The 115,343-nt window shown below is 68.6% G+C and carries 90 protein-coding genes, 1 tRNA gene and 1 pseudogene (1 of these 92 running past the window's edge); 51 read left to right on the top strand and 41 right to left on the bottom strand.

What is annotated here, in order from left to right:
- From BUF17_RS00445 to BUF17_RS00420, 6 genes are all read left to right on the top strand, one after another.
- Window positions 1–2,438, top strand: the 3' portion of a protein-coding gene (locus BUF17_RS00445) for a glycogen/starch/alpha-glucan phosphorylase (RefSeq protein ID WP_073625266.1). Its footprint begins 64 nt before the window's first position; the window shows 2,438 of its 2,502 coding nt (coding positions 65–2,502); its start codon lies beyond the left edge, outside the window; its stop codon occupies window positions 2,436–2,438.
- A gap of 8 nt (window positions 2,439–2,446) precedes the next feature.
- The gene (gene glgB / locus BUF17_RS00440) at window positions 2,447–4,753 is read left to right on the top strand and encodes a 1,4-alpha-glucan branching protein GlgB (protein ID WP_073625265.1); all 2,307 of its coding nucleotides are present in this window, start codon (window positions 2,447–2,449) and stop codon (window positions 4,751–4,753) included.
- 170 nt (window positions 4,754–4,923) lie between these two features.
- Complete coding sequence (glgC, locus tag BUF17_RS00435; protein WP_073625264.1) at window positions 4,924–6,192, top strand: glucose-1-phosphate adenylyltransferase; 1,269 nt, start codon at window positions 4,924–4,926, stop codon at window positions 6,190–6,192.
- 11 nt (window positions 6,193–6,203) lie between these two features.
- Window positions 6,204–7,664 carry a glycogen synthase GlgA gene (gene glgA / locus BUF17_RS00430; RefSeq protein WP_073625928.1) on the top strand — a complete coding sequence of 487 codons (1,461 nt, stop codon included), beginning with the start codon at window positions 6,204–6,206 and terminating at the stop codon, window positions 7,662–7,664.
- Between the two features lie 3 nt (window positions 7,665–7,667).
- Window positions 7,668–11,957 carry a glycogen debranching protein GlgX gene (gene glgX, locus BUF17_RS00425; protein ID WP_073625263.1) on the top strand — a complete coding sequence of 1,430 codons (4,290 nt, stop codon included), beginning with the start codon at window positions 7,668–7,670 and terminating at the stop codon, window positions 11,955–11,957.
- 155 nt (window positions 11,958–12,112) lie between these two features.
- Window positions 12,113–12,748 carry a peroxiredoxin gene (locus tag BUF17_RS00420; RefSeq protein ID WP_073625262.1) on the top strand — a complete coding sequence of 212 codons (636 nt, stop codon included), beginning with the start codon at window positions 12,113–12,115 and terminating at the stop codon, window positions 12,746–12,748.
- A gap of 119 nt (window positions 12,749–12,867) precedes the next feature.
- On the opposite strand, the gene lepA is transcribed toward BUF17_RS00420, so the two are convergent.
- Both lepA and BUF17_RS00410 read right to left on the bottom strand, forming a co-directional pair.
- Complete coding sequence (gene lepA, locus BUF17_RS00415; RefSeq protein ID WP_073625261.1) at window positions 12,868–14,673, bottom strand: translation elongation factor 4; 1,806 nt, start codon at window positions 14,671–14,673, stop codon at window positions 12,868–12,870.
- Between the two features lie 133 nt (window positions 14,674–14,806).
- Window positions 14,807–15,742 carry a LysR family transcriptional regulator gene (locus tag BUF17_RS00410; RefSeq protein ID WP_073625260.1) on the bottom strand — a complete coding sequence of 312 codons (936 nt, stop codon included), beginning with the start codon at window positions 15,740–15,742 and terminating at the stop codon, window positions 14,807–14,809.
- 85 nt (window positions 15,743–15,827) lie between these two features.
- Here BUF17_RS00410 and BUF17_RS00405 point away from each other — a divergent pair, with 85 nt between their 5' ends.
- Window positions 15,828–16,355, top strand: a complete 528-nt coding sequence (locus BUF17_RS00405; RefSeq protein ID WP_073625259.1) for a GNAT family N-acetyltransferase — start codon at window positions 15,828–15,830, stop codon at window positions 16,353–16,355.
- A gap of 203 nt (window positions 16,356–16,558) precedes the next feature.
- On the top strand, window positions 16,559–17,392 hold the full coding sequence (locus tag BUF17_RS00400) for a siderophore-interacting protein (RefSeq protein ID WP_073625258.1): 834 nt from the start codon (window positions 16,559–16,561) through the stop codon (window positions 17,390–17,392).
- A gap of 255 nt (window positions 17,393–17,647) precedes the next feature.
- Here the strand turns inward: BUF17_RS00400 and rpsD are convergent, their stop codons facing one another.
- The 3 genes from rpsD to BUF17_RS00385 all read right to left on the bottom strand — a co-directional run bounded on the left by rpsD (window position 17,648) and on the right by BUF17_RS00385 (window position 20,491).
- The gene (gene rpsD / locus BUF17_RS00395; protein ID WP_073625257.1) at window positions 17,648–18,265 is read right to left on the bottom strand and encodes a 30S ribosomal protein S4; all 618 of its coding nucleotides are present in this window, start codon (window positions 18,263–18,265) and stop codon (window positions 17,648–17,650) included.
- Window positions 18,266–18,505: 240 nt separating this feature from the next.
- Window positions 18,506–19,411 carry a glutamate racemase gene (gene murI / locus BUF17_RS00390; protein ID WP_084563705.1) on the bottom strand — a complete coding sequence of 302 codons (906 nt, stop codon included), beginning with the start codon at window positions 19,409–19,411 and terminating at the stop codon, window positions 18,506–18,508.
- 246 nt (window positions 19,412–19,657) lie between these two features.
- Window positions 19,658–20,491, bottom strand: a complete 834-nt coding sequence (locus BUF17_RS00385) for an RNA methyltransferase (RefSeq protein WP_073625256.1) — start codon at window positions 20,489–20,491, stop codon at window positions 19,658–19,660.
- A 282-nt stretch (window positions 20,492–20,773) separates the two neighbouring features.
- On the opposite strand from BUF17_RS00385, the gene BUF17_RS00380 reads away from it, so the two are divergent.
- On the top strand, window positions 20,774–21,991 hold the full coding sequence (locus BUF17_RS00380; protein WP_073625255.1) for an NADP-dependent isocitrate dehydrogenase: 1,218 nt from the start codon (window positions 20,774–20,776) through the stop codon (window positions 21,989–21,991).
- A gap of 84 nt (window positions 21,992–22,075) precedes the next feature.
- Here the strand turns inward: BUF17_RS00380 and BUF17_RS00375 are convergent, their stop codons facing one another.
- Entirely contained in the window at window positions 22,076–23,236 is a 1,161-nt protein-coding gene (locus BUF17_RS00375; RefSeq protein ID WP_073625254.1) for a cyclic nucleotide-gated ion channel, read from the bottom strand.
- Window positions 23,237–23,571: 335 nt separating this feature from the next.
- Here BUF17_RS00375 and argE point away from each other — a divergent pair, with 335 nt between their 5' ends.
- On the top strand, window positions 23,572–24,723 hold the full coding sequence (gene argE, locus BUF17_RS00370; protein ID WP_073625926.1) for an acetylornithine deacetylase: 1,152 nt from the start codon (window positions 23,572–23,574) through the stop codon (window positions 24,721–24,723).
- A 6-nt stretch (window positions 24,724–24,729) separates the two neighbouring features.
- Here argE and BUF17_RS23140 read toward each other — a convergent pair whose 3' ends face one another.
- Window positions 24,730–24,918 (bottom strand): PLDc N-terminal domain-containing protein, encoded by a 189-nt coding sequence (locus BUF17_RS23140; RefSeq protein WP_073625253.1) that lies wholly within the window; start codon window positions 24,916–24,918, stop codon window positions 24,730–24,732.
- 406 nt (window positions 24,919–25,324) lie between these two features.
- Here BUF17_RS23140 and BUF17_RS00360 point away from each other — a divergent pair, with 406 nt between their 5' ends.
- From BUF17_RS00360 to BUF17_RS00350, 3 genes are all read left to right on the top strand, one after another.
- Entirely contained in the window at window positions 25,325–26,944 is a 1,620-nt protein-coding gene (locus BUF17_RS00360) for an ArnT family glycosyltransferase (protein ID WP_073625252.1), read from the top strand.
- Between the two features lie 333 nt (window positions 26,945–27,277).
- Window positions 27,278–29,473 (top strand): anthranilate synthase, encoded by a 2,196-nt coding sequence (locus BUF17_RS00355; RefSeq protein ID WP_073625251.1) that lies wholly within the window; start codon window positions 27,278–27,280, stop codon window positions 29,471–29,473.
- 255 nt (window positions 29,474–29,728) lie between these two features.
- Window positions 29,729–30,424 (top strand): hypothetical protein, encoded by a 696-nt coding sequence (locus BUF17_RS00350; protein WP_073625250.1) that lies wholly within the window; start codon window positions 29,729–29,731, stop codon window positions 30,422–30,424.
- Window positions 30,425–30,485: 61 nt separating this feature from the next.
- Here BUF17_RS00350 and BUF17_RS00345 read toward each other — a convergent pair whose 3' ends face one another.
- Window positions 30,486–32,078, bottom strand: a complete 1,593-nt coding sequence (locus BUF17_RS00345) for a peptide chain release factor 3 (RefSeq protein WP_073625249.1) — start codon at window positions 32,076–32,078, stop codon at window positions 30,486–30,488.
- A gap of 748 nt (window positions 32,079–32,826) precedes the next feature.
- On the opposite strand from BUF17_RS00345, the gene BUF17_RS23135 reads away from it, so the two are divergent.
- Together BUF17_RS23135 and BUF17_RS00335 are read left to right on the top strand one after the other, a co-directional pair.
- Window positions 32,827–33,285 carry a hypothetical protein gene (locus BUF17_RS23135; protein ID WP_244530713.1) on the top strand — a complete coding sequence of 153 codons (459 nt, stop codon included), beginning with the start codon at window positions 32,827–32,829 and terminating at the stop codon, window positions 33,283–33,285.
- 251 nt (window positions 33,286–33,536) lie between these two features.
- Window positions 33,537–34,484 (top strand): AEC family transporter, encoded by a 948-nt coding sequence (locus BUF17_RS00335; protein ID WP_073625248.1) that lies wholly within the window; start codon window positions 33,537–33,539, stop codon window positions 34,482–34,484.
- 183 nt (window positions 34,485–34,667) lie between these two features.
- On the opposite strand, the gene BUF17_RS00330 is transcribed toward BUF17_RS00335, so the two are convergent.
- From BUF17_RS00330 to BUF17_RS00305, 6 genes and pseudogenes are all read right to left on the bottom strand, one after another.
- Window positions 34,668–34,826 carry a DUF3309 domain-containing protein gene (locus BUF17_RS00330; RefSeq protein ID WP_073625247.1) on the bottom strand — a complete coding sequence of 53 codons (159 nt, stop codon included), beginning with the start codon at window positions 34,824–34,826 and terminating at the stop codon, window positions 34,668–34,670.
- Window positions 34,827–35,014: 188 nt separating this feature from the next.
- Window positions 35,015–36,610 carry a serine hydrolase gene (locus BUF17_RS00325; RefSeq protein WP_073625246.1) on the bottom strand — a complete coding sequence of 532 codons (1,596 nt, stop codon included), beginning with the start codon at window positions 36,608–36,610 and terminating at the stop codon, window positions 35,015–35,017.
- A gap of 189 nt (window positions 36,611–36,799) precedes the next feature.
- A complete protein-coding gene (locus tag BUF17_RS00320) occupies window positions 36,800–39,514 on the bottom strand; it encodes a valine--tRNA ligase (RefSeq protein WP_073625245.1) in 2,715 nt (904 codons plus the stop codon).
- Window positions 39,515–39,825: 311 nt separating this feature from the next.
- Window positions 39,826–40,053 (bottom strand): annotated as a pseudogene (locus tag BUF17_RS23465) (PopZ family protein); the annotation flags it as partial.
- Window positions 40,054–41,566: 1,513 nt separating this feature from the next.
- Window positions 41,567–43,051 carry a TolC family outer membrane protein gene (locus tag BUF17_RS00310; protein WP_084563701.1) on the bottom strand — a complete coding sequence of 495 codons (1,485 nt, stop codon included), beginning with the start codon at window positions 43,049–43,051 and terminating at the stop codon, window positions 41,567–41,569.
- 408 nt (window positions 43,052–43,459) lie between these two features.
- On the bottom strand, window positions 43,460–44,116 hold the full coding sequence (locus BUF17_RS00305) for a protein-L-isoaspartate O-methyltransferase family protein (protein WP_073625243.1): 657 nt from the start codon (window positions 44,114–44,116) through the stop codon (window positions 43,460–43,462).
- Window positions 44,117–44,617: 501 nt separating this feature from the next.
- On the opposite strand from BUF17_RS00305, the gene uvrA reads away from it, so the two are divergent.
- The 9 genes from uvrA (at window position 44,618) to mbfA (ending at window position 57,456) form a co-directional block, all read left to right on the top strand.
- Window positions 44,618–47,530 (top strand): excinuclease ABC subunit UvrA, encoded by a 2,913-nt coding sequence (gene uvrA / locus BUF17_RS00300; RefSeq protein ID WP_073625923.1) that lies wholly within the window; start codon window positions 44,618–44,620, stop codon window positions 47,528–47,530.
- A 582-nt stretch (window positions 47,531–48,112) separates the two neighbouring features.
- Window positions 48,113–48,262 carry a DUF1127 domain-containing protein gene (locus BUF17_RS00295; protein WP_073625242.1) on the top strand — a complete coding sequence of 50 codons (150 nt, stop codon included), beginning with the start codon at window positions 48,113–48,115 and terminating at the stop codon, window positions 48,260–48,262.
- Window positions 48,263–48,708: 446 nt separating this feature from the next.
- Complete coding sequence (locus BUF17_RS00290; protein WP_073625241.1) at window positions 48,709–50,886, top strand: primosomal protein N'; 2,178 nt, start codon at window positions 48,709–48,711, stop codon at window positions 50,884–50,886.
- A 273-nt stretch (window positions 50,887–51,159) separates the two neighbouring features.
- Entirely contained in the window at window positions 51,160–51,720 is a 561-nt protein-coding gene (locus BUF17_RS00285) for a F0F1 ATP synthase subunit delta (RefSeq protein ID WP_073625240.1), read from the top strand.
- On the top strand, window positions 51,720–53,252 hold the full coding sequence (atpA, locus tag BUF17_RS00280; protein ID WP_073625239.1) for a F0F1 ATP synthase subunit alpha: 1,533 nt from the start codon (window positions 51,720–51,722) through the stop codon (window positions 53,250–53,252). Before BUF17_RS00285 ends, atpA begins: the two co-directional genes overlap by 1 nt.
- 58 nt (window positions 53,253–53,310) lie before the next feature.
- Window positions 53,311–54,195, top strand: a complete 885-nt coding sequence (locus tag BUF17_RS00275) for a F0F1 ATP synthase subunit gamma (protein ID WP_073625238.1) — start codon at window positions 53,311–53,313, stop codon at window positions 54,193–54,195.
- Window positions 54,196–54,301: 106 nt separating this feature from the next.
- Window positions 54,302–55,723, top strand: a complete 1,422-nt coding sequence (gene atpD / locus BUF17_RS00270; protein ID WP_073625237.1) for a F0F1 ATP synthase subunit beta — start codon at window positions 54,302–54,304, stop codon at window positions 55,721–55,723.
- A gap of 139 nt (window positions 55,724–55,862) precedes the next feature.
- Window positions 55,863–56,264: a F0F1 ATP synthase subunit epsilon gene (locus BUF17_RS00265; protein ID WP_073625236.1), complete on the top strand. Its 402-nt coding sequence runs from the start codon at window positions 55,863–55,865 to the stop codon at window positions 56,262–56,264.
- Window positions 56,265–56,460: 196 nt separating this feature from the next.
- The gene (mbfA, locus tag BUF17_RS00260; protein WP_073625235.1) at window positions 56,461–57,456 is read left to right on the top strand and encodes an iron exporter MbfA; all 996 of its coding nucleotides are present in this window, start codon (window positions 56,461–56,463) and stop codon (window positions 57,454–57,456) included.
- Between the two features lie 95 nt (window positions 57,457–57,551).
- On the opposite strand, the gene BUF17_RS00255 is transcribed toward mbfA, so the two are convergent.
- The 3 genes from BUF17_RS00255 to BUF17_RS00245 form a co-directional block, all read right to left on the bottom strand.
- Window positions 57,552–58,055, bottom strand: a complete 504-nt coding sequence (locus tag BUF17_RS00255; RefSeq protein WP_084563700.1) for an MmcB family DNA repair protein — start codon at window positions 58,053–58,055, stop codon at window positions 57,552–57,554.
- 347 nt (window positions 58,056–58,402) lie between these two features.
- Window positions 58,403–62,137 (bottom strand): AsmA family protein, encoded by a 3,735-nt coding sequence (locus BUF17_RS00250; protein WP_073625234.1) that lies wholly within the window; start codon window positions 62,135–62,137, stop codon window positions 58,403–58,405.
- Window positions 62,138–62,228: 91 nt separating this feature from the next.
- Complete coding sequence (locus tag BUF17_RS00245) at window positions 62,229–63,710, bottom strand: FAD-binding oxidoreductase (protein ID WP_073625233.1); 1,482 nt, start codon at window positions 63,708–63,710, stop codon at window positions 62,229–62,231.
- 158 nt (window positions 63,711–63,868) lie between these two features.
- Here BUF17_RS00245 and BUF17_RS00240 point away from each other — a divergent pair, with 158 nt between their 5' ends.
- The 3 genes from BUF17_RS00240 to BUF17_RS00230 all read left to right on the top strand — a co-directional run bounded on the left by BUF17_RS00240 (window position 63,869) and on the right by BUF17_RS00230 (window position 65,992).
- On the top strand, window positions 63,869–64,777 hold the full coding sequence (locus BUF17_RS00240; RefSeq protein ID WP_073625232.1) for an AraC family transcriptional regulator: 909 nt from the start codon (window positions 63,869–63,871) through the stop codon (window positions 64,775–64,777).
- A 112-nt stretch (window positions 64,778–64,889) separates the two neighbouring features.
- Window positions 64,890–65,690 carry an AzlC family ABC transporter permease gene (locus tag BUF17_RS00235; RefSeq protein ID WP_084563698.1) on the top strand — a complete coding sequence of 267 codons (801 nt, stop codon included), beginning with the start codon at window positions 64,890–64,892 and terminating at the stop codon, window positions 65,688–65,690.
- A complete protein-coding gene (locus tag BUF17_RS00230; RefSeq protein ID WP_073625231.1) occupies window positions 65,687–65,992 on the top strand; it encodes an AzlD domain-containing protein in 306 nt (101 codons plus the stop codon). Before BUF17_RS00235 ends, BUF17_RS00230 begins: the two co-directional genes overlap by 4 nt.
- A gap of 134 nt (window positions 65,993–66,126) precedes the next feature.
- Here the strand turns inward: BUF17_RS00230 and BUF17_RS23360 are convergent, their stop codons facing one another.
- Window positions 66,127–66,255, bottom strand: coding sequence for a hypothetical protein (locus tag BUF17_RS23360; RefSeq protein ID WP_280162181.1), 129 nt, complete (start codon window positions 66,253–66,255; stop codon window positions 66,127–66,129).
- Between the two features lie 145 nt (window positions 66,256–66,400).
- A complete protein-coding gene (locus BUF17_RS00225; RefSeq protein WP_073625230.1) occupies window positions 66,401–68,224 on the bottom strand; it encodes an aminopeptidase P family protein in 1,824 nt (607 codons plus the stop codon).
- 295 nt (window positions 68,225–68,519) lie between these two features.
- Between BUF17_RS00225 and BUF17_RS00220 the strand changes: the two genes are divergently transcribed.
- Both BUF17_RS00220 and BUF17_RS00215 read left to right on the top strand, forming a co-directional pair.
- Window positions 68,520–68,744 (top strand): hypothetical protein, encoded by a 225-nt coding sequence (locus tag BUF17_RS00220; RefSeq protein ID WP_073625229.1) that lies wholly within the window; start codon window positions 68,520–68,522, stop codon window positions 68,742–68,744.
- 233 nt (window positions 68,745–68,977) lie between these two features.
- Window positions 68,978–69,871, top strand: coding sequence for an SH3 domain-containing protein (locus tag BUF17_RS00215; protein WP_073625228.1), 894 nt, complete (start codon window positions 68,978–68,980; stop codon window positions 69,869–69,871).
- Window positions 69,872–70,072: 201 nt separating this feature from the next.
- Here the strand turns inward: BUF17_RS00215 and BUF17_RS00210 are convergent, their stop codons facing one another.
- From BUF17_RS00210 to BUF17_RS22445, 5 genes are all read right to left on the bottom strand, one after another.
- A complete protein-coding gene (locus BUF17_RS00210) occupies window positions 70,073–70,939 on the bottom strand; it encodes a 50S ribosomal protein L11 methyltransferase (RefSeq protein ID WP_073625227.1) in 867 nt (288 codons plus the stop codon).
- Between the two features lie 39 nt (window positions 70,940–70,978).
- Window positions 70,979–71,230 (bottom strand): hypothetical protein, encoded by a 252-nt coding sequence (locus BUF17_RS00205; protein WP_073625226.1) that lies wholly within the window; start codon window positions 71,228–71,230, stop codon window positions 70,979–70,981.
- 169 nt (window positions 71,231–71,399) lie between these two features.
- On the bottom strand, window positions 71,400–71,732 hold the full coding sequence (locus tag BUF17_RS00200) for a hypothetical protein (protein ID WP_073625225.1): 333 nt from the start codon (window positions 71,730–71,732) through the stop codon (window positions 71,400–71,402).
- A gap of 233 nt (window positions 71,733–71,965) precedes the next feature.
- Window positions 71,966–72,040 (bottom strand) — tRNA-Thr (locus BUF17_RS00195).
- 378 nt (window positions 72,041–72,418) lie between these two features.
- Window positions 72,419–72,586 carry a DUF3563 domain-containing protein gene (locus tag BUF17_RS22445; RefSeq protein ID WP_139282357.1) on the bottom strand — a complete coding sequence of 56 codons (168 nt, stop codon included), beginning with the start codon at window positions 72,584–72,586 and terminating at the stop codon, window positions 72,419–72,421.
- Window positions 72,587–72,912: 326 nt separating this feature from the next.
- Here BUF17_RS22445 and BUF17_RS00190 point away from each other — a divergent pair, with 326 nt between their 5' ends.
- Together BUF17_RS00190 and BUF17_RS00185 are read left to right on the top strand one after the other, a co-directional pair.
- Entirely contained in the window at window positions 72,913–73,152 is a 240-nt protein-coding gene (locus BUF17_RS00190) for a YMGG-like glycine zipper-containing protein (RefSeq protein ID WP_073625224.1), read from the top strand.
- Between the two features lie 20 nt (window positions 73,153–73,172).
- On the top strand, window positions 73,173–73,562 hold the full coding sequence (locus tag BUF17_RS00185) for an EF-hand domain-containing protein (protein ID WP_084563696.1): 390 nt from the start codon (window positions 73,173–73,175) through the stop codon (window positions 73,560–73,562).
- Window positions 73,563–73,807: 245 nt separating this feature from the next.
- Here the strand turns inward: BUF17_RS00185 and BUF17_RS00180 are convergent, their stop codons facing one another.
- The 4 genes from BUF17_RS00180 to ygfZ all read right to left on the bottom strand — a co-directional run bounded on the left by BUF17_RS00180 (window position 73,808) and on the right by ygfZ (window position 78,114).
- The gene (locus BUF17_RS00180; RefSeq protein ID WP_175563578.1) at window positions 73,808–74,740 is read right to left on the bottom strand and encodes a tetratricopeptide repeat protein; all 933 of its coding nucleotides are present in this window, start codon (window positions 74,738–74,740) and stop codon (window positions 73,808–73,810) included.
- 23 nt (window positions 74,741–74,763) lie between these two features.
- On the bottom strand, window positions 74,764–76,275 hold the full coding sequence (locus BUF17_RS00175; protein WP_073625222.1) for a vWA domain-containing protein: 1,512 nt from the start codon (window positions 76,273–76,275) through the stop codon (window positions 74,764–74,766).
- Between the two features lie 300 nt (window positions 76,276–76,575).
- Window positions 76,576–77,151, bottom strand: coding sequence for a YfbR-like 5'-deoxynucleotidase (locus BUF17_RS00170; protein WP_073625919.1), 576 nt, complete (start codon window positions 77,149–77,151; stop codon window positions 76,576–76,578).
- A gap of 45 nt (window positions 77,152–77,196) precedes the next feature.
- The gene (ygfZ, locus tag BUF17_RS00165) at window positions 77,197–78,114 is read right to left on the bottom strand and encodes a CAF17-like 4Fe-4S cluster assembly/insertion protein YgfZ (RefSeq protein WP_073625221.1); all 918 of its coding nucleotides are present in this window, start codon (window positions 78,112–78,114) and stop codon (window positions 77,197–77,199) included.
- Between the two features lie 176 nt (window positions 78,115–78,290).
- Here ygfZ and BUF17_RS00160 point away from each other — a divergent pair, with 176 nt between their 5' ends.
- Window positions 78,291–79,637, top strand: a complete 1,347-nt coding sequence (locus BUF17_RS00160) for a dihydroorotase (protein WP_073625220.1) — start codon at window positions 78,291–78,293, stop codon at window positions 79,635–79,637.
- A gap of 148 nt (window positions 79,638–79,785) precedes the next feature.
- Here the strand turns inward: BUF17_RS00160 and BUF17_RS00155 are convergent, their stop codons facing one another.
- Window positions 79,786–81,642: a peptidoglycan L,D-endopeptidase MepK gene (locus BUF17_RS00155; protein WP_139282356.1), complete on the bottom strand. Its 1,857-nt coding sequence runs from the start codon at window positions 81,640–81,642 to the stop codon at window positions 79,786–79,788.
- A gap of 816 nt (window positions 81,643–82,458) precedes the next feature.
- Between BUF17_RS00155 and BUF17_RS00150 the strand changes: the two genes are divergently transcribed.
- The 5 genes from BUF17_RS00150 to BUF17_RS00130 all read left to right on the top strand — a co-directional run bounded on the left by BUF17_RS00150 (window position 82,459) and on the right by BUF17_RS00130 (window position 86,499).
- On the top strand, window positions 82,459–83,046 hold the full coding sequence (locus tag BUF17_RS00150) for a Tat pathway signal protein (RefSeq protein WP_139282355.1): 588 nt from the start codon (window positions 82,459–82,461) through the stop codon (window positions 83,044–83,046).
- A 111-nt stretch (window positions 83,047–83,157) separates the two neighbouring features.
- Window positions 83,158–84,183: a tonB-system energizer ExbB gene (gene exbB, locus BUF17_RS00145; protein ID WP_244530712.1), complete on the top strand. Its 1,026-nt coding sequence runs from the start codon at window positions 83,158–83,160 to the stop codon at window positions 84,181–84,183.
- A gap of 35 nt (window positions 84,184–84,218) precedes the next feature.
- Window positions 84,219–84,641, top strand: coding sequence for a TonB system transport protein ExbD (gene exbD / locus BUF17_RS00140; protein ID WP_073625217.1), 423 nt, complete (start codon window positions 84,219–84,221; stop codon window positions 84,639–84,641).
- 236 nt (window positions 84,642–84,877) lie between these two features.
- Window positions 84,878–85,879, top strand: a complete 1,002-nt coding sequence (locus BUF17_RS00135; protein WP_073625216.1) for a TonB family protein — start codon at window positions 84,878–84,880, stop codon at window positions 85,877–85,879.
- A gap of 116 nt (window positions 85,880–85,995) precedes the next feature.
- The gene (locus tag BUF17_RS00130; RefSeq protein WP_073625215.1) at window positions 85,996–86,499 is read left to right on the top strand and encodes a tyrosine phosphatase family protein; all 504 of its coding nucleotides are present in this window, start codon (window positions 85,996–85,998) and stop codon (window positions 86,497–86,499) included.
- A gap of 42 nt (window positions 86,500–86,541) precedes the next feature.
- Here the strand turns inward: BUF17_RS00130 and BUF17_RS22805 are convergent, their stop codons facing one another.
- The 3 genes from BUF17_RS22805 to ppdK all read right to left on the bottom strand — a co-directional run bounded on the left by BUF17_RS22805 (window position 86,542) and on the right by ppdK (window position 91,542).
- On the bottom strand, window positions 86,542–87,819 hold the full coding sequence (locus tag BUF17_RS22805) for a cell wall hydrolase (RefSeq protein WP_084563689.1): 1,278 nt from the start codon (window positions 87,817–87,819) through the stop codon (window positions 86,542–86,544).
- A gap of 309 nt (window positions 87,820–88,128) precedes the next feature.
- Window positions 88,129–88,680 (bottom strand): dCTP deaminase, encoded by a 552-nt coding sequence (gene dcd / locus BUF17_RS00120; RefSeq protein ID WP_073625214.1) that lies wholly within the window; start codon window positions 88,678–88,680, stop codon window positions 88,129–88,131.
- A 195-nt stretch (window positions 88,681–88,875) separates the two neighbouring features.
- Window positions 88,876–91,542 carry a pyruvate, phosphate dikinase gene (ppdK, locus tag BUF17_RS00115; protein ID WP_073625213.1) on the bottom strand — a complete coding sequence of 889 codons (2,667 nt, stop codon included), beginning with the start codon at window positions 91,540–91,542 and terminating at the stop codon, window positions 88,876–88,878.
- 208 nt (window positions 91,543–91,750) lie between these two features.
- Between ppdK and BUF17_RS00110 the strand changes: the two genes are divergently transcribed.
- Entirely contained in the window at window positions 91,751–93,718 is a 1,968-nt protein-coding gene (locus BUF17_RS00110) for a tetratricopeptide repeat protein (RefSeq protein WP_073625212.1), read from the top strand.
- 40 nt (window positions 93,719–93,758) lie between these two features.
- The gene (locus BUF17_RS00105; protein WP_210215370.1) at window positions 93,759–94,667 is read left to right on the top strand and encodes a 4-(cytidine 5'-diphospho)-2-C-methyl-D-erythritol kinase; all 909 of its coding nucleotides are present in this window, start codon (window positions 93,759–93,761) and stop codon (window positions 94,665–94,667) included.
- 98 nt (window positions 94,668–94,765) lie between these two features.
- On the opposite strand, the gene BUF17_RS00100 is transcribed toward BUF17_RS00105, so the two are convergent.
- Together BUF17_RS00100 and BUF17_RS00095 are read right to left on the bottom strand one after the other, a co-directional pair.
- Window positions 94,766–95,665 (bottom strand): tRNA1(Val) (adenine(37)-N6)-methyltransferase, encoded by a 900-nt coding sequence (locus BUF17_RS00100; RefSeq protein WP_244530711.1) that lies wholly within the window; start codon window positions 95,663–95,665, stop codon window positions 94,766–94,768.
- Entirely contained in the window at window positions 95,662–95,895 is a 234-nt protein-coding gene (locus tag BUF17_RS00095) for a putative signal transducing protein (RefSeq protein WP_073625211.1), read from the bottom strand. The genes BUF17_RS00100 and BUF17_RS00095 overlap by 4 nt, the downstream gene beginning before the upstream one ends.
- 270 nt (window positions 95,896–96,165) lie before the next feature.
- Between BUF17_RS00095 and BUF17_RS00090 the strand changes: the two genes are divergently transcribed.
- Window positions 96,166–97,134 (top strand): polyprenyl synthetase family protein, encoded by a 969-nt coding sequence (locus BUF17_RS00090; RefSeq protein ID WP_428977619.1) that lies wholly within the window; start codon window positions 96,166–96,168, stop codon window positions 97,132–97,134.
- A 114-nt stretch (window positions 97,135–97,248) separates the two neighbouring features.
- On the opposite strand, the gene BUF17_RS00085 is transcribed toward BUF17_RS00090, so the two are convergent.
- From BUF17_RS00085 to BUF17_RS23055, 3 genes are all read right to left on the bottom strand, one after another.
- Window positions 97,249–98,070 carry an HpcH/HpaI aldolase family protein gene (locus tag BUF17_RS00085; RefSeq protein WP_210215369.1) on the bottom strand — a complete coding sequence of 274 codons (822 nt, stop codon included), beginning with the start codon at window positions 98,068–98,070 and terminating at the stop codon, window positions 97,249–97,251.
- A 127-nt stretch (window positions 98,071–98,197) separates the two neighbouring features.
- Window positions 98,198–98,659: a hypothetical protein gene (locus tag BUF17_RS22435; RefSeq protein WP_073625209.1), complete on the bottom strand. Its 462-nt coding sequence runs from the start codon at window positions 98,657–98,659 to the stop codon at window positions 98,198–98,200.
- Window positions 98,656–99,027: a hypothetical protein gene (locus tag BUF17_RS23055; RefSeq protein ID WP_210215368.1), complete on the bottom strand. Its 372-nt coding sequence runs from the start codon at window positions 99,025–99,027 to the stop codon at window positions 98,656–98,658. Before BUF17_RS23055 ends, BUF17_RS22435 begins: the two co-directional genes overlap by 4 nt.
- Here BUF17_RS23055 and purC point away from each other — a divergent pair.
- The 3 genes from purC to purQ all read left to right on the top strand — a co-directional run bounded on the left by purC (window position 99,026) and on the right by purQ (window position 101,007).
- Entirely contained in the window at window positions 99,026–99,823 is a 798-nt protein-coding gene (gene purC / locus BUF17_RS00075; protein WP_073625913.1) for a phosphoribosylaminoimidazolesuccinocarboxamide synthase, read from the top strand. The two genes, BUF17_RS23055 and purC, sit on opposite strands and share 2 nt — an antisense overlap.
- Window positions 99,824–99,939: 116 nt before the next feature.
- Complete coding sequence (gene purS, locus BUF17_RS00070; protein WP_073625208.1) at window positions 99,940–100,182, top strand: phosphoribosylformylglycinamidine synthase subunit PurS; 243 nt, start codon at window positions 99,940–99,942, stop codon at window positions 100,180–100,182.
- A gap of 159 nt (window positions 100,183–100,341) precedes the next feature.
- Window positions 100,342–101,007: a phosphoribosylformylglycinamidine synthase subunit PurQ gene (gene purQ, locus BUF17_RS00065; RefSeq protein ID WP_073625207.1), complete on the top strand. Its 666-nt coding sequence runs from the start codon at window positions 100,342–100,344 to the stop codon at window positions 101,005–101,007.
- A gap of 106 nt (window positions 101,008–101,113) precedes the next feature.
- On the opposite strand, the gene BUF17_RS00060 is transcribed toward purQ, so the two are convergent.
- Window positions 101,114–103,585 carry a mechanosensitive ion channel family protein gene (locus BUF17_RS00060; RefSeq protein ID WP_139282353.1) on the bottom strand — a complete coding sequence of 824 codons (2,472 nt, stop codon included), beginning with the start codon at window positions 103,583–103,585 and terminating at the stop codon, window positions 101,114–101,116.
- A 287-nt stretch (window positions 103,586–103,872) separates the two neighbouring features.
- On the opposite strand from BUF17_RS00060, the gene purL reads away from it, so the two are divergent.
- The 3 genes from purL to grxD all read left to right on the top strand — a co-directional run bounded on the left by purL (window position 103,873) and on the right by grxD (window position 107,129).
- On the top strand, window positions 103,873–106,068 hold the full coding sequence (purL, locus tag BUF17_RS00055) for a phosphoribosylformylglycinamidine synthase subunit PurL (RefSeq protein WP_073625205.1): 2,196 nt from the start codon (window positions 103,873–103,875) through the stop codon (window positions 106,066–106,068).
- Window positions 106,069–106,136: 68 nt separating this feature from the next.
- Window positions 106,137–106,373: a BolA family protein gene (locus BUF17_RS00050; RefSeq protein ID WP_073625204.1), complete on the top strand. Its 237-nt coding sequence runs from the start codon at window positions 106,137–106,139 to the stop codon at window positions 106,371–106,373.
- Window positions 106,374–106,793: 420 nt separating this feature from the next.
- The gene (gene grxD, locus BUF17_RS00045) at window positions 106,794–107,129 is read left to right on the top strand and encodes a Grx4 family monothiol glutaredoxin (RefSeq protein WP_073625203.1); all 336 of its coding nucleotides are present in this window, start codon (window positions 106,794–106,796) and stop codon (window positions 107,127–107,129) included.
- Between the two features lie 148 nt (window positions 107,130–107,277).
- Here the strand turns inward: grxD and BUF17_RS00040 are convergent, their stop codons facing one another.
- On the bottom strand, window positions 107,278–107,856 hold the full coding sequence (locus tag BUF17_RS00040; RefSeq protein WP_073625202.1) for a sugar transferase: 579 nt from the start codon (window positions 107,854–107,856) through the stop codon (window positions 107,278–107,280).
- Window positions 107,857–108,088: 232 nt separating this feature from the next.
- Here BUF17_RS00040 and BUF17_RS00035 point away from each other — a divergent pair, with 232 nt between their 5' ends.
- From BUF17_RS00035 to BUF17_RS00025, 3 genes are all read left to right on the top strand, one after another.
- On the top strand, window positions 108,089–109,366 hold the full coding sequence (locus tag BUF17_RS00035; protein ID WP_073625201.1) for an O-antigen ligase family protein: 1,278 nt from the start codon (window positions 108,089–108,091) through the stop codon (window positions 109,364–109,366).
- 232 nt (window positions 109,367–109,598) lie between these two features.
- Complete coding sequence (locus tag BUF17_RS00030) at window positions 109,599–111,656, top strand: polysaccharide biosynthesis protein (protein ID WP_073625200.1); 2,058 nt, start codon at window positions 109,599–109,601, stop codon at window positions 111,654–111,656.
- Between the two features lie 348 nt (window positions 111,657–112,004).
- A complete protein-coding gene (locus BUF17_RS00025) occupies window positions 112,005–112,202 on the top strand; it encodes a hypothetical protein (protein WP_073625199.1) in 198 nt (65 codons plus the stop codon).
- A gap of 72 nt (window positions 112,203–112,274) precedes the next feature.
- Here the strand turns inward: BUF17_RS00025 and BUF17_RS00020 are convergent, their stop codons facing one another.
- Window positions 112,275–113,588 (bottom strand): SAM-dependent methyltransferase, encoded by a 1,314-nt coding sequence (locus tag BUF17_RS00020; RefSeq protein ID WP_073625198.1) that lies wholly within the window; start codon window positions 113,586–113,588, stop codon window positions 112,275–112,277.
- A 355-nt stretch (window positions 113,589–113,943) separates the two neighbouring features.
- On the opposite strand from BUF17_RS00020, the gene BUF17_RS00015 reads away from it, so the two are divergent.
- On the top strand, window positions 113,944–114,192 hold the full coding sequence (locus BUF17_RS00015; protein ID WP_073625197.1) for a hypothetical protein: 249 nt from the start codon (window positions 113,944–113,946) through the stop codon (window positions 114,190–114,192).
- Between the two features lie 194 nt (window positions 114,193–114,386).
- Window positions 114,387–114,827 carry a hypothetical protein gene (locus BUF17_RS00010; protein ID WP_073625196.1) on the top strand — a complete coding sequence of 147 codons (441 nt, stop codon included), beginning with the start codon at window positions 114,387–114,389 and terminating at the stop codon, window positions 114,825–114,827.
- Window positions 114,828–114,980: 153 nt separating this feature from the next.
- Here the strand turns inward: BUF17_RS00010 and BUF17_RS00005 are convergent.
- Window positions 114,981–115,343, bottom strand: a 363-nt coding sequence (locus BUF17_RS00005; protein WP_487379757.1) for an EF-Tu C-terminal domain-related protein, incomplete at its 5' end; no start/stop codon positions are given.

Raw genomic sequence — 115,343 nt, 5'->3', positions numbered from 1 at the left:
GACCGCGTGGCGAGGATGCGGCTTCGCTGCGTGCCGATATCTTGGACAAGCTCACCTATTATGTGGGCAAGAGCACCATCACCGCGAGCGACCGCGACTGGTTCGTGGCCACCGCTCTCGCCGTGCGTGATCGTGTCGTCGATCGCTGGATCGCCTCCACCCGGGCGACCTACGAGAACAACGCCAAGCGGGTCTATTATCTATCCCTCGAGTTCCTGATCGGCCGCCTGCTGTTCGACAACCTGAACAACCTCGAGCTCACCGAGACAGTGCGCGAGGCGCTGCAGGGCCTCGATGTCGACCTCGACCGGCTGCGCAAGGTCGAGCCGGACGCCGCGCTCGGCAACGGTGGCCTCGGCCGCCTCGCCGCCTGTTTCATGGAAAGCATGGCGACGCTCTCCATTCCCGCCTACGGCTACGGCATCCGCTACGATCACGGCCTGTTCCGTCAGGCGGTGAAGAACGGCTGGCAGCAGGAATATCCGGAAGACTGGCTGTCGTTCGGCAACCCGTGGGAGTTCGAGCGGCCGGAAGTCGTCTACGACATCGGCTTCGGCGGCTCCGTCGAGGCGGTCGCGACGTCCGAGGCGCTCGTCAAGCACGTCTGGCACCCGGCTGAGACCGTCGAGGCGGTCGCCTACGACACCACGATCGTCGGCTGGCACGGGCGGCACGTGAACACGCTGCGCCTCTGGTCGGCGCGCGCGACCGATCCCCTCATCCTCGAGGCTTTCAACCGCGGCGACCACGTCGGCGCGTTCGCCGCGCGGATGAAAACCGAGTCGATCTCCAAGATCCTCTATCCGAGCGACGAGACGCCGGAAGGCCAGGAACTGCGGCTGCGGCAGGAATATTTCTTCGCCGCCGCCTCGCTGCGCGACCTGCTGCGCCGCCATCTGAAGGCCTATGGCGACGTCCGCACGCTGCCGGACAAGGTGGCGATCCAGCTCAACGACACCCATCCCTGCATCGCCATCGTCGAGTTGATGCGCATCCTCGTGGATACCCACGAGCTGCCGTGGGAAGAGGCGTGGGATATCGTGCAGCGCACGTTCTCCTACACCAATCACACGCTGCTGCCGGAAGCGCTCGAGAGCTGGCCGATCCCGCTGATGGAGCGGCTGCTGCCGCGCCACGTCCAGATCATCTATCTCATCAACGCGCTGCACCTCGATGCCGCGCGGCGGGTGAATCCGGACGGGAGCTTCCTGTCGTCGGTGTCGGTGATCGACGAGCAGGCCGGCCGCCGCGTGCGCATGGGGCACCTCGCCTTCATGGCCTCGCACCATGTCAACGGCGTCTCGGCGCTTCACACCGACCTCATGAAGAAGACGGTGTTCCGCGACTTCCACACGTTGTGGCCGGGCAAGATCGTCAACAAGACCAATGGCGTCACCTTCCGGCGCTGGCTCTATCAGGCGAACCCGGGACTGACGAAACTCCTGGTCGAGGCGATCGGACCGAAGGTGCTCGACCACCCCGAGCTTCTGACGGAACTCTCGCAGTTCTCCGGCGACGCCGCGTTCCAGGACAAGTTCGCCGCCGTCAAGCGCGCCAACAAGGTCGCGCTCGGCAAGATCATCCGCGAGCAGCTCGGCGTCGCGGTCGATCCGGATGCGCTGTTCGACATCCAGATCAAGCGCATCCACGAGTACAAGCGCCAGCTCCTCAACATCCTGGAGACCATCGCGCTCTATGATGCGATCCGCGCCCAGCCGATGCGGGACTGGACGCCGCGCGTGAAGGTGTTCGCCGGCAAGGCGGCCGCGAGCTACCATCAGGCGAAGCTGATCATCAAGCTGATCAACGACGTCGCCAAGGTCGTGAACAGCGACCCGACCGTGCGCAACAAGCTGAAGGTCGTGTTCCTCCCGAACTACAATGTCAGCCTGGCGGAATCGATCATCCCGGCTGCCGACCTGTCGGAGCAGATCTCGACCGCCGGCATGGAGGCCTCCGGCACCGGCAACATGAAACTCGCCCTCAACGGCGCGCTCACCATCGGTACGCTGGATGGCGCAAACGTCGAGATCAGGGAACATGTCGGGCCCGAGAACATTTTCATCTTCGGTCTCACCGCCGAGGAGGTCGAGGCTCGCCGCCGGGAAGGCATCGACGGGCGCGGCGCAATCGCCGCCTCGCCGCAGCTCAGCGAGGTGGTGGATGCCGTGGAGTCCGGCGTGTTCTCGCCCGGCGAGAACAACCGCTTCCACAACCTCATCAACGCCCTGCGGCACCACGATTATTTCCTCGTGACCGCAGACTTCGATTCCTACTATGCTACCCAGCGTAAAGCGGGATCGATGTGGCGTGACAAAGCCGCATGGTGGCGTTCGAGCATTCTGAACGTCGCCAACATGGGTTGGTTTTCATCGGACCGTTCCATCGCGGAATATGCCGAGGAAATCTGGAACGTGCCGGTGAAGCCGGCCGGATAAGGCGTAACATGGGTTCCGGAGCGGATTGGAAGGCGGACGACGATGCCCTGGAGGCGATCGTTCATGCCCGTCATGGTGATCCATTCGCGCTGCTGGGACCTCACCAGCTCCCCGGACCGGGCGGCCTGCCCGGTGCCGGGAAGCCGAGCGGACGACGCAAGGCCGGGGCCATAAATACCGGCGCCGGCGGTGTCGTGATCCGCGCCTTCGTTCCCGGCGCCGACACCGTCGACGCCGTCGGGCTGGACGGCAAAGTTCTGGTTTCACTCGACCGCCGCCATCAGGACGGAGTGTTCGAGGGATACCTGCCGGAGGGTGCCGCGCCCGGCGTCGGACCGGCGGGCGGCGACCGCCATTTCTACCGCCTGCGGGCCACCAATGCGGGCGGGACCTGGGAATTCGACGATCCCTATGCCTTCGGCCCCGTGCTCGGTCCGCTCGACGATCATCTGCTCGTGGAAGGCACCCATCGCGCGCTTTATGATCGCCTGGGCGCACATTTGCGCACCCATGAAGGCGTCGAAGGCGTGCATTTCGCCGTCTGGGCGCCCAATGCGGCGCGCGTCTCGGTCGTAGGCGACTTCAATGCGTGGGATGGCCGGCGCCACCAGATGCGCAAACGCGTCGACAGCGGCCTGTGGGAGATCTTCGCCCCCGGCATCGGCGAGGGCGCGGTCTACAAGTACGAGATCTACAGCCGGGACGGCGTGCTGCTGCCTTTGAAGGCCGATCCGTTCGGCTTCGGCAGCGAGATGCGCCCGTCGACGGCCTCGGTCGTCGCCCGTACCGACGATTTCGTCTGGACCGACGGGGACTATCTGGCCGAGCGCGGCACCAAGCCGGCGCACCGCGAGCCGATGTCGGTCTACGAGGTCCATCTCGGCTCCTGGCGGCGGGGAGACGGCAACCGCTTCCTGACCTATGACGAACTCGCCGACGAGCTGATCCCCTACGTGGTCGAGCTCGGGTTCACCCACGTCGAACTGCTGCCGGTGTCGGAACACCCGCTCGACGCCTCGTGGGGCTACCAGCCGATCGGGCTGTTCGCGCCGACCCGGCGCTTCGGCGATCCCGCCGGGTTCGCCCGGTTCGTCGACAGGGCGCACGCCGCGGGCCTCGGCGTCATCCTCGACTGGGTGCCTGCCCACTTCCCGACGGACATCCACGGCCTCGCCCATTTCGACGGTTCGCCGCTTTACGAGCACGCCGATCCCCGCCGCGGCTTCCATCCGGACTGGAACACCGCGATCTACGATTTCGGCCGCCGCGAAGTCGCCAACATGCTGACGGCGAACGCGCTCTACTGGCTCGACCGCTTCCACATCGACGGCCTCAGGGTCGATGCCGTGGCGTCGATGCTCTACCTCAACTACTCGCGACGCGAGGGCGAGTGGGCACCGAACCCGGACGGCTCGAACGACAACAAGGACGCGAGCCGGTTCATCCGCCGCTTCAACGAGCTGAGCTACGCGCTCCATCCCGGCACCGTCACCATCGCGGAGGAATCAACCTCCTGGTGGGGCGTGTCGCGGCCCGTCTCGACCGGCGGCCTCGGCTTCGGCTTCAAGTGGAACATGGGGTGGATGCACGACACCCTGGACTACATGAAGCTCGATCCGGTGCATCGCCGCTGGCATCACGACAAGATGACCTTCGGGCTCATGTACCTCTACACGGAGAACTTCGTGCTGGCGCTGAGCCATGACGAAGTCGTCCATGGCAAGGCATCGCTGCTTTCGAAGATGTCCGGCGACGACTGGCAGCGCTTCGCCAACCTTCGGTCCTATTACGGCTTCATGTGGGCCTATCCCGGCAAGAAGCTGTTGTTCATGGGACAGGAGTTCGGCCAGCGCGCCGAATGGAACTTCGACCAGAGCCTCGACTGGCACCTGACCGCCTACGAGCCCCACAAGGGCGTGCAGCGCCTCGTCGGCGACCTCAACCGGCTCTATCGCGACCTGCCGGCGCTCTATGCCCGCGACTGCGAGCCGGACGGCTTCCGCTGGATCGTGGTGGACGACCGCGCCCAGTCGGTGTTCGCCTGGGCCCGCTTCGACGGCGAAGGCGGCCCGCCGGTGGTGGCGGTGTTCAACTTCACGCCGGTGCCCCGATCCGGCTACCGCATCGGGATGCCGGCCGCGGGCCGCTGGCGCGAGGCCTTGAACACCGATGCCCCCGTCTATGGTGGCTCCGGCATCGGCAATCTCGGCGCCGTCGTCGCCGACGGGCCGCCGATGCACGGCCTGCCGGTCTCCGCGTCCATCACGCTTCCGCCCCTTGCCGCCGTCTATTTCGTTCTGGACGCGGAGGCCTAGAGCATATCCCCGCCCCGCGTTTCTGCAGGATAATGCGGAACCGGGGCGGGTCCAGCCGCGTATCCTGCAATCGCGTCCACGGACTTGATTGGAGGAAAAGGCGGGCGCTTCATAATCCGGACCGGACGTGAGATCCGGGCCGCCGCGTTGCTTGAGGAGGGACTCCCGAGATGATCCGAGAGGGGGGAATGAGCGGTCCGCTCGCCCGTTCGGCGATGGCCTACGTGCTCGCCGGCGGCCGGGGTAGCCGCCTGATGGAGCTGACCGACCGGCGCGCCAAGCCGGCGGTCTACTTCGCCGGAAAGTCGCGCATCATCGACTTCGCGCTGTCGAATGCGCTGAACTCGGGCGTGCGCCGCATCGGCGTCGCCACGCAGTACAAGGCCCACAGCCTGATCCGTCATCTGACGCGCGCGTGGAACTTCCTGCGGCCCGAGCGCAACGAAAGCTTCGACATTCTGCCGGCGAGTCAGCGCATTTCCGAGGAAAGCTGGTATCTGGGCACGGCCGATGCGGTGTATCAGAACATCGACATCATCGAAGCCCACGATGTGAAGTACATCATCATTCTCGCGGGCGATCACATCTACAAGATGGACTACGAGAAGATGCTGCAGCAGCACGTCGCCCAGGGGGCGGACGTGACGGTGGGCTGCCACGAGGTCGCGCGCGCCGAGGCGACGGCGTTCGGCGTGATGCACGTCGACGAGACCGACCGCATTCTCTCGTTCGTGGAAAAGCCGGCGGACCCGCCGGCGATGCCCGGCAAGCCGGACCGTGCGCTCGCCAGCATGGGCATCTACGTGTTCGACACCAAGTTCCTGATGGACGAACTGCGCCGGGACGCCGCAAGCCCGAGTTCCAGCCACGATTTCGGCAAGGACATCATTCCCCACATCGTGCGCCACGGGAAAGCGGTGGCCCACCACTTCTCGGATTCCTGCGTACGGTCGGATTCCGAGGACGTGCCCTACTGGCGGGACGTCGGCACGGTCGACGCCTACTGGGAAGCGAACATCGATCTGACAGACGTGGTGCCGGAACTCGACCTGTTCGACCGCGACTGGCCGATCTGGTCCTATGGCGAGATCACGCCGCCGGCGAAGTTCGTCCACGATGAGGACGGGCGCCGGGGACAGGCGATCTCCTCGCTGGTCTCGGGCGGCTGCATCGTTTCGGGCGCTTCGGTCCGGCGCACGCTGGTCTCGACCGGGGTGCGGCTGAACTCCTATTCCTATGTCGAGAACGGCGTCATCCTGCCCTATGTCGGCATCGGCCGCTCGGCCCGCCTCAAGAATGTGGTGGTGGACGCCGGCGTGCAGATCCCCGAAGGGCTCGTCGTCGGCGAGGATCCGGAACTCGACGCCAAGCGCTTCCGCAGGACGGCCAACGGCATCTGCCTCATCACGCAACCCATGATCGATCGTCTCCCGCAATGAAACCGGTCCCGGTGCCCACGCAGTCCGTCCTCTCGGTCGTCTCCGAGGTGTTTCCGCTGATCAAGACCGGCGGACTGGCCGACGTGGCGGGCGCTCTGCCCGCCGCGCTCGCGCCCGAAGGCATCCGGATGGTCACGCTGGTGCCGGGCTATCCGGCCGTGATGGCCGCGCTCGAACTGCGCGAGACGCTCTACAGCTTCCCCGACCTGTTCGGGGGCCGCGCCGATCTGATCGGCGCCCATGCCGCCGGCCTCGATCTGCTGGTGATCGATGCCCCGCATCTCTATGCCCGCGGCGGCAATCCCTATGTCGGCTACGACGGCCGTGACTGGCCGGACAATGCCGTGCGGTTCGCGGCGCTTTCCGCCGTGGGCGCCTTCGTCGGCGGCGGCCACCTGCCGGCCTTCGTGCCGGACGTGGTCCATGCGCACGACTGGCAGGCGGGCCTCACCGCCGCCTATCTCTATTATGGCGGCGGACGGCGCCCGCCGACCGTGATGACCGTGCACAACCTCGCCTTCCAGGGCCAGTTCCCGGCGGAGATGTTCGGCGCGCTCGGGCTTCCGCCCCACGCGATGTCGGTCGAGGGCGTCGAATATTACGGCATGATCGGCTTCCTCAAGGCGGGCCTGCGCCTCTCCGACCGCATCACCACGGTCTCGCCGACCTATGCCGCCGAGATCCGCACGCCCGAGGGCGGCATGGGGCTGGACGGGCTGCTGCGCACCCGCGCGCGGGTGGTTTCGGGCATCGTCAACGGCATCGACGACGTGCTGTGGTCGCCGGAGCGCGATCCGATGATCAAGCGCAATTTCGATGCCTCGACCATCGACCTCCGGCTCGACAACAAGATCGCGCTGCAGGCGCGCCTCGGCCTGGAGGCCGATCCGAACGCGCTGCTGTTCGCGGTGGTGAGCCGGCTGACGTGGCAGAAGGGCCTCGACATGCTGCTCGGCTGCGTCGGGGCGGTGACCTCGCTCGGCGCGCAGCTCGTGGTGCTCGGTGCCGGCGACCGGGATCTCGAAGCCGGCTTCCGCGATGCGGCCCGCGCCCATCCCGGCCGCATCGCCACCGTGATCGGCTATGACGAGGGCCTTGCCCACCAGATCCAGGCCGGCGCGGACGCGCTGCTGGTGCCCTCGCGGTTCGAGCCCTGCGGGCTGACCCAGCTCAGCGCCACCCGCTACGGCGCGCTGCCGATCGTGGCGCGCGTCGGCGGCCTTGCCGACACCGTGATCGATGCCAACGAGATGGCGCGCGCACAAGGCCTGGGCACCGGCTTCCAGTTCTCGCCCGTGAGCCGCGACATGCTGGAGGCCGCCATGCTGCGCGCCGCCGACCTGTGGCAGGACAAGGCGGCCTGGCGGCAATTGCAGATGAACGCGCTGGCGACGGACGTCTCCTGGCGTGGACCCGCGAGGCGCTATGCCGATCTCTATCGCGCGCTGGTGACCGCGCCCGGAGGCTTTTGACGCATGGCGTTGCGCAGGCACGACTGCCCCGAACCGGTCCGCGTCGTGCGTGCCGGCCGGCCCGCACCGCTCGGCGTGACCCTCGACGGCGACGGCATCAACATCGCCGTCTATTCGTCGACGGCAACGGCGATGACGCTCTGCCTGTTCGACGACGAGGGCCAGACGGAAGTCGAGCGCATTCCCCTTCTGCATCGCACCGGGGACGTTTTCCACGCCCACGTCGCCGGCATCGGCGCGGGACGGCGCTACGGGCTTCGTGCGGACGGGCGGTGGGCGCCGCGCGAGGGCCACCGCTTCAACCCGGCAAAGTTGCTCGTCGACCCCTACGCCACCCGGCTCGACCGGCCGTTCCAGCTCGATCCGCTGTTGTTCGACGTGTCGCCGGGCACCGATCCCGCCGACAGGCCGGAGCCGGTCGACACCGCGCACCTCGTTCCGAAGGCGATCGTGGAGACGCCGCCCGAACCGGCGCCGCGCGGCCCGGTGCCCGATCCGGCGAAGACCGTGATCTACGAGATGCATGTGCGCGGCTTCACGCGCAACCACCCGGAGATTCCCGACGAGATCGCCGGCACCTTCGCCGGCCTCGCGCAGCCCGCCGCCATCGATCACCTGAAGGCCCTCGGTGTGACGGTGGTCGAGCTGATGCCTTCGATGGCGATCCTCGACGAACGCCATCTGCCGCCGCTCGGGCTCAACAATTATTGGGGCTACAACCCCATTACCTATCTGGCGCCGGACCCGCGCCTCGCGCCCGGCGGCTTCGCGGAAATCCGCGCCGCCGTCTCGGCTCTGCACGAGGCGGGCATCGCCGTCATCCTGGACGTGGTGTTCAACCACACCGGCGAGGGCGATCACTGGGGCCCGACCGTCTCCATGCGCGGCCTCGACAATGCCGGCTATTACCGGCTCGTGCCCGGCGAGCCGCTCTACTACGTCAACGACACCGGCTGCGGAAACACGCTGCCGCTCGACCGCCCGGAAGGGCTGAAGCTGGCGCTGGAGGCGATGCGCACCTGGGTGGAGCGCACCGGCATCGACGGCTTCCGCTTCGACCTGGCGGTGACGCTGGCGCGCCGCGACGACGGCTTCGACCCGGCCGCGCCGTTCCTGGCGGCGGTGGAGCAGGACCCGCTGCTGTCGACGCTGATCATGATCGCGGAGCCGTGGGATCCCGGTCCCGGCGGCTATCATCTCGGCGCCTTCCCGGCGCGCTGGGGCGAATGGAACGACCGCTACCGCGATGCCGTGCGCCGGTTCTGGCGCGGCGACGGCCGCATGGTCGGCGAACTCGCCACCCGCTTCGCCGGCTCGGCCGACATCTTCGCCGAACGCCGCCGCCCGGTGTCGGCCAGCGTCAACTTCATCACCGCCCATGACGGCTTCACCCTCGCGGACCTCGTCTCCTACACGGAGAAGCACAACGAGGCGAACGGCGAGTTCAACCGCGACGGCACCGGCGAGAACCATTCCTGGAACTACGGCATCGAGGGGCCGACCGACGACCGCGACATCGAGGCCGAGCGCCACGCCGACATGCGGGCGCTTCTCGCCACGCTGCTGTTTTCGCGCGGCACGCCGATGCTCTCGATGGGCGACGAATGCGGCCGCTCGCAGGGCGGCAACAACAACGCCTACGCCCAGGACAATGCCGCCTCCTGGCTCGACTGGGAACGGCATGACGCGGCGCTGTCGCGCTTCGCCGCGCGGCTCGTCGCCGCCCGGCTCGCACATCCCGCGCTCGGCGCCACGCGGCCGCTGACCGGCGGCGCGCTCGACGCCTCCGGCATTCCGGACGTGGCGTGGCTCTCGACCCGCGGCACGCCGCTCGACAACGAAGGCTGGAACGATCCGGCCAATCACACCCTGATCGCCGCGCTCTACGAGCCCTCGGACGGAGAGGCCGAAGCGAGCCGCGTGGTGGTCGCGCTCCATGCCGGCCGGCAGCCGGCGGAGATGGTGCTGCCGGACCCGCGGCCGGGCTTCGAGTGGTCGTGCGTGATCGACAGCGCGCGGCCGGGCTATGCCGGCGAAGAGGCGCTCGACGGCCGCTGCCGGCTTGCGCCGCGCTCGGTCGTGCTGGCGGCGGAGCGCGCGCGCAAGGCGCGCAAGCGCGGCGCCGCGGACCCCGCCGTGCTCGACAAGCTGGCGGGCGCGGCCGGCCTTTCACCATATTGGTGGGATGTAGGCGGTACGCAGCATCGCGTCGGCGACGACGCCAAGCGCGCGCTGCTCGCCGCGCTGCGACTGCCGGCTTCGACCACAGCGGAGGCCTATGACAGCCTGGAGCGGCTGGTCGCGGGCCGCGAGCTTGCGGCGTTGCCGCCGGTGATGGTCGTGCGCGCGGGCGAACACGCCGTCGTCACGCTCGGCGGCCGCAGCGCCCTCGGCGGGCGGACGTTCGCGCTTTCGATCGAACGGGAAGACGGCAGCCACGAGACCGTGGTGGTGGCGCACGATGCCGGGCAGCGGCGCTGGGACGCGCTGCCGGACGGCCGGCAGGTGCCCGTCCGCACCATCGAGCTGCCGCCGCAGCCGGTCGGACGCCACGTGCTGCGCCTTGCGGAGGAGCCGGAGACCACCTGCCCGCTGATCGTGGTACCGGGCCGGTGCCATCTGCCGCCGGGCTTCGCGGCCGGCGAACGGCGCTTCGGCATCGCCGCCCATCTCTACACGCTGCATCGCGACGGCGATCAGGGCATCGGCGATTTCACGGCGCTCGGCCTGTTCGGCGCGCTGGCGGCATCTCGCGGCGCGCAGACCATCGGCCTCAACCCGCTGCACGCGCTGTTCCCGACCGAACGCGATCGCAACAGCCCCTACCATCCCTCCGACCGGCGCTTTCTTGATCCCATCTATATCGATGTCTCGGCTCTGCCCGAGATCGGATATGACGGGCGGGTGCGGGCGGCGCTGGAGGCGGAGGCGGCGGCGTTCGGGGCGCTGGCCGGCCTTCCGGCGGTCGATTATCCCGGCGTCTGGGCCGCCAAGCGGCGGGTGCTCGAAGCCGCGTTCACCGCCTTCACCGCGCGGGAGGCCGCCGCGCCGGACGATCCGCACGTGGCCGATTTCCAGCGCTTCCGCCACACGAGGGGCGCCGCGCTGCAACGGTTCGCCACCTTCGAGACGCTGACGGAGGCGAACGGAACGCCGCGATGGTGGTCGTGGCCGGCGGATGTCGCCTCCCCGGCCGCCGCCGGCGTGGCCTCGTTCGCCGAGGCGAATGCCGAGCGCATCCGCTTCTCGCTCTACATGCAGTGGGTGGCCGACCGGCAGCTTGCCTCGGCGGCGAAGGAAGCGCGGGAGGCTGGCCTCGGCCTCGGCTTCTATCGCGACCTCGCCGTGGGCACCGCCCCGGACGGGGCGGAGGCGTGGTCGGAGCAGGACCTGCTGATGACCGGCGTTTCGGTCGGCGCCCCGCCGGATCCGTTCTCCGCGGACGGGCAGATCTGGAACCTGCCGCCGCCGAACCCGCTCGCCTGGGCGCGCGAGGGCTATCGCAGCTTCTCCGACCTCGCCAGCGCCAACATGCGCCATGCCGGCGCGCTCCGGATCGACCACGTCATGGGGCTGACGCGGCTGTTCCTGGTGCCGGACGGCGCCAAGGCCGGCGAAGGCACCTATCTCGCCTATCCGTTCCACGATCTCGTCGGCCTTTTGTCGCTCGAAAGCCAGCGGGCGGAGTGCCTGGTGGTCGGCGAGGACCTCGGCACGGTGCCGGAGGGCATCGGCGAGGCGCTGATGGCGGCCGACGTGCTGTCCTACCGCGTGCTGTGGTTCGAGCGCGACGGCGTGGAATTCCGCCCGCCGGAGCGCTATCCGGTGCGCGCCGCCGCCTGCGTCTCGACCCACGACCTGCCGACGCTCGCCGGCTGGTGGAGCGGCGCCGACATCGCCGAGCGGCTCTCGCTCGGGCTGATCGACGGGGACGCCGCCGCGATCGCGCGCGACGAGCGGCAGGAGGCGAAGGCCGCGCTCGCGCGCCGGCTCGCCGCCGGGCGGCTCATCGACGAGGCGACCGCGGACGGGCTCGCCACGTCGGACACGCTGACGCCGGACGTCGCCGCGGCGGTGCACCGGCTCGTCGCCGCCACGCCCTCGCTCCTCGCGCTGGTGCAGGCGGACGACCTCGCCGGCGAACGGGACGCCGTGAACCTGCCGGGCACGGTCGACCAGCGGCCCAACTGGCGGCGCAAGATCACGCCCGGGATCGACGCCGTGTTCACCTCGCCGACGGCGGAGGCGATCATGGCGGCCATGCAGGAGAGGCTTCCCGGCAGGACGGAATAGGATTGCCGCATCGCCGCGGTTTTCGGAATGAACGACCAAAGCGGGCCGGCCTTTATGCCGGCCTTTGCTCGCGCGGCCAGGCGGCGGCGCTACACTGGACAAGAACGAGCGGGGCCGAAGCCGCCCCGTCAACCGTTACCACCGGAGGAAGACCGATGTCGCTGCGCCTCGGGGACACCGTCCCCAACTTCACCGCCGAGACCACGATCGGCCCGATCGACTTCTATGAGTTTCTCGGCTCGTCCTGGGGGATCCTGTTCTCGCATCCGAAGGACTTCACGCCCGTCTGCACCACCGAGCTCGGCTCGGTCGCGCGGCTGAAGCCGGAATTCGACAAGCGCAATGTCAAGGTGATCGGGCTCTCCGTCGACGCGCTCGGCAATCACGACGCCTGGTCGCAGGACATCCTGGAGACCCAGGGCGCGGCGCTGAACTTCCCGCTCATCGCCGACACCGACCGCAAGGTCTCCGACCTCTACGACATGATCCACCCGAACGCGAACGACACCGTGACCGTGCGCTCGGTGTTCGTGATCGGACCGGACAAGAAGCTCAAGCTGTCGCTGACCTACCCGGCGAGCACCGGCCGCAACTTCGAGGAAATCCTGCGGGTGGTGGATTCGCTCCAGCTCACCGCCAACCACTCGGTCGCCACCCCGGCGGACTGGAAGTCGGGCGAGGACGTGATCATCGTCCCCTCGGTTTCCGACGAGGCGGCGAAGGAGAAGTTCCCGGACGGCTGGAAGACCCTGAAGCCCTATCTGCGCATCGTCGCGCAGCCGGGCAAGTGATGCCGGGCAAGTAATAGGGGGCGAGTGACGGCCGCCGCAGCGCGGCCGCCCTGCCGAAAAGCAAACGGCCCGGCGATCGCTCGCCGGGCCGTTTCGATTCGAGGCGTCGCGCGCGTGGATCAGACGTCCACCTTCAGCGCGGCGATGAAGGCTTCCTGCGGGATGTCGACCTTGCCGAACTGACGCATCTTGCGCTTGCCCTCCTTCTGCTTGTCGAGGAGCTTGCGCTTGCGGGTGATGTCGCCGCCGTAGCACTTGGCGGTCACGTCCTTGCGCAGGGCGCGGATCGTCTCGCGGGCGATCACCTTGCCGCCGATCGCCGCCTGGATCGGGATCTGGAACATGTGCTGCGGGATCAGATCCTTCAGCTTCTCGCACATCGCGCGGCCGCGACGCTCGGCCTGCGACCGGTGCACCAGCATCGACAGCGCGTCGACCGGCTCGGCATTGACGAGGATCTGCATCTTGACGAGATCGCCGGGCTTGTAGTCGGTCAGGTGATAGTCGAACGAGGCGTAGCCCTTCGACACCGACTTCAGGCGGTCGTAGAAGTCGAACACGACCTCGTTGAGCGGCAGGTCGTAGGTGACCATCGCGCGCTTGCCGACATAGGACAGGTCGGTCTGAACGCCGCGCCGGTCCTGGCAGAGCTTGAGGATCGCGCCGAGATAGTCGTCCGGCGTGAGGATGGTGGCGGAAATCCAGGGCTCGTAGATCTCCTCGACCTTCACCGGGTCCGGCATGTCGGCCGGGTTGTGAAGCTCGATCTCGCTGCCGTCCGTCAGCAGGATCTTGTAGACGACCGAGGGCGCCGTGGCGATCAGGTCGAGATTGAACTCGCGCTCGAGCCGCTCCTGGATGATCTCCAGATGCAACAGGCCGAGGAAGCCGCAGCGGAAGCCGAAGCCGAGGGCGGCGGAGGTTTCCATCTCGAACGAGAAGCTCGCGTCGTTGAGGCGCAGCTTGCCCATCGCGGCACGCAGATCCTCGAAATCGGCGGCATCGACCGGGAACAGGCCGCAGAACACCACCGGCTGCGCCGGGCGGAAGCCGGGAAGCGGCTCGGCGCACGGCTTGCGCTCGTCGGTGATGGTGTCGCCGACGCGGGTATCCGCCACTTCCTTGATGGAAGCGATGATGAAGCCGATCTCGCCCGGATGGAGCGCATCGAAATCCGTCATCTTCGGGGTGAAGGCGCCGACGCGGTCGATGGTGTAGGCGGCGTCCGTGCCCATCATCCTGATGCGCTGGCCGCGCTTCAGCACGCCGTCGACCACACGCACCAGCACGACGACGCCGAGATAGACGTCGTACCAGGAATCGACCAGGAGCGCCTTCAGAGGGGCATCCTCGTCGCCCTTCGGCGGCGGCAGACGGGTGACGATCGCCTCGAGCACATCGTCGATGCCGATGCCGGTCTTGGCGGAGATCATCACGGCATTGGAGGCATCGAGGCCGATCACCTCCTCGATCTGCTCCTTGACGCGGTCGGGCTCGGCCGCCGGCAGGTCGATCTTGTTCAGGACCGGGACGATCTCGTGATTGTTGTCGATCGCCTGATAGACGTTCGCCAGCGTCTGCGCCTCGACGCCCTGGCTGGCGTCGACGACGAGCAGCGAGCCCTCGCACGCGGCGAGCGAACGAGAGACCTCGTAGGCGAAGTCGACGTGGCCGGGCGTGTCCATCAGGTTGAGCTGATAGGTCTTGCCGTCCTTGGCCGGATAGGTCAGGCGCACGGTCTGCGCCTTGATGGTGATGCCGCGCTCGCGCTCGATATCCATCGAGTCGAGCACCTGCTCCTTCATCTCGCGCTCGGTCAGCGCGCCGGTGCGCTGGATCAACCGATCGGCGAGCGTCGACTTGCCGTGGTCGATGTGCGCGATGATCGAGAAATTGCGGATGAGGGGGCGCGGTTCGGTTGTCATGGCCGCCGAGATAGCATCGCCCCCGGTTGCCGCCAAGCGGAGAAAGCCCGCGGGACGCCGCCTTTTTTCAGGGAAGGCCCAAGAACTTTTCCCCTAACGCCCAAGAACCGCCTCCTTGTGCGGAAGCGGCCCCTTATACCCCCTGCGTGGCGTCGGAAAGCGCGGGATCGGCGCGGTGCAGCATTCCTTCCGCCGCGCCACGCGCCACCAGCCGGCGGGCGAGTTCCAGCGTCAGCGGCGCATCGGCGACGCTGCCGCGCGCGGCCACCAGAGCACTGTCGCGGCTGACGCTCGGCCCGTCCACCGGCTCGATCGCCACCAGCCGGCCGGCCGCCACATCGGCGCCGATCCAGGTGTGGGGCATGTAGCCGACCGCGGTTCCGGCGCGGATCAGGGCAAGGCCGGCATCGCCGGGCATGGTCGAAGCCGCCGGAGCGCGCAGGCGAAGACCGGCGACGGCGTCCGGCAGCACCTGCCACCATCCGAGAGTGAGGAAGTGCGGGACGACCGCGAACACGTCCTCGATCGTCGGCGTCACCGGCAGCCGGGCGGCGACGTCGGCGGCAACCGTCATCACCACCCGCTCCCGGAACACGGCCAGCGGATGGAGTTCGTCGAGCAGCGGATCGAGATTGGGCCAGCCCATGATGGCGAGATCGACGGTGCGGTCGTGCACCCGCTCGGCGACGTCGCCGTGGTTGCCCTCGCTCAGCACCACCTCGGCCATGGGATGCCCGGCCATGAACGACACCAGCACGGGAGACACCAGCGGCCGCACCAGACTGCGCAGGGTCGCGAGCGCGATGCGGCCACGCTCGGCCCCACGGATCGCGTCGGTGCCTTCCAGCACGGTGGAGAGGATGCGGCGTGCATAAGGCAGGAACGTCGCCCCGCGCTCGGTAAGGCGCACCTTGCGGCCCCGCTCGAACAGAAGCCCGCCGAGCGCATCCTCCAGCGCCCGGATGCGCATGGAGACGGTCGCCTGGGTCACCGCGAGCCGCGCTGCCGCCTTGGTGAACGAGCCGTCGCGCACGATGCGGTCGAAGGTGCGCAACTGGTCGATATCCATCGTATTTTCTTATCGCAACGTTCGAGAAAACATATGGGCATCATGATAGCATCGATACCGTTGATTGATAAGCTGCAGGCGCGCCATGGGCACCATCGTTCGTTCCGCCGGCCGGGAAGACATCCCCGCCATCCTCGCGATCTATAACGACGCCGTGCTCAACACGACGGCGATCTGGAACGAGACACCCTCCGACCTCGCCGGGCGGACGGCCTGGTTCGAGGAGCGGGTCGCGGCCGGTTTTCCCGTGCTGGTGGCGGAGGAGGACGGCGCGGTTCTCGGCTACGCCACCTATGGACCCTTCCGGCCGCACGAGGGCTATCGCCACACGGCAGAGCTTTCGATCTATGTGCGGGCCGATACGCGCGGGCGCGGCATCGGCAAGGCGCTGATGGGCGCGCTGGTCTCGACAGCGACCGAGCGCGGCGTGCACGTCCTCGTCGGCGGCATCGAGGCCGGCAACGAGGGTTCGGTCCGGCTTCACGCCGCCTTCGGCTTCGAGATGGGCGCGGTGCTGCCGCAGGTCGGCGCGAAGTTCGGCCGCTGGCTCGACCTCCTGTTCATGTACAGGGTGCTGTCCGACGAGCCGCCGAAGCCGCCGCGCGGCCGTTGACGCGCCGGCAGGCTTGCGCACTGACAGGCTTGCGCACGGCGGGCCGGAGGCGTAACTGAAGGTCGTTCTTTGCCCGGCCCTCGTATGGACCGGCGCACGTAGGCGTTAACGTGAGACAACGCGCCCGACGAGCCCGAAGACCGGGTTCGGCTGCTGGCGATCGTCTGCACGCTGCCGAACCCGGTTCCAATGCAGGAACCGACATGACCGACATCCTCCCCGATCAAATGTCCCGCGACCACCGCAGCGAACGCGTGCGGCACCCGCTGAAATTCCGGCTGCTGAGCGTCGCACGCGTCGCCAGGACGACCCCTTCGATGATCCGCGTGACGCTGACCGGCGACGACCTCGCCGGCTTCGCCAGCGCGGGCTTCGACGATCACGTCAAGCTGTTCTTCCCCGAAGAAGGCCGCGAGGCGCCCGTGCTGCCCGGCGTCGGCGCGAACGGCGCGCCGGTGTTCGAAGGCGAGCGGCCGCTGATGCGCGACTACACCCCGCGCCGCTACGATGCGGCCGCGAACGAACTCGACATCGAGTTCGCCATCCACGAGGCCGGCCCCGCCACCCGGTGGGCGATGCAGGCGGCGCCCGGCCACAGGATCGGCGTCGGCGGGCCGCGCGGCTCGTTCGTGGTGGCTGGCGATTTCGACTGGTACCTGATGATCGGCGACGATGCCGCCCTGCCCGCCATCGCCCGGCGGCTGGAGGAACTGCATGCCGGCGCCCGTGCCATCGTCATCGCGGACGTCGGCGGCGCCGCCGACGAGCAGCGGCTGGAAACCCGCGCCTCGGCAAGCATCACATGGGTGCATCGCGGCCCTGCGGCGGCCGGAACGCCCGAGCGGCTGGAAGCCGCGCTACGCGCGCTCGCCCTGCCCGCGGGTGACGGCCATGCCTGGATCGCGGCGGAATCCGACGTCGCCAAGCGTCTGCGCCGCATCCTTGTGGAGGAGAAGCGGCATCCGAAGGCGTGGGTGCGCGCCTCCGGCTACTGGCGCCACGGCGCGGAGGGGGCGCACGAGACGATCGAGGACTGAGGCCGCTTACAGCATATCCCGTTCAGATCGAGCCGATCTGAACGGGATATGCTCAAGCTTTTGAATCTGGAGCGATTTCTTGTCGATCTGATGATTCCATCAGATCGGAAAGCGCTCCAGTGACCGACACGGCGTTCCTCCGGACGGAGGAGCGCCCGCCCGCCGGCGAGCCTTCGCGGAAAACCGGGCGCGGCCCAAAAGAAAAGGCCGCCGGGTTGCCCCGACGGCCTTTCCGAATGGCAGGCTTTCGCCCGGTCAGCGCGAGTAGAACTCGACGACCAGGTTCGGCTCCATCTGCACCGGATAGGGCACATCGCCCAGAGCCGGCACGCGGACATACTTGGCCACCATCTTGGAGTGGTCGGCCTCGATATAGTCCGGAACGTCGCGCTCGCCCGACTGGACGGCCTCGAGCACGAAGGCAAGCTGCTTGGACTTGTCCTTCACCTCGACGACGTCGCCGGCGCGCACGCGGTAGCTCGGGATGTTCACGCGGCGGCCATTGACCTTGATGTGGCCATGGCTGACGAACTGGCGCGCGGCGAACGGGGTCGACACGAACTTGGCGCGATACACGATCGCGTCCAGCCGGCTCTCCAGCAGGCCGATCAGACGCTCGGAGGTGTCGCCCTTCATGCGGGACGCCTCGTCGTAGATCGCCGTGAACTGCTTCTCGGAAATGTTGGCGTAGTAGCCCTTCAGCTTCTGCTTGGCGCGCAGCTGCACGCCGAAGTCCGAAAGCTTGCCCTTGCGGCGCTGGCCGTGCTGGCCGGGACCGTATTCGCGGCGATTGACCGGGCTCTTCGAGCGGCCCCAGATGTTCTCTCCGAGGCGGCGGTCGATCTTGTACTTCGCCGAATGGCGCTTGCTCATCGCAGTTTCCTGGTGTTCGATTCTTCGGAAACGCGCCCTCCTTTGTCCTCTCCGCCACAGGGGCGGAGGAACCGACAGGGACGACGGGCGAAGCGCTCGCCCGATCCCACGGGTGCGTGAACGCACAAGGCCGGAGCGACACCCCGGCCTTGCGGATGGCGGGTGCTACCGCAAACCCGATGCCAAATCAACCCCGGCGCGCGGAAAACCGGCGGAAATCCGTCATTCCCGCCTCATCGATCAGTCCGGCTTCCAGGCGAGGCGCAGGGCGGAGAGGGTCGCCGACAGCGCGCCTTCGGGCGGACGGCCGGAGGTGAAGATCACGCTGCCGCGCGGGGCGGCATCGTTTTCCGGCTGCCGGAACGCGGAAGCCCCCTCCGGCAGGCCCAGCACATCGACCGTGCGCCGCGCGATGGCCGGCGCCGGATCGATCCAGTGCACCGGCCAGGGTGCAAGCCGGACGAACACGTCCGTCAGGAAAGGATAGTGGGTGCACGCCAGCACGATGGCATCGGTCCGCCGGCCGTCGCGCGCCACGAAGGCGGGCGCTATCTCGTCGGCGATGGCCTGTTCATCCACCGTCTCGCCACGCAGACGCGCCTCGGCGAGCGCCGCCAGACGCTTCGAGCCGACGAGATTGACCTCGGCACCATGGCCGTGGGTGTTGATCAGCGCGCGAGTATAGTCGCGCGCCACGGTTCCGGGCGTCGCCAGCACGCTGACGAGGCCGGAGCGCGTCGCGGCCACCGCGGGCTTGATCGCCGGCACGGTGCCGACCACCGGAATATCGAGCGAGGCCCGCAGCGCCGGCAGCACCAGCGTCGAGGCGGTGTGGCAGGCGATGACCACCGCGTCCGGCTCGTGGCGACGGGAGAGATCGACGACGAGGTCGCGCACGCGGGCAACGAGATCGTCCTCCGCCCAGGCGCCATAGGGAAAGCCGGCATCGTCGGCGACATACACGGTGCGCGCGCCGGGCAGGCGCGCCGCGATCTCGCGCTGGACGGTGAGACCGCCGACCCCGGAATCGAACACGAGAATGGAGGACGGCGATGCGGAAGCGGGCGGGTGGTCCACGGCGGCCGCCGCGCCGGCGAGGCCGTCCGGCGCATGCCGTGTTCCCGCATAAAGATCGATGACAGCCATGTCATGAACTCCCGCCATGAACTCTTGCCGTGAACCTTTGACCGTTCAGCCCTGGCACCGGCGGGTCGATATCCCGCCACGGCCCCGGCTGGCGCGTTCCGATTGAAGCACGCATAATTCAAGCGCCCGCAAGATGAACGGGCGCTTAATGGCCGTTCTCCGGCGCGGCGGCAGCCGGCAACGCACGCAGGCCTGCGCGGCAACATCCTCCCGTCGCGCCCGCCCGTCCAGCGCCGCGAGCGCCGGTCAGGGTTTCGTTCCCGGCGGCGTTCGGGCGGGGCCCTTCTCCTTGGAGGGCCGGGTCGGGCGCCCTTCCAGGGCGGCGACGACGCCGCGCAGAGTGCGAACCTCGCCCCCGGTGAGCGAAATGCGCTGGAAGATGTTGCGGAAGGCGCGAACGGCCACCGCACGCTTGTCCTCGGAACGGAAATAGCCGGCGGCTTCGAGCGCCGATTCGAGATGCTCGAACAGGCCGAGCAGTTCGGCCATGGTGGCGGCCTCGCCGCCCTCGAAGCTCGAGAACGGCAGCGCGCCCCCGGTCACCGCCCGGCGCCATTCGTAGGCGACGATCAGCACCGCCTGGGCGATGTTGAGCGAGGCGAAGCGCGGATCGATCGGCAGCGTGACGATGGCGTCGGAGCGCACGACCTCGTCGTTGGTGAGGCCGATGCGCTCGCGGCCGAACAGGATCGCGACCCGTCGCCCTGCATGGGCGGCGGCAAGGGAGCGCTGCGCCGCCTCGTCCGGGCCGATCACTTCCTTGATCATGTCGCGTTCGCGCCGCGTGGTGGCGAGCACGAGATCGCAATCGGCGATGGCCTCTTCAAGCGTCTCGAACACCGTGATGCCGGCGAGCACCTCGTCGGAGCGCGAGGCGGCGGCGATGCCGCGCTCGTTCGGCCATCCGTCGCGCGGCTTGACGAGGCGCAGTTCGGACAGCCCGAAATTGGCCATCGCGCGGATGGCGGTGCCGATATTCTCCGCCATCTGGGTCTCGACCAGCACGACGACCGGCGCGCGCGCGGCCGCTTCGCCCGCACCCACGGTCGGATCGGTCTCGTCCGCTGCCGGTTCGCTCATGTCTGCCCTCGATGCCGCGTGTGTCGTCTCTCGAACGCGGGCTTATGCCCCACATCGCCGCGGGATGCGAGAGCGGGGCCGCAACGCATCGCGATCCGCAGGCGGGAAGCGGAAATCGTCTCCGTCCTGACGCCGCGTCTCGCTTGGCCCGGGCGGCAAGGCGGTGTTATAGCAACCGGGACGTTTCAGGCCCTTCCGGGCCGCCGGGGCACTCCCCCTCCGGCCCTCCCCGCCACCACCCGTGCCATCCGATTTATCCGCGCACGCACCCGAGAGGCAAACATGGCGAAGATCAAGGTCGCAAATCCTGTCGTCGAGCTCGACGGCGACGAGATGACCCGGATCATCTGGCAGTACATCAAGGACAAGCTGATCCATCCCTATCTCGACGTGCCGCTGGAATATTACGACCTCAGCGTCGAGAACCGCGACGCCACCAACGACAAGGTGACGGTCGAGGCCGCCGAGGCGATCAAGCGCGTGGGCGTCGGCGTAAAGTGCGCCACCATCACCCCGGACGAAGCGCGGGTGAAGGAATTCAACCTCAAGGAAATGTGGAAGTCGCCGAACGGCACCATCCGCAACATCCTCGGCGGCGTGATCTTCCGCGAGCCGATCATCGCCCGGAACGTGCCCCGCCTCGTGCCGGGCTGGACCCAGCCGATCGTCGTCGGCCGCCACGCCTTCGGCGACCAGTACCGCGCCACCGACTTCCGCGTGCCCGGCAAGGGCAAGCTGACGATCTCGTTCGTTGGCGAGGACGGCACCAAGATCGAGAAGGAAGTCTACAGCTTCCCGGGATCCGGCGTGGCGATGGCCATGTACAATCTCGACGACTCGATCCGCGACTTCGCGCGGGCCTCGCTCAACTACGGCCTGCTGCGCAAGTACCCGGTCTATCTCTCCACGAAGAACACGATCCTGAAGGCCTATGACGGCCGCTTCAAGGACATCTTCCAGGAGATCTACGACACCGAGTTCAAGGAGGCCTTCGAGGCCGCCAAGATCCACTACGAGCACCGCCTGATCGACGACATGGTCGCCTCGGCGCTGAAGTGGTCCGGCGGCTATGTGTGGGCCTGCAAGAACTATGACGGCGACGTGCAGTCGGACATCGTGGCCCAGGGCTTCGGCTCGCTCGGCCTGATGACCTCCGTGCTGATGACGCCGGACGGCAAGACCGTGGAGGCCGAGGCCGCCCACGGCACCGTCACCCGCCACTACCGCCAGCACCAGCGCGGCGAGGAGACCTCGACGAACTCCATCGCCTCGATCTTCGCCTGGACCCGCGGCCTCGCCCATCGCGCCAAGCTCGACGACAATGCCGATCTGAAGCGCTTCGCCGACACGCTGGAAGCGGTCTGCGTTGAGACGGTGGAGTCGGGCTACATGACGAAGGATCTGGCGCTGCTCGTCGGCGACACCCAGAGCTGGTTGTCCACCACCGGCTTCCTCGACAAGATCGCGGAGAACCTCGAAGCCAAGATGGCGGCGTGGTGATCTGAAGCGCCCCAGCCCGGCCCCTTTCGGCCGGACAGGGTTCGAGCCCCGGCGCCATCGGTGCCGGGGCTTTTCTTTTTCGTGTCAGCCGTGGGCTTCGGAACCGCCCTTGGCGAGGCGCTTGATGCGGGCCGCGAACACCGGGCGCCGGCCGAGCAGCGAATGCAGGTCCTTCTCCGGCAGCACGATGATGCGCGTGCGCGTCAAGGCGCGGATGACTGCGTCCGTCTCGGCGCCGCCGTAGCGAAGCGGACCGCCGAAGGCATCGCCGTCCGCCAGCCGCCGCGTCTCGTCGCCCTGCATCGCCTCGACGTCGCCGACCGCGATCACATAAAGACTCCTGGCGTTGTCCCCCGCGCGCAGGACGTGGTTGCCGGCATCGTAGGTCTCCGCTCTCGCGATCGAGAGGATCTCCGCCAGCACGTCAGTGTTGAGACCGTCGAACAGCGGAATGCGGGTGAGCGTCGCCCAGTTCACCACGAAGCCGCGCCGCCGGATGACCTCGCTGAACGAGGTCGCCACGATGGCGATCGGCAGCGCGAGCACGATCAGCCCCATGATCATGGTGACGCCACCGATGATGCGCCCCACGGGGCTCGCCGGGATGATGTCGCCATAGCCGACCGTGGTCACCGTCTCCATCGCCCACCACATCGCGAGCGGGATGGATCCGAAGGCCTGCGGCTGCACCGGACCTTCGAGCTGGTACATCACGGTCGCCGACACCGTGACGACCGACATGAGAACCACGAGGCAGGCGAGCAGCGTCTGGCGTTCCGCGGCAATCGCCTCCGCGAGCGCTGCGATGCCGGTGGAATAGCGCAGCAGCTTGAGGAAGCGCAGCAGCCGGAGAAGCGCGAACACCCTGAGATCGAGGTGGAACAGGTGCACGAAGATGAAGGGCAGGATCGCGATGAGATCGATGATGCCTTCGAAGCTTCTCGCATAGGAGAGTCTGGCGGCGACCGGGCCCATAGCCTTGCGTCGCGGGTCTTCCACGCTGACCCAGAGCCGGAGGATATATTCGGTCAGAAAGACGCTGAAGATGAAGACGCTGCTGATTTCGAACCAGACGCCCCAGTCGTCGTGGACCTCCGGAATGGTCACGATGATCGAGAACAGCACGCTGACGCAGATCAGGGTGATCAGGAGATAGTGGACAATGAGCCCGATGGCATCGTGGCGGTCGTCTCCCTCCAGGATTTCGTAGAAATGTCGCCGCATCGTCTTGCCCGCGGTGGACATCGGAGGCCCCTTCCCTGCCAGTGCCGCAACGTGGCGGTAGAGCCTATCCCTTCGGACCGAACCGATCCGAATGGCGATCACAGGCTCAAGCTCTTGGATCCAGAGCGATTTCTTCCCGGTCGGATGATTCCATCCGATCGCAGAGCGCCCCAAAGGGAATATTCGGCCGGTCGCGTTCCGCCAACCCGAAATTCCGCGGCGCCGGCAAAACGGATGGAACCGGCGGACGCCGAGACCGGGGGAATAATCCGCCGCGGGCTTATTTCGCATTCCGCCCGGGCGCCCGGCCGTTTAAACATTTGAGGCCGCGCCTGATGGGGGAGCACATTTCCGGCATGAGTTCGTACGCCATCGCCATGCTCGAACGCCTCGTCGGCTTCGATACGACGAGCCGCAACTCCAATCTCGCCCTGATCGACTGGGCCGAGGCCGAGTTGAACCGTCTCGGGGTTCCGACGAAGCGCGTCTACGACCCGGCCGGAGACAAAGCCAACCTGTGGGCCACGATCGGACCCGCGGACGAGCGCGGCTATATCCTTTCAGGCCACACCGACGTCGTTCCCGTCGACGGCCAGCTCTGGAGCAGCGACCCGTTCACGCTGACGCGCAACGGCGACCGGCTGATCGGCCGCGGCGCGGTCGACATGAAGGGCTTTCTCGCCTGCTGCCTCGCCTCGGTGCCGGCGATGCTCGCGGCCGACCTCAAGCGGCCGATCCATCTCGCCTTCTCCTATGACGAGGAAGTCGGCTGCACCGGCGTGCGCGGCCTGATCGAGGACTTGCGGGCGGAGCCCCTGCTGCCGCTCGCCTGCTTCGTCGGCGAGCCGACCTCGATGCAGGTGGTGGTCGCCCACAAGGCGAAACGGAGCTACCAGGCCGTCGTCACCGGCCGGCCGTGCCATTCCTCGCTGGCGCCGCTCGGGGTCAATGCCGTTGAGTATGCGGCCCGTCTCGTTGTCTTCATCCGCGAGCTCGGGCAGAAATGGGCGGCCGGTCCGGCCGATTCCATGTACGACGTGCCGGTCTCGACCACCCATACCGGCGTGATCGAGGGCGGCACCGCCGTCAACATCGTGCCTGAGCTCTGCACCGTGACGTTCGAGTTCCGCGTGCTGCCGCAGGTCGATTGCGATGCCGTGATCGCCGAGGTCGAGGCCTTCGCACGAACGGTGCTGGAACCGGAAATGCACGCCGTGGCACCCGAGACGGGCATCCGGTTCGAATATCTGTCCGGAATACCGGGCCTCGATACCGGCGTCGACGACGAGGTCACGCGCCTCGCCATGCGGCTTGCCGGACGCAACGACCTGGCGAAGGTCGCCTACGGCACCGAGGCGGGGCTGTTCTCGGGCATCGACATCCCGACGGTGGTGGTGGGCCCGGGCTCCATCGAGCAGGCCCACACCCCGGACGAGTTCATCGAGGTCGCCGAACTCGACAAGTGCATGGATTTCATCGCCCGGCTGATCGAACACTGCCGGGCGTGACGCCGGTCAGGTGCGCGGCGAGTTCGGGCCGGCGATCAGCCACGCCAGCAGGCCCAGCACCGGCAGCACCAGAATGACCACCACCCAGATCAGTTTCGCGGCGGTGGATGCGCCCGACTGGACCGTCCTGATGATGGCGTAGATGTCCAGAACGAGGATGATCAGACCAAGCAGCCCGCCGAATTCAATGCCCACGATATCGTCTCCATTGTAAGGCCCGCGCCTTCCAGCGAGCTTGACAGAGAGAACGCCCGTCGCCTGTGCCGGTTCCGGCGCGAAAGCCGCCCGCCGCCGACGCTGGTGTACCGCTCCCCCACGTGCCCGCCAGTCCGCCCGGCGGTGCTGCCCAGAGCGCATTGCGATCGGACGGAACCATCCGATCGGCAGGAACATTGTTCCCGGTCGAAAGCGTGGAGCATTTCCCCTTCAGGCGTGCTCGATCCGTTCCAGGCCGCGCGGTTGGTTCAGCAGATGCAGCGGCATCCAAAGCGTGACGGACGCCTCGCTGCGTATTTAGGGATTTTGCCCTGCCATCCTCGCTCGACTTCGTTATGATGGCGGCTCCCGAAAGGCACCTTTCAGCGAGCGAGAGACATTTTCCATGGGAGAGACGTCGAAGATCGCACGGGGTTTCCTGGTCCTTTTCTGCGTCTTCTTTTTCGCCTGCACCTTTTCGTATCTTCTCCACGCAGGACGACTGGCGGTTGTTCCGATCTACGACGACGTCTCGTATCTGATCGATGCGATCTCCCGCCTGGGCACTCTCGAATATCAGGGGCTTGGCGGCTTTCTCCGCAGTTTCACGGTCATGCCGGCGCACTCGCCGGTCTTCGCCGTGATCGGCACGTTCGGGCTGCTGTTAAGTGCTACGGAGGCCTGGGGGCCATACGCGCTCAACGCCCTCTGGCTGCTCGCGTTTGCGGTGCTGGCTTGGCGTGCCCTCGGCCGCATACCCGACTGGTCGCGGGTCGGCATCATCATGGCGATGCTCGCCGCCCCCATGTTCGGCTATGTCATCTCCGAATTCCGCCCCGACATTGTCTGGGGATTGCTGATCGGCTTCGCCGTGGCGCTGCTGGCATCCGTGGATCTGGCGGTCATTCGATTGCGCGCGGCCGCAGCCTACGGCCTGCTGATCGGCGTCGCGGTCCTCACCAAGCCCTCGGGGATGCCGGCGGCGATCGTCGTTCTCGGAACCGGGATGGTGCTTCAGTTCGGCATCGCCTTCCTGACGGCGCGTCCGGCCGGTTCGAAAGCGACGCTCGTTCGCTTTGCAATCATGCTCTGCGCGGCACTCGCCCCCATCGTCCTATACATGATCTTCAGCTGGCGACATGTCTGGGACTACATCTACTCCACGCTCATCGTCGAGAAGGGCGTCTGGAGCCTTAACGCCTCTAGAATCGAGCATATCGTCTTCTATCTGGTGTATCCCAACGCCTTCCGGCTGCTCGGGTGGGTCTGGTACGCCTGCATTCCGATCCTGATCATCTGCGCAGCCGTTCTGATCCATTTCCGGCAGCGCCAGCGGCTTCTTCGACTTGCAGGACTGGTCCTGACCGTTCTCGTCGCCTACCTCATCCCGACGGCAAGCTCGGTGAAGACCTTCTATATCGGCAGCATCTTCTATGGCCCCGTGATCGCCGTCACCGTCTGGGCGCTCGGAGCCATCGTCGAGGCGGTGCGCCCTTCGCCGAAGATCGTGGGCATCCTCGGCGCGGCCGTCTTCACCGCCGCCTGGACTCCGAAGACCGGCAGCACGGGACTGGACGATCCGAGGGTCGCGATCATCGACGATGCCAGCAAGGCGATCCTTCCGGAGATCATTGCGACGCTGAAGACAAGGGAGCCCGGCAAACGATCGACCGTGCTCTTTACCTCTCCGGGCCCGGTCTATAGCGGCACGCTGGAATTCATGTCGCTGCGGCAGGGGCTGAACGAGCGTTACATCAACGGCTATACATGGTCGGACTGGAGCCTTTACGAGCAGGCCTTCAGCTTCAGCGACATCGTTGTCTCGCCGGAGCCTGGCATTCTCGGTCAGGACGGATTCAATTTTCCGAGCTTCGCCTTCCAGCAGCGCATCCTCGACGAGATGCGTCACGATCCCGCCTTCGACGCCCGGCGCGCCTATATCGACCCGAACGGCAAGGCGATCTGGATCTTCACACGCAAGGCGTCCTTTCCCATGAAGAAGCCGGTGGAGAAGCCGGCCTCCTGAGCCGCACGGCCAGACGCCGGACGCATCGCTGCCGGCGCCGGGCGAGGCCTGTGCGAAGGCGCGCCGAGAAGCCTGTCGGCAGAGGGCTGCCGCGGCCTTTCCGGAACGCGCGGCGCAGCATTGCAATCGCCGCCGCTTGCGCTTAAACAGAGTGCCATGTCGATGATCCGTTCGTTCAACGCTGGCTGGTGGCGGCGCGCCTCTTGAGGGCGGCCGTCGTCGTGCGCGTGACCGATCGGGACATGTGAACACAGGGCCGCCACGGGAAACCGGGCGGCCTTGTTCGTTTCAGCCGCCCGCCCCCTGTCCGGCGGAAGTGCGAGGGAGAGAGGAATGGGCGGCTCGGCCGAACTTCATTACGTCACCGCGGGCGGCGTCGCCGTCGATCGCGCGGCACACGACATCGCCTATCTGGGCGCCATCAATGCCTGGGTCGACCGGCTCGATTCCGAGCGCGGGGCGGTGTTCTCGTCGAGCTACGAGTTTCCCGGCCGATACACCCGCTGGGACATCGCGTTCGTCAATCCGCCGCTCGCACTCGAAGCCTCCGGCCGCACACTGACGGTGACCGCGCTCAACGCGCGTGGCCGCGTGCTGCTTCCCGCGATAGAAGCGGCGCTTGCGGCCGAGCCCGCGCTGACGCGGACGGAAGGTGACGCCGGCCGGTTCGTGGTCGAGATCGCCGAGCCGGACGGCCCCTTCACCGAGGAGGAGCGCAGCCGGCAGCCGTCCGTGTTCACGGCGGTGCGGGCGGTGGTGGCGCTGTTCAAGTCGGGCGAGGACCCCTATCTCGGCCTCGCCGGCGCGTTCGGCTACGATCTCGCATTCCAGTTCGAGCCGATCCCGCTGCGGCTCGCCCGCCCGGCCGACCAGCGCGACCTCGCGCTGTTCCTGGCCGACGAGATCCTGATCGTCGACCACTACGGCAAGCGCGCCACGGTCTATGCCTATGACTTCACCGTTGGCGGCGCCTCCACCGCCGGCCTGCCCCGCGACGGCGACAAGCTGCCGTTCAAGCCGGGCGAGAAGGACGTCGGGCGGGGGGATCATGCCCCCGGCGAATATGCCGAGACGGTTGCCAAGGCACTCGACTATTTCCGCCGCGGCGACCTGTTCGAGGTGGTGCCGGGCCAGACCTTCACCGAGCGCTGCCTCGCCGCGCCTTCGGCGATCAGCCGCCGGCTTTCCGCGATCAATCCGGCGCCCTACGGCTTCTTCATGAATCTCGGCGCCGGCGAGTGGCTGGTCGGTGCCTCGCCGGAGATGTTCGTGCGCGTCACCGACGGGCGGCGGGTGGAAACCTGCCCGATCTCCGGCACGATCGCCCGCGGCCGCAACGCCATCGAGGACGAGGCGCAGATCCGCAAGCTGCTCAATTCCAAGAAGGACGAGGCCGAGCTGACCATGTGCTCGGACGTCGACCGCAACGACAAGGCTCGCGTCTGCGTGCCCGGCAGCGTGAAGGTGCTCGGGCGGCGCCAGATCGAGCTCTATTCCCGCCTGATCCACACCGTCGACCACATCGAGGGCATGCTGCGCGAGGGCATGGACGCGCTCGACGCTTTCCTCTCCCACGCCTGGGCCGTGACGGTGACCGGCGCCCCGAAGAAGTGGGCGATGCGCTTCATCGAGCAGCACGAGAAGAGCCCGCGCGCGTGGTATGGCGGCGCGGTCGGCATCGTGCACTTCAACGGCGACCTCAACACCGGCCTGACGCTGCGCACCGTGCGCATCAAGGACGGCATCGCCGAGGTGCGTGCCGGGGCGACGGTGCTGTTCGATTCCGTGCCGATGGACGAGGAACGCGAGACCGAACTGAAGGCCTCGGCGATGCTGGCCGCGATCCGCGAGGCGGCGAACCCGCCGAAGCTGGCCGTGGCACCGGCAGGCGCGGCGGCGACCAGCCATCGCCGCGTGCTTCTGGTCGATCACGAGGATTCCTTCGTGCACACGCTCGCCGATTATCTGCGCCGCACCGGCGCGGAGGTGACGACGCTGCGCGTGCCGGTTTCCGATGCCGCCTTCGACAAGGTCGATCCGGATCTCGTGGTGCTGTCGCCCGGTCCCGGCCGGCCGACGGACTTCGACTGCGCGGCCACCATCGCCCGCGCCCGTGCCCGCGGCCTGCCGATCTTCGGCGTCTGCCTCGGCCTGCAGGCGCTGACGGAGTTCTTCGGCGGCCGTCTCGGCCAGCTCGAGCTGCCGATGCACGGCAAGCCCTCCACGATCCGCGTCACCCATCCCGGTGCACTGTTCGCGGGGATGCCGGAGGAAATCGAGGTCGGGCGCTATCACTCGCTGATCGCCGACACCTCCTGCCTGCCCGCCGATCTGGTGGTGACGGCGCAGACGGAGGACGGCGTGGTGATGGGCATCGAGCATGTCTCCGAGCCCATCGCCGCGGTGCAGTTCCACCCGGAATCGATCATGACGCTCGCCGGAGACGCCGGCATGGCGATCATCCGCAACGCGGTGGCGAACCTCCATGCCCGGCAGGCCGGACAGGACAACATTTCCGTCGCCGTCTGATCGCCGGCGATCCGACGCCGTAGCGCCGGTTTCCGCTCCCGGAGACCGGCGCCACGCGCCATGAAAGCGCTTCGCGGGCGCCGCAAGTAAGGCAGGGCAGCAGCTTACCAACATTTAATAAATGCGAAGCCCATGTTATTTCTTGTAAAAATATCGAAATGAAAGAATACGAAAGACTAGAAAACACGCCGATCCTTGAACTGGAAAAGCGCCTCTCTCTATAGTGGCGCCAATTCGTTCGTTTAAGGATCAATGATGTTTGGCGAGAGCTACTTTAAGGAGCTGTTCCGCAAGCCGGCAACAAAGCCGGGCGGACCGATCCAGCCGGGCGATATCCTCATCAAGCATGTGACGCTGTCGGGAATCGGCCTCGGCATTCTGGCCGGACAGGCAGTAGGCTCCGCAGGCCTGGACGCGCGCTGGGTCCATGCCGGCATTGCGACTTCGCACGACATGATCGCCGAAATGGACGGTCACGGGCTGCAGCACAACTGCCTCGCCACCACGGACCGGGAATTCAAGTACCGCGTCTTCCGCACCGCGCACCGCAACGTCGCGATCGGTGCCTGCGAAACCGCGAAGATGCTGCTCGGCTTCCACGCCAATGCGAAGGGGCGGCTGACCTATTCGCTGTCCGGCGCGGCGAAATCGATCACACTCTCGACCAACAAGGTGAGCAACACCGACCGGATCAACAAGATCCTCGATGCGCTCCTGAGCGGCCGCGACGTGTCGCTGTTCTGTTCGGAACTCGTGGTGCTCTGCTATCTCGTCGCGCTGGAACAGAGCAGCCTGCTGCCGCGCAAGCAGGGGGCTTCCCTGCCGGCGATGAGCCAGTTCTTCGCCTACGAGCCGAAGGAATACAGCCCCGCCTACCTGCACGAGATGCTGTGCGACGGCAAAAGCCTGTTCAGCTATGTCGGCGACTACCAGGGCATGAAGTGGCTATAAGAAGCCGCGCATGGCAAGGGGATGCCTGCGCCCCCTTGCCGCCTCAGGCGTGCGCGTATTCTCAGGCCGACTGGCGGACCTGATAGTCCTTCACTTCCGAGAACACGATCTGCGGCGCCCGCTCCTGCTCGTATTTCAGCGAGAACGCCGACGTCGCCATGAAGACCGGCGCGCCGTCGAGATCGTCGGCGATCGCCGAGCGCTGGGCCTCGACGAACTTCTCGAGATCGGCGCGGCTGTCGCTGGAAATCCACCGGCAGACCGTGAAGCGCGATTGCTCGAAGCCGATGGGCAGGCCGTATTCGGCCTGCATCCGCTCCACCAGCACGTCGAGCTGCAGCGCGCCGACGACGCCGACGATGGCCGCCGAGCCGTCCTTCGGCAGGAACATCTGCACCACGCCTTCTTCCGCCATCTGCTGCAGCGCCTCGCGCAGCTTCTTGGCCTTCATCGGATCCTGAAGTCGAATGCGGCGCAGGATTTCCGGCGCGAAGCTCGGCACGCCGCGGAACAGCACGTCCTCGCCTTCCGTCAGCGTGTCGCCGATGCGAAGCGTGCCGTGGTTGGGGATGCCGACCACGTCGCCGGCGAACGCTTCTTCCGCGAGCGAGCGGGAGCGGGCGAAGAAGAACTGCGGCGCGTTGAGGCTGATCGATTTGCCGGTGCGGACGAGCTTCGCCTTCATGCCGCGGGTGAGCTTGCCCGAGCAGACGCGCAGGAAGGCGATGCGGTCGCGATGGTTCGGGTCCATGTTCGCCTGGATCTTGAACACGAAGCCGGTCATGCGCGTCTCGTCCGGCAGCACGGTGCGGCCATCGGCCTGCTGGCCGCGGGGCGACGGGGCGAATGCTGCCAGCGCGTCGATCAGGTCGCGCACGCCGAAGGTGCGCAGCGCCGAGCCGAAGAACACCGGCGTCAGGTGCCCTTCGCGGAAGGCATCGAGCTCGAACGGCTTGCAGGCCTCCTGCGCCAGCGTGATCTCTTCGAGGAAGGCGTCGCGCTCGTCAGGCGGAAGCAGGTCGATCACCTTCGGATCGTCCGGCCCGGAGACCGGGATCGCCTCCTCGTCGCGATCGATCAGGCGGATGTGATTATGGGCAAGGTCGTAGGTGCCGACGAACGAGCGGCCCCGGCCGATCGGCCACGTCACCGGCGCGGTATCGAGGGCGAGCGTCTTCTCGATCTCGTCGAGCAGGTCGAACGGGTCGCGGCTCTCGCGGTCCATCTTGTTGATGAACGTCACGATCGGGATATCGCGCAGGCGGCAGACCTCGAACAGCTTGCGCGTGCGCGCCTCGATGCCCTTCGCGGCGTCGATCACCATCACGGCGGAATCGACCGCCGTCAGCGTGCGATAGGTGTCCTCGGAGAAGTCCTCGTGGCCGGGGGTGTCGAGCAGGTTGAAGATGCGGCCGTCATACTCGAACGTCATCACCGAGGTGACGACGGAGATGCCGCGCTCCCGCTCGATGCCCATCCAGTCGGAACGGGTCTGGGCGCCGTGCTTCTTCGCGCGCACCTCGCCCGCGAGCTGGATGGCGCCGCCGAACAAGAGGAGCTTTTCCGTGAGCGTCGTCTTACCGGCGTCCGGATGGGAGATGATGGCGAAGGTGCGACGCCGCGCGGACGGCGTATCGTCGGAAGGATCGGACATCGGAACGCAAGCTTTCGGAACCGTGGGCCGGATCGCCCGGAGGGCGGCCCGGGGCGCGCGCGGGCGGGCGCGTGCCGTTTGCTGCCGACCTAGTTTGAAACCGCGCGGAGTTCAAGCGCGATGGCGCGCCGTGCGCCCCGGAAGCGCGCGATTCGGTCGCAGGCCGGCTCAAAAAATCTTTCGCAGCGCGAAAAATCCCGGCTTTACACGACTCATTTTGCATTCCAAACTCAACTTGTCCGTCAACAATCGAAAGGAGGTGATCCAGTGTCTCATTGTCATCCGTCGCTCTCGTCGGCTTACAGGTCCTGGGTCCTTGCCTCTGCGGAGACCTACGCTTCGTAATACGACGCCGAGCTTTCCGCTCGGATTGCGGCCAGACAATGGAAGGGTCGTTCCCCGGAACGACCCTTCTTTGTTTTTATGCTTTATACTGATGAGATATCTCGAAAGCTTTGCAACGGTGTGCGAGATTGCTGCCATAAGGCAAGCCGTCCGAGACGAGCGGTCCCGGCCGGCGACAACGGCGATGCACCACAGGCTGCGGCCGGATGGCGAGCGTAGAGCTTGAGGCGGACGCCGGAAGCAGACGGCCGATGAACCACAAGGCCGGTCCGGCGGTTGTGAAAGACCGTAACGCCGCGAGCAGGCCACGGTAGGCAGCAGGACGGCGGGACAGATCACAAGGCACCCGGCGCGGTCGCCGATCCCATCGAACCCGAAGCGGGGACACCGGAAGGACGCACTGATGACGACCGACGGAAAGACGAACGGACCGGCCTCTGGCGCCCGGAAGGGCAAGGACGAAGCCGTGGTGGATGAGGCGGCCGTCGACGAGGCGATCGAGGACAGCTTTCCCGCAAGCGATCCGCCGGCCTTCTCCCAGCCGACCGGTGTCGTTGCCGAGCGCGATCCCGACAGCGCGCCCTCGGCGGACACGCCGAGCGAGGCCGAGATCGACGAAGCCATCGAGGACAGCTTCCCGGCGAGCGATCCGCCGGCGTTTTCCCAGCCGACGGGCGTGGTTTCCACCCGCGCGCCGGACGACGCGCCGTCGGGCGACGGCCCGAGCGAAGCAGAGATCGATGAGGCCCTGGAGGAGAGCTTCCCGGCCAGCGATCCTCCTGCCTTCTCGCAGCCGACCGGCGTGGTCGCGACGCACGACCCCCAGACGGCGCCCGACGGGGACGAGCCGGAGAAAGATTGACGGCGCAGGCCGCGACGCCTGCCGGCTGGCGGCTTGATCGCGCCGCTGGCCTGCCTGCGGTTGACGGGGCGGCGGCGATCCCATAGGCCAAGATCGTCGGTCCGGAACCCTGGAGCCGGGCCCCACCCTGTCGGGCGGACCCGGCAGGGTGCCGGCCTCGACCGCCGAACTTCCCTACCCTTCTCGATCGTCGGACGCCCCGGCCGCGGGCCGGTGCCCGCCGGGTCCGATGGCTCAGGACGTCGATTGCGATGCTTGCCACGCTCACGGTGGTTCTGCCGGTGTTCGCGCTCGTGCTGGCCGGCTTCCTGTGCCGGCGCCTCGGCGTGCTCGGGCCGAATGCGACGACGGAACTCAACCGGTTCGTGGTCTATCTGGCGCTGCCCGCGCTGTTGTTCGACGTGATGGCGAACACCTCCTGGACCGCGCTTTACCAGCCGGGCTTTGCCGCGGCCTATGGGCTCGGTTCGCTGTCGGTGCTTGCCGTCACCCTGGCGTTGCGCTGGCGCTCACCCCGGCATCTGGCGGACGCGAGCCTGGACGGGCTGAACGCGGCCTATCCCAACACCGGCTATATGGGCTTTCCGCTGGGGCTGATGGCATTCGGCCGCGATGCGCTCCCCGCCATCACGATTGCCGCGATCCTCACCGTCTGCGGCGTGTTCGCGGTCGTGATCGTGCTGATCGAGATCGGCCTGCAAAGCGAGCGCCGTGTGGCGCCGCTGGTGTGGAAGGTCATTCGCTCGCTCGCGAAAAATCCGCTTCTGGTATCGCCCGTGCTCGGCGCGCTCTACGCGGCGACCGGTTTCGCCGTCCCCACAGGGGCGGAAACGTTTCTGAAGCTGCTCGGCGGCGCAGCGAGCCCCTGCGCGCTCGTCGGCCTCGGGCTGTTCCTTGCGGAACGCCGGCCTTCCGGCGAAGGCGGCCATACCAGGTCCGCCGTGATTCTGACCGTGTTCAAGCTTGCGGTCCATCCGGCGGTGACGTGGCTGCTGGCGGCCTATGTCTTCAGGCTGCCGCCAATGCTGACGGCCATCGCCGTGCTGATGGCGGCTCTGCCCACGGGCACGGGACCGTTCATGCTGGCCGAATTCTACGGACGGGAAGCGGTGGTGACCGCCAAGACGATCCTGTTCTCGACCCTGGGCTCGGTCGCGACGCTGTCCGCGTTGCTGATGATCACCGGCCACGGCGGATAAAAGCCGGCTCACGGGACCGGACGCCCTCGCCGGCATCGCGCGGGGTGCACGATGCCGGCTTAGAGCGCTTTCCGATCCGATGGAATCATCGGATCGGAAAGACATCGCTCAAGATTCGAAAGCTTTAGCATATCCTTGTCGTTCCGATCGGCTCGATCTGAACGGGTTATGCTCCAGGCATCGTCAGACGCGTCCCATCAACATCAGGATGACGAGCACGATCAGCACGAGGCCGACGATGCCGCCCGGGCCATAGCCCCAGCCGCTGCTGTAGGGCCAGGTCGGCAGTGCGCCGATCAGGAGCAGAATGAGGATGATCAGCAGAATGGTGGAAAGGGTCATCGGTGGTCTCCCTGCGGCAGGCGGCAGACCGCCTACCCACGGTCTCCCAACCCGATTTCGATCTGACGCGACCGCATTATCTCGGCCGGATCGCTCCGGCGTCGTCCCCAGCGCGCCTGTCCTTACAACCGCACAGCACCGCTTCCGTTCCCCGGCGAACAAACCCTCGTGAACCACGTCCGCAGAGGTCAGTGTCTCGTGAACGGGAACCTCTGGCCGTCCTGATCGAACACGAGCGTGGACAGACGCCCGTCGGCGTCGGCCTCGAACTGAGCGAAGCCGAGCGTCTCGTCCGTCAGGGCATCGAGGCCCGCGAGCGGGCCGACCGGCAGCGCCTTGACGGAGAACACCCCCCCGTCGAACGGCGACAGTGCCAGTTGCGCGCCGGTCTGCTGCAACGTCATCGTGAGCCGCGAGCCGTCGGCGATGACGTTCGCCATCCCTATCGCGGGGTTGGCGAACGTGCCTGCCAGCGCGGCGAGATCGCCGGCCGGCCGCGCATCGGCGGGCGGCTTGAACCGGGCGTCAGCGGTCGCTTCCGCCGCCTTCGCCTGCGCGAGGGCAGCGGCGACCGGATCGCCGGCATCCGCACCGATGAGCCGCAGATAGATCCACTGCGCCACGGCATCCGGAAAACCGCGATTGCCCTCGTTCGACAGCACCACCACGCCGAAGCCCTTGCCCGGCATGAAGCCGATATGGGCGCCGAAGCCCGCTGTGCCGCCGTTGTGCCAGACCACCCGGCCATCGGCCGAGGATGTGATGACCCAGCCCATGGCGTAGGAGAGCGTGTCGTTGATCGCCACCCGCGGCCAGCGCGTGACCGACAGGTTCTGGGTGGAAACGAGGCGCTTGCCGTCGAGTTCGCCGTCGCCCATCTGGAACCGCACCCAGCGGGCCATGTCCTCCAGGTTGGAATTGATGTTGCCGGCCGGCCCGAGGCGGTAGGGAAAGTTCTCGTCGAACGGCACCTGCACGGATCCGCCGGAGGCGAACCGGTGGCCTTCCGCATGGTTGGGCGCGGTGGCGATGGCCTCCTTGGTGAAGCTGGTCGACGTCATCGCGAGCGGCTCGATGAGCGTGCGGCGGGCGAGATCGTCCCAACTCTTCTCGCCATAAAGCCGCGCCAGGATGCGGCCGGCCAGCAGATGGGTGATGTTGGTATAGGCGAAGGTGGAGCGGAAGCTCGAGACCGGATCGGCATAACGAAGCGATGCGATCAGCGCGTCAGCGTCATAACCGAGCACCGCGAGCGTGTCGTTGACATAGGGCCTGAGGCCGGAGCGCTGGGCGATGAGGTCGAACACCCGGAATTCCCGTGTGACCCAGGGGTCCTTCAGCGCGAAGCTCGGGTCGAGATCGACGACGGTTTTATCCCATGTGATCCTCCTGTCGTCGACCGCCTTCGCCAGCGTGGTGGCAAGGAAGCTCTTGGTGGTCGAGCCAACCTGGAAGATCGTCGCGGCATCGACCGGGCGCGGATCGTCTTTCGCCCGGATGCCGAACCCCTTGGCGTAGACGAGGCCGTCCGGCCCGACGATGCCGACCGCCGCGCCGGGAATGTCGAAGGCCGCCATGCCCTGCTTCACATAGGCGTCGAGCGCGGGCGTCAGCGCGGTGACGCGCTCGGCGAGCGGCGCCGCCGCCTGTGCGCCCTGCCCCATCGCGGGCGTGCCCTGCGCAACGGCCGGCGCGGCGAGGGTCGCAGTCAGCCCCACTGCCGCAAGCCCCCTGAGGAGGATGCCGAAGCCTCTGCTTCCGCCGAGTGTCCACCGGTCCGCCATCGTCCCGTCTCCCGTCATCGCTGCATCGGGAGCACCATCGCCCATAAGTGCGCAGCAAGACAGAGGCGGCGAGACAGAGCCGGCTGGTCTCTGTCGGGACAGTGACCGCGCGGGCATTCCGAAACGAAAGCGGCCGCCGGCCCTGTCAGGGACCGGCGGCCGCGAGGCCGTGACGCGAAGCGGGGCCGGTCAGGCGCCCTGAAGCCGGCCGAGGGCCTCGACGACCTTGACGCGCCGCTCCATCGCGGCTTCGCGACGCTCGCGTTCCTGCTCGACGATCTCCTCCGGCGCCCGCTCGATGAAGCTCGGGTTGGAGAGCTTGCCGTCGACCTTGGCGATGTCGGCGTCGACCTTGGCGAGTTCCTTCTCCAGCCGCGCGCGCTCGGCGGCGAAGTCGATCACGCCGGCGAGCGGCAGGCAGGCGGTGGTGCGGCCGAGCACGATCTGCGCCGAGGCCGCCGGGGCGACGTCGGCGGTCGAGGCGGTTTCGATGCGGGCGAGCCGTCTGATCGCGGCGTCGTGGGTGACGAGGCGCGCCTTGTCGGTGTCATCGGCACCGACGAGCACCAGCGGCAGCAGCGCGGCCGGCGGCACGTTCATCTCCGCCCGGACGGAGCGGATCGCAGCGATGAGATCGACCAGCCAGTTGATCTCGTCGGCAGCGGCCGCCGCACCGGCGCCGGCGACGCCGACGGGCCAGCGCGCATGGGCGGCGAGGCCCGTCCGCGCGGGTCCGGTCTCGCCGGTGCGCAGCCACAGCTCTTCCGTCACGAACGGCGCGAACGGGTGCAGCACCTTCAGGATCTCGTCGAGCGCCCAGGCCGTGGTCGCTCGAATCTCCGCCTTGGCGGCCTCGTCGTCGCCGTTGAGGATCGGCTTGGCGAGTTCGAGATACCAGTCGCAGAACGTGTTCCAGGTGAAGCGGTAGACCGCCGCCGCCGCGTCGTTGAAGCGATAGGCGAGGATCGCCGCGGCGACCTCGTCGGCGACACGGCCGGCTTCCACCACGATCCAGCGGGCGAGCGTGCCCTGGACCGAGGCCGGATCGAACCCTTCCACCCGCACGCAGCCGTTCATCTCGGCGAAACGCGCGGCGTTCCAGAGCTTGGTCACGAAGTTGCGATAGCCGGCGACGCGGCTGGTCGCCAGCTTGATGTCGCGGCCGGGCGCGGCCATCGCCGCCAGCGTGAAGCGCAGCGCATCGGCGCCGTACTCGTTGGCGAGGTCGAGCGGGTCGATGACGTTGCCCTTCGACTTCGACATCTTCGCGCCCTTCTCGTCACGGACGAGGGCGTGGATATAGACGGTGTGGAACGGCTCCGGCCCCATGAAATGCAGGCCCATCATCATCATCCGGGCCACCCAGAAGAAGATGATGTCGAACCCGGTCACCAGCACATTGGTGGGATAATAGCGGCCGAGTTCCGGCGTCTTGTCCGGCCAGCCGAGGGTGGAGAACGGCCACAGCGCGGACGAGAACCAGGTGTCGAGCACGTCCTCGTCGCGGACGAGCGCGGTCGGGGCGCCATAGTGCGCTTCCGCGGCGGCGAGCGCCTCGGCCTCGGACTTCTCGACGAACACGGCGCCGTCCGGCCCATACCAGGCGGGGATCTGATGGCCCCACCAGAGCTGGCGGGAGACGCACCACGGCTGGATGTTCTCCATCCAGTCGAAATAGGTCTTCTCCCAGTTCTTCGGCACGAACACGGTGCGGCCCTCGCGCACCGAGGCGATCGCCGGCGCGGCGAGCGTCTTGGCGTCGACATACCACTGGTCCGTGAGCATCGGCTCGATCGGAACGCCCGAGCGGTCGCCGTGCGGCACCATGTGCGGATGGTCCTCGATCTTCTCGAGGAAGCCGCGCTCCTCCAGCATCTCGACGATGCGCTTGCGGACGAAGAAGCGGTCCTGGCCGTGCAGGGCCAGCGCCTCGTCGAGGTCGGGCGATGGCTTGAGGCCGGCGAGGAAATCCTCGTTGCCCTGAAGGGCGGCATTGCCTTCGAAATCGAGGATCGAGATCATCGGCAGGTCGTGGCGCTTGCCGACCTCGAAATCGTTGAAGTCGTGGGCGGGGGTGATCTTCACCGCGCCGGTTCCGGTTTCCGGGTCGGCATAGTCGTCGGCGACGATCGGGATGCGGCGGCCGGTCAGCGGCTGCACGACGAAGCGGCCGACGATGTCCTTGTAGCGCTCGTCATCGGGGTGAACCGCGACGGCGGTATCGCCCAGCATCGTCTCCGGACGGGTCGTCGCGACGATGATGACGCGATCCGCCATGCCCTCCACCGGATAGCGCAGGTGCCAGAGCTTGCCCTTCAACTCGACCGGCTGGACCTCGAGGTCCGAAATGGCCGTCAGCAGCTTCGGATCCCAGTTGACGAGGCGCTTGTCCTTGTAGATCAGCCCCTGCTTGTAGAGCGTGACGAACACTTCGAGGACGGCCTTCGAGAGACCCTCGTCCATGGTGAAGCGCTCGCGCGACCAGTCGCACGAGGCGCCGAGGCGGCGGAGCTGGCCCAGAATGGTGCCGCCGGATTCGGCCTTCCAGCTCCAGACCTTCTCGACGAACTTCTCGCGGCCGAGCGTGCGGCGGTCCGGCTCCTGGCGCTGCATCAGCTGGCGTTCGACCACCATCTGGGTGGCGATGCCGGCGTGATCGAGCCCGGGCTGCCAGAGCACGTCGCGGCCCTTCATGCGCTGGAACCGCACCAGGATATCCTGAAGCGTGTTGTTCAGCGCGTGGCCCATGTGCAGCGAGCCGGTGACGTTCGGCGGCGGGATGACGATGCAGAACGGATCGGCACCCGGCTCGGCGCCGGCTCCGGCTACGAAGGCGCGCTTCTCGTCCCAAAGGGCGGCGATGCGCGGTTCGGCTTCGGCGGCTTCGTAGTTCTTCTCGAGCATGGCGGGCTCAGTTCGTCGATGGCGCGGATGCGCGGGGATCGGTCGTGACCCTGAAGCCCGTGGGAGCGGGCCGGATCACCTGTGCAGGGAGGCAAGCCGCTCGGGAAGCGGCCCGGTCCCGTGGGCGTGGTTAAGCGTCCAGCGCGCGCCGGTCAACCTCAGGCGCGCAGGGCGCGGGCCTGAAGCCCGCTCCGTTAACGCCGACTAGCTCGAACGCAGAGCGCGCCGGCGGCGGACGCAAAAGCGGCGCGCCGGGTCGACCGGCACGCCGCTCTGGGATCGCAACCCGGAATAAAGCGCGGTGCGACGGCTCAGCGCTCGCCGCGGCTCACGCGCTCGATTTCCGCACGGACCTGACGCTCCACGATGCGCGGCAGGTTCTCGTCGAGCCAAGACTGCAGCATCGGGCGCAGCATGTCGCGCACGAGGTCCTCGATGGTGTGCGGGTTCTGCGCCACCACGGTCCGCGACAGCACGTTGAAGGATGCGCCGATGGCCGCATCCGCCGCCTCGGAAAGGATGCGGTCCTCGGCGGTGGGCGCTGCGGCTTTCGTCTCACTGCTCATGTCGGGTTCAACCTTGTTTTCCATGGTCTGCATGACGAGCGGCACGATGGCAGCACCGATCGCCTCGGTCACGAGTGTCTCAAACGCTTCAAGCGAGGCCACGTCAATGTCGGCGCCCCCCGCCGTCTCGCCGGCCGCGTCCGAGGGGACATCGGCATCGGCAGCAGCGATATCCGTCATATCGGTGCCGGAGATGCCGTCGGCAACCTCGGCAGAGGCGTCCGCGAACGGCGCATTCTCATCCGCGACGCTCCCGTCCGCCACGGCCTCGACCGGGACGTCATCCGCGGCAACCACCGCGTCATCCGCCTCCAGAGCGAGATCGCCGTCGTCGAACAGCGCTTCGGCGAAGGCCTCCTGCAGGGCGTCGATGCCCGCGTCGGCCTCCTCCGCCCCGGCGGGGCCGGGCTCGTCTTCGGCGACGAGGACGGCGTCCTCGGGCATCTCGACCCCGACCACGTCGTCGGCATCGGGATAGGCGGCCATCTCACCGGCGTCGTCGGGCGCTTCCGCCTGGAATGCGGCGGCATCGTCCCCGCCCTGCGGGCTGGAGTGCGCGGCCGTGTCGGCCTCGGAGACGTTCTCGTCGCCGGCACCGTCTGCCGGGGCGAAGACGCTGGCCCCGGCGAGCGCGTCGGCCATGTCCGCCTCGAGATCGGCCTCGAGGTTCGGGTCGAGACCGGGCTCGACGTCCTCCGCGGCGGCTTCAGTCGGGTCGATGCCGAGTTCGGAGAAAAGCTGGGCGGTGATGTCGAGCTCGATCAGCGCCGAGGCATCGGCGAATTCCGGTGAATCCGGATCGACCGCCTCCCCGGCGTCCGCGACGGCTTCGTCGGCCGGCAGCAGCCGCTCTTCCTCGCGCGCGAGTTCCACATAGAGGCCGGTGGAATCCGTCACCATGATCTCGGGCACGGTCCCGTCGTCCGGGCGCCCCGCGTCGCGGTCGTCCCGCAGCACCGGCGCAACCTCGAACGCGGCGGACGTCTCCGCCCGCGTGTTGCCGCCGGGCGGTTCGACGACCACGGCCGGCGCCGCGGAGTCCTTCGTCGCGTTGTCACCGCCGTCGGTGATCATGCGCTGGATCGATGCGAGGATGTCCTCCATCGTCTGGTCGCGGGCGGACTTTGCTGGCGCCATGTCGCTCCTCCCGATCTCATCTCCGGGGCGAAGGCTTCATCCTCGCGCCGCCGCCGGCCGCCCCGTCAAGGCTGTGATTTTTCCCGCCACGCGCCTCCGCCCGCGGAGGCCCTGACGAGCCGCAAGACATTGCGCTGTCGCGACAGCTCCACGCAAGGCCGATCTCCCGAAGGATTGATAAAGAGTTAACAGGAGAACTCAAGCGACGCCACGCGCGGAACGGGAACCAACGCGACGCAACCGGGATCGATCCACAGCCCACGGCCCTTGCGGAGAAAGACAAGCCGTCAAACGAAAATCGGCCGCACGATGCGGCCGATTCCGACGAAGGATGATGGCGGCAAAGCGGTCAGCGGCCGTCCGGCGTCGTCATGCCCGCCCACTTGCCGCGCACCGCATCATAATGCTGGGTCGGCTTGTAGACCGAAACCGGCAGGCGGAGCGATTCCGCATCGAGCACGCCGACCGCGGCGAGAAGGGTGTAGAACGCCACCGCCTGCTGGTACTCGGCCTGCACCAGCGTGGTGCGCGCCTGGACGAGGTTGCTCTGCTGCTGCAGCACGTCGAGGGTCGTCGCCTGGCCGACCTTCTGTTCCTCGACGACGCCGTTGACGGCGAGCTGGTTGGCGACGACGGCGGTGCGCGCCGCGAAGATGGAGGCCTCGGCCGCTTCCAAATTGCCCCAGGCCGCCACGACGGACTGGCGGACCTGATCGCGATAGAGATCGACCTGGACCTGCGAATAGCCGAGCTGTTCCTTGGCCTGCCGGACCTTCGACGACACCATGCCCGCGGTATAGATCGGGATGTTGACGTTGATGCCGATCTGCGCCGAATCCTGCTGTCGGGTCGACTGCGTGGTGTTGCCGTACGCGAAGTTGTACGCGCGGTTGACGCCCGCCTGCAGGTTCACCTGCGGCAGCACCTGGCCTTCCAGCACCTTCACATTGAAGGCGGCGACGTCGACATTGTTCACCGCCGCGCGGATCGCGGGATGATGGGACTGGGCGAAGGTCAGCGCGGCCGCGAGCGTCTTCGGCCGGAGCGTCAGGCCGATCTGCTTGGAACTCAGCTTCTTCGGCTGGATACCGATGATCTGGCGGAAGGTCGCCTGCGCGGCGTTGAGATTGGCCTTGGCGGCATTGACGTTTGCCTGCGCCTGGGCCGCGCTCGCCTGTGACTGGGCGACGTCGGTGTTGGTGCCCTCGCCGACCTTGAAACGCTCTTCGGACGACTTCAGCTGCTGGTTCAGGAAGTCGAGGTTGCTCTGCTGCAGCTCGACCAGCGCCTGCTGCTGGATCACGTTCATGTAGGCGGCGGCGGCGTTGTTCAGCACCGCCTGCTCGGTGTCGCGCAGCTGCTCGCGCTGGGCGAGAACCGCGGCTTCGGCCTGCCGCACGGAATTCTGGGTCTGGAAGCCACGGAACAGCGGCTGCGTCAGCGTCAGCCCGACCGAGATCGGATAATTCGAGCCATTCATCGCCAGATTGGTGCCGGCGTAGCCCTGATTGTAGCTGGTGTTGTAGTTGCCGTTGGCGGAACCGCTGATCGAACCCGAGATGGTCGGGCGATAGCCGGACAGCGCCTGAGGCACGCCTTCGTCGGTCGCGCGCGCCTGGGCACGGGCCGAGTTCAGCGTCGGGTTGGTGTTGTAGGCCGACGCGAGCGCGTCGGCGAAGCTCTGGGCGGAAGCGGTTCCGCACCCGAGCGAGAATGCCAGCGCTGCCACGCCGAGGAGGGATCCAGCACCCGAGAAGATGCCGCCGGCCACGACAGTCTGCGGCGAGAGCCCAGTGGCCAGCGCCCCGGAACGGCGGCCTGACGAACGACCCATGGAATCACTCCCTAATCCGCACACTGAAGCCGCCGCTGGCCCGTTTGCGCCGAGGACACCCCGAGGGGCCAGCAGGCGCGAGGCGAACGACAGCCGGACAAAGACGCAGGACCGAAATGCGAAAAGGCGCAACTCACGGCGAGAGCGCCCCCGCCGCGAATCCGACACACCGCAGACCCGACCGCGCCACACTGAAGACGACACGACGGTTCCGCAAGTCCCGAATCCAGCCCCGGCTCAAAAACTAAACCGCACGGTTAAGTCATATCGTCGAGTCGGCATTGCCGCAAAGGGGGCGAGGCCACAATCATGGCGATCTGCCCCCACCTGCGGCCCCAATGCAACAGCGGCACAGCCCGACCGCACCGAACGCCGGCGCGGCTGCCGGCGCGATCACGCGGAAAAGGCTCAGAAAACGAACGCCTTGGGCTTTTCGAAGCCCGGCAGCACCTTGGACGCGGCGTTGAAGCCGAAGCGGGCGCTGACCTCGGCATCGCCACGGGTGTAGACCACCGCGGACGCCGCGCCACCCACGCCCTCGATCACGGCCAGACGCCCATCGAGCGCGAGCTGGCCCTTCAGGGTCTCCAGCCCCGCCTCGACGGCGCCAGCGACGAGGATCACGTCATAGGGCGCGCCATCCGGCCAGCCGCCGGGAAGCGGGCCGGTCACCGGCACCACATTTCCGAACGAGGCGAGCCGCTGGGAGGCGGACGCGGCGAGCGCGGGATCGCTTTCGAGAGCGACCACCGAGCCGGCGATCTTGGAAAGCACGGCGGCTTCGTAGCCCGTCGCGCTGCCGACGACGAGAACGCGATCGGTCGACAGCGGCTCGGCAAGCTGCACGAGCTTGGCGAACACCGTCGGGGTCAGCATCACGCGGCGCGTGGCGCCGCCCGGGACCGGCTGCTCGACATCGATATAGGCCAGTTCCCGGCGATCGGGAGCCACGAAATCCTCGCGAGCGACCGCGCCGAACGCGGCGATGATGACGAGATCGGTGACATCGTTGGTGCGCAACTGACTGTCGATCATCTTGCGCCGGTGGACCGCGAAATCGACCATCGCCCTCATTCCCATCCTGCTGCAGCCGGAACGCGTCGCCCGTGTGGCGATCATCGCTTGCCATGCTGATGAAGTCCGTCATGACTTACAAGAGCGAGGCGCGATGGCGCAAGCCGGGCTCGGCCTTCCCGCGATGCGGCCGATGCGCCGCGGCCGGCGACCGTGGCCGCCGCGACGCACGAAATTTCGCGCGATGTGCTTGCTTTGTTCGCATGACGACTTAAGTTGACGGTGTCCCGCGACCGGCCGCGGCACCTCCGCCGACCAGCAGCCTCCGGGTCGGAGGGGTGGTCCGGCGCGGTCCCGCGCAATCGGAAGGCCGGCTTCCGCGCCTGAAGGATCGAACCGATGCCCGAATCTTCGTCGAACCGAGCCTCGCGCCCGGCGCGCTCCGCGTCGTCTGCCCGCAAGGCGGCGACCGCGCCGACGGACGCCCTGTTCGAGCCGGCCGCCGACGCCCTGACGCGGGGCGGCGAAGGGAGCGGGGACGCGGGAGCGGAAATGGGCACGCACCCGACCGGCGGGGACTTCGAAGGGCGCCGGATCTCGGTTCGCGGCGCGCGCGAGCACAATCTCAAGAATGTCGATCTCGATATTCCCCGCGACAAGCTGGTGGTTTTCACCGGCCTTTCGGGCTCCGGCAAGTCGTCGCTCGCCTTCGACACCATCTATGCCGAGGGCCAGCGGCGCTATGTCGAAAGCCTTTCGGCCTATGCCCGCCAGTTCCTGGAGATGATGCAGAAGCCGGATGTCGACCAGATCGACGGCCTGTCACCGGCGATCTCCATCGAGCAGAAGACCACCTCTCGCAATCCGCGCTCCACCGTCGGCACCGTCACCGAGATCTACGACTACATGCGCCTGCTCTGGGCGCGTGTCGGCATTCCCTATTCCCCCGCGACCGGCCTGCCGATCGAGAGCCAGACCGTGTCGCAGATGGTCGACCGCATCCTGGCGCTGCCGGAAGGCACGCGGCTCTACCTGCTTGCCCCGATGGTGCGCGGCCGCAAGGGCGAGTACCGCAAGGAACTGGCGGACCTGCAGAAGAAGGGCTTCCAGCGCGTCAAGATCGACGGCACCTTCCACGAAATCGAGGACGCGCCGGCGCTCGACAAGAAGCTGAAGCACGACATCGACGTGGTGGTCGACCGCGTGGTGGTGCGCGCCGACATGGCGAGCCGCCTCGCCGACAGCATGGAAACCGCGCTCGGCCTCGCCGACGGCATCGCCGTTGCGGAATATGCCGGCGAGACCGAAGCCGACGGCAGCCCGAAGCGCGTGATCTTCTCGTCGAAGTTCGCCTGCCCCGTCTCCGGCTTCACCATTCCGGAGATCGAGCCGCGGCTGTTCTCGTTCAACAATCCGTTCGGTGCCTGCCCGACCTGCGACGGGCTCGGCACGACGCTGTCGTTCGAGGCCGATCTCGTGGTGCCGGATGCCGCCCTCTCGCTGAAGCAGGGCGCGGTGCTGCCCTGGGCGCGCACCGGCAACACCTCTCCCTATTACAACCAGACGCTTGAGGCGATCGCGGCCCATTTCGGCGTGTCGATGACGACGCCGTGGGCCGAGCTGCCGCAGGAGGTGCGCGACACCATCCTGTTCGGCTCCGGCAAGACACCGATCACGTTCGTGTTCGACGACGGCCTGCGCTCCTACCAGACCCGCAAGACGTTCGAGGGCGTCGTCACCAATATCGAGCGGCGCTGGCGCGAGACCGATTCGGACTGGGTGCGGGAGGAATTGTCGCGCTACCAGTCGGACCATCCCTGCCCGGCCTGCAACGGCTACCGGCTGAAGCCGGAAGCGCTGTCCGTGAAGATCGCCGGCCGCCATATCGGCGAGGCGGGCGTGCTTTCGATCCGCCACGCCCAGGAGTGGTTCGAGAGCCTGCCGCCCTTGCTGACGCCGAAGCAGCTCGAGATCGCCGGCCGCATCCTCAAGGAAATCCGCGAGCGCCTGACCTTCCTGGTCGATGTCGGCCTCGATTATCTGACGCTGTCGCGCGCCTCGGGCACGCTGTCCGGCGGCGAGAGCCAGCGCATCCGCCTCGCCTCCCAGATCGGGTCGGGCCTGACCGGCGTGCTCTACGTGCTGGACGAGCCCTCCATCGGGCTGCACCAGCGCGACAACGCCCGTCTGCTCGATACCCTCAAGCGGCTGCGCGATCTCGGCAACACCGTGATCGTGGTCGAGCACGACGAGGACGCCATCCGGCTCGCCGATTATGTCGTCGATGTCGGGCCCGGTGCCGGCGTGCACGGCGGCCGCATCGTGGCGCGCGGCACCCCGGCCGAGATCATCGCCAATCCGAACTCGCTCACCGGACGCTATCTCAGCGGTGTCGAGGAGGTCGCGGTGCCGGCGGAACGCCGCAAGCCGAAGAAAGGCCGGATGCTGAAGGTCATCGGCGCCCGGGGCAACAACCTCAAGGACGTCACGGCGGAGATCCCGCTCGGCCTGTTCACGGCCGTGACCGGCGTGTCCGGCGGCGGCAAGTCGACGCTGATCATCGAGACGTTGTTCAAGGCCGCGGCGCGACGCCTCAACGGCGCGCGCGAGAACCCCGCTCCCCACGACCGCATCGAGGGTCTCGAAGCCCTCGACAAGGTGATCGACATCGACCAGTCGCCGATCGGCCGCACGCCGCGCTCGAATCCGGCGACCTATACCGGCGCCTTCACGCCGATCCGCGAGTGGTTCTCCGGCCTGCCGGAGGCGAAGGCGCGCGGCTACGGCCCCGGCCGGTTCTCGTTCAACGTCAAGGGCGGGCGCTGCGAAGCCTGCCAGGGCGACGGCGTCATCAAGATCGAGATGCACTTCCTTCCCGACGTCTACGTCACCTGCGACGTCTGCAAGGGCCGCCGCTACAATCGCGAGACGCTGGAAGTGACGTTCAAGGGCAAGTCGATCGCCGACGTGCTGGACATGACCTGCGACGAGGGCGCCGAATTCTTCTCGGCCGTGCCGGCGGTGCGCGACAAGCTGGAGACGCTGCGGCAGGTCGGGCTCGGCTATATCAAGGTCGGCCAGCAGGCGACGACGCTGTCGGGCGGCGAAGCCCAGCGCGTCAAGCTCGCCAAGGAGCTGTCGCGCCGCGCCACCGGACGCACGCTTTATATTCTGGACGAACCGACCACCGGTCTGCACTTCCACGACGTCGCCAAGCTGCTCGAGGTGCTCCACGAGCTGGTGGTGCAGGGCAACACGGTGGTGGTGATCGAGCACAATCTCGAGGTCGTGAAGACGGCGGACTGGGTGCTCGATCTCGGGCCGGAGGGTGGCGACGGCGGCGGCGAACTGGTCGTCGCGGGCTCGCCGGAAGCGGTGGTGGCCTGCAAGCGCAGCCACACCGGCACCTTCCTCGCCGAACTTCTGGCCCGCCGCCCCGCCGGACGCGCGAACGCCGCGGAATAAGGCGCCGCGCGACCAGCGGCTTGTTGGACCGTCGCGGCGGGGGACAATCCGCCGGCCGGCGCGCGCCCGGGCGACCCAGCCGCGCCTTATCCGCCGCGCTCAGGCCCTCCGGCCGTTTCCGACCTATCGCCGCGGTTCCACAAATCGGTGCGATCCGGGAGGAATCGCGCGGAGGTCCGGCTTTGCCCCGAACTCCCGGCGACGCAGGCGCCGGGCCGCGGCCACCGCTCTGCCGAGGAGCGTCCGTCCTGGGGCGGCAGATTCTGTGGCATTTCCGCATCAGCAAGACGGATCGCTATGCTCCCGGCGGGATTGGCCTGGCCAATCCGCAGGCGGCGCCGGATGGCCCCCACTGCTGCGCCGCAGCATCATCCCTTTGCATCTGCTCGCAAATCGGCTCATTGCCGCCTGATTAGGCACAATGGCGTCCTGCATGGCCCGCAGGGCAGCCATGCCTTTGCACCTCTGCACGCAATCAATGCAATCGCCTAAATAACCGTCGCGGCCTGATCGGCTTGATGAGCACGAGGCCACAGGGCTTCGAGGCACGTCGCTGAAGGCACCGAGTTAAAGGAGAAGACCATGTTCGACACGATTGTGAACCGTTACCGCTCTTGGAAGAAGTATCGCGAGACTTATGATCAGCTGATGCAGCTGAACAATCGCGAACTCGACGACCTCGGCATCAACCGTTCGGAAATCCCGTCGATCGCGCGTCGCGCGGTCCGCTAATATTTCCTGCGGTACGGCGCCGGAACATCGGTTCCGGCGAGCTATACACGATATCCGGGCCGGAACTCCCCCCTCCATTCCGGCCCTCCGCAGAGCCCGCCCGACCTCGTCGGGCGGGCTCTGCTCGTTTCAGACGCATTTTTACCGAACGTTCAGTTCTCGCAGATGCGAAATTGATCTCCGCCGTGCCCGTCGATGAGATGGGGGGCCGGCATGGCAAGGCCGCACTTTATTCGCGCGCTGGTCACGACCGCGCGCCTTTGAGGTCGCGCCACGCCGGACCACCCGCTTGCAGACCCGCGCGCGTTGACGCGAGCTGGCGACCGGACGAAGGTGCGCGGGAGAATCCCGCAGGCCGCCGTCCGCCTGCCCGTCGAGGGCCGCCTTCCCGGCCGCCGGGCACCGAACCGCAAGCGCAGCTTTCGCCCGATGACCGCCTTCGCCCGATGACTGCCGTCGTCTCCGTGCTCGTCCCCGTCGCCCTCGGCGACTGCTATTCTTATGTGGCCCCGCGCGAGCTGGCGCCAGGAACCATCGTGCGCGTGCCGTTCGGCCCCCGTGAGGTCGTCGGCGCCGTCTGGGACGACGCGCCGGACACCGGCAGGTCCCCCGCGAAGCTGAAGGCGATCTCGCATGTGTTCGATGCGCCGCCTCCCGGCGCGCCGCTGCTCGACGCCGACATGCGCCGATTCGTCGAATGGGTGGCGCGCTGGACGCTGGCACCGCGCGGCATGGTGCTGCGCATGGTGTTGCGCGTGCCCGAGGCGCTCGACCCGGAGCCGACGCGGCCGGGCGTCGCTCTTGCCGGCGCGCCTCCGGAGAGGATGACGCCGGCCCGCACCCGGGTGATGGCTCTGCTGGAAGGCGGCCTGTCGTGGACGAAGGCGGGCCTCGCCGAAACCGCTGGCGTCAGCCCCTCGGTGATCGACGGGCTTGTCAGTGCCGGCACCCTTGCCGCCGTCGAACTGCCGCCACCGACCGCCGCTGCCCGGCCCGATCCCGACTTCCACCACCCGGACCTCACCGGCGACCAGAGCGCCGCGGCCGACCAGCTCAGGGCGGCCGTCGCCCGCGACGCTGCTTCCGTGCTGCTGCTCGACGGCGTCACCGGCTCGGGAAAGACGGAGGTCTTCCTGGAAGCCGTCGCCGCGACCGTCGCCGCCGGCAAGCAGGCCCTGATCATGATGCCGGAGATCGCGCTGACCCATAGCGTCATCGCGCGATTCGAGCGGCGCTTCGCGGCGCGGCCGGCGGAATGGCACTCCGCCGTGCCGCCGGCGCAGCGTGCGCGGGTGTGGCGCGGCGCGGCGGCTGGCGACGTCCGGATCGTCGTAGGCGCGCGCTCCGCGCTCTTTCTGCCGTTCCGGGAACTCGGGCTCATCGTCGTCGATGAAGAGCACGACAATGCCTACAAGCAGGATGACCGCGTTCCTTACAATGCCCGCGACATGGCCGTGGTCCGCGGCCATATCGGCCGCTTCCCCGTGGTGCTGGCATCGGCGACGCCGTCGATCGAAAGCCGCGTCAACGCCGACCAGGGCCGCTATGCCCACGTGATTCTCTCCGACCGGGTGCCGGGCGCCAGCCTGCCGGACGTGCGCGCCGTCGATCTGCGCCAGAGCCGGCCGGAAAAGGGGCGCTGGCTGGCGCCGCCGCTGGTGGCGGCCGTCGGCGAGGCGCTGGGACGGGGCGAACAGGCACTTCTTTTCCTGAACCGTCGCGGCTACGCGCCGCTGACGGTGTGCGGGGCCTGCGGCCACCGCTTCTCGTGTCCGGACTGCTCGGCCTGGCTGGTGGACCATCGCCTGCGCGGCCGGCTCGCCTGCCACCATTGCGGTCACACCGAACCCCGTCCGGAAGCCTGCCCCGCCTGCGGCGCGCTCGACAGCCTCGTCGCCTGCGGGCCCGGGGTGGAACGCATCGCCGAAGAAGCCCAGGCGCTCTTTCCGGAGGCGCGCAGCATCATCCTGTCATCCGACATCGGCGGCGGCACCGAACGAATCCGGCGCGAGTTGCAGCTCGTCGCCGACGGCGCGTTCGACCTCATCGTCGGCACCCAGCTCGTCGCGAAGGGGCACACATTTCCGCGATTGAAACTCGTCGGCGTGGTCGATGCGGACCTCGGCCTGATGAACGGTGACCTGCGCGCGGCCGAACGCACCTTCCAATTGTTGGCCCAGGTGACCGGACGCGCGGGCCGCATGGGCGGCGGCGGCAGCGGTCTTCTGCAGACCCACGCGCCCGACCATCCGGTGATCCGCGCCATCGTCTCCGGCGACCGCGAGGCGTTCTACCGGACAGAGATCGCCGAGCGGATGGCGACCGGCCTGCCACCGTTCGGGCGGCTCGCGGCCATCATCATCTCCGGCCCGGATCGCGCGGAAACCGAGGCGCATGCCCGCGCATTCGCCCGTTCCGCGCCCTCCGGCGAGGGAATCGACATGCTCGGCCCCGCCGAAGCCCCGCTCGCGATCCTGCGCGGGCGCCATCGTTTTCGGCTTCTGATCCGCTCGCCGCGGACCGTCGACATCCAGGCCTATCTCCGGGCCTGGCTCGCCGCGGCACCGCCCGCACGCGGCGGCGTGCGCGTGATGATCGACGTGGATCCCCAAAGCTTCGTTTGACGACGCGCGAATTCGCGGGTGCACGCGTGCGGAAAGCCCGCGGCGTCCGGCACATCCACAGGCAGCGCTGCCATATTAAAAGCGCGGCGTCGCGCCGCGTCGGACGCGCTGTTGCGTGCCCCAAAGGCATGTGCTATCGCACCCCTGACTTTTCCGGGCCCGTCGGGCGCGGGGCTGTGCCCGGCCTGGAAATGTTCTTTCAATCTCAAAGTCTTCGAGCGCCGAGTGCCGTGAATTGCACGGAGCGCCGAGACCGAGCCGAGAGATGGACCCGTGACCGACAAGGATTCCCTCGTTTCAGGGGTTGCCCGGCGTTATGCCACCGCTCTGTTCGAGCTGGCGAGCGAAGCGGGCGCGATCGAGGCGACCGAGGCCGGTCTGAACCAGTTCATGGCGCTCGTCGACGAAAGCGCCGACCTGCGCCGGCTGATCGAGAGCCCTGTGTTCTCCTCCGACGAGCAGGTGGCCGGCGTGACGGCAGTGCTCGGCGCGGCCGGCATCGGCGGGATCGCCGCGAACTTCATCAAGCTCGTCGCCCGTAACCGGCGACTGTTCCTGGCGCCGTCGATGGTGCGTGCCTATCGCGCGCTGACGGCCGCCGCTCGCGGCGAGACGGTGGCGGAAGTGACTTCCGCCGAGCCGCTCTCGTCTTCCCATGTCGAGGCGCTGAAGGCCGCTCTCGGCGAGGCCACCGGACGCAAGATCATCCTGGAGACCAGTGTTGATCCGGCGCTCATCGGCGGGCTCGTCGTCAAGCTTGGTTCGCGCATGATCGACACCTCCCTGCGCACCAAGCTCAATTCTCTCAAGCTTGCGATGAAAGAGGTCGGCTGATGGATATCCGGGCCGCGGAAATTTCCGCAATCCTCAAGGATCAGATCAAGAATTTCGGCCAGGAGGCTGAAGTTTCCGAGGTCGGCCAGGTCCTTTCCGTCGGCGACGGCATCGCCCGCGTCTACGGCCTCGACAAGGTCCAGGCCGGCGAGATGGTCGAGTTCCCGAACGGCATCCGCGGGATGGCGCTCAACCTCGAGTCCGACAATGTCGGCGTCGTGATCTTCGGTTCCGACCGCGAGATCTCCGAGGGCGACACCGTGCGCCGCACCGGCACCATCGTGGACGTGCCGGTCGGCAAGGGCCTGCTCGGCCGCGTGGTCGACGGCCTCGGCAACCCGATCGACGGCAAGGGCCCGATCGAGTACGCCGAGCGTCGCCTCGTGGACGTGAAGGCCCCGGGCATCATCCCGCGCAAGTCCGTGCACGAGCCGATGTCGACCGGCCTGAAGGCCATCGACGCCATGATCCCGGTCGGCCGCGGCCAGCGCGAGCTGATCATCGGTGACCGTCAGACCGGCAAGACCGCGATCATCCTCGACACCTTCCTGAACCAGAAGCCGCTTCACGCCGGCACCGACGAGGGCGCCAAGCTCTACTGCGTTTATGTCGCGGTGGGCCAGAAGCGCTCGACGGTCGCCCAGTTCGTGAAGGCGCTGGAAGATGCCGGCGCGCTCGAATACTCGATCATCGTTGCCGCGACCGCTTCCGACCCGGCGCCGATGCAGTTCCTGGCGCCGTTCGCCGGCTGCGCCATGGGCGAGTATTTCCGCGACAACGGCATGCACGCCGTGATCGCCTATGACGACCTTTCCAAGCAGGCCGTCGCCTATCGCCAGATGTCGCTGCTGCTGCGCCGCCCGCCGGGCCGCGAAGCCTATCCCGGCGACGTGTTCTACCTGCACTCCCGCCTGCTGGAGCGCGCCGCGAAGCTGAACGACACCCAGGGCGCCGGTTCGCTCACCGCGCTTCCGGTCATCGAGACCCAGGCCAACGACGTGTCGGCCTACATCCCGACCAACGTGATCTCGATCACCGACGGTCAGATCTTCCTCGAGACCAACCTGTTCTTCCAGGGCATCCGCCCGGCGGTGAACGTCGGCCTCTCGGTTTCGCGCGTCGGTTCCGCCGCGCAGATCAAGGCGATGAAGCAGGTCGCGGGCTCGATCAAGGGCGAGCTCGCCCAGTACCGTGAAATGGCGGCGTTCGCCCAGTTCGGTTCGGACCTCGACGCCACCACCCAGCGTCTGCTGGCCCGTGGCGCGCGCCTGACCGAGCTTCTGAAGCAGCCGCAGTTCTCGCCGCTGAAGACCGAAGAGCAGGTCGCCGTGATCTTCGCCGGCGTGAACGGCTATCTCGACAACCTGCCGCTCAACCGGGTTCGCGCCTTCGAGGACGGGCTCCTCTCGTTCCTGCGCACCGAGCACAAGGACGTGCTCGAGGCGATCTGGACGAAGAAGGAGCTGAACGACGAGAACCGGACGCGCCTCAAGTCGGCGATCGACGCTTTCGCGAAGACCTTCGCGGCCTGACCGGCCGCGAAGTCGAGACGCGAACCCGCCGACCCGGACGAGCCGACGAGGAACCGAGATGCCGAGTCTCAAGGATCTGCGAAACCGCATCGCCTCGGTGAAGGCGACGCAGAAGATCACCAAGGCGATGCAGATGGTCGCCGCGGCGAAGCTGCGTCGCGCCCAGGAAGCCGCGGAAGCCGCCCGCCCCTACGCGGAGCGGATGGAGACGGTTCTGGCCGGTCTCGCTGCCAATGCCGACGGCGGCGATGCCTCGCCGCTGATCGTGGGAACGGGCTCCGACGCCGTTCACCTGTTGATCGTGTGCACCGCGGAACGCGGGCTGTGCGGTGGCTTCAATGCCTCCATCGCCCGCCTCGCCCGCGAGCACGTCAATCGGCTCAAGGCCGAGGGCAAGAAGGTCCGCATTCTGTGCGTCGGCCGCAAGGGCGCCGATATCCTGAAGCGCGACTTCGCCGACCTCATGCTGCAGACCATCGAGTTCCGCTCGGTCAAGGCGATGTCGTTCGCCGAGGCCGAGAAGGTGGCTCACAAGGTTCTGACGATGTTCGAGGAAGGCGATTTCGACGTCGCCACCCTGTTCTACGCGCAGTTCCGATCGGTCATCAGCCAGATCCCGACCGCGCAGCAGATCATCCCCGCGGTGATCGCGAGCGAGGGAGAGGTTCCGGTGCCTGCCGGCGCGTCCGCCGTCAGCGAGTACGAGCCGGAGCGCGGCGAGATCCTCGAAGACCTGCTGCCGCGCAATATCCGCGTGCAGATCTTCAAGGCGCTTCTCGAGAACGCGGCGTCTGAACAGGGCGCGCGCATGAGCGCCATGGACAACGCCACGCGCAACGCGGGCGACATGATCAACCGGCTGACGCTGAGCTACAACCGCTCGCGCCAGGCGATCATCACCAAGGAACTGATCGAGATCATATCGGGCGCCGAGGCGCTCTGAGGCCCGATCGGTTCATCATGGTGCCGGGCGTCGCCGCGGCACCGTTTTTTCGAAGACGAATGCGCGCCCCGAACCGTCGGATCGTGCGCGAGGTACGGAGCGAGCCATGACGCAGAATGTCGGACACATCGCCCAGGTCATCGGCGCCGTCGTGGACGTGCGCTTCGAGGGGGCGCTGCCGAAGATCCTGAACGCCATCGAGACCGAGAACCGCGGTATGCGGCTCGTGCTCGAAGTGGCCCAGCATCTCGGTGAGGACACCGTCCGCGCCATCGCCATGGACACCACGGACGGTCTCGTCCGCGGCCAGGAAGTGCGCGACACCGGCGGCCCGATCGCGGTGCCGGTGGGTGACGGCACCCTCGGCCGCATCCTGAACGTGATCGGCGAGCCGGTCGACGAGGCCGGCCCGGTCTCCTACGATCACACCCGCGGCATCCATCAGCCCGCTCCGGCCTATACCGAGCAGTCGACCGAGGCTGAAATCCTCGTCACCGGCATCAAGGTCGTCGACCTGCTCGCGCCCTATGCCCGCGGCGGCAAGATCGGCCTGTTCGGCGGCGCCGGCGTCGGCAAGACCGTGCTGATCCAGGAGCTCATCAACAACGTCGCGAAGGCCCACGGCGGCTACTCGGTGTTCGCCGGCGTCGGCGAGCGCACCCGCGAGGGCAACGATCTCTATCACGAGATGATCGAGTCCGGCGTGAACAAGCATGGCGGCGGCGAGGGCTCCAAGTGCGCCCTGGTGTTCGGCCAGATGAACGAGCCGCCCGGCGCCCGCGCCCGCGTCGCCCTTACCGGTCTGACGATCGCCGAGGACTTCCGCGATCGCGGCCAGGACGTGCTGTTCTTCGTCGACAATATCTTCCGCTTCACCCAGGCGGGTTCGGAAGTGTCGGCGCTGCTCGGCCGCATTCCTTCGGCGGTGGGCTATCAGCCGACGCTCGCCACCGACATGGGCGCCCTGCAGGAGCGCATCACCACCACCACCAAGGGTTCGATCACCTCGGTGCAGGCCATCTACGTGCCCGCCGACGATCTGACCGACCCGGCGCCTGCCGCCTCGTTCGCCCATCTGGACGCGACCACGGTTCTGAACCGCGCGATCTCCGAGAAGGGCATCTACCCGGCGGTGGATCCGCTCGACTCCACCTCGCGCATGCTCGACCCGCGCATCGTCGGTGACGAGCACTACCAGACCGCCCGCCGCGTGCAGGAAATCCTCCAGCGCTACAAGTCGCTGCAGGACATCATCGCGATCCTGGGCATGGACGAGCTGTCCGAGGAAGACAAGCTGACGGTGGCGCGCGCCCGCCGCATCGAGCGCTTCCTGTCGCAGCCGTTCCACGTCGCCGAGGTGTTCACCGGCTCGCCGGGTGTGTTCGTCGACATCGCGGACACCATCAAGGGCTTCAAGGGCCTTTGCGAAGGCAAGTACGACCACCTGCCGGAAGCCGCCTTCTACATGGTCGGCACCATCGAGGCGGCGGTCGAGAAGGCCGCCAAGCTCGCCGCCAAGGCCGCCTGATCCAGGTTGGCCCCGCCCCGGAGCGTTCCGGGCGGAGACGGACACCATCGGGCCGCGGACGATCCGCCCGCGGCCTGCCTGCCGGAACGAGATCGCGGCGGGCGCATTGATCGCCGAGTGGACCTGACGGAGCCGACACATGGCCGAGACCTTCACCTTCGAGCTCGTCTCGCCCGAGCGCCTGCTGTTCTCCGGCGAGGTCGTCTCGGTGATCGCGCCGGGCGCCGCGGGGGAATTCGAGATCCTGAAGGGCCATGCGCCTTTCCTGTCGACGCTGCGCCCTGGCTTCGTCAAGGCGAAGCTCGCCTCCGGTGAAACCCGCAGCCTGTTCGTGCAGGGCGGTTTCGCCGATGCCGGCCCGGTCGGCCTCACCATTCTGGCCGAGTCCGCCATTCCGGCCGAGAGCCTGAAGCGCGAGACCCTCGAAGCCTCGATCGCGAGCTTCCAGGACGCGCTGTCCCACGCCCACAGCGACGAGAGCCGCTACCGGGCCGAGACCATGATCGCGCAGCTTCGCGAGGTCGAGGCGCAGATCAGCTGATCCAGCGTGCAGAGCCGGTTTCGAAAGGCCGCCTCCGGGCGGCCTTTTTCTTTGGCGGTGGCGCCGTTCGCGTTTGTCCGACGACGCTGGACGCGACGTTTCGCGACTGCACAAGAAGCGAGATTCCCGTGCGCGGGCAATGTCATCGTCCTGATTTCGCGATAGGCTTCTCTTCGGGATCAACCCGGGGGCCGACATGAGCTTGCTGTCCGAACTCAGACTGCCGCACCACGCCAAGCGCCGGCTGGACAGCCTGAGCGAGGCCGAAGTGCTCGCCGTGGCGATCGCCAGCGAAGACGAGGACAACCGCATCTATCTCGCCTATACGCAGGCGCTGAAAGACGAATATCCCGCGACCGCGGAGATGTTCTCCCGCATGGCGGCCGAGGAAGCCGGTCACCGCGACCGCCTGAAGGCGATGGCGCACGAGAAGTTCGGCGATACCCTGCCGATGATCCGCCGGGAGGACGTGCAGGGCCTGCCGTGGCGGCGGCCGCTGTGGCTGTCGAAGCCGCTCGGCATCGACGTCGTGCGCCATCAGGTCGCCGCGATGGAGGAACAGTCGGAACGGTTCTACAAGACAGCGGCGGCGCGGGCCGGCGATCCGGCGATCCGCGAGTTGCTGACACGCCTCGCCCAGGAGGAAACGCGGCATCAGGACCGCGCCGAGAGCCTGCGCGATCTGCTGCTGACGCCTGAGGCGAAGTCGGCGGAAACCGAGGCGGCACGACGCACCTTCGTGCTGCAGATGGTGCAGCCGGGTCTTGCCGGCCTGATGGACGGCTCGGTCTCGACGCTGGCGCCGCTGTTCGCCGCCGCGTTCGCCACCCACGACACCCACTCGACCTTCGTGGTCGGCCTCGCCGCCGCCGTGGGTGCCGGCATCTCCATGGGCTTCGCCGAGGCGCTGTCGGACGACGGCCAGCTTTCGGGCCGTGGCAGTCCTTGGTTGCGCGGCGTCGTGTGCGGCGCCATGACCACCATCGGCGGCCTGGGCCATACCCTGCCCTATCTGGTGCCGCACTTCCTGACGGCGACCCTACTCGCCATCGTAGTCGTCGCCATCGAACTCGCGGTCATCGCCTATATCCGGATGCGCTACATGGATACGCCGCTTCTCTCGGCGGTGTTCCAGGTGGTAGTCGGCGGCGTGCTCGTGTTCGCGGCGGGGATTCTGATCGGCTCGGGCTGAGCCGCCGCGTACCGGCCGGCATGTCTCACCCGGATGTTCGCCGGAACCCGCGAATCTCGACGCGCGGCTCCTTCACGGATCGATTGCCCGGGCGGTCACGGTCCCTCGAACGCGGCGGCACCGGGATCGGCGAGGTCGTGCAGCCGGCGTGCCGCCGCATGAGCGAACCGCAGCAGCAGCGCCTTTCGCGTGCCGCCCGCGAGCGGATGGACGGGCGCCTCGCGCAGGATCTCCGCGCCGTAGCCGTCGGTGACGATGAGGCCGGCGTCTTCGGGGAAGATGACGGCCGGCACTTCCGCGACGGTCGCGAAGAACAGCCGGTCGCAGTAGCGGCGATAGTCCGGCCACTTGCTGTCGGACCGGAAGTCGGCCACGGAGGACTTGATCTCCACGATCCAGATTTCACCGCCCGCGCCGATCGCCGTGATGTCGGCACGGCGTCCCGAGGCGAGCCCGAGTTCCGTCACCATCGCGAGGCCGCGGGCACGCAGCAGCCGTCCGACGCCGCGCTGGACGCGAAGCGCCGTCTCCGACTGCCGCCCGTCGATCAGCGGATCGCGGCCGCTGAGGATGGTCGCGGGGCGTAGATTCTCGATCATCGTGCCTGCATTTCCAAACCCATCCCGCTTGTGAGGTGGGTCTTCGCTAGAGCATATCCCGTTCAGATCGGATCGATCTGAACGACAAGGATATATGCTCAAGCTTTTGAATCTGGAGCGATTTCTGGTCGATCTGATGATTCCATCAGATCGGAAAGCGCTCTAGACCATCGTGGCCCGGTCGCCGCTTAACCCCGACGCTTGCTGCCGGGCGGAAGCTGCCAACGCCAGCACCGGGACAGGCCGAACGACGTTCCTGTTTTGTTCAATCTGCCGTAATCCAGCCGGCAACGCAATGGCGCGTCCGTGCGACGGGCGAGGTCCCGGCCTCGCCCGTCATTCCGGTCTCAGGGGGTGGTTGCCGGTGCCGTCTGGGTCGGCGCAGCCCCGGTGCTCGGAACCGGCGGAATTGTTGCCGGTGGCTGCGCCGGCTGCGGCGCTTCACCTGCCGTCCCTCCCCCGGGCGCCGCAGGCGCAGGGGTCGTGCCGAGATTCGGCAAGGGAGGAATGCCGCCGCCCTCCCGGTCGATCAGTTGCTGCATCTGGTCGCGGAAGCTCTTGAGTTCGTCTTCCGCCTTGGCGCGGGCGTCCGCCTCGGCGGCGGCGCGGGCGGCCTCTTCCGCCTCGCGCTTGCGGCGCGCCGCCTCTTCCTCGGCGCGGCGACGCTCGCGGGCGAGCCGCTGGGACTCGAGCACCTGCCGTTGCAGTTCCTCGACCCGGCGCGACTCCCGGCCGATCGCCCGCAGATTGAGGTAGGCCGCGAAGGCCGCGCCGTCGATGGTCCGCATCGGTGCATCGATGGAGCCGCCATAACGCACCGTCGCAGACGGCGTCGCCTTCGGAACCGCGTCCTCATCGTCGGCAGGAGCCGGGACGGACAGCGTCCAGGACGCATCGGTCTGCCAGCGCCCGAGATCGAGCACGGCCGAGCCGCGCAAGGTTCCGGATTGGAGCGCGACCGAGGTGTCGGTCAGCCGCAGGATGCCGCTTCCTACCGTGACGGTGGCCGACAGATCGCCCACCGAAAGCGGCCCGGCGGCGAAAGTCTGCTCAAGCGCCGCAGAAACGGGGCCATCCTCCAGGGCGAGTGTGCCCGCATCCGCCTCGTGCGTCACCACCGCAAACGCGCCGGGACTGAGCGAGGGAACCGAGACATTGGTGGCACTCAGGGTGCCCGTCGCCGACAGCGTCGCGACGAGGCCCGCGATGGAGCGGCCCTTCGCATCGCCCTCGAAGGCGGCATCCAGCCGTCCCGTCAGTCCGGGCGAGGGCACCAGCCCAGCGAGATCGGCACCGGCGAGCTTCAGCCCGCCGCGCACCGTCATCTCGCCGCGCTCGCCGCGCACCACGCCGAGGCGCCCCGACAGCGCACCGCCGGCGAGGCGGCCTGCGATCTCGGACACGTCGATGGCTTGCGCGTTGCTCGACAGCTTTGCCGAGGCGGCGTCGAGTTCGCTGTCGCCGATCAGCACCTTGCTCGCTTTGAGCCCGAGCGATAGGTCGAGCCCGGAAATCAGCGACGGCCCGAACGCACCGTCCGGCCACACGCTGTCCTCGGCCGTGGTCAGCGACCACGCACCGGACCCGAGCGCGAGTTCGCCGAGAGCGACCATGTCCACCGACGCGATATCGAGGCTGCCCGAAACGCGCGGACGCGCCGGACCGATATCGACGGTGCCCTGCCCCGCCACCTGCGTACCGGCGAAGCTGCCGGAAAGTTGCGACACCGTCGCCTTCTCGCCCACGGTTTCGATGTGAGCCGAGAGGGCGGCGGGCAGCGCGCCGGCGAGCCCAGGCGCCAGCCAGCCGAGCGCCAGCGCCGCGGGTGCGATGTCCCGGCTGTCGAGCTTCACGTCGAACCGGCCCGTGCTGTCGGTGTGGCCGGGCGCGGTGAGGCTGCCGTCGAGATCGAGGCTGGAGCCGGCGACGTCGGCAGCGAGCGTCGCCTTCAGCTCGCCCGCGGGACGGCCGGCGAGCGACAGCGCGATCTCGCCCGGCCCGGCGCCCTTCACGGGCACCACCGGCACGCCGAACTGCCCGATGAGCTTCGCGCCGTCCGGCCCGCGAGCATCGACGCTGAGGCCGAGCAGACCCTGCCGCCAATCCGTGAAGGTGCCCGTGAACGAACCCTTCGCCTCGATCTGAGAGCCGCCGACATCGCCGTCGAGCGTCAGCTTGACGGATGTCGCAGGCCCCGCGGCGCCGGCTTCGAACCGTCCGGTGAGGTTCGCCGGCGCCAACAGCGGCGCGGCGCGCGCGAAGGCGACGACGGCAGGCGCATCCGGCGCCATCGCCTGCGCCAGCGCGCTCAGCCCATCGAACCGGCTGGCGGTGATCGAGGCCTCCAGCGTCCCCCTCGGCGCGGTGCCGATGGCCTCCACCTTGCCGGTCGCGACGATGCGCGCGCCGGCGAGGTCCTCGATATCGAGACGCCGGACATCGAGATTGCCGCCGGTAAACATCGCTTCGACGTCGACGCTACGGCCGTTCACGCCGCCGACGACGGCGCGATCGGCGGAAACGCGCAGCGAAACGTCGCCGGCGACCTCCGCGATCAGGCTGCCGACGCCGCCGGTGGACAAGGCGCGGCCGAGTTCCGCGATGCGGTCGAGATCGAGCCGGCGGGCGGAGGCGGAAAGGTCGAGCCCCGCCGGCACGTCGCCCTCGCGGGGGCGCCATTGCAGCGCGCCTTCCACCGTGTCGGCATCGAGCTTGAGCGCATAGTCCGACACCTTCAGGCCGGTGGCGTCGATCGTGAACCCGGCCGAAAGCGAAACGGGCTGCAGGCCGGTCGGAACCCGGCTCGCGCCGCGCAGCCAGGCGCCGAACGTGCCGGGCTGCTCGGAAGACGCGGTCAGGCGCCCTTCGAGGCGCGGCGACCGGCCGGACACCACATCCCCCGACAGGGAGAAATTCGTCCGACCCGGGGCGAGCGCCTTCAGGGATGCGATCGACCAGCCGTCGGCGGCGGTCGAGGCGTCGAGTTCGCCGTTCTGAACGATGCCGCCGGCCATTACCATGGAATCGGCGGCGATGCGCACCCGCCCCGGGATCGCCGGCAGCGGCAGCGCCGGAAGACCGGCGCCGATCACCGCCACAGCCTCGGCGGGCGTCATCACATGGTCCGCAGTGGAACCGGCGATGGAATCGAGATCGAGCTGTTTCGCCGAGAGATCGGCATCGAACCGCGGCTCGGGCGAGATCGAGAGAACGGCCTTTCCGTCCAGCGCCACCGTGTTGGCGCCGGCTCCGTAGCCGGCGGTAAGGCCGGTCACCGTCAGCCCGTCCGGATCGAAGGCGAACGTGCCTTCGAGCCGGTTGAACCCGGCGGCGGGCGTGGAGGGCGCGCCGTCGCCTTCGGCCTGCGCATGGCGCTGCGCGGTGAACCGGCCGTCATAGACCGGGGCGTCGCCGCCGAAGTTCAGCACACCGTCGGCCGTGATCGTGCCGACGCCGTTGCCGGGCGTCAGGTCGGTCTTGAGCTTGATGCTGTCGTTCTCGCGGATGCCGCTCGCCACGGTGAAGGCGATGGGCACCGCCCCGAAACGCACATTGCCCTCGATGCGGTAGGGCCCGGCGAGCGAGCGCGCATCGAGGTGGCCGTTGACGTCGGTCAGCCGCCGCTGAAGCCCGGTGCGCGCGTCGGCGATCTCGATGGCGCCGTCCTTGAAGGTGACGCCCTCGAGCGCCACGTCGCCCGGCTGCAGCGCGCCCGGGCGGGCATCGCCGGGAGCGAGCGCCATGTCGCCGCTCTCGTCGATCGAGAGATGGAACTCCGGCCGGTTGAGCGTCAGCCCGGTGACGCGCACGCTGCCGCGCAGCAGCGACGGCAGGTCGATTTCGGCCGCCACATGTTCCGCGGTGACGATGGGCGCCTCGACCGCGCCGACGCGCACGTCGTCGAGCGTCATCGACGGCGTCGGCAGCAGGCGCACCTCCGCCGAGCCGAGCACGCGGACGCGCACGCCGAGCAGGCGCGCCGCTTCCGCCTCGATCGCCGGGCGATACGCCGTCCAGTCGACGAAATAGGGGCCGATGAAAGCCGCCAGGAACGCCAGGATCACGGCGACGCCCGCGGACATGAACAAGGCGTTCAGGGTCGGCCTCCGTCTGCCGCCGGTCTGCGGCGGCAATGTTCGATCACACTCTTGTGCAGCGCCAGCGCCGCCGCTCTCATTCCGCCGCGAGCGGCACCGCCTCGCCGGGATGGATCCAGCGGGAGGCCCCGAGAATCTTGCCCGGATTGAGGATGCCGGCCGGATCCAGCGCATGCTTGATCGCCCGCATCACCGCGACGCCGCCGCCGAGTTCTTCGTCGAGATAGCCCATCTTGCCCTGGCCGATGCCGTGCTCGCCGGTACAGGTGCCGTCCATGGCGATGGCGCGGTGGGAAAGCCGCTTCAGGAAACCCTTCACCGCCGCCACTTCCTCGGGCGACGACTGGTCGACCATGACCTGCAGATGGAAGTTGCCGTCGCCGACATGGCCGGCGAGAGGGGCGATCAGGCCGGTCTGTTTCAGGTCTTCCAGAGATTCGCCGATGCACTCGGCAAGACGGGAGATCGGCACGCAGACATCGGTCGCGAGCGCGTCCGCACCGGGCCGCAGGGCACGCGCGGCGAAATAGAACTCATGGCGCGCGTGCCACAGACGGCTGCGATCCTCCGGCCGTTCCGCCACTTCCAGCGTGCCGCCGCCATGGTCGGCGACGATGGCGCCGAAAAGCTCCGCCTGCTCGGCGACGCTGGCTGCGGAGCCGTGGAATTCCGCGAACAGGTGCGGCTGTTCGGGCAGCGTCAGCCCCGAATGCGCGTTCACGCCCTTGATGGCCAGGGCATCCAAGAGTTCGATCCGCGCGATGGGAACGCCACACTGGATGGTGGTGATGACCGCCTGGCAGGCGGCTTCGACACTCGGGAACGGGCAGACGCCGGCCAGAATCGATTCCGGAATGCCGTGCAGCTTCAGCGTGATGGCCGTGACGATGCCGAGCGTGCCTTCCGAGCCGACCATCAGCCGGGTGAGGTCGTAGCCGGCGGCGCTCTTGCGGGCACGGTGGGTGGTCTCGATCACCGAGCCGTCGGCGAGCACCACCTCGAGCGCGACCACGTTCTCGCGCATGGTGCCGTAGCGCACCGCATTGGTGCCGGAGGCGCGCGTCGCCGCCATGCCGCCGATGCTGGCATCCGCCCCCGGATCGATCGGAAAGAACAGGCCCTGGTCGCGCAGGTGCTCGTTGAGCTGGCGACGTGTCACGCCCGGCTCGACGGTGCAGTCGAGATCCTCCGGCCGCACCGCAAGGATGCGGTTCATGCGGCTGAGATTGACCGAGATGCCGCCGAACGGCGCGTTGACGTGACCTTCAAGGGACGTGCCGGCGCCATGGGCGATCACGGGCACGCCCTCCGCGGCGCAGGTTCTGACAATGGTCGAGACCTCTTCCGTCGTCAGCGCGAAGATCACCGCATCCGGCGGCTCGTTGGCGAGCCACGTGGTGGTCTGGCCGTGCTGCCGGCGGATGACCGAATTGGTGGTCAGCCGGTCGCCGAACACCGGGGCGAGCGCTGCGATCGCGCGCGCGACGGCAGCCTCGTCACGCTCCGGCGCAACGGTGGCACCGTCGCTCGCGCCCGGTCCGGCGAATGGGCTAGGCATCGGTCTGCGACTCCCTTGAACAATCCTCGCGCAACCTAGCAAACTGCGGCGCGCTCGCCAAAGGCCCAGTGGCCACGGCAAGCCGTCGGCGGCCTCGGCCCGGCGCCGCTTTCCGCTGCCGCGCTCGCGCGCCGCCGGCCGCCGTGCCATGATGGCGCATGGCAAATGCCGGCAGGAACACCGCACCGCAGACCCAGAGCAGCGCCCTCGCCCGGACGCCGCTCGATGCGCATGAGCGTGCCCGCTTCTTCGTGTCCGAGCGACACCACGGGCTCGAATGTCTGACGGCGACATTCCGCACCCACGTCTATGCGCCGCACACGCACGACACCTACGTGGTCGGCATCATCGAGGCCGGCTGCGAGACGTTCCGCGTCAACGGCACCCAACTTTATGCCGGACCCGGCGATGTCTGCGTGGTGCCGCCGGAGGTGGTCCACGACGGCGAGCCCTATGGCGTTTCGGGCTATGCCTACCGCATGACCTACCCATCCCTGGGGCTGATGCAGGCCGTCGCGGAGGACGCGACGGAAGGGCGCTCCCGGGAGCCGCCAGTTTTCTCCGGCATCCTGATGCACGATCCCGCGCTTGCCGCCGAGATCGCCCGGGCCCATCGGGCGGCGGACGCCGGCGCCCCGGCCCTCGAGACCGACCAGCGCCTCCATGTCGCGTTCGTGAAACTGTTTGCCCGGCATGGCCGCGACGGTGCCGTCCGCGGCAGGCTCGACCGCGATCCGCCGGCCGAGCGCGGCCCCGTTGCCCGCGCCCTCGCTTTTCTCGACGCCCATTTCGCCGAGGATATCGACCTTGCCCGGCTTGCCGGCGTCGCCGGCATCCCCCGCACCCGGCTGATCCGCGCCATGGCGCGCGAAACCGGCCTCACGCCCCACGCTTGGCTGACCGACCGGCGGGTGCGCGCCGCCCGCAGGATGCTGCTCGACGGCACGCCCCCGGCCGAGGCCGCCCTGACCTGCGGGTTCTGCGACCAGAGCCACCTCAACCGCGCCTTCAAGGCGCGGGTCGGCGTGGCACCGGGATCGTTCCGCGCCGCTGCCCGCGCCAGGTGATACCGGCAGGCGGCGCCTTTGCGCGCGCATAGGTCTCGTTCGTCCGTCACTTTCGTCCAAGACGCCTCGCCGCCCCACTGCCAGAAGGTCGGGACCGCTGACGCCGAGGACGATGATCGTGCCTGCCGAAGGAAAAAAGCCGACGCCGCTGCGCGACGGCAAAGAAGACCGCACCGCCTATTTCGCCGGCCGAGGCGAATCGGCCCCGGACGCCGGGCCGCGCGCGGAGTTTCTGGCGGGCGCGGCGGCAATCCTGCCGGTGCTGGTCGCGGCCTCGCCGTTCGGGCTCCTGCTCGGCGCGCTCGGAGCAGCGAAGGGACTTTCACCGCTCGAAGTCGGGCTGATGTCGGGGCTGGTGTTCGCCGGCGGGGCCCAGTTCGTCGCGCTCGACCTCTGGCGAACGCCAGCGCCCTGGCTGACGCTCGGATTCGCGGTGCTGATCGTGAACCTGCGCCATGTGCTGATGGGCGCGTCGATCCAACGTCGGATGGACCGCTTTCCGATGTGGGGAAAGATCGCCGCGCTGCTGGTGCTGGCGGACGAGATCTGGGCGTTCGCGGAGGAACGCGCCGCGCGCACGACACTGACACCGGCCTATTATGCCGGGCTCGGCGTTACCCTTTATGTCGGATGGCTGATGTTCACGGTGGGGGGCTGCCTCGTCGGCGCCCTGATCGGCGATCCAGCGGCCTACGGCTTCGATTTCGCGTTCGCCGCCACCTTCATCGGTCTTCTCGCCGGGTTCCGCTCGCGGCCGGGTTTCCTTCCGGCGGTGCTGGCATCGGTCATTGCCGCTGTCGCCGTTCACATCGTTCTGCCGGGCCCGGCTTCGATCGCGGCCGGCGCCGTGGCGGGCGTCACCGCCGCGTTCCTGTCCGGTCGGGACGACAGCACAGCGGAGACGCCGACATGACACTCGATCCGGCTGCCTTTCTCGCCATTCTCGCCATGGCCGTCGCCACGATGGCGACCCGGCTTGCCGGTCTGATCGTGCCGCGGAATTTCGCGGCGCGAGGGCGGATGAAGCGTGCCTTCGAAGCGGTGCCACCGGCCGTTCTGGCGGCGTTGGCCGCACCGCCGGCCCTGACAGGCGGGCCGGCGGACGCGATCGCGGCCGCCGCCGCCGGTCTTGCCGCGTTCGCCCGCCTGCCGATTCTGGCAGTGGTCGCCATCGGCGTGGCCGTCGCGGCCGTCGGCCGGCACGTTGCCGGCTGACGATTCCCTCATCGTCGGACGCGCTTCCGCCGACTTGCGATGGGCTAACCGCCCTCCCGTCTCCAGGACGGCCTCCGGACCGCGGGCTTCGGAGGCCGGCATGCCTCGGTGCCCCCGGGCAGCAACGGACAAGACTATCGGAACAGCAGATAGATCAGAATGATGACCGGGATCGGCACGCCGACGAGCCAGAGCAGGATTCCGCGCATGATGTCGCCCTTTCCTTCCTTGCGCCCCCTTGGGGCATCCGGAAGGAAAACCACGCAACGGCCAAGTCGGTTCCCGGCGATCATGTCGGACGGGGTCCGGAGCGCTCGGCGATCGCATGAAATCATCCGATCGAGTGGGAAAGCGCTGCGGGTTCGTGAGCCCGTCCTTCGGATCGGTTCGATCCGACCGGGAGAGGTTCTAGCCGCCGAACGGCTCCGTCGCCGCGACGAGCCAGGCGAGGTCGTCACCCGCGAGAAACGGTGACAGCGCGTCGCGCACCCGGGCGTGGTAGGCATCGATCCACTGAAGCGCGGCGGGCGATAGAAGCGACGGCTCGATCAGGCGCCGGTCGTAGGGCGCGAGCGTGAGCGTCTCGAAGGCGAGCATGGGCCGTTCGCCGCCCGCGGGCACCTCGGCAGGTGTCACGAGCAGCAGGTTCTCGATGCGGATGCCATAGGCGCCGGTCTTGTAGTAGCCCGGCTCGTCGGAGACGATCATGCCGGGTTCGAGCGGGGTGGCGCTGCCGGCCTTGGCGATGCGCTGCGGGCCTTCATGCACCGACAGGTAGACGCCGACGCCATGGCCGGTGCCATGGTCGAAATCGAGCCCCGCCTGCCACAACGGCAGCCGGGCCAGGGGATCGAGCTGGGCACCGGTGGTGCCGACCGGGAACCGCGCCGTCGCCACCGCGACGTGGCCCGCCAGCACGCGGGTGTAGCGATCGCGCATCTCGGCGGTGGGCTCCCCGACCGGCACGGTGCGGGTGATGTCCGTGGTGCCGTCCTGGTACTGGGCGCCGGAATCGATCAGGAACAGTTCGCCGCGCCGAAGCGCCCGGTTCGTGGCCCGGCTGACGCGGTAATGCACGATGGCGCCATTCGGCCCCGCGCCCGAAATGCTGGGAAAGGAGATATCCCGGAGAAGGCCGCCTTCCGCGCGGAAACGCTCCAGCGCTTCGACGGCGCCGATCTCATCGAGATCGCCTGCCGCGGTGGTGCGGTCCAGCCACGCGAGGTAGCGCGCCACGGCGACGCCGTCGCGCAGATGCGCGGTGCGCGTGCCGACGATCTCCGCGGCGTTCTTCACCGCCTTCGGCAGCAGCACCGGGTCGCGGCCCTCGACGATCTTCGCGCCGACGGTGGCGAGACGCACGCGGATCGCCTCCGCGACCCAGTCCGGGTCGAGCAGAACGCGGGCACCGCCGCGGCCGGCCTCGTCGAGGGCCGGCATGAACGCATCGGGCTCGCCGATCTCCGCCACGTCCTCCAGCGCGGCGCGGACCGCATTGGAGAGCTTGCGCCCGTCGATGAAGAGCTGCGGCCGGGCACCCCGGCGCACCACCGCGAACGACAGCGGCACGGGATTGTGCTCGATGTCGGCACCGCGGATGTTGAAGAGCCATGCGACGGAATCCGGCAGCGTCAGAACCGCGCTGTCGGCTCCGGCCTCGGCGACGAGCGCCTCGATCTTCTCGAGCTTGGCGGCGGCTGTTTCGCCCGCAAGCTCGATGGGTTGAAGGATGACGGCGCCCTGCGGTGGCGCGGGCCGGTCCGTCCACACCGCGTCGAGCGGATTGGCCTCAACGGCCACCAGCGTCGCCCCGGCGGCCTCGCAGGCGGCCTTGAAGCGTCGAACGCCGGCAACAGTATGGAGCATGCCGTCATAGCCGATGCGCATGCCGGGCTTCAGGTGACGCGCAAGCCACTGCGGCGGCGGCTCCTCGATCAGATGCCGCGGCTCGAACGCGGCGATGTCGACCTGATCGCGCACCTGCAGAGTGTAGCGCCCATCGACGAAGATCGCGGCGACTTCCGGCAGCACCACGGCCATGCCGGCCGAACCGGTGAAGCCCGTGAGCCATGCCAAGCGCTCCGACGACCGGGCGACATATTCGCCCTGATGCTCGTCCGACCGCGGCACGAGGAAGCCGTCGAGGCCATCGGCCGCGAGGCGCGTGCGCAGCCGGGCGAGGCGGCCGGCACCGAGGGTGGGATCAGCGATATCGTCGAATGTCTGGAACATGCCGCGGTTTTACGCCGTCGCCCGCCGCGCTTCAATGCCGGGCCGAGTAGCGCGCCGATCGCCTGAGCGGCTGCGAACGCGCGCGCCATGCCCAATCCGGGACTTGCCTCGTTCACAGGCAGATGCCCGCAGAGAAGGCAGATATGCGGACCCAAACCCCGGTGACGGCTAACGACTCGTCAACGGCTGCATGAGTTTTGCGCATAACCGCCATGCCGCCGGAGCCGTGGCGGAAGCGGGACGCTTCGGACATGGTCGGCGGACCGGACCACAGTGTTGAAGAAGGAGGTGGGTCATGGCTCATATCGTCTCGCCCGCCCTGTTCGGCCTCGTGATCGCGGCCCGGCGCGGCCTGCACGGCCGGCCGATGGACAGGATGATGAACGATCGCGGCCCGCAGACGCATCGCTTCGTCTATGGCGCCGATCTCACGCGCGACGGCGCCTCGACGCCGGCCCACCGCCACCTGCACCGCAGCAGCCACGCCGAGCCGTGGAGCCGTGGGCTGCTTCTGGCCTGAGGGCGATCTGCCGGATGGCCGGAGCGACGCGGTGACTGCCGATCTCGCACTCCGGGGCGGAATAATCGTGGCCCGATTGCCACGGAATCGAACCGATTGGGGTGCTCCTGCGTACTTATGCTTGTCCGGAGGCACCGGACCGCTTTGCGAAGCGGATGACGCCCGTGCCGGACGAAAGGCGACCGCCCGGCCGGGCTGAGCGGGCCAGACGAGAGCGCCTGCAGGAGGAGACGATGACAACACGGCATTGGGCCGCCGGTGCCCTGGTGGCCGCCGCGTTCGCACTGGCGCCGACCGCCGCTTCGGCGCAGACGGCAGGGTATTCCACCGGCAATGTCTACCTGCGCGCGGGTCCGGGCACGCAATATCCCGCCGTCGGCATGGTGCAGAAGAACGCGCGCCTCGCGATCTTCGGTTGCGTCAGCGGCTATGTTTGGTGCGATGTCGCGTGGGGCGGCAGTCGCGGGTGGATGTCCGGCAAGTATCTGCAGGCCTCCTACCAGAACCAGATGGTCGAGATCCCATCCTATGCGACCGCCCTCGGCTTGCCGATCATCGGTTTCAGCGTCGGAAACTACTGGGACAACTATTATCGGACCGAGCCTTGGTACGGAGAGCGCGCCTGGTGGATGAACAATCCGAACCGCCCGCCCCCGCCAAACTGGCGCCCGCCGGGTGGTGGGTACGGTCCGGGCGGACCGCCGCCTCCGGGTGGCTGGAACCGTCCGCCGCCTCCGCCACCCCCGCCTCCCGGTGGATGGAACAATCCGGGCTGGAACAATCCCGGCGGGCCTCCGCCGCCGCCTCCCGGCGGCTGGAACCGCCCGCCTCCTCCGCCTCCCCCGCCTCCCGGTGGATGGAACAATCCCGGCTGGAACAACCCCGGCGGCCCGCGGCCGAACAACCCGGCGTGGAACAACCCGCCCGGCGCTCCGCGGCCGCCGGCAGCGGCGCCCGTGCCGCCGCGCCCGCCGCAGGCCATGGTGCCGCCGCGTCCGGCTGCTCCGCCGCCGCCTCAGGTGCGCCGGATCCCGCCGCCGAGCGGTGCGTCGCCCCAGAACCAGGGGACGACGAACGCGCCGAAGAACAAGCTGCCGAAGTTCCTCGTGCCCGAGAATCAGCAATAGGAAATGCGCCGCCCGGTTCGAAAGGACCGGGCGGTTTCGTTTTTCGCGATGCGCGGCTTGCCGATTCGACTTGCCGGTTCGAAAGGACCGGGCGGTTTCGTTTTTCGCGATGGACGATGTGCGGTCGATGCGCGGTTCAGACCGCGCGCATGAGCGCCTGACGAGCGTCCATGCGCGCCTCAGGACCGGTGTACGGCTCTCTCAGCGCACGAAGGTCAGCGTCAGCCAGCGGCCGCGCGGATCGCGGTGCACGAGCTTCAGGCCCTGCGCGCAATAGGCCGAGACGATCCTCGGTCCGTCGTCGAGGCGGAGGCCCGACAGCACCACCGTCGCCTTCGGCGCGAGCGCCCGGACGATCGCCGGAGCGAGGCGGACGAGCGGGCGGGCGAGGATGTTGGCGACGACGAAATCGAAGCCGCCCTTCGCAAGACGCGGGTCCGACATGCCGGTCGCGCGGAAGGCCACGATGCGCGGACCGACCCCGTTGAGGCGCGCGTTCTCCACCGTGATCTTCACGGCGACCGGATCGATGTCGGTCGCGACGACGCGAGCCGGACAGAGCTTGGCGATGGCGATCGCCAGCACGCCGGTGCCGGTGCCGAGATCGAGCGGCCGGCGCACCGGACCGCGCTTCAGCCGGGCCTCGATGGCGGCGAGGCAGCCGACGGTGGTCTCATGATGGCCGGTGCCGAACGCCAGCCCGGCGTCGATCTCGATGGGCACCGTTCCGGCCGCGTGGCCGCGGTCGTGGGCGCCGTGAACGACGAAGCGGCCGACCGACACCGGGGCGAGGCCCTTCAGGCTCTCTTCGACCCAGTTGTGCTCGCCCACCGGCTCGACGGAGATCGCAAGCCCCTCGCCCTCCCCGCCGAGCGCGTCGGCGAGGCGCGCGACAGCGGTCCCCTCGTCCTCCTCGAAGAACAGGACTTCCACGGTCCACGGGCCGCTGTCGACGGTCTCGAACAGGGTGACGGGCAGTCCCTCGTCCTCGAAGGCCTTGTCGGCGAGGCGGAACAGACGGTTGGCCGTCGCCTCCGGGGCGGTGACGCGGACGCGCAAGGTGGTCATTCTGTCTCCTGGATCAATGCCCGCTTCGGCGGCGGCACCTCAGTCCTCGAAGCCGCCGTCCAAAAGGGTGCGCGACGCCGCCGGCCGGGGCCGGCCCTGCTCCTTGCGGCGGCGCAGGTTGGCGCGGAGCGCTTCCGCCAGCCGCTCGTCGCGCTGCTGCCGGCCATCCTCGCGGCGTCTGTCATCCTCGCGGCGTCCGTCGTCCTCGCGGCGGCCGCCGTCGCGGGCAGCCGGCGCCGCAGTGCCCGAAGGCTCTTCCTCATCCTTCATGGTCGACGACCGGGGCCGCATCGCCCCGTCCCTGAAAGCCGGACTTTGCCGCAGCTTTAGAGCATCGGCCCCGAGGCTGTGAAGCGCTTTCGTGACGAGCCGCGCTGTCCCGTCAGGCGCCGCCGAACGGAACCGCACGGCGGACAGCCATGGACGGCCGCCCCCCCGGGGAGAGGCGGCCCGATCCGCGTCACTCGTGGATGGTATAGGTGCCGATCGAACAAAGGTCCTGCACGTCTTCGGTGGTATCGAGGTCGGAGCCGTCCTCGAACTCGAAGCGCATATCGTATTTGCAGACGTCGCGGCCGTCCGCGATCGTGATTTTCATGCTCTCGCCGGGATTGAGGACCTGATTGCCTAACACGTCGTCTTCCCATTCACCCACACCAACAGGTGACGTGTAGAAGTTTGTCAGAACAGAATTTGTTCCGTTCTTCAACGTGAACGTCAAATCTTCCGCCTGTGCCGCGCCGCAAGTCAATGCCAGGGCGCCGATGGCGCCGGTTAAAAGGCCGATTTTCATATTGTAGACCCTTAGCCCTTCCACCCAAATATTGGGCGGGCATCAGGAGACAAGTGATCCGGGAAAACGTCAAGATATAATCGCTAACCGTGTAAAGCGTCGCATGGCGCTTCGCCCAAGACACGTATCCGGCGCCGTTACCCAGCACATCAGGCAGATGCACGGATTTAGCACGACCATCGCCCCGTATTGGCGATGCGCGAAACTCTGATCCTGGGGGATAGTCTTTCGAATGGTGCTGCGAGAGAGGATTGAACTCTCGACCTCTCCCTTACCAAGGGAGTGCTCTACCACTGAGCTACCGCAGCGTTCTTCACCTTGCGAAACCCGACCGCGTCGTGCGCGCCCGCCGTTTCTGGTGCGCCGGCCTTGTGCCATAGGTCGCGGGGGAGTGCAAGCGGCTGTCTTGCTTGTCCCCAGCCCGTTTCGACGCCCGGGACAAAATTATCCCCGCCTCGGTTCACGGGCGGGGACGGGAGACGATCCGTTGGAGAGGTGGCTGTCCCGGGCAAGGCAGCGGGCGCAGCGGAAAGCCGCAGGCCACGGCCACTCGTTCGCCCGGGACGAAGTCGATTTATGACGGGCGCCCACCGGAGGACATACGCACTGCACAATGGTCTATGGCTGTGCAGCCGCTCCGCTCGGCGGGATACCCGCAGGAAGCATCTTGCGAAAGCAGATGCTTCTTACAGATAGTAAGGATAGCGGCGACGGAAGCGACCGCGATCGATATCCATGTGACGGCGCTCGAGGTCATAGATGTCCTGGGCGTCGTTCAGATACTCGAGTTCCGGGTCGTACTCGCGCATACGCTTCAGCGCGCTGGTGATTTTGCTTGCGATCGGCTTGAACATGACATGCTCCTCTGAATGGTTTTCATGTGGAGCCCATCTCGACGTTTCCAAAGACACCCTACGGCATCTGATTACAAAGGTGTAATGATAGCTCGTCATCGCTGCTATGCAGCATATGCAAGCCCGATTAACCGCCGGATTATGCTGCACCGCATTATCACCGCAACCGCAGCCCGCATGACCGGCGCGCCTGCGCGCCTCGCTTGAACCGCTTCATGTCGAATTGGCGGCGATGCCATGGCCGATCGGTCATGGACGAATGCCCCGTGCAGTCGCAAAATCGCCGTCGCAGGATTCGTTCGGCGGATCCGACAGGGAGATTTTCCATGAAATACAAGGGAATCACGGCAGCGGTCGCGATGGCGGTGCTAGTCGCCGGTTGCCAGTCGTCGTCCACCTCCAGCACGCAGAAGAGCGAATTCGGCTGCCTTGCCGGCACCATGACGGGCGCTGTCGCGGGCGGCCTGATCGGAAGCGCCTTCGGCGGCGGCACCGGCAAGCTGATCGGCGCGGGCCTGGGCGTCGCGGGCGGCGGCTTCGTCGGCCACCAGTTGACCTGCAACTGATCCGGCGGGGGGATAAAGACATGGCACGCACGATCCTCTCCACCCTCCTGGCCTGCGGCGTCGCGGTTTCCGGCTTCTCCGCCGCCGCCTACGCGCAAACCGCGCCCGCGGCCCCGCCGGCGGCGACCGCCCCCATGAACACCGAGGAGAAGTCTGCCTTCGACAAGAACGGCGACGGCTCGGTTTCCAAGACCGAGTTCGGCGACTTCATGTCGGCCGCCTTCGGCGAACTCGACACCAACAAGAACGGCTCTCTCTCGCCGAAAGAGACGAAGAACGTGATGTCGCCCGAGATGTTCAAGAAGGTCGACACCAACGGCGACGGCAAGATTTCCAAGCCGGAATTCATGAACCAGGCCAACGCCGACTTCAAAGCCGCCGACAAGAACGACAACGGCTCGCTGCAGTAAGCGCGTCCGCGACCAGAACCGGGCGGCCAAAACCGGGCTGCAAGGACCGGGCGGCGGACGCCCCGTGCGCGGCCTTCGGGGGCGTGGCCGTCCGGCCGGCCCGGACGTCTCCCCGGCCGCTCAGGCGCCCGGGGAGAACCGGTCTGCTCCGAGACGTCCAGGCGTGCGGGCAGACGCTGACGCGCCTCGGATCTGCTGTCTGCCGTCGATCGGAGAAGCCCCTCCGCCGGAAGGCGTGCGACACCTCAATTCCAGTTGTGGAAGCCGCCAAACAGGGTCTGGATATTCTTCTGCGCCCCTTTGTGGCCCAGCTTGCCGGCCTTCAGATAAAGTTCGTAGGCGACGTCCCGGTTCAGGGGCACGCCTTCACCCTTCATGTACAAGCCGGCCAGATTGTTCATGGACTCTGTCGATCCGGCTTCCGCGCCCTTGCGATACCATTGCGCCGCCACGACCGGATCCTTCCGGACGCCGTGACCGTTCGCATACATGACGCCGAGCCCATGCAGCGCATGAACGTTATTCTTGCGCGCGGCACGGATATAGTAGCCATGTGCCTTGGCGAAATCCTTGGGCACACCCCAGCCGTTCACATACAGGAACGCGAGCCCGGCGAGCGCCATGTCCTGTTCCTGGGCCGCCGCACGCTCAAGCCACTTGCGGGCCTGCGCATAGTCACGCTTCACCCCGTTGGTGCCGTACATGTACCAGGTGCCGACGACTTCCTGCGCATCGACATCGCCAGCCTCGGCCTCGGCGATCCGGGCCGTGGTCTTGCGCGCGTCCTCTGTCTTCCTCGCCGCGGCAGCCGCCTCCTTCCGTTCGGCCTCTTCCATGCGCCTGGCCGCTGCATCGACCGTGTTGAACAAGGCGAGCGCATCGCGATAGGTCTCGCTGCCGCGATCGGCCTTGCCGAGATAGAGGGTGAGTTCCTCCTTCGCCTGAACGGGCCTGCCGCTCTGGCTGAGGGCGCGGGCATAGTGATAGTGAAAGTCCGGCGGCACCGCGATGCCGAGTGCCAGGATGCCCTCGAACGCATCGCGGGCCTTGGCCCAGTCCTGTGCCTCCATGCTGTCCCGCGCGATGAGAAGCAGCCGGTCGGCCTCGACCTCGGGCGGGAGCTGGGCACGGGCCGGGCCCGTGGCGGACAGGCCCACGAGAACGGCGCCGAACAGCACCGGTGCCATGATTTTCCGAAAGCTCATTGCGACGTTCCGCTCAGAATATCCCAGTTCACACTGCCCTGGCCCGATGTGCCGGAGCGCTTCGTATCCGTCTTTCCGAAGCCGCCGAGCATGTCGAGAAGCCGGCTGTTTTCGGTCGCGGCCTTGAAGGATTGGGCCAGCTTCTCCGCGCTGTCGGCGTGGTGATAGCTGCCGCCGGACGCGGCGGCGACCTGCCGGAGCTGCTCCGATGTCGTGGCATCGGTTTCAAGGCCGATGGTTTCATGACGGAACAGGATGCCCTCGCGCTTCAGCCGGGCGACCTGCTCGCCGACGTCGTTGCAGCTATCCGCTCCATCCGCGAGCAGGATGATGATCTGCGTCTTCGAATCCTTCGACCGGCTGGCGTCCATGAAGCGGTTGACGTGGGAGACCGCCGGTCCGAGCGGGGTTCCGCCGCTGGCGGCGATCGACTGGATGAAACGGTCGGCCGCGCGCACGTCACGGGTGAAGGGCAGAACCGAAATCCGCGGGTTGGCACATTCGCCCGAGAAGCTCGCGACGGAAAACTCCGTGCCGGAGACGCTCGCCGCACGCTTGATGGCGTCGCGCGCCGCACGCTTGGCCTCGACGAGGCGGTTCCCCTGCATGCTGCCGGAGGCATCGATCAACAGCAGCATGCTCGCGGTCGCCTTGCCTCTGCCTGAGGAAGACGCCGACGGCGCCGATGACGAGGCGGACGCGACGGCCGTGTTGCCGGCCGTGTCGCCGGACGCAACCGCCTTGCCCTGACCGAAGAGGCTCATGTCGAGCGGCGGCGGCGCGGCGGCCGATTTCGGGCCGGCGTTCTGCTGCTGCGCCGGGGCGGATGCCGCCTTGCGTGGTGCGGCCGCTTCCTTGCCGCCTTTCTCTTTCCGGTCCGTGGGCGCGGCGGCCACCGGGCCGGTGCAGGTCTCGCGCAGGTGGGCATCGTAGGCGCCGCGCAGCGCCGACAGATCGAATTCGGGCCTGATCAGCCGCACCTCCCGGACATGCACGCCTTGCTGGAAGATGGCCTTGGCCTGCGCGGCGGAGAGCCAGGGGTCGGAGGCGGACGGGGACCCGGAGGAGACGCGGAAGAGCCTGTCCCATGACGGGCTTGCGGGAACGCTGAGCGCCGTTTCCGAGCCGGTTTCCTGAACGAGACTGTCCGGACTCACGTCGAGATAGACGCGGGTGTTGGGCCCGCCGGTGTTGTTGACGAGCACGACGCGAAACACGGACGAGGACAGGAGCTCGACACCCCGCATCGCCTGTGCCCACGCGGCCGGGGACAGATCCGCGGGCGAAAGCCGCGCCGGTTTCGAGCCCGGCATGATGCCGCCGTTCCCCGCGCAGACCGATGCGTTGGTGATGGTGGCATATCCCGGCGCGGATGCCGCGGGCATCCGGTACTGGCCCGTGACGCCGTAGACCGGCTCACCGAGGTGGATGCCGAACTCCCACGTCAGCCGCACGCTCTCGAGCGAGATCGTGTTCTCGCGCGTGCCGAGATCGTTGGGCAGCGCCACCGCCGTCGTTCCCTTTGTCGTCGGTTGCGCCTGCGCGGCAGAAAGACCCGCCAGACAAAGGCCAACGACAATTCCCGCTGCAAACCTCACACGCCAACTCCCGACCGTGCGGAGCGTCCTCCGAAATAATCCCGGAAGACCGGTCGGGAATAATCTTCCATCGTCGCCTGCCGGGGCAAACCCGAATCCCCGGCGGGGCGGCCGCATTACGAAGATGTGACTTGGCTCGGCCGATTGCTCCACTGGAAAGCGGCATGCGGCCACATGAGGACCGCCGGGTTATTCAGGCGGGGGCGAGACTCAGCCGACGGCGTCGAGTTCCGCGAAGCGGGCGAGGAAGCGGGTCTGCACCTCGCCGGCGGGACAGGGCACCAGCAGCCCGGCGATCTCCGGCAGATCGGGGTCGATGCCGCGCGGCACGCCGAACAGCGTGCGTGCCTCCGGCTCCGCGAAGCCGGCGAGACGGGTCGCCTCCAGATAGGCCGAGGCGAGATCGGCGCGCTTGATCAGCCGCGTCACGGCCACCGGCAGTTCCGCCGGCAGACCGAAGCGCAGGTGCACCGCCGCCAGCAGCCGGTGCTCCACCTGCTTGTAGCCGGAGCCGAGCACCGCCTTGAACGGCGAGATCATGTCGCCGATGACATATTCGGGCGCATCGTGCAGCAGCGCACCCATCAGGGTGCGCCGGTCGCAGCCCGGCCGCATCCGCCGCACCAGCACCTCGACCAGAAGCGCGTGCTGCGCGACGGAGAAGGCGTGGTCGCCCACCGTCTGGCCGTTCCAGCGCGCGACGCGGGCAAGCCCGTGGGCGATGTCGGCGATCTCGATATCGAGCGGCGACGGATCGACCAGATCGAGCCGTCGGCCCGACAGCATCCGCTGCCACGCGCGCGGGGCCGCCCCGGGGCGGTCGGCCACGTCTCAGCCTTCCCCGGCGGACGCGGACGCCACCGGCGGCCATTCGAACCGGGCGAAGGCCGGCAGCGCGAGCGCCACGGCCGCATCTCCGGCGAGGATGGGCTCGCCGGCCGCCATCGCCTCCGCGGCGCGGTCCAGCCGGACGAGGGCGAGACCGCGCGGACCGGCCGATGAGCCGAGGATGCCGATGGACCGGCCTGCGGCGGATAGCTCGGTGCCGGCCGGAGGGAGGCTCGCCGCCCCGGCCGCAGCGGCCTGCACGAAGCGCCGCCGCGCGGTGCCGCGATGCTGCATCCGCGACACCACTTCCTGGCCGACATAGCAGCCCTTGGCGAAATCGACCCCGGACAGGCAGTCCATGTCGACATCGTGGGGGAAGACGTCGCCGAAGGCGAAGTCGCGCCCGCCTTCCGGCACGCCGAGGGCGATGCGGTGGGCGTGGTAGGCGTCTTCGCCGACGTCCTCGGCGCCTGCCGCCGCCAATGCGGGGACGCGATCCGGCGCCACCAGCGCGCGGAAGCCGAGGTCGGCGAGGCGCGGATCGGCGAACACGACGCCCTCGTCCGGCGGCGGGCCGCCCCACGCCGCGACGACGGCCATGCCGTCGCCGAGGGCGGCGATCTCGACCTTGGCGCGCAGGCGATACATCGCGAGGCGCTTGACGAAGGCGGCGACCGAGGCGGCGGCGATATCGACGAGGAGGCAGCCGCCGGGCTCGGCCGCGACGAGAAAATCGAACAGGATCTTGCCCTGCGGCGTCAGCAGGGCCGCGAAGGCCGCCCGCCCCGGCGTTCCCGGTTCGGCCGGGCGCACGACATCGAGATCGCTGGTGACGAGGGATTGCAGGAAGTGGTGCGCATCGGCGCCGGCGACGCGCACGACCGCCCGGTCGCGAAGCACGCAGAATGAGGTGACGCCCATGGGCTCGCTGCTCCCCGAAATTGCCTTCTGGAGATAAGCGAGGCGATGCGGAGGGGCAAGGCGCGCGAGAAGAACGCCCACGACAAGCCGCCGCCGGCCGATGCACCGGCCATGGTCGCGCGCGCGGCGGGCTTGGGCTATAAGCGCCGCGACCATCAGCAGAGGAGAGACGGCGGATGCCCTCCCATTTCGATCTCGTCCTGAAAGGCGGCACGGTCGCGACGCCGGCCGGGCTCGTCGCCGCCGATATCGGCGTGCGCGACGGGCGAATCGTGGCGCTGGGCGCCGTCGAAGGTGCCGCGATCGAGACCCGCGACTGCACGGGCCTGACCGTGCTGCCCGGCGTGATCGACAGCCAGGTGCACTTCCGCGAGCCGGGTCTGGAGCACAAGGAAGACCTCGCCACCGGCTCGCGCGCCGCCGTGATGGGCGGCGTGACCGCCGTGTTCGAGATGCCGAACACCAAGCCGCTGACCACGAGCGCCGAGACGCTCGCCGACAAGGTCGCCCGCGCCACCGGGCGGATGCACTGCGACTTCGCCTTCTGGGTGGGCGCGACCGCCGGCAATGTCGACGACCTGCCGGAGCTGGAACGGCTGCCGGGCGCGGCGGGCATCAAGATCTTCATGGGCTCGTCCACCGGCGACCTGCTCGTCGCCGACGACGAGACGCTGGCGCGGGTGCTGTCGAAGACACGTCGCCGGGTGGCGGTGCATGCCGAGGACGAGCCCCGGCTCGAAGCCCGCAAGCCGCTGCGCGTGGAGGGCGATCCGCTGTCGCACCCCGTGTGGCGCGACCCGGAGGCCGCGCTGATCGCCACGCGCCGGCTGGTGACCACCGCGCGGGCGGTGGGCGCGCGCGTCCACGTGCTGCACATCTCCACCGCCGAGGAGATGGCCTTCCTCGTCGACCACAAGGATGTCGCCTCCATCGAGGTGACGCCGCACCACCTGACGCTGGCGACCGACGAGCACGGTGCGAGCCTCGGCACCCGCCTGCAGATGAACCCGCCGGTGCGCGACAGCGCGGTGCGGGCGGCGCTGTGGCGGGCGCTCGACGGCGCTCTGGTCGACGTGCTCGGCTCCGACCACGCGCCGCACACGCTGGAGGAGAAGGCGAAGCCCTACCCGCAGTCGCCCTCGGGCATGACGGGGGTGCAGACGCTGGTGCCGATCATGCTCGATCACGTCGCCCAGGGCCGCCTGAGCCTCGCCCGCTTCGTCGACCTGACGAGCGCCGGTCCGGCGCGCCTGTTCGGCATCGAGGCCAAGGGCCGCATCGCGCTCGGCTACGACGCCGACTTCACCATCGTCGACCTGAAGCGCAGCGTGGAGATCGAGGACCGCTGGATCGCCTCGCGCGCGGGCTGGACGCCCTATAACGGCCGCCGGGTGACCGGCTGGCCCGTCGGCACCGTCGTGCGCGGCGGCTTCGCGATGTGGGAGGGCGAGCTGACCTCCCCGCCGCTCGGCCGGCCGGTGCGGTTCGAGGCGACGCAGCAGCCGGGCCAGCCGCGGGCCTGAAACCCGCCCGGCGGTCGCGAAACCGGACACGCGCAAGAGCGGATTCGCGCAAAACCGGACACACGAAAAAGCCCCGGCCTCGCGAGAGGCCGGGGCTTTCTTCTGTCCGATACGGATCGGCTCGGGCGGCGTGGTCAGCGCGAGGCCGTCAGCGCGACGCGGTCATGGGCTGATCGGCGGCGCCGGAGAAGTGATCGACGGCCGGGGCGTTGGCGACGACAAACGTGTCGGACGCCACGATGGCGGCGGCGGCGATCGGCGAGGCCGGCGGCGCCAGAAGCGCGTTCAGGCTGCGATAATCCGGCTTCGATAGCTGCGCGAACGTCTGGGAGCGCACCGAGACCTGGTTGGACAGGAGGCGCGGGTCGGTCTTCGACGGAACGCCGGCCGAACCGCCAAGGAAGGCGAGCGGATCGTCGGTACCGCCGGCAAGTCCGGCGACGGCCGGCGCCGCACCGAGCGGCGCATGAACGGGCGGCAGCGAGGCCGGCGGCAGGGCGGCCGGAACGCGGCTGGTGATGCGGCTGCCGCGCAGCACCGCGCGCGCCGTTTCCGCAAGCACGTCGCCGTCGCCTGTCGGCGGCGGGGTGACGGCGCTTCCGGCATAGCCAAGCGCCGTCACCGGGGCCGGCTCGCCGGCCGGACGCGGCTCGGGCAGCACGTTGCCATAGGCGGCGGCGACCTGCACGGCGGGATCGGCTTCCTGATCGGCCGGAGCGGCGGCATCGGCCGCGGCCGGAGCGTCCTGCGGACGCGGAACCGGCATCTGCGCGGCCGCGATCATCACCGCCTCGGCGACGGCGGGCGCGGCGGGCGCATCGGCCGGCTTCAGGATCGGAACGACGGCGACCGGACGCTGAGACGGCTCCTCGTCGGACGGCTGCGGAATGCCTTGGGCTCCGGCGACGAAGGTGCCGATGGAATCTGAGCCCGGGGCCGCCGGACGGGCCGGCGGCGGCACGGCGGCCGGCGTCTCGTCATCGTCGGACTGGGCGGCCGGCGCGGCCTTGGCGGGCGCGGCCTCAAGCGAGGTGCCCGGCAGCGCGTTGCGCACGCCCGGCAGCGCGGCGTCGGAGGCGGCGACCGCGGCTGCGGCCGGAGCGGCCGGCGCCTTGGCGGGCGCGGGAGCCGCGACCGGCGCCGGAGCGCCGCCCTCGTCGTCTCCCGCCGCTGCGGAGGCGTTGTCTTCCTCCTCGTCCGCGCCGCCGCCGAACAGGGCGGCGAGGAAGAACTTGCCCTTGCCCGGTGCGGGCCGGACCATCTGGCTGTCGTCGGTCTGCTGCTTTCCGGTGAAGGCCGCGAAGAACCCGCCGCCCGAACCGCCCTTGCTGTTGTCGATCGCGGCGATCGCGCGGCGTTCGCCGTTCTTGCGCGCCTCATAATCGGCAAGCGCTTCCTCGAAGCCGGGCAGCGGCTTGCCGTCGCTCGGCACGTGCAGCGTGTGGCCGTTCGGGAACACGCGGACGAGCTGCTCGCGCGTCATGCGCGGCCAGTGGCGAACGCTGCCGGTGTCGAGATGGACGAACGGGGTGTTGGCGGTCGGGTAGAAGCCGACGCCACCGACCTGCATCCTGAGGCCGATCTCGCGGATCTTCGAAATCGGCACGTCGGCGAGGTAGAAGTCCATCGCCTTGCCGTAGGTGTGCTGGCTGTTCTTGGCCACGCCGCGCGTACGACGCCGCAGCATGTTGTTGGTGGCCGGAGACCGGTAGGCGGAAACGATGCGGATGGGCGAGTGCGACCCGGTCTTCTGGTAGACCTCCCAGATGAGGTCGAACAGGGCGGGATCCATGCGGGTGGCTTCGTTGCGCCGCCAGTCACGCAGGAACTGGTTGAGCTGGCGCAGGCCCGACGGAATGAACTTGCCGTCCCTCTTGAACGTGATCTGAGCGGATTCGCCGGTGTGCGTATAATAGAGGTTGAGCGTGCGCGTCTCGGCCTTGGCCGGCTTCGCCGTCGCGGCGAGCGCGCCCGCGAACACGGTGCCGGCGACGAGCGTGGTCACCGCGCAGGCACCTGCGGCCCTGACGCCGCGCAGGAACAGCGCCGCACAGCGCGAACCGAACAGCCGGGAGCCGAAGCTGAAACCGAAGCCCGCGCCTGAGCGTTGTGTATCCGGATCCCGGCCGCTGCGGGAAGGAAGGGAATCGGTCTGACCGGACACGCTGGCGGCCTGAAGCGGCTGCCGGCGGGCGGAGCTAAGGGCGTCGGCGCCCGTTTGGTTCCGTCGTGCGTTCTCTGTCACTATTGCAGTACCGTATCCCTACGATGCGCCTTCCCGGCGGGAAACCCGGGATCGAGACATCGTGAAACCCCCGCAACGTTCGATACACGCCGAACCGTTAAAAAGCGTTTACCGTATCGCCCGACCATTGGATAGCGTTGCGGAATTGCATCCGCCAGAAAAAATTTTCGTCCACGCCCGACGCCCTCGCGCCGCGGCCGGTTTCGCGCGGCCATGGCGGTGTGTCGACACGCTGCCCTCCGGAAGCAAAACCAGACTCGAAGCAACCCGATCGCGTGGCTCCGATCTTTAAAGTAAAATACTTCTAATTATAGATTAGACGCCCTTTGTACGTTTTTGCGCCGTTATCGGCCACCGTAGTTGACAAACTACTTTCCTCTATACAGTGTCCCGGCAGGCAACGCTGAAGCTCGGTCGCTCGGGCCGGCGATATTCGGTCCTGGACGCCGCCTCGATCCCGCGAGAGCGCCCCGGCCGATCCATTTCCCAGGACCGCCCTGCCCGTTCTCCCGGTCGCCGACGTCCGTGTGAGGGCTCCCGGTGGCGCAGCCGGATCCATGGCGAGAGAACGACCCGATGGCGCGTGCATCCACCGAAATCTCTTCGTCCAAATGCGACGGTTCCGTGCGTCAGGCCGGGGGCCTGTGCCCCGTGGACCGGGGTGCGGCAACGATTCGCCGGCTTCGAACCGTGCTCGCCGGCTTCGCCTTCGCCGCCGCGGCGGCGATGACGGGGCCGGCGGCGGCGCAGGACACGGTCACGCAAGAGGCGGCCAAGCAAGAGGCGGCAACGGACGCGCCCGCCGCTACGCCGGCGCCGATCCGGCTCGAACTCAACAAACTGGAGCCGACCTCGGGCGGCGCGTGCCGGGTCTATTTCCTGATCGAGAACGGCAAGGGGCCGTCGCTGCGCTCGCTGAAGCTCGACCTGTTCGTGCTCGACGACAAGGGCGTCGTCGGCAAGCGGATGGCAGTCGAAGCCGCGCCCATCGCCTCCGGCAAGACCATGGTGAAGCTGTTCGACGTCGCCGGCGTCGAATGCGGCTCGTTCGGCAGGGTGCTGCTCAACGACGTGATCTCCTGCACGGCCGCCGACGGTGCCGCGCTTTCCTGTCTCGACCGGATCGACGTGTCGTCGAAGGCGGACGTGCCGTTCGGCAAATGACGGACGCGATGCCGGGACACTCCCCGCCCGGCGCGACGTGACTTCGCGGCGACGCCCGTCCGGCACGCGCACAGGGCCGGCGGCCCGGCCAGAACCGATGGATGAATGCTGATGGAACCGACGGCAGCCACTTCCTCACCGACCGCGGCCGTGCCCGCCCTCCCCGCGGCCGGGTCCGCGGATGCGGCGGGGACGGTTCCGGGCGGTTCGGTCATCGGCCAGATGCCGACCGGAGCCGGGGCGGCGACGCCGGCCGGCGCGGGCACCGCGATGCCGGTCGAGGCGGTGCCGGCCGCGCCGGGCGCACTTCCCCACGGTGCCGTGCCGCAGGGCGTGGACGCCCTGATGCCCCACGCCGCGAACGGGCTCGACCCGTCCGCCGTCGCCCCGTCCGCGGCCGCGCTGGACCCGATGGGGCCGGCGGTGCTGCTGCCGCACGACCTTTCGCCCATCGGGATGTTCCTCGCCGCCGACGTGTTGGTGAAGGCGGTGATGATCGGGCTTGCGCTGGCCTCGGTCATCACGTGGACCATCGCGCTCTACAAGGGCGTGGAGCTCCGGCGGGCGCGGCGGCGCGTCCGGGTCGGGCTGCGCCAGATCGCGGCCGCGCCCTCGCTCGCCGCCGCGGCGCAATCGCTCGACGGCACCGGCGTGACCGCGCTGCTCGGTGCCGCCGCCGTGGCGGAAATGCGCGTTTCGGGACGCCTGCCGGCCGCCGGCATCAAGGAACGGGTGGACAGCGCGCTCGCCCGCCTCGAAGCCGGCGAGGCCCGCCGGATCGGTGCCGGCACCGGCATTCTCGCGACCGTCGGCTCCGTCGCCCCGTTCGTCGGCCTGTTCGGCACGGTGTGGGGCATCATGAACGCCTTCATCGGCATCGCCGACGCGCACACCACCAACCTCGCCGTGGTGGCGCCGGGCATCGCGGAAGCGCTGCTCGCCACCGCCATCGGCCTCGTCGCGGCCATCCCCGCAGTGGTGATCTACAATCACTTCGCCCGCGCCATCGGCGGCTACAAGGCGGAACTCGCGGACGCCTCCGCCGCCCTCGGACGCCTGCTGAGCCGCGATCTCGACCGCATGGAAGCCGAGCCCATGAGCCGCCGCAGCCATTCGCTCGGCGCCGCGGCCGAGTAGAGCGTTCGGGGCGAGGAACATTCGGGGAGAGGATCATGGCCGCGCGCATCCGCGAAGACGACGAACTCACCGAAACCCACGAGATCAACGTCACGCCGTTCATCGACGTGATTCTGGTGCTGCTGATCATCTTCATGGTCGCCGCGCCGCTTTCGACGGTGGATGTGGAGGTGGATCTGCCCGCCTCCAACGCACCGCAGGCGCAGCGGCCGGAGAAGCCGATCTTCCTGTCGGTGACCGCCGACAGGGCGATCCACCTCGGCGAGGACACCGTGGCGGCGGGCGCGCTCGCCGGCGCGCTCGATGCGATCACGGCGGGAGACCGCACGACGCGGGTGTTCGTGCGCGCCGACAAGGCGCTCGCCTACGGCGACCTGATGGAGGCGATGAACGCCCTTCGCGCGGCCGGCTATCTGAAGATCGCGCTCGTCGGCCTCGAAAGCGTGCCGCAGCCGTGACATCCGGAACGCTGCGGGCGCGCCGGCCCGGCGTTGTGCCGGGCGACGATGCCAGCCGGCCGAGGCCCGAGCCAATTCCGTTCATGTCGAACCGATCTGAACGGCAAGGATATGCTCAGGCTTTTGAATCCGGAGCGATTTCCGGTGGATCTGATGATCCCATGAGTTCGGACAGCGCTCCGGCGGCGACCGCTGCAAAGCGGCCCCTGCTTCAACAACCGACGGGGAACGATGCCATGGCCGCGCTCGATGCCGGCAGGCCCTACGGCACGCTCGATATCGCCGCGCTCGCCGGCACGCTTTCGCGGCGGTCGAGCGTGCGCGGCTGGCTTGCGTGCGGGCTCGTGGTGCTCGCGATCCATGCGGCGGCGCTCGTCGCGCTGCTGCTGCGCCCTGCCCCGCCGCCGACGGCCGGCGAGACGGCGGCCGCCATCGCCATGGAACTGCCGCCGCTGCCGATGGAACAGGCCGAGGCGCTGGAGTCCGCCGACGCCGCCCAGTCGGCCGGTCCTTCCGAGACCCTCGACACGGTCTCGGAGATCACGCCGCCCGAGGAGGTGTCCGAGGCGGTGGAGGCCGAGACGGTCGCCGCGCCGGTCGACCCGACGGCGACGGCGGACGTTCCGCCGGACACCGTGGCCGCCGTCGACGCGGAAACGGCGGAGACATCCGAGGCGACGCCGGTAGAGACCGAACCGGTGACGGAGACCGAGGCGATCGACCCGGCGGCGGTCGCCGCCGACACGGCCGAGGTCGCCGCCGTGCCGCTGCCGCCGGAAATGCCGGCGCGGCCCATGCCGGAAGAAAAACCGCCGGAGCCCGTGCGCAAGCCGCCGGCGAAGGAAAAGCCGCGCGCCATCGCAGACGCGCGCGTCTCCACCAAGACCGTGGCGCCCCGGGCCTCGGCCAACTCCGAAGCGGCGGCGGGCGAGGCAAGTCAGGTCGCGCGCACCGCTTCGGCCGCGGCGGCACGGGATTTCGGCTCGCGGGTGCGCGCCGCCATCGAGCGGCGGAAGCGGTTCCCGTCCGGCGTCGCCAGCGGCGGCGTGGCGTCCGTGCGCTTCACCATCGACCGTTCGGGCACCGTGCTGAGCGCGAGCGTGGTGCGCTCGGCCGGACATCCCGACCTCGACGCCGCCGCGCTCGGCGCGGTTCGCTCGGCCTCGATCCCGCCCATCCCGGCCGAGATGGACAACGCGCAGCTCACCATCACCGTGCCGATCAATTTCCGCCACTGAAACCTGCGGCATGGCGGGGCGCGCGGGTTCGCGCGGACGTCCATTTCCACCGGGCGCAAAGCGGACTATCTCTCGCCCGCCGGCCGCGCCGCCGGCGTGCGCCGAGAGAAGTCGCCATGATCTATGTCTGCTCGCTGTCCCGTCTCCATCACGTCGTGGAGACGACGGGCGCCCGACACATCGTCACCCTGATCAACGCCGAGACGGAAGTGGTGCGGCCGAAGACGATCGCCGCCGGGGATCACCTGTTCCTGGGGTTCAACGACATCGTCTCGCCGGCGGAGGGCATGACGCCGCCCGGGGCGGAGCACGTCGAGGCGCTGCTCGATTTCGTCGGGCGCTGGCCGCGCGAGGCGCCGCTGGTGATCCACTGCTTTGCCGGCATCAGCCGCTCGACCGCCGCGGCGTTCATTTCCGCCTGCGCTCTGAATCCGACCCGCGACGAGCGCGAGATCGCGCTGGCGCTGCGGGCGGCCTCGCCTTCGGCCACGCCCAACAGCCGGCTGGTCGCGATCGCCGACGCGCAGCTCGGCCGCGGCGGGCGGATGTCGACTGCGGTCGCCGCCATCGGCAGGGGCCGCGACGCCTTCGAGGGGCATCCGTTCAAGCTGGAACTCTGACGGAGCGTATCTCAGCGGACACGTCCGGCCGGCGGCGGGCGATCAGCTCCAGCCGCCGCCCCACGTCGAATAGAACACGTGCAGCCCGATCTGCTTCTCGCGCTTGAACAGGCTCGCCCAGCGCGGCCGGACATAGGTGGCGTGATAGTGGGTCGCGGTGGTGAGGCCGGGGACCGAGAGCCGGCCGGCGGTCGTCTCGCGGGCGATGAGCTGCGCCTGATCCCAGGCCGGGCCGGGTATCACGCGGTCGGGGATGAAATCGCAGGCGAACGAGAACTGGCAGCGGTTGTAGAGGTTCTTGTTCTGGTAGACGACGCCGCAGATGGTGTTCGGATAGGCCGGATTGCGCACCCGGTTCAGCACGACCTCGGCGACCGCCACCTGCCCGTCGAACGGCTCGCCGCGGGCCTCGAAATAGACGGCCTCGGCAAGGCACTGCTGCTCGGCCGGTTTCACCACCTCGAACGGCAGCGGCTTGCCGGCCCAGGCATGGGGATCGACGGCGAGTTCCTCCGGCGTGACCTCTTCCTCGTCGGGGATTTCGATGCCGTTGTCGCCGAGCAGAACGCGGAACGGCGCCTCGACATCGAAGCCGCTCGACGCGGCGAAGGCGGAGACAACGGAGGCGCTGGCGGCGGCGACGGTGCGCGCAGCGATCTGCTTCTCGCGGTCGATGGCGGTGATCGAAAGGTCGCCCTTTTCCTGCTCCCGCAGCGCCAGCATCGCCTTCGGATCCTCCGGCGCCAGCGGCGGGGTGCGCACGAAGGCGACGCGCGGCATCGCCTCGTTGCCGATCTCGCCATAATAGCTCGCGGGCCGGAAGATGGTGCCGGCGGCCGGCTCGCCGTCGTCGGCACGGGCGGCGAGCGTGATCAGGCGGGCGCCCTTGGCGACGCGCTGGACGTGTTCGTCGTTGTCGAGGCGGCCGGCGAAGGCGTCGAGCCCGGCGACGGCGACCGGGGCGTCGCGCCGGTCGGACACCATGGCGAGGTCCGCCGGGGAGCGGCCGTTCATGTCGGCATAGGCGAAGGTCGGTGCCTGGGTGCTGCCGGCGGGCGCGGCGACGATGCGGGCCGCCCAGCGCGGTTCGCCGGCCTCGGCTTCCGCGACGAGACCGCGGATGTCCTGCATCGCGACTTCCGTGGTCAGCGCCATCAGGGCGAGAGCGACGAGAAGGACGCGCTTGGCCACGCCCGACGCCGTGGCGAGCCCGCGCGCGACGAGCGGGGCCTTCGGTGAGCGGCGCGGCACATGAAGCCGCGACCAATGATGCCGGGAACCCGTCAACTCAAGCACGGGACGGGCGGCGACCCACTCCATCGGCAGAACTCCCGGCAAGCCCGGAGCGCTTCCCGGCCGGACGGCATCGCCCGTCCGGGAGGAAAACGGCTCCGGATTCAAAAGCTTGAGCCTGCCCCGTCGGTCGGACCGTTTCGATCCGAAGGAACGGGCTCCGGCGAATCCGCGCCCAGCGCGCGATCCGTCCTGCCGGCGAGAATGCTGATATTAACCTTGACGGGGAGTTAACCGGATCGCCCGGATTGTGTCTGTTTGCGACCGGGGTGGCCGTGCGGGGAACCTTTCCGGCTTTCGTTGCGGGCTAAACAACGCGCGGTCCGAGGATGCCGATCAGCCGATCTGGCCGCGGAACTGGCCGCCATAGCCGCGCTCGGGCACGCCGAGGGTCTGTTCCAGGATGAGCTGGCAAACCCGCATCCCGGCGCGGAGCACGATGGGGCGCGGGCCGTGATTGACGATCTCGAGCTGGATCTGGCCGCTCGATCCCGCGTGGATGGTGGGCGCGGTGACGTGGACCGCGAGGCCAAGCCGCGCCAGCGCGCTCTTGCCCTCGAGGCGGCCGACAATGCGGGCGCTCGGGACCAGCAGCACCGCCTCGGCGGTCCAGGCCAGCACGAGCTGCTGCGGCTGGATGACGAAGCCTTCCGGGCCGATCTCCACGCCGATGCTGATGGCGTCAATGGTTTCGGCGAACACGTAGCCCGGCGCGGCCGGATCGATCGGCGCCGGTTCATCTTCCGCCGGGGGACGGAACACCTTCACGCGCTTGTAGAGCGTGAGGTCGACGCTGGTCGGCGCGAACGCCTCCTCCGGCGGACGCGGCACGATCTCGATGGCGCCGGTTTCGATGGAGTGACGGATCTCGCGGTCGGTCAGGATCATGAAGGCCTTCCAGGGCGGGCTGATCGCACGAGGATACAGTGCGACGAGCGCGTTGCGGGCGGATGAAACCGCCGGTTCGCAAAGAAATCCCGGACATGCTCGCATGGGATCGCCGCGGCGGGATATCCGGCATCCTGCGACGGATTGAATCACACCGGCGGCCTCACGGGCCGCCGGTGCGAACGTTGAAAACCCTCAGCGCTTGGCCTGCAGCGCCGCCTGGGCGGCGGCGAGGCGGGCGATGGGCACGCGGAACGGCGAGCACGACACGTAATCGAGGCCGACCGTCTCGCAGAAGGCGATGGAGGCGGGATCGCCGCCGTGTTCGCCGCAGATGCCGAGCTTGATGTCGGGCCGGGTCTTGCGGCCGCGCTCGGCGGCGATGGCCACGAGTTCGCCGACGCCCTCGCGGTCGAGGGTGACGAAGGGGTCGCGCTCCAGAATGCCGCGCGCCTGATAGGCGCCGAGGAACGAGGCCGCGTCGTCGCGGGAGATGCCGAACGTCGTCTGCGTCAGGTCGTTGGTGCCGAACGAGAAGAACTCCGCCGTCTCGGCGATCTCGCCCGCGCGCAGCGCCGCGCGCGGCAGCTCCACCATGGTGCCGACCTTGTAGGCGAAGTCCTTGCCGGTCTCCTGCTTGACCAGCGCGGCCATGGCGTCGATGCGCGCCTTGACGAGGTCGAGCTCGGCCTTGAGGCCGACGAGCGGCACCATGACTTCGGGCTCCACGGCCTTTCCGGTCTTCGCGGCGGCCTCGACGGCAGCCTCGAAGATCGCGCGGGCCTGCATCTCGGCGATCTCCGGATAGGAGACGGCGAGACGGCAGCCGCGATGGCCGAGCATCGGGTTGAACTCGTGCAGCGCGTCCGCCCGCTCCTTCAGAAGCGCGGGCGAGACGCCCATCGCCTCGGCGACCTCCGCGATCTCCTCCTCGGTGTGGGGGATGAACTCGTGGAGAGGCGGATCGAGCAGGCGGATCGTGACCGGCAGGCCGGCCATGATCTCGAACAGCGCCACGAAGTCCGAGCGCTGCATCGGGAGGAGCTTGGCGAGCGCGGTGCGGCGCCCGGCTTCGGTGTCGGACAGGATCATCTCGCGCACGGCGACGATGCGGCCCTCATCGAAGAACATGTGCTCGGTGCGGCAGAGGCCGATGCCCTCTGCACCGAACTCGCGCGCGGTGCGGGCATCGAGCGGCGTCTCGGCGTTGGCGCGCACCTTCATACGGCGCACGGCATCGGCCCACGCGATGATGGTGGCGAAGTCGCCCGAGAGGTCCGGCTTTCGCATCGGCAGCGCGCCGGCATAGACCTCGCCGGTGGCGCCATCGAGGGTGACGATATCGCCGGCCTTGAGCACCTTGCCGCCCGCCGTGAGCTTGCCGGCGGCGTAGTCGACGCGGACCGCGCCGGCGCCCGAGACGCAGGGCTTGCCCATGCCGCGCGCGACCACCGCCGCGTGGCTGGTCATGCCGCCGCGCGTGGTGAGGATGCCCTCGGCGGCGTGCATGCCGTGGATGTCTTCCGGGCTCGTCTCGATGCGCACCAGGATGACCTTGTGCCCGGCGCTCTTCAGACGCTCGGCCTCGTCGGACGAGAACACGATCTCGCCCGAGGCCGCACCGGGCGAGGCCGGCAGGCCGGCCGCGATCACGGTCTTCTCGGCCGAGGGATCGATGGTCGGATGCAGGAGCTGGTCGAGGGAGGCGGGATCGACGCGGGCGATCGCCTCCTCGCGGGTGATCAGGCCCTCGTTCGCCATGTCGACCGCGACCTTGAGCGCGGCCTTGGCAGTGCGCTTGCCGGAGCGGGTCTGGAGCATCCAGAGCTTGCCGCGCTCGATGGTGAACTCGATGTCCTGCATGTCGCGATAGTGCGACTCGAGCCGGGCGCAGATGTCGCGGAAGGCGGCGAACGCCTCCGGCATCACCTGTTCCAGCGACGGGTCGCTCGAACCCGCGGCGATGCGCGCGGCCTCGGTGATGTTCTGCGGCGTGCGGATGCCGGCCACCACGTCCTCGCCCTGGGCGTTGACGAGGAACTCGCCATAGAGCGCGTTCTCGCCCGTCGAGGGATCGCGGGTGAAGGCGACGCCGGTCGCGGACGTCTCGCCCATGTTGCCGAACACCATGGCCTGGACGTTGACGGCGGTGCCCCAGCTTTCCGGAATGGTGTGGATGCGACGGTAGGTGATGGCGCGGGCGGAATTCCACGAGCCGAACACCGCGCCGATGGCGCCCCAGAGCTGTTCCGTAGGATCCTGCGGGAACGGCCGGCCGAGATGGCGCTCGACGATTTCCTTGTAGCGCTCGATCAGCGTCCGCCAGTCCTCGGCGGTGAGATCGGTATCGAGAACGTAGCCGTTCTCGTCCTTGTAAATCTCGAGCTGCTCCTCGAACTCGCCGTGATCGACGCCGAGCACGACGTCACCGTACATCTGGATGAAGCGGCGGTAGGAATCGTAGGCGAAGCGCTCGTCGCCGGAAGAGCGCGCGAGACCCTGCACCGTGCTGTCGTTGAGGCCGAGATTGAGGACGGTGTCCATCATGCCCGGCATGGAGACGCGCGCGCCGGAGCGCACCGACACGAGCAGCGGATCGGCCTCGTCGCCGAGCCGGCGGCCGGTGATCGCGGAAATATGGTCCAGCGCGGACGCGACCTGGGCCTTGAGGTCTTCGGGATAGACCTCGCCGTGGCTATAGTACCAGGTGCAGACTTCGGTCGTGACCGTGAAACCGGGCGGCACGGGGAGGCCGAGATTGGCCATCTCCGCGAGGTTCGCGCCCTTGCCGCCGAGCAGGTTCTTGAGGTCGGCGGTGCCTTCGGCCTTGCCGCCGCCGAAGGTGTACACCCATCGCGTCATCCGAACGTCTCCCAGACATCGTGTTCGTTGCGCTTGCGAATGCAACTTCGCGCCTGCGAAGGCAAGCCCTACCGGCCGTTTGCGTGACGCGACCGTGCCGCAGCCGTGATGTTCCGGCCGCCTCGCATTGCATCGGCCGGCTTGCGGCGGGGCGCGCGGCGGGCCATCCTATAGGGATGCACCAGGTGTCGCCCGAGATATCGCCGATATGAAGCCGCTGTTTCCTGTTCACGGCCCGTCCGCCCGCGCACCGTCCGCCGATGCCCGGCGAACCCGGTCCCGGCGCCGCCTCGCCGCGCTTCTGATGGCGACCGCGTTCCTCGCCGTTCCCGCGGGGGCGATCCACCCGGCCTTCGCCGAGGTCGCGCCGGCGGCGGACCTGCCGCCCGAGCTCGGCGGCCTCAATTCGCTGGCCGGCAACTATCTGGCGGCGCGGCTGGCCGGTGACGAGCAGGACCTCGCCGCCGCGGCGGCGTTCTACCGCTCCGCACTCGCGGAAGACCCGACCAACCCGCTCCTGATCGAACGCACCTTCACGCTGTCGCTCGCGAGCGGCGACGTGGATGCCGCCATCGCCCTCGCCCCGGACCTGCGCCCGACCACGGACGTGAACCGGCTCGGACGCCTGACGGTGGCTGTCGACGCCTTCGAGGCGGGCAAGACCGCGGAAGCCCGCAAAACGCTCGCGGCAAAATCACGCAGCCCGCTGATCGAGCTGACCAACGCGCTCGTGATCGCCTGGACCTACGCGGCCGACGGCAACGAGAAGGCCGCGCTAGAGGCGCTCGACGCGCTGAGCAACGCGGAGATGTTCGCGGCCTTCACCACCTACAACGGCGGCCTGATCGCCGACCTGCTCGGCGACCATCACGAAGCCGTGGTGCGGCTCGGCGACGCCTATGCCGGCGATCCAGGCCTGCCGCGCGTGGTCGTGGCCTATGCGCGCGCGCTGGCACGGGCCGGCGACCGCAACGAGGCGGACTCGGTGGTCGACCGCTTCGCCGACGGCGTGCACGACGGCCCGCTGGTGCAGGGCCTCGAACGGCAGGTGGCGGAAGGCAAGAACGGCCCGCCGATCGTGCCGAACGCGAAATCGGGCGCGGCGACGGCGCTGGCCGCGCTCGGCGCCACCATCGGGCGCGAAGGCAGCGCGGAGCTCGCCTCGGCCTATCTGCACCTCGCGCTTCATCTCGACCCGAAGAACGAGTTCGGCACCGTGGCGCTGGCCGAACTCTATGAACGGATGAACAAGCCGAAGGACGCGATCCGCTATTACAGCGCGCTCGATCCCTCCTCGGCGTTCTACCGGGAAGGCCAGATCCAAATCGGCCTCAACCTCAACGCCCTCGACAAGGTCGACGACGCCCGCAAGCAGCTCGAGAAGGTGATCGCCGGCGACCCGACCGATACCGGCGCGGTTCTGGCGCTGGGCGCGGTGCTGCGCAGTCACGACATGTTCGCCGACGCGGCCAAGGTCTACGGCGACCGCATCGCGCTCATCAAGAATCCCGAGCCCGCCGACTGGCTGCTGTTCTACAATCGCGGCATCAGCTACGAGCGCACCAAGCAGTGGGACAAGGCGGAGCCCGACTTCGAGGAGGCGCTGAAGCTTTCCCCGGACCAGCCGGAAGTGCTGAACTATCTCGGCTACACCTGGGCCGATCAGGGCGTGCACCTCGACAAGGCGCTGGCGATGATCCGCAAGGCGGTGGATCTGCGCCCCTCCGACGGCGCGATCGTCGACAGCCTCGGCTGGGCGCTCTACCGCCATGGCAAGTTCGACGAGGCCGTGACCTATCTGGAGCGGGCGGTCGACCTGATGCCGGACGACCCGACCCTCAACGACCATCTCGGCGACGCCTACTGGCGCGTCGGCCGCACGGTGGAGGCGCGCTTCCAGTGGGCCCATGCCCGCGACATGAAGCCCCCGAAGGAACTCGCCCCGCAGATCGAGCAGAAGCTGAAATCCGGCCTGCCGCCGCTCGGCCCCGAACCGACCCAGTCGGCCAAGACCAAGCCGGACGTCGACCCCAAGGCGCCGCCGGTGGCTGATGATGCCGCCCCGAAGGCCGTTCCGGAAACGCCGAAGGCACCCGCCGACACGCCCGACGCGCCCGGGAAGGCACCGGCGGAAAGCCCTGCCCCAGCCCCGGCCGCACCGCCGGCGACGCCGTGACGACGGCCGGCGCCGGTTTGCGGCCGGCACGAACGCCAGAATGAACGCCACCATGGACGCCGTCGCCAATATCGGCCTCCTGACGGAGACCGCGCGCGCGAAGCTCAATCTCGCGCTGCACGTCGTCGGCCGCCGTCACGACGGCTATCACGACCTCGACACCGTGGTGGCGTTCCCGACCGTCAGCGACACGCTGTCGGCGGAGCCGTCGCGCACGCTGTCGCTGGAGGTGGAGGGTCCGTTCGCCGCGGCCCTCGACGCGGGCGCGGACAATCTGGTGATCCGCGCCGCGGAGGCGCTGCGCGCCGCGACGGGCTGCCGCGAGGGCGCCGCGATCCGGCTCGTGAAGCGGCTGCCGGTGGCGTCCGGCATCGGCGGCGGCTCGGCGGACGCGGCGGCGGCGCTGCGGATGCTCACGCGGCTGTGGAACCTCGATCTGGAGGACGAGGCGCTTTCGGCGATCGCCGGCCCGCTCGGCGCCGATGTGCCGATGTGCCTGCATTCCGAGCCGCTGCGCGCCCGCGGCACCGGCCACGACATCGAGCGCCTGCCGGCGCTGCCCGATGCCGCCGTGGTGCTGGTCAATTCCCGCGCGATGCTCGCGACGCCGGCGGTGTTCCGCACGCTGGGGCTCGCCGCCGGCGACCGGGACGAGGCCCGCGCCGTGCCGGACCACAGCTTCGCCTGGCGCGACGCGGCTGATCTCGCCGCGTGGCTGATGGAAACCCGCAACGACCTCGAACCGCCCGCCCGGCGACTGGAACCGTCGATCGACGGCGTGCTCGCCGCGCTGAACGCGATGCCCGGCGCGCTGCTCGCGCGGCTTTCGGGGTCCGGCGCGACGTGCTTCGCGGTGTTCGCCGATCTCGGCGAGGCACGGCACGCCGCGGCGAAGATTGCCGACGCCCGTCCTGAGTGGTGGGTGGAGAGCGCGCCGCTCAGCGGCTGAGAGGCGGTTCGTTTCGGCCTTGCAGGACCGGTGGGCCGGACGATCACCGGATTTCACGACACGACGACGGCCGCGTGCGGCCGGCCGCACGGATGTCGTCAGCGGGCCTTGTTCGCGACCGCAGGCAGGCCGGGAAGCGGCGCGGCCTGTTCGAGCACGGCGCGCGCGGCATTGGAAGGCTGCGGGCCGGTTCCGTCGTGCAGCACCAGCCCCGGCGCCAGCGTCATCGGCCCGCGCGAGCCGGCGACGGCGCGCACGATCACCCGCAGCGCCGGTGCATCGGCGCGGGCATGGACCGGCACCACCACGGCGGCGCCGAATCGGCCGCGACAGCCCTCCAGCACCTCGTCGAGCCCCGATGCCGGAAAGATGATCGACACGAGGCCGCCGGGACGCAGGAGGCGCGCGGCGGCGCGCAGCCACGGATCGAGCCCCGCCTCGCCGAGAACATGGGCCGTGGCGCGGCGGGCATCGGGCGAGGCACGCACGCGGCCGGCGGCGTAAAAAGGCGGATTCATCACCACGATATCGGCGGCGTGCGGCTCGAGGCCGGCGGCGGCGAGCGCGGACGGCACGGTGATATCGGCCTCGATGACGCGGACCCGGCCGCCGAGGGCGGCGTTGGCGGGCAGCGCCAGCGACCGGCGTGCGAGCGCCGCCGCTTCCGAATCGATCTCGACGAGATCGACCGACAGGCCGGGGCAGCGAACCGCCACGGCGAGGCCGGCGACACCGACGCCGGCGCCGAGATCGAGACAGCGCCCGGTGGCGCCTTCAGGCACGGAGGCGGCGAGCAGGAGGGCGTCATGCCCGGACCGGTGCCGCCCGCGCGGCGGCTGGAGCACGCGGAACCGGCCGCCGAGGAAGGCGTCGCCGGTGGCGTCGGCAGAGGCCGTACTCTCCCCGGCTGCGCAGGCCGCGGTCACGTCCGCGGTTCCCTCGCGCGCGGCCGTGCTTGACGGCTCCACGCCGGGCGCCGCTCCGGCCTCTCCGCTCACGACGGTTTCCGTTCCGGCAGTTCCGCCGCGAGGCCGGCATCGCGCATGATGTCGCGCGCCTCGTCGAGATCGTCCGCCTGGACCATCACCCGCCTCGGCAGGATGCCGATGGAGCCTTCGATCACGCTCATGTTGCGGTCGAGCACGAGGTGTGCGATGCCCGCATCGCGCAATGACACCTCGATGAAATTCAGCGTCACCGGGTCGTTGGTTCTGAGCAGTTCGATCATCTTGCAACCGTGCGTTCGAGCGGGCGCCGTGCTGGCGCCGGAGACGATGGCGGCGGACCGAGGCGGGCCGGCGACGTTCGGCCCCGCTCCAGGCCTCGCCCGCGGCCTTGCCCGGATCGGCAAGGCTCCCTATCCTCGCCGCCGAAACCGGGCCGGCATCGTTCGGCCGGTTCGGGACATTATCAGGAGAATGCCCGCGTGGCCTCTTTCAGTGCGGTCCAGACTCAACCGAATTCGCCGTCACCTCGCGGCACGTCCCGTGCCGGCGGGATCGACGCGCTCGTCGGGCTGGTCGCCGCGGACATGGAACGGGTCAACGCCACGATCCTGTCGCGCACGGGATCCGACGTCCAGATGATCCCGGAAGTCGCCAACCACCTGATCAGCTCGGGCGGAAAGCGGCTGCGGCCGATGCTGACGCTCGCCGCCGCCGCGCATTTCGGCTATCCGGGCGAAGGGCACGTCAAGCTCGCCGCCAGCGTGGAGTTCATGCACACGGCGACGCTGCTGCATGACGACGTGGTGGACGAGAGCGACCTCAGGCGCGGCAAGCCGGCCGCGCGGATGGTGTGGGGCAACCAGGCGAGCGTGCTCGTCGGCGACTTCCTGCTCGGCCAGGCCTTCAAGATGATGGTGGAGACCGGCTCGCTCGAATGCCTCGCGATCCTGTCGAACGCCGCAGCGGTGATCGCCGAGGGCGAGGTGATGCAGCTCGCCGCCGCCAAGGACCTCGACACCGAAGAATCGACCTACCTGCAGGTGATCGAAGCCAAGACGGCCGCGCTGTTCGCGGCGGCGGCCGAGGTCGGCCCGGTGATCGCCGGGGCGTCGGCCGCCGAGCGCGAGGCGTTCCGGCTGTACGGCCTCAATCTCGGCCTCGCCTTCCAGCTCGTCGACGACGCGCTCGACTATGGCGGCTCGTCCGGCGCGCTCGGCAAGAATGTCGGCGACGACTTCCGCGAGGGCAAGATCACGCTGCCGGTGATCCACGCGTTCAGCGCCGGCAACGACGAGGAGCGCGCGTTCTGGCGCCGCTGCATCGAGGGCGGCGAGATCCGCGACGGCGATCTCGAGCGCGCCTTCGGCCTGATCGAAAAGCACGGCGCCATCGCCGCCACCGTTGCCCGCGCCCATCATTATGGCGACGCGGCCCGCGAGGCGCTCGCCGGCCTGCCGCAGACGCCCCAGCGCGACGCCCTCATCGACGTGATCGGTTTCTCCATCGCCCGCGCCCACTGAGCGGGCGGCAGCCTGCGCCGGTTCGATGCGGCTTCGCAGCCGCGACCGTCATGAAAAAGGCGGCCGCGGTAACGACCGCCGCCGCCTGTCCGTTTTTTGCCGAGGCAGACGGGCTCAGTAGCCGCCGCGCCCGCCCTTCGCCGCCGTGCCGTCGCTCGCGAACGAGGCCAGCGTCGCGCGGGCGGCTTCGTGCAGCAGCGCGAAATCGACGCCGAGCGCGATCAGCCGGAAGCCGGCCGCCGCGGCGCGTTTCGCATCCGCCGTGCTGACCGCGAACGCTCCAGCGAGCTTGCCGGCCGCGACGGCCTTGGCGGCGACGCGGGCCGCCGTCTCCTGGGTCTCCTCGGCCGAGGGCGCGAACCGCGCGCCGTTGGTCAGCGCGATCGACAGATCGGCCGGGCCGATGAACACGCCGTCGAGGCCGGGAACGCGCAGGATGTCGTCGAGCGCGTCGAGCGCCGGGCGGCTTTCGATCATCGCGAAGGCGAGCGTCGCGTCGTTGGCGCCGGCAAGCCAGGCGGCGGGATCGCTGACGCCGGCAAGACGCATGCTGGCCGCGGGGCCCCAGCTGCGCTGGCCGAGCGGCAGATATTTCACATGGGAGACGAAGCGGCGGGCGTCCTCGGCCGAATCGATCATCGGCGCGATCACGGCGGTGGCGCCGTAGTCCACCGCGCGGCTGGCGGAGGCGAAGTCGCCGACCGGCACGCGCACGATGGGCGCCGTGCCGTGGGCGACGACGCGGGGAATCGCATCGGCGAGCGTCGCGATGTTGTGGATGCCGTGCTGCATGTCGAACGTGATCGCCGGATAGCCGGCCGCGGCGAGTTCCGCCATCACGCCGGGAGCGGTGAAGGCGGTCGACCACGCCGTCAGAACAACCTCGCCGCCACGCAGCCGCACCGCCAGATCATAGGGCCTCGCCAGACGATCCACGTCTTCTCTCCAGGTTTCCGTTTTCCTCTGCGCCCGACTCTGCGGCCGGGCGCGAGGCGACCATATACCCTGTGAAGGTCCGGGGAACAGTCAAAGCCGGCAGTCGGGCGGCGGCCGCCCGCGTGGATCAGGGCCAGCCCCACCCGGTTCCGACGCCGACGCCCCAGCCCCACCCCCGGCTCCAGCCCCAACCGCTATAGACCGCCGGATAGGCGCCGACGCCATAGTAGCCGTAGGACGGATAGACATAGGCCGGCTGCGGCGGGGGCTGCACGGGAAGCGCGGAAATGGTGTTGCCGCGCGCGGCCATGCACTGCACGTAGGCCGCGCTGATATCGGCCTGCGACACCACCGCGCCCGGCGGGATTGTCGTGCTCTGGGCACGGCAGGCCTGGGCGTCGCGGGCGAACTGGCGCTGGCTCTTCTGCGGCCCCGGCGAGGGAACCAGCACCGCCTGTCCGGGCGGGGAGGCGCATCCGGCAAGGAGGCCGAGCCCGCAGAGGGCGATGACGAGACGCACGCCGGGCCGGCGGCCGGACGGGGCGCCGCGAACCGGCGGGAGGGAAAGCAGGACGCTTTCATGCTTCATGACAGGGCGCTCCCGAAAGAAGGACGGACACTGCGATCCATCCCGCCCAACGCGACGGGCGGGAGGGTTGTTGCATGACGGCGCGGCGAAACCGAGACACAGCGACCGGCGGCCGTCGAAATCGCAGGAGAGGCGCCGGAAAAACATCCGGCGGCGGCGGATTGCGGCAACGCATCAATTGTGCTCGCCCAAAGGATCGAGTAGGGTCCCGCCGTCAAAACGTGGGTACCGTCATGAAAAGGGCGGTTTCCCGCGCATTCGTCGTTGCCGCGGCGGTATGTGCTCGGTGCCTCGCCGAACGTCGCCAGGCTTTCCGGCATGTCCGCCGGCCGGCCGAGGCCCGTCAATGGAGACTTGCGGCTCGACATGGATTTCCTCAAGCACTCACGGTACATCCCCATGAACCGTCGCCGCCGCATTTATGAAGGCAAGGCTAAGATTCTCTATGAAGGCCCGGAGCCCGGAACGCTCATCCAGCACTTCAAGGATGACGCGACGGCCTTCAATGCCAAGAAGCATGAGATCGTCGATGGCAAGGGCGTCCTGAACAACAGGATTTCCGAGTACATCTTCACCCATCTCAACAACATGGGGATTCCGACGCACTTCATCCGCCGGCTCAACATGCGCGAGCAGTTGATCCGCGAGGTGGAGATCATCCCGCTCGAGGTGGTGGTGCGCAACGTCGCCGCCGGATCGCTCTCGACGCGCCTCGGCATCGAGGAAGGCACGCAGCTGCCGCGCTCGATCATCGAGTTCTATTACAAGAACGACAAGCTCGGCGATCCGATCGTCTCGGAAGAGCACATCACCGCGTTCGGCTGGGCGACGCCGCAGGAGATCGACGACGTGATGGCGCTCGCCATCCGCGTCAACGACTTCCTCGCCGGCCTGTTCCTCGGCGTCGGCATCCGTCTCGTCGACTTTAAGATGGAGTGCGGACGGCTGTGGGAAGGCGACATGATGCGCATCGTCGTCGCCGACGAGATTTCCCCGGATTCCTGCCGTCTGTGGGACATCGCCACCAACGACAAGCTGGACAAGGACCGCTTCCGCCGCGACATGGGCGGGATGCTGGAAGCCTACCAGGAAGTTGCCCGCCGGCTCGGCATCCTCAACGACAACGACCGCACGTCGTCGACAGGCCCGACCCTGGTGAAGTGACCGGCTTCGCCGCAGCGCGGCATCCGGCGCCATCCGCTTCCGGGCGGGTGGCGCGTTCCGGGCGTGCCCTGCGCCGCGGCGAAGCGTTCCAGACCCTGCCAAACAGCGGAAACGTCATGAAAGCGCGCGTCACCGTCACTCTGAAGAACGGGGTTCTCGATCCCCAGGGCAAGGCGATCCAGGGCGCGCTCGGCGCGCTCGGCTTTTCCGGCGTCGACAGCGTGCGCCAGGGCCGCGTGATCGACCTGGACCTCGCCGAATCCGACCCGGCCGCCGCCCGGGCGAAGATCGCCGAGATGTGCGAGGCGCTGCTCGCCAACACCGTGATCGAAAGCTACGCCATCGATATCGCCGGCTGAGGGCGGGGCCAGCCCCCGCCTGACGGAGCGCTTCCGACCGGACGGCACCGCCGGATCGAAGGTCGCGCTCCAGATTGCACGTTCCGGGCTTGTCCCCCCGTCGGGCCGGATGGCTTCGATCCGAACGGGACACGCTCCAGCCGATTGAGGAGAGCCGAGATGAAGTCCGCCGTCGTCGTCTTCCCCGGATCGAATCGCGAACGCGACGTCATGAAGGCGCTCGGGGCCGTGTCCGGCGCCGCGCCCGTCGCCGTCTGGCACGCCGACACCACGCTGCCGGACGTCGACCTCGTGGTGCTGCCGGGCGGGTTCTCCTACGGGGATTATCTGCGGTCGGGCGCCATCGCCGCCCGCGCGCCGATCATGGCCGCGGTGAAGGCCCACGTCGAGCGCGGCGGCCTCGTCATCGGCATCTGCAACGGCTTCCAGATCCTCACCGAAGCGGGGCTGCTTCCCGGCGCGCTGATGCGCAATGCCGGCCTGAAGTTCGTCTGCCGCGAGGTGAAGCTGCAGGTGGCGGCGACCGACACGCCCTTCACCCGGCTCTATGAACAGGGCCAGGTGCTGCGCTGCCCCGTCGCCCACCACGATGGCAACTATTTCGCCGACGCCGACACCCTCGCCCGCCTCGAAGGCGAGAACCGCGTCGCCTTCCGCTATGCGGAGGGCACCAATCCGAACGGCTCGATCAACGACATCGCCGGCATTCTCAGCGAGAACCGCCGCGTGCTCGGCATGATGCCGCATCCGGAAAACCTGATCGAGCCGCTGCAGGGCGGGCTGGACGGCCGGCCGCTGTTCGAAAGCCTCGCCGCCGCAGCCTGAGGCCCGCTCAGACCCGATTTCGACGGCCCGCGTGGACGCCACGCGGGCCGTTTTCGTTGGTGCGGCGAAAGCCGCCGCCCCTGTTCGGTCTTGCTATTCGGTCTTGCTATTCGTTCTTGCCCTCGGAGGCTTCCTCCTCCTCGGCTTCGGCGGCAGCCGCTTCGGCATCGAGGATCGGGGCGATGGCCGAGCCCGCCGCGGCCGCCGCACGGGCGGGATCGGTGACCGGCGAGCCGTCGGGGTTGGCGACATAGACCGTGACGTTGCGGTGCGCGAACTTGATGCCGGCCGCGGTGAATTCCTCGCGGATCTTGGCGTAGACCATGCGCTGGACGACGAACTGTTCGTTCGGCTTGGTCATGAACTTCACGCGCACCACCATCGCCGAGTCCTCCATCTCGTAGACGCCCTGCGACTTCAGCGGCTGGAGAAAGAGGTGGCCGACGTCCTCGTCCTCGAGGAGTTCCTTGCTGATCTTCTTGACGATCTGGTTGATCTTGGAAACGGGCGTATCGTAGGTGACGCGGATCGGAAGCTTCACGATCACCCAGTCGCGCGAATAGTTCGTCAGCTTCTTGATCTCGCCGAACGGCACGGTGTTCAGCGGCCCGTTCTGGTGGCGCAACTGGAACGAGCGGATCGAGATTTTCTCCACCGTACCCTTCACCACGCCGATGTCGATATATTCGCCGGTCCGGAAGGCATCGTCGATCAGGTAGAACATGCCGGAGAACATGTCCTTGATCAGCGACTGCGCGCCGAAACCGATGGCGATGCCGATGACGCCCGCGCCGGCGAACAGCGGGGCGATGTTCACGCCGAGTTCGTCGAGCGCGATCATCAGCGCCACGACCACGATGCTCGCCAGCAGGAAATTACGCACGATCATCAGGAGCGTGCCGAGCCGCGTGGTGGCGCCCACGATCGAGGTGCTTTCGCCGTGGGCGCTCTCGTCGGCCGCCACATAGCGCTCGATGGCGATCTCCTCGTCGAGCCAGAGCTTCACCGCGCGATAGGCCATGATCGAGACGAACACGACGAGGATCAGCCCGGCGAAGCGGGCGAACGGTCCCTCCGGGTCGGTCACGTCGACGCCCCAGGTGGTGAGGATGCCGGTCAGCGTCACCGCGATGGCGGTGATGAGGGCCGCATGCTCGAACAGCGCGCGGACGATGTTGCGCCGGCTCGCGAGCACCCGGCGTTCCCGCCCGCGCCGCTCCTTCGTGTCCACCCGCTTTTCCTGCACCGCGCGGGCGAACAGACTGTCGATGATGAACACCATCACCGCATAGGCGAGCACGCCGCCGGCGATCACCACGAACGGCCCGATGATCGGCGCGATCGGCCGGGGATGATCGAGCAGCGCCCGGCCCGTTCCGATCGTCGCGGCGATGATGACCGCGAGCACGACGAGCTGGTGCCAGTGGCGGAGGAAGAAGCGCGAGGCGGGGATGTGGGTCGCCTCGCGCTCGGCCTTGCGTTCGAGAGCGACGGCTTCCTCCAGCGCCTCGGCGGTCCGCTCGTCGGGCACGGTTTCCACCGGCTGCGGCGGCGCCCGCCGGACGACGGCCCGCCCGCTCAGCGACAACGCGACGAGAAGCAGCGCCAGACAGCTGATATTGAGGGCGGCGATGATGCTGAAGCGCATCAGCGAGCGCGGCAGCCCGGCGATTTCCACCCACGCGATGAAGCCGCCGGACAGCGCCGCGAAGGCCGCGATGGCGATCAACTGGATCGAGACCCGCCTCGCATCGTCATCGCCGAGCGGCACCAGGCGGGAATTCGGCGATCGCGGCGCCAGCACGGTGAGCACGGCGATGGAGGCCAGCAGCAATTCCGCGAACGGAAGCTGGAAGATGCGGAAAAGGCGCTCGGTCTCGCCGAAGCTCTGGGCCATGGCGACCGCCGCCGTCGCACCCGACACCGCGAACACCGCCACGCCGCCGAGCAGCAGGCTGAGCCGGCCGAGCGCGACGGCGATCCGGTCGGCCCGATGAGCCGGATTGCCGCCGGAAAGCCGGCGGAAGGCATGGCGGCTCCACAGGCTGTAGAGCCAGATGCAGAACACCCCGATGATGTTGGCGATCAGCGCCACCTGCGCGGCCCAGGCCGTCCGCTCCAGCACGCCGCGATCGCGCAGATGCTGGATGCCCTGCGGCAGGGTCCGGATATGGGCCGGGATATCCTCCGCCAGCTCGGCGACGGCGGTCCGCAGGTGCAGCAGCAGCAGGAGGGCGCTCTGCCCCATCGTGGCCGGCGGCGCTGAGGGCGCCGCGGCGGGCGGGGCGATCACCATGATGGTGGAACCGTTGGCCTTGGCCGCCTCGATCAGACGCTGAAGGGCCTTGTCCTCGCTCTGGGGCTCGCTGCCGTGCTTGGTGGAGAGCAGGCCGCCTTCCGCCGCCCGCACCGGCGGGGCGACCAGAAACGCGGACACGAGCGCCAGCACGACGGCGGCCAGAACCGGCAGGAGGCACGCCGAAAGCGAGGCCCGTGCCGGGCCTGGCCGCGCCCGCGCCGCCGTCACCGGCGCCGCCCGCCCTGCCGCTCTGGAACCCCGCCCCTGCCCGCCCGTCATCGTCCGCACGTCCCCGTCGCGCGCCCTCGCATTCCCCGCCCCCGGCGGGCGGGAGCGAGGCGGCGCCCGCGCCATGCTGGACGAGCCGCACCGGTTGCGCAACGGGGCGCGATGCCTCGCATCCGCCCGCGCGCGATCCGGGGATTCGGCGCGACATTCCCGCGTCGCAACCCACCCCGGCCCGCCGCGGGCGTTGACGGCGCGCGCCCGCACCGATATCCCCGCGGGCACGCGCCCGAGCAAGTCCCGACCCTCCGGGAAAGCCGGCGGCCGAGCCGGAGATCCTCATGATCCGCAACGACGTCCAGATCACCCCCGCCCTCGTCGCCGAGCACGGGCTGAAGCCCGACGAATACCAGCGCATCCTCGACCTCATCGGACGGGAACCGAGCCTGACGGAACTCGGCATCTTCTCGGCGATGTGGAACGAGCACTGCTCCTACAAGTCCTCCAAGAAGTGGCTGCGCACGCTGCCGACCACCGGCCCGCGGGTGATCCAGGGCCCCGGCGAGAATGCCGGCGTGGTCGATATCGGCGACGGGCTCACGGTCGTCTTCAAGATGGAGAGCCACAACCACCCCTCCTATATCGAGCCCTATCAGGGCGCGGCGACAGGGGTCGGCGGCATCCTGCGCGACGTGTTCACCATGGGCGCGCGCCCGGTGGCGGCGCTGAACGCGCTGCGGTTCGGCGCGCCGGACCATCCCAAGACGCGCCACGTCGTTTCCGGCGTCGTCGCGGGCGTCGGCGGCTACGGCAATTCCTTCGGCGTGCCGACGGTGGGCGGCGAGGTCAATTTCGACCCGCACTACAACGGCAACTGCCTCGTCAACGCGATGGCGGTCGGCCTCGCGCCGGCGGACGGCATCTTCCTGTCGGCGGCTTCCGGCGTCGGGATGCCGATCGTCTATCTCGGCTCCAAGACCGGCCGCGACGGCATCCACGGCGCCACGATGGCGTCGGCGGAGTTCGACGAGGGCTCGCAGGAGAAGCGGCCGACCGTGCAGGTCGGCGATCCCTTCGCCGAGAAGCTGCTGCTCGAGGCCTGCCTCGAACTGATGGCCTCCGGCGCCGTGATCGCCATCCAGGACATGGGTGCGGCCGGGCTGACCTGCTCCGCCGTCGAGATGGGCGCCAAGGGCGATCTCGGCGTCGAGCTCGACCTCGACAAGGTGCCCTGCCGCGAGGAGGGCATGACGGCCTACGAGATGATGCTGTCGGAGAGCCAGGAGCGGATGCTCATGGTGCTGCACCCGGAGCACGAGGAGAAGGCCAAGGCGATCTTCACCAAGTGGGGCCTCGACTTCGCGGTGATCGGCTACACCACCGACACGCTGCGCTTCGTGGTGCGCCACCACGGCGACGTGATGGCCGACCTGCCGATCAAGGAACTCGGCGACATGGCGCCGGAATATGACCGGCCGTGGGTGGCGCCGAAGACCCCGGCCCCGGTGCCGGCCGCCGAAGTGCCCGCGCCGGCCGATCTCGGCCAGACCATCCTCGACATCGTCGGCTCGCCCGACCAGTGCTCCCGCCGCTGGGTGTGGGAGCAGTACGATCACCTCATCCAGGGCAACACCGCGATCCGCCCGGGCGGAGATGCGGGTGTGATCCGCGTCGAAGGCACCGGCAAGGGCCTCGCGATGTCGGTGGACGTGACGCCGCGCTATTGCCGCGCGGAGCCGAAGCAGGGCGGCCGGCAGGCCGTCGCCGAGGCGTGGCGCAACATCACCGCCGTCGGCGCAACGCCGCTCGCGCTCACCGACAACCTGAATTTCGGCAACCCGGAGCGCCCGGAGATCATGGGCGAGTTCGTCGGCTGCATCGAGGGCATCGGAGAGGCCGCGCGCGCGCTCGAGTTCCCGATCGTCTCCGGCAACGTGTCGCTCTACAACGAGACCCTGGGCGAGGCGATCCTGCCGACGCCGGCCATCGGCGGCGTCGGCCTGCTCGACGATGTCGACCAGGCGGTGACCATCGCCTTCAAGGCGGACGACGAGGTCATCGTGCTCGTCGGCGGCCACGGCAGCCATCTCGGCCAGTCGATCTATCTGCGCGATATCGTCGGGCGGACGGACGGCGCGCCGCCGCCGGTCGATCTCGCCATCGAGAAGCGCAACGGCGACTTCGTCCGCAGCCTGATCCTTGCCGGCAAGGTGACCGCGAGCCACGACATTTCCGACGGCGGCCTCGCCATCGCGCTCGCCGAAATGGCGATGGCCGGCAAGCGCGGCGCCACGGTTTCGGTGCCCGGACCGGCGCATGTCGCGCTGTTCGCCGAGGATCAGGCGCGCTACGTGCTGGCGGTGCGCGAGGCGGATCTCGCCGGCATCGAGGCCTCGGCGGCGAAGGCCGGCGTGCCCGTCGCGGTGCTCGGCCGCACCGGCGGCGACACGCTCACGATCTCGGGCGCGGCGTCTCTGTCCGTTGCAAAACTCACCGCACGGCACGAAGATTGGTTCCCGCGCTACATGGCGGGCTGAGCGGCGAACGATCGATGGCAGGCTGAACGGCCGCGCCGCAAGGCGCAGCCGGAGAGGATTGAAGACCGATGGCGATGGATGCCCGCGAAATCGAGGCGCTGATCCGAGCGGCCCTGCCGGACGCGCAGATCGAGATCCGCGATCTTGCCGGCGACGGCGATCACTATGCCGCGGTCGTGGTGTCGGCGGCGTTCCGCGGCAAGAGCCGCGTGCAGCAGCACCAGATGGTGTATGAGGCGCTGAAGGGCTCCATGGGCGGCCAGCTTCACGCGCTTGCGCTGCAAACATCCGCGCCTGAGGCTTGAACAGCGCCCACCGCGCGATCACTTAAGCTTGTGACGGCCGTCGCTTGTCATGCCGGCTTGGGTGCGGGCGCCTCTCGACGCCCGTATCTGCAATGGACGACACCAACAGACCACGACACGGCGCGGCCGCGGCCCGCAGCGATGCGGCAGACGCGACCGCCGTTCAGAGGGACGACCGCCGTTCAGAGGAATGTGTCTGAACGAACGACGCCTGCGGACGGTCCTGCTCGACACCGGGCCGTTTCGCGGCGATTGTGGCTCAAGCGTTGTTTCACCCGGGCGAACGCCGGAGGGCGGAACGGGCTGGAGCTTCCGATAACCGGGGACCGCGAACCGACCGGCCGCATCCGTCGGATCGTGGGACGCCCGGGAGCCTGATGAGCCGGTACGCGCCGGATGCCTTCGGACAGGAAAGACGACATGACCGCGATCAACGACTTCATCGATTCGGAAGTGAAGGGCACCGACGTGGTGCTGTTCATGAAGGGCACCCCCACCTTCCCGCAGTGCGGCTTCTCCGGCCAGGTGGTGCAGATCCTCGATTATCTCGGCGTGCCCTACAAGGGCATCAACGTGCTGGAATCGGCCGAGCTGCGTCAGGGCATCAAGGACTATTCCAACTGGCCGACCATTCCCCAGCTCTACGTGAAGGGCGAGTTCGTCGGCGGTTGCGATATCGTGCGCGAGATGTTCCAGGCCGGCGAACTGCAGGACCTGATGAAGGACCGCGGCGTGGCGGTGCACGACGCGGCCTGAGGCCGCCCGACTTCGCAGCACTTCAACGGCGCCTGCCTGCCGGATCAGCGATCCCGGCCGGCGGGCGCGTGTGTTTCCGCGCGGCTCCCCGGCCCCGTTGCCGGAGCGGCGTCGCGGCGCGATCAGCGCTCTTCAGGCGGCTTCGCGATCAGCGCCCTTCAGGCGGCTTGCGGCGCCCACGCGCGGCGTCGCCCTGCCCGCCGCCCCGCGCCGTCGCAAGGATGATCGCGAGATCGCCGAGGAAGCTGCGGGTTTCGAGATATTCCGCGTCGACCACCGCGAGGCGCTCGGGCACGGACATGTCGATGTCGCGGATCTGCGCGAGGCCGGTGATTCCAGGCCGGAGCCGGTAGACGCCGCGACGGCGGCGCGCCTCGATCAGCTCCTTCTGGCTCGGCAGGCACGGGCGCGGGCCGACGAGGCTCATCTCCCCGGTGATGACGTTCCAGAGCTGCGGCAGTTCGTCGAGCTTGGTGCGGCGCAGGAAATGGCCGAGGCCGGTGATGGCGGCCGTACCGACATGGTGGGACGCCACGTTCGGGGTGTCGATCTTCATCGTTCTGAGCTTGTAGCAGCGGAACGGCTTCTCGCCGCGCCCGACCCGCGTCTGCACGAACAGCGGATTGCCCGGCGAATCGAGGCGGATCAGCACGAGGCACACCGCCAGCACCGGAAGAAGCACCACGAAGCCGGCCGCCGAGGCGAGGAGATCGAAAGCCCGTTTCAAGTTTGTCCCAGCCCTAGCAAGTTTGTCCCCGGTCCCGTTGCCGCCGTCCCGGATCGCGCCACGTTTTGGTGATTAACGCTGCGGATGCGCGAGACAAAGCCGTTTTCACCCGATATGTCCCGGGCGGGGTTCCGCCCGCAGCCGGCCCGGCCGCCCGCCGGCAACGAGGGACGTGCGATGTGAGCGGCCCGCCCGGACCATGCGGCCTCTGTTTCCCACGAAAGCCACCGCGATGCCACACCCTGCCGGCGCTGTCGCGCACCGCCCCCGCGACCCGTTCACGATCATCGTCTACGCGACGATCTTCGGCGTCGCGGCGGTGCCGCTGCATCCCTTCTGGCTCGCGACCTATCTGGCGTGGACACTGGCCGGTGCCTGGGCGCTCTCAACCGATTCCGGACTGAGGACCGCCATCTTCCGCGACGCCACGCTGCGGCGGATGGCCCTGATCTTCGCCTTCATGGCGGTCTGGATGGCGGTCGGCGTCGTCGGGCGAGGCCAGTTCGCCTCCGGGCGCACGTGGTCGGCGACATGGAACATCGTGCCGGTGTTCCTGTTCGCGGTGACGGTGATCGCGGCGACGCGGCGGGACGCGGGGCTGGCGCGGGCGCTGCCGCTGGTCGCGGGCGTGCTGGTCGCGCTCGGCGCGCTGGAGGCCATCGTCGGCCGCATCTTCATCGAGCACGATCTGTGGGTGTTGTTTCCGCGGCTGCGGCTCTACGGGACGGGCGACAACCCGGTTCCCTCCGCCGCCATCCTGGCATTCGGCTCGGCCGCGGCGGCGGTCGCCGTCTTCGCCGGCCGCGGTGGCTTGCGCCTGCTGGCGCTTGCCGCGCTCGCCCTCAACCTCGCCGGGCTGTTCCTGACCTATAGCCGTGGCCCGTGGATGGCGTTCCTGCTGAGCACGCTCATCGCGCTGGTGCTGTGGCGGCTGCCGGTCGGGCGGCTGCGCATCGCCGTGGCAGCAGTGATGATCGCCGGCGCCATCGCGATTCCCATCGGCCTCGTCGTCGCCGAACCCTATCTCGACCAGACCGGCTGCAGCGACCGGCTGCAGGAGGAGAACACGCTGACGGCAAGCGCGACGGACCTCTGCCGCACGTCGCACCGGCTGAGCATCTGGCGGGTCGTCGGCACCGAGATCGCGGCGCACCCGCTGTTCGGGGCCGGACCGGGAACGCTGGTGAAGCATCCGTTCGGCCAGCATCCCCACAACGGCTATCTGTCGATGGCGTTCTATTACGGCATTCCCTGCGCGCTCGCCTACATCGCGCTGATCCTGAACGCCCTCCATGCCTGCCTGACGCGGCCAGCCACGCCACTGCGGATGATGTCGCTGTGGGTGATCGTGTTCGCGACGGTGTTCATGGCGACCGATCTCGCCAATCCGGTTTCGTTCATCAATTCGGTCTATCTTTATCTCTGGTTGCCGCTGGCGCTCGCCGTCGGCTGGCCGCGCGAGGAGATGCCGGACGGCCCACCGGGGATGCCGCGGCGTTCGCCTGCGTGAAGAAGGGGCGCTAATATGCGCGCCGATATGATAGTTTCGAGATCAGGCGGCCACGGATCGAGCGCCGCGCCGGCCGCGATCGCGCCCGGAACCGCCTGCGCCGAACCGGGACGATGGAAGTGACGCAAAGCCCGATGCCGCCCGCGCCGACAGCGCCGCCCTGCCCCGCCCGCGCTGCGTGCGGCAGGCACCATGCTGCGCCGGCCGCGGCCGCCCGGAACGCACGGTCGTGATGAAGACGTTGTGGGACCGCCTCCACCGCCGGCTCTACGAGGTGCCGCGCCTGACGCGCCGGCTCTCGTTCGCGGCGATCGACGCGCTGCTGGCGCCGATCGCGCTGTGGTGCGCCTATGGACTTCGCCTCGCCGATTTCTGGGAATGGTGGATCCTGACGCCGGGCCTGCCGGTGTTCGCCGTCGCCCCGTTCGTGGCGGTGGCGCTGTTCTGGTGGAGCGGCGTCTACCGCATTCTGGTGCGCTCCTCCGACCGCACCGCCGCCTTCATCATCGCGCGCGGCGTGGTTGGGCTCGTGATCGGGCTCTATGTGCTCGCCTATCTCGCGCCGCACCTGATGGTGCCGCGTTCGGTGCCGGTGATCTTCGGCATTCTCTATTTCCTGATGACGTGGGGCAGCCGGCTCGCCGGGCAGTCCTATTTCTTCTGGCTGACCCGCCGGCTGCACGACCTGGAGCCGGTGATCGTCTACGGCGCCGGACGGGCCGGACTGCAACTCCACATGGCGCTCGATGCCGGCCGCGAATACGAAGTGGTGGCGTTCGTCGACGACGACCATACGCTGCAGGGCACGCACATCAGCGGGCGGCGGGTCTATCCGCCGGGCGAACTGCAGGCGCTGATCGACCGCCACGGCGTCAAGCGGCTGCTGCTCGCCATGCCCTCGATCCCGCTTCGGCGCCGGCAGGCGCTGGTGAAGCGGCTGTCCGACCTCGACGTGATGGTGCAGACGGTGCCATCCACGCCGGAGCTTCTGACCGGCATGGCGCGGATCGACGCGCTTCGGCCGGTGACGCCCGAGGATCTGCTGGAGCGGGCGAGTGTCGATCCCCACATCGACCTGCTGTCGCCCTCGATCCGCGGCAAGGCGGTGATGGTGACGGGCGCGGGCGGCTCGATCGGCTCGCAGCTCTGCCGCCAGATCGTCGCGCTCGGGCCGCGCCTGATCGTGCTCTACGAGATCAGCGAATTCGCGCTCTATTCCATCGACGAGGAACTGCGCGACATCGCGCTCGCGGTCGCCGAGCGGGACGACATGGCGGTGCCGGCAATCTATCCCGTGCTCGGCAATGTCTGCGACGGCAAGCGCGTCGGCGAGGTGATCGAGGCGTTCGGCATCGAGACCGTCTATCACGCCGCCGCCTACAAGCACGTGCCCCTGGTGGAGCAGAACGTGCTCGGCGGCCTTGCCAACAACGTGCTCGGCACCGACGCCGTGGTACGGGAGGCAATGCGCCATGGCGTCGAGCGGTTCACGCTGGTCTCGACCGACAAGGCGGTGCGCCCGACCAACGTGATGGGCGCGACCAAGCGGTGGGCGGAACTCGTCTGCCAGGACGCGCAGACCCGCTCCACCGGCACCGTGTTCTCCATGGTGCGGTTCGGCAACGTGCTCGGCTCGTCCGGCTCGGTGGTGCCGCTGTTCGAGCGGCAGATCAAGCGCGGTGGCCCGGTGACGGTGACGCATCCCGACGTCACCCGCTTCTTCATGACGATCCCGGAAGCCGCCCAGCTCGTGGTGCAGGCGGGCGCGATGGCGAGCGGCGGCGAGGTTTTCCTGCTCGACATGGGCGAGCCGGTGCGCATCGACGATCTCGCCCGGCGGATGATCGAGCTGCACGGCCTCAAGGTGCGCGACGCGGCGACGCCCGACGGCGATGTCGACATCGTCTATACCGGCCTCAGGCCGGGCGAGAAGCTCTATGAGGAACTGCTGATCGGCGACAATCCGATGCCGACCCAGCATCCGAAGATCATGCGCAGCCGCGAGAACGGCGTCGACGCGGCGGAACTCGCCGACCTGCTCGCGGGCCTGCGCGCCGCGGTCGAGAACACCGACGTGGCGGCCGCCATCGGCCTGCTCTGCCGCGCCGTGCCGGAATACCGGCCGATCGCGGCGACCGTCGACATCGTCGCCACCCACCGGCCGGCGACGGACGGCAAGGCTGGCGAGCGCGCGGACAAGGCCACGAGCGGCACGGGCGTGGGAGGAGGTACGGGCGTGGCGGAGATCAACGTCGTCCCGGTCTCGTTCGCACCGGCGCAGCGCCGCTAGAGTGCGGCCCGTTCAGATCGAACAGATCTGGACAACAGGGATATCCGCCCGGTCGTCCTGCCCTTTCCTTCTGCGCTGTCCTCCTGCCCTGCCCTCCTGCCCCGCCTCCCCGGACGGGGCCGCCATGGCCCGCGGCCCTTGCGGCGCATCAAGGCGCCGACGGCGCGATGAGGCTTGATGGAGGTGAAGCGCGCGGGAGATCTCCGGCTGGCGCGGTGCCGCTTACGGCAGATGCGGCGGTCTGCGATGGCAGCCGCGAGGGCGCGGAGCGGGCCGGAACCGGGATTTCGGGCGCGCGTTGATAGGGTGGGCAGGCATGCCGCCATGCCCGATGCAGGAGGCCCGACGATGGTTTTCCATGAACCCGGCACAGCCGGCCCGCGCGACACCGGAACGACGCCGGAGACGCCGACGGAACAGGCGCATCCGGCGGGACCTCACGCCAAGCCACACCTGACCAATCCGATGTCGACGCCCGGCTCGGGAATGCTCCCGGACGTCTCTTCCGACGACGAGCGCAAGGACGTCGATCCGGCGGGCGGCTGAGCCCGTGCTCGTCCCAACGAGTTTTGTGAACGGCCCGCCGGTGCGCGGGCCGTCGTTGTTTTTGAGCCGTTGTTACCGGTAGAGATCGGCGCGGGTCGGCGGCAGGCCGGACAGGCCCTTGGCGCGGCGCGAGCCCAGCGTCTGGAAGATGCCGATGGTGCCGCGCTCGAACCCGAGCGAGACGCCGGCGAGATAGAGCAGCCACAGCCGCGTCTTCGCCTCGCCCACCTCCGCGATCGCCCTGTCGCGATTGGCATAGAGCCGTTCGCACCAGAGCTTGGTGGTGCGGGCATAATGCTCCCGCCAGCCTTCCACGTCGTGGATCTCGAAGCCGTGCCGTTCGATGGCGGACACGGAGTGGCCGATATGGTCGAGCTCGCTGCCGGGGAAGATGTAGTTCACGATGGCGGCGTATTCCGGCCGCTTCTTGCGGAAGGCCTCTTCGGTCTTCTTGGCGGGCCGGGTGATAGCGTGGTTGAGCAGCAGGCCGCGCGGACGCAGCAGCTCGCGCATCTTGGTGAAATAGGCGGTCTGGTTGTCTAGCCCGACATGCTCGAACATGCCGATGGACGCGATCTTGTCGAACGTGCCCTCGACGGCGCGATAGTCCTTCAGCTCGACGTGCACCTTGCCCTGCAGGCCGAGGCGCGCGATCTTTTCCTGCACGAAATCATATTGCGCCTGGGACAGCGTCACGCCGTGGGCATCGACGCCGTAGTTGCGCGCGGCGTGGCAGACGAGCCCGCCCCAGCCGCAGCCGATATCGAGGAACTTTTCGCCCGGCTTCAGCCGCAGCTTGCGGCAGATCATGTCGAGCTTGGCGATCTGCGCTTCCTCGATGCCGGCATCCCAGCGCGGGAAATAGGCGCAGGAATATTGCATCTCCGGATCGAGGAAGAGGCCGTAGAACGCGTTCGACAGGTCGTAGTGGAACTGCACGAGGGCCTTGTTGTCGCGCCCCTGCTCGTCGCGGGCGGCCTGATCGCCCTGATAGGCATGGCCGGCGGCAGGCGCCGACGCCTCCTTGGTGGAGGCGAACAGGAACGGCAGCAGCGAGCGCAGCAGCAGCCACTTGTTGAGGCGCTTGACGAGCCCCTTCGAGCCGATCTCACCCCGGCGCGCGGCAACGTCGAGCAGCGTGCCGCCGACGATGTCGATGTCGCCCGCCGCCATCAGCTCCACCAGCGTGGTGAGGCGCCGGCCGCGCAGCAGGCGGGTGATCGCCACCGGCGTGCGGATCACGAAGCCGAGATCGCCCCTGGCATTCGGCCCGAGCGGAATGGTCTCGCCATTCCACAGCGTCACCACCAGGTCGGCCCGCAGCTCGCCCGCGATGTGGTTGATCGCGGTCCGCGCCGCCTTCAGCAGCCTGTCGTCCTTCGTCACGCGCGTGCATCTCCCGAATCGGCATCGACGGCGCCTGACGGCGCCCCGAAATTTGCGCGCACGTTAAGCGAGGCGCTCGCCGGATGCCAGATGTCGCGTCGCAATCGACCGGCCGGGCCGCGGCGGCGCGCCCGTGCGGCTTTGTCGCAGGCGGCCGTGGCCCACGGAACGCCCGGCAAAGCATCGATCGGCACATTTTTCTCGATCGCGTCGACGCTTCCGTAACGGGCTCCGGCTAAAACAGGCTTGGGTACAGCGCCGAACCGGGGGGCGCGCATTCAAAGCGCTCGCCGACCCGATCGGTCTGGCTGGCTAATCGGGCGGACGCCCGGCGTACAATGCAGGTGTTGTGACAATGGTCGAGCAGACCCTCTATCTGATCCAGGCCTTCAGCGAGAGCACGCGCGGCCGCCTGCTGTCCGATGCCCCGATCCGCTGCATTTCCGAACGCGCGGCGCGCCGCGGCGCCGAGATCCTCGCCGGCACCAAGGCGGGCGTCATGGCGATCTCCATGCACGGCGACTTCCGCGATGCCGGCAGCGAGATGCGGACGGAAATCCTGTTCAGCGCCGGCCGCATTCCCGAAGAACTCGGCCTGTTCTGAGACCCGCTCGCCCGAACACCGCAGGGCCGTAGACAGCCGGCGACAGACATCCGGTCCGCCGGCCGGTTCCCGCCGGCCGTTCCTGCCGGACAGTTCATGCCGCCCGGTTCCTAGCGGCCTGTTCCTGCCGCCCGAATCTTGGCCTATGCTTCTGCCGAGCGGGCCGAAATATCTCGCCTGGCTGGGAGAACCTCATGAACACATTCAAGTCGCTGGCAGCGGGCTGCGCATTCGCGGCCGGGCTGGCCGCAAGCGCGGCGATGGCCGCGGACATCAACTTCGTCGGTGAATGGACCGGCACGTCGTCGAGCGTCGTGATCGGTGCCGGCACGCACTTCTCCGATTCGACCGGAACCGCCGAAGCGCCCTTCCTGTCCGAGAAGGAATTTGTGCTCGACATCGTCGGCCAGAAGGGCCAGCGCGTTTGGGGCAAGCTCAAGAGCGCGGACTTCGCCGAGCCGATCGTGTTCGTCGTTTCCAACGACGGCAAGCAGATCCACGGCGCCAACAGCGACGGCGTGTTCAGCGGCACGGTGGTCGATGCCGACACCATCGACCTGATCTATACGCAGCCGGGCTCCGAGCCGACCCACATCACGGTCGCCGGCGAGACCACCTTCAAGCGGAAGAAGTAGTCGTCCGGTCCTGTACTCAGGCAAAGAAAAAGGCGCGTCCCTTGCGGGGCGCGCCTTTTTCTTTTGTGCCGCCCTGCCCTATGGCCGGGCGAACGGCACACCGGCCGCGCCCGTTCGACGGGGCGCGGCCGGCGGGATCGAACGAAATTCAGATCACTTGATGATCTTGGCGACGACGCCGGCGCCGACGGTCCGGCCGCCTTCACGGATGGCGAAGCGCAGGCGCTCTTCCATCGCGATCGGGACGATGAGGGTGACCTTCACCTTCACGTTGTCGCCCGGCATCACCATCTCGGTGCCTTCCGGCAGCGTCACGATGCCGGTCACGTCCGTGGTGCGGAAGTAGAACTGCGGACGGTAGTTCGTGAAGAACGGGGTGTGGCGGCCGCCTTCTTCCTTCGTCAGGATGTAGGCCTCGGCCTCGAACTCCGTGTGCGGGGTCACGGTGCCGGGCTTGCACAGCACCTGGCCGCGCTCCACGTCCTCGCGCTTCGTGCCGCGCAAGAGCGCGCCGAT

The organism is Pseudoxanthobacter soli DSM 19599, assembly GCF_900148505.1.
GTDB lineage: Bacteria > Pseudomonadota > Alphaproteobacteria > Rhizobiales > Segnochrobactraceae > Pseudoxanthobacter > Pseudoxanthobacter soli.
Note: the sequence above shows the minus strand (reverse complement) of the source record. Positions and strands in the feature narration are given on the sequence as shown.

Bases quoted from the DNA above. Each gene is read 5' to 3' on its own strand.
- BUF17_RS00050 (WP_073625204.1), top strand. From the start codon at position 106,137: ATGGCGATGGATGCCCGCGAAATCGAGGCGCTGATCCGAGCGGCCCTG.
- BUF17_RS00135 (WP_073625216.1), top strand. From the start codon at position 84,878: ATGGCCGCGCTCGATGCCGGCAGGCCCTACGGCACGCTCGATATCGCC.
- BUF17_RS00200 (WP_073625225.1), bottom strand. From the start codon at position 71,732: ATGAAAATCGGCCTTTTAACCGGCGCCATCGGCGCCCTGGCATTGACT.
- BUF17_RS00320 (WP_073625245.1), bottom strand. From the start codon at position 39,514: ATGCTCGAGAAGAACTACGAAGCCGCCGAAGCCGAACCGCGCATCGCC.
- BUF17_RS00375 (WP_073625254.1), bottom strand. From the start codon at position 23,236: ATGTCCACCGCGGGCAAGACGATGCGGCGACATTTCTACGAAATCCTG.
- BUF17_RS00275 (WP_073625238.1), top strand. From the start codon at position 53,311: ATGCCGAGTCTCAAGGATCTGCGAAACCGCATCGCCTCGGTGAAGGCG.
- BUF17_RS00130 (WP_073625215.1), top strand. From the start codon at position 85,996: ATGATCTATGTCTGCTCGCTGTCCCGTCTCCATCACGTCGTGGAGACG.
- BUF17_RS00035 (WP_073625201.1), top strand. From the start codon at position 108,089: ATGCCACACCCTGCCGGCGCTGTCGCGCACCGCCCCCGCGACCCGTTC.
- BUF17_RS00105 (WP_210215370.1), top strand. From the start codon at position 93,759: ATGAACGCCACCATGGACGCCGTCGCCAATATCGGCCTCCTGACGGAG.
- BUF17_RS00410 (WP_073625260.1), bottom strand. From the start codon at position 15,742: ATGGATATCGACCAGTTGCGCACCTTCGACCGCATCGTGCGCGACGGC.
- BUF17_RS00190 (WP_073625224.1), top strand. From the start codon at position 72,913: ATGAAATACAAGGGAATCACGGCAGCGGTCGCGATGGCGGTGCTAGTC.
- argE (WP_073625926.1), top strand. From the start codon at position 23,572: ATGAGTTCGTACGCCATCGCCATGCTCGAACGCCTCGTCGGCTTCGAT.
- BUF17_RS00110 (WP_073625212.1), top strand. From the start codon at position 91,751: ATGAAGCCGCTGTTTCCTGTTCACGGCCCGTCCGCCCGCGCACCGTCC.
- BUF17_RS00345 (WP_073625249.1), bottom strand. From the start codon at position 32,078: ATGTCCGATCCTTCCGACGATACGCCGTCCGCGCGGCGTCGCACCTTC.
- rpsD (WP_073625257.1), bottom strand. From the start codon at position 18,265: ATGAGCAAGCGCCATTCGGCGAAGTACAAGATCGACCGCCGCCTCGGA.
- BUF17_RS00245 (WP_073625233.1), bottom strand. From the start codon at position 63,710: ATGCCTAGCCCATTCGCCGGACCGGGCGCGAGCGACGGTGCCACCGTT.
- BUF17_RS00325 (WP_073625246.1), bottom strand. From the start codon at position 36,610: ATGGCGGACCGGTGGACACTCGGCGGAAGCAGAGGCTTCGGCATCCTC.
- BUF17_RS22435 (WP_073625209.1), bottom strand. From the start codon at position 98,659: ATGAAGCATGAAAGCGTCCTGCTTTCCCTCCCGCCGGTTCGCGGCGCC.
- BUF17_RS23055 (WP_210215368.1), bottom strand. From the start codon at position 99,027: ATGTCGAGCCGCAAGTCTCCATTGACGGGCCTCGGCCGGCCGGCGGAC.
- dcd (WP_073625214.1), bottom strand. From the start codon at position 88,680: ATGATCCTGACCGACCGCGAGATCCGTCACTCCATCGAAACCGGCGCC.
- glgB (WP_073625265.1), top strand. From the start codon at position 2,447: ATGGGTTCCGGAGCGGATTGGAAGGCGGACGACGATGCCCTGGAGGCG.
- BUF17_RS00400 (WP_073625258.1), top strand. From the start codon at position 16,559: ATGACCGACATCCTCCCCGATCAAATGTCCCGCGACCACCGCAGCGAA.
- BUF17_RS00225 (WP_073625230.1), bottom strand. From the start codon at position 68,224: ATGTTCCAGACATTCGACGATATCGCTGATCCCACCCTCGGTGCCGGC.
- BUF17_RS00360 (WP_073625252.1), top strand. From the start codon at position 25,325: ATGGGAGAGACGTCGAAGATCGCACGGGGTTTCCTGGTCCTTTTCTGC.
- BUF17_RS00265 (WP_073625236.1), top strand. From the start codon at position 55,863: ATGGCCGAGACCTTCACCTTCGAGCTCGTCTCGCCCGAGCGCCTGCTG.
- BUF17_RS00215 (WP_073625228.1), top strand. From the start codon at position 68,978: ATGACAACACGGCATTGGGCCGCCGGTGCCCTGGTGGCCGCCGCGTTC.
- BUF17_RS22805 (WP_084563689.1), bottom strand. From the start codon at position 87,819: ATGGAGTGGGTCGCCGCCCGTCCCGTGCTTGAGTTGACGGGTTCCCGG.
- BUF17_RS00170 (WP_073625919.1), bottom strand. From the start codon at position 77,151: ATGCTGTCGGGCCGACGGCTCGATCTGGTCGATCCGTCGCCGCTCGAT.
- BUF17_RS00205 (WP_073625226.1), bottom strand. From the start codon at position 71,230: ATGCGGCCCCGGTCGTCGACCATGAAGGATGAGGAAGAGCCTTCGGGC.
- BUF17_RS23135 (WP_244530713.1), top strand. From the start codon at position 32,827: ATGACGACCGACGGAAAGACGAACGGACCGGCCTCTGGCGCCCGGAAG.
- BUF17_RS00030 (WP_073625200.1), top strand. From the start codon at position 109,599: ATGAAGACGTTGTGGGACCGCCTCCACCGCCGGCTCTACGAGGTGCCG.
- BUF17_RS00255 (WP_084563700.1), bottom strand. From the start codon at position 58,055: ATGATCGAGAATCTACGCCCCGCGACCATCCTCAGCGGCCGCGATCCG.
- BUF17_RS00380 (WP_073625255.1), top strand. From the start codon at position 20,774: ATGGCGAAGATCAAGGTCGCAAATCCTGTCGTCGAGCTCGACGGCGAC.
- BUF17_RS22445 (WP_139282357.1), bottom strand. From the start codon at position 72,586: ATGTTCAAGCCGATCGCAAGCAAAATCACCAGCGCGCTGAAGCGTATG.
- BUF17_RS00330 (WP_073625247.1), bottom strand. From the start codon at position 34,826: ATGACCCTTTCCACCATTCTGCTGATCATCCTCATTCTGCTCCTGATC.
- BUF17_RS00210 (WP_073625227.1), bottom strand. From the start codon at position 70,939: ATGACCACCTTGCGCGTCCGCGTCACCGCCCCGGAGGCGACGGCCAAC.
- glgX (WP_073625263.1), top strand. From the start codon at position 7,668: ATGGCGTTGCGCAGGCACGACTGCCCCGAACCGGTCCGCGTCGTGCGT.
- BUF17_RS00250 (WP_073625234.1), bottom strand. From the start codon at position 62,137: ATGTCCGCGGGCGTCGCCGTGATCCTGGCGTTCCTGGCGGCTTTCATC.
- BUF17_RS00095 (WP_073625211.1), bottom strand. From the start codon at position 95,895: ATGATCGAACTGCTCAGAACCAACGACCCGGTGACGCTGAATTTCATC.
- BUF17_RS00290 (WP_073625241.1), top strand. From the start codon at position 48,709: ATGACTGCCGTCGTCTCCGTGCTCGTCCCCGTCGCCCTCGGCGACTGC.
- BUF17_RS00240 (WP_073625232.1), top strand. From the start codon at position 63,869: ATGGCAAATGCCGGCAGGAACACCGCACCGCAGACCCAGAGCAGCGCC.
- purC (WP_073625913.1), top strand. From the start codon at position 99,026: ATGGATTTCCTCAAGCACTCACGGTACATCCCCATGAACCGTCGCCGC.
- BUF17_RS00355 (WP_073625251.1), top strand. From the start codon at position 27,278: ATGGGCGGCTCGGCCGAACTTCATTACGTCACCGCGGGCGGCGTCGCC.
- exbD (WP_073625217.1), top strand. From the start codon at position 84,219: ATGGCCGCGCGCATCCGCGAAGACGACGAACTCACCGAAACCCACGAG.
- BUF17_RS00150 (WP_139282355.1), top strand. From the start codon at position 82,459: ATGGCGCGTGCATCCACCGAAATCTCTTCGTCCAAATGCGACGGTTCC.
- grxD (WP_073625203.1), top strand. From the start codon at position 106,794: ATGACCGCGATCAACGACTTCATCGATTCGGAAGTGAAGGGCACCGAC.
- BUF17_RS00295 (WP_073625242.1), top strand. From the start codon at position 48,113: ATGTTCGACACGATTGTGAACCGTTACCGCTCTTGGAAGAAGTATCGC.
- BUF17_RS00060 (WP_139282353.1), bottom strand. From the start codon at position 103,585: ATGACGGGCGGGCAGGGGCGGGGTTCCAGAGCGGCAGGGCGGGCGGCG.
- ygfZ (WP_073625221.1), bottom strand. From the start codon at position 78,114: ATGGGCGTCACCTCATTCTGCGTGCTTCGCGACCGGGCGGTCGTGCGC.
- murI (WP_084563705.1), bottom strand. From the start codon at position 19,411: ATGGCTGTCATCGATCTTTATGCGGGAACACGGCATGCGCCGGACGGC.
- glgC (WP_073625264.1), top strand. From the start codon at position 4,924: ATGATCCGAGAGGGGGGAATGAGCGGTCCGCTCGCCCGTTCGGCGATG.
- BUF17_RS00010 (WP_073625196.1), top strand. From the start codon at position 114,387: ATGAACACATTCAAGTCGCTGGCAGCGGGCTGCGCATTCGCGGCCGGG.
- BUF17_RS00160 (WP_073625220.1), top strand. From the start codon at position 78,291: ATGCCCTCCCATTTCGATCTCGTCCTGAAAGGCGGCACGGTCGCGACG.
- atpD (WP_073625237.1), top strand. From the start codon at position 54,302: ATGACGCAGAATGTCGGACACATCGCCCAGGTCATCGGCGCCGTCGTG.
- exbB (WP_244530712.1), top strand. From the start codon at position 83,158: ATGGAACCGACGGCAGCCACTTCCTCACCGACCGCGGCCGTGCCCGCC.
- BUF17_RS00015 (WP_073625197.1), top strand. From the start codon at position 113,944: ATGGTCGAGCAGACCCTCTATCTGATCCAGGCCTTCAGCGAGAGCACG.
- ppdK (WP_073625213.1), bottom strand. From the start codon at position 91,542: ATGACGCGATGGGTGTACACCTTCGGCGGCGGCAAGGCCGAAGGCACC.
- BUF17_RS00420 (WP_073625262.1), top strand. From the start codon at position 12,113: ATGTCGCTGCGCCTCGGGGACACCGTCCCCAACTTCACCGCCGAGACC.
- atpA (WP_073625239.1), top strand. From the start codon at position 51,720: ATGGATATCCGGGCCGCGGAAATTTCCGCAATCCTCAAGGATCAGATC.
- BUF17_RS00335 (WP_073625248.1), top strand. From the start codon at position 33,537: ATGCTTGCCACGCTCACGGTGGTTCTGCCGGTGTTCGCGCTCGTGCTG.
- purS (WP_073625208.1), top strand. From the start codon at position 99,940: ATGAAAGCGCGCGTCACCGTCACTCTGAAGAACGGGGTTCTCGATCCC.
- BUF17_RS00310 (WP_084563701.1), bottom strand. From the start codon at position 43,051: ATGGGTCGTTCGTCAGGCCGCCGTTCCGGGGCGCTGGCCACTGGGCTC.
- BUF17_RS00385 (WP_073625256.1), bottom strand. From the start codon at position 20,491: ATGAGCGAACCGGCAGCGGACGAGACCGATCCGACCGTGGGTGCGGGC.
- BUF17_RS00305 (WP_073625243.1), bottom strand. From the start codon at position 44,116: ATGGTCGATTTCGCGGTCCACCGGCGCAAGATGATCGACAGTCAGTTG.
- BUF17_RS00350 (WP_073625250.1), top strand. From the start codon at position 29,729: ATGTTTGGCGAGAGCTACTTTAAGGAGCTGTTCCGCAAGCCGGCAACA.
- lepA (WP_073625261.1), bottom strand. From the start codon at position 14,673: ATGACAACCGAACCGCGCCCCCTCATCCGCAATTTCTCGATCATCGCG.
- mbfA (WP_073625235.1), top strand. From the start codon at position 56,461: ATGAGCTTGCTGTCCGAACTCAGACTGCCGCACCACGCCAAGCGCCGG.
- BUF17_RS00235 (WP_084563698.1), top strand. From the start codon at position 64,890: ATGATCGTGCCTGCCGAAGGAAAAAAGCCGACGCCGCTGCGCGACGGC.
- BUF17_RS00025 (WP_073625199.1), top strand. From the start codon at position 112,005: ATGGTTTTCCATGAACCCGGCACAGCCGGCCCGCGCGACACCGGAACG.
- uvrA (WP_073625923.1), top strand. From the start codon at position 44,618: ATGGGCACGCACCCGACCGGCGGGGACTTCGAAGGGCGCCGGATCTCG.
- purL (WP_073625205.1), top strand. From the start codon at position 103,873: ATGATCCGCAACGACGTCCAGATCACCCCCGCCCTCGTCGCCGAGCAC.
- BUF17_RS00405 (WP_073625259.1), top strand. From the start codon at position 15,828: ATGGGCACCATCGTTCGTTCCGCCGGCCGGGAAGACATCCCCGCCATC.
- BUF17_RS00220 (WP_073625229.1), top strand. From the start codon at position 68,520: ATGGCTCATATCGTCTCGCCCGCCCTGTTCGGCCTCGTGATCGCGGCC.
- purQ (WP_073625207.1), top strand. From the start codon at position 100,342: ATGAAGTCCGCCGTCGTCGTCTTCCCCGGATCGAATCGCGAACGCGAC.
- BUF17_RS00230 (WP_073625231.1), top strand. From the start codon at position 65,687: ATGACACTCGATCCGGCTGCCTTTCTCGCCATTCTCGCCATGGCCGTC.
- BUF17_RS00185 (WP_084563696.1), top strand. From the start codon at position 73,173: ATGGCACGCACGATCCTCTCCACCCTCCTGGCCTGCGGCGTCGCGGTT.